The organism is Agromyces molybdatiresistens, assembly GCF_052748445.2.
Genome location: NZ_CM188258.1, coordinates 2438876 through 2552689, shown reverse-complemented (window position 1 = coordinate 2552689; position 113814 = coordinate 2438876). Strand labels below are relative to the sequence as shown.

General features: G+C 71.5%; 97 protein-coding genes, 2 tRNA genes and 1 other RNA gene (1 of these 100 running past the window's edge). 56 read left to right on the top strand and 44 right to left on the bottom strand.

Annotated features, from left to right (window positions below):
- Window positions 1–140: 140 nt before the first annotated feature.
- The gene (locus tag ACULK2_RS11710) at window positions 141–1637 is read left to right on the top strand and encodes an MFS transporter (RefSeq protein ID WP_445967412.1); all 1497 of its coding nucleotides are present in this window, start codon (window positions 141–143) and stop codon (window positions 1635–1637) included.
- Window positions 1638–1713: 76 nt separating this feature from the next.
- Here ACULK2_RS11710 and ACULK2_RS11705 read toward each other — a convergent pair whose 3' ends face one another.
- Window positions 1714–2931 carry a helix-turn-helix domain-containing protein gene (locus ACULK2_RS11705; protein ID WP_445967411.1) on the bottom strand — a complete coding sequence of 406 codons (1218 nt, stop codon included), beginning with the start codon at window positions 2929–2931 and terminating at the stop codon, window positions 1714–1716.
- A gap of 144 nt (window positions 2932–3075) precedes the next feature.
- Between ACULK2_RS11705 and ACULK2_RS11700 the strand changes: the two genes are divergently transcribed.
- The 5 genes from ACULK2_RS11700 to ACULK2_RS11680 are packed head-to-tail and all read left to right on the top strand — an operon-like array spanning window position 3076 to window position 10010.
- Window positions 3076–5331: a glycoside hydrolase family 2 protein gene (locus ACULK2_RS11700; protein ID WP_445967410.1), complete on the top strand. Its 2256-nt coding sequence runs from the start codon at window positions 3076–3078 to the stop codon at window positions 5329–5331.
- A gap of 5 nt (window positions 5332–5336) precedes the next feature.
- Window positions 5337–6728: a glucuronate isomerase gene (gene uxaC / locus ACULK2_RS11695; protein ID WP_445967594.1), complete on the top strand. Its 1392-nt coding sequence runs from the start codon at window positions 5337–5339 to the stop codon at window positions 6726–6728.
- The gene (locus tag ACULK2_RS11690) at window positions 6725–8161 is read left to right on the top strand and encodes a mannitol dehydrogenase family protein (protein WP_445967409.1); all 1437 of its coding nucleotides are present in this window, start codon (window positions 6725–6727) and stop codon (window positions 8159–8161) included. Before uxaC ends, ACULK2_RS11690 begins: the two co-directional genes overlap by 4 nt.
- 35 nt (window positions 8162–8196) lie before the next feature.
- Window positions 8197–9435 (top strand): D-mannonate dehydratase ManD, encoded by a 1239-nt coding sequence (gene manD, locus ACULK2_RS11685; RefSeq protein ID WP_445967408.1) that lies wholly within the window; start codon window positions 8197–8199, stop codon window positions 9433–9435.
- On the top strand, window positions 9432–10010 hold the full coding sequence (locus ACULK2_RS11680) for a gluconokinase (protein WP_445967407.1): 579 nt from the start codon (window positions 9432–9434) through the stop codon (window positions 10008–10010). Before manD ends, ACULK2_RS11680 begins: the two co-directional genes overlap by 4 nt.
- Window positions 10011–10284: 274 nt before the next feature.
- On the opposite strand, the gene ACULK2_RS11675 is transcribed toward ACULK2_RS11680, so the two are convergent.
- Entirely contained in the window at window positions 10285–13434 is a 3150-nt protein-coding gene (locus tag ACULK2_RS11675; protein ID WP_445967406.1) for a glycosyl hydrolase, read from the bottom strand.
- Between the two features lie 171 nt (window positions 13435–13605).
- Window positions 13606–14241: a TetR/AcrR family transcriptional regulator gene (locus ACULK2_RS11670; RefSeq protein WP_445967405.1), complete on the bottom strand. Its 636-nt coding sequence runs from the start codon at window positions 14239–14241 to the stop codon at window positions 13606–13608.
- A gap of 70 nt (window positions 14242–14311) precedes the next feature.
- On the opposite strand from ACULK2_RS11670, the gene ACULK2_RS11665 reads away from it, so the two are divergent.
- Window positions 14312–15619, top strand: a complete 1308-nt coding sequence (locus ACULK2_RS11665; protein WP_501044923.1) for an MFS transporter — start codon at window positions 14312–14314, stop codon at window positions 15617–15619.
- 31 nt (window positions 15620–15650) lie between these two features.
- Here ACULK2_RS11665 and ACULK2_RS11660 read toward each other — a convergent pair whose 3' ends face one another.
- The gene (locus tag ACULK2_RS11660) at window positions 15651–16670 is read right to left on the bottom strand and encodes a LacI family DNA-binding transcriptional regulator (RefSeq protein WP_445967403.1); all 1020 of its coding nucleotides are present in this window, start codon (window positions 16668–16670) and stop codon (window positions 15651–15653) included.
- Window positions 16671–16806: 136 nt separating this feature from the next.
- Between ACULK2_RS11660 and ACULK2_RS11655 the strand changes: the two genes are divergently transcribed.
- The 4 genes from ACULK2_RS11655 to rhaS are packed head-to-tail and all read left to right on the top strand — an operon-like array spanning window position 16807 to window position 21548.
- Complete coding sequence (locus ACULK2_RS11655; protein WP_445967593.1) at window positions 16807–18330, top strand: sugar ABC transporter ATP-binding protein; 1524 nt, start codon at window positions 16807–16809, stop codon at window positions 18328–18330.
- Window positions 18327–19376, top strand: coding sequence for an ABC transporter permease (locus ACULK2_RS11650; protein ID WP_445967402.1), 1050 nt, complete (start codon window positions 18327–18329; stop codon window positions 19374–19376). The genes ACULK2_RS11655 and ACULK2_RS11650 overlap by 4 nt, the downstream gene beginning before the upstream one ends.
- Window positions 19373–20452, top strand: coding sequence for an ABC transporter permease (locus tag ACULK2_RS11645; protein ID WP_445967401.1), 1080 nt, complete (start codon window positions 19373–19375; stop codon window positions 20450–20452). Before ACULK2_RS11650 ends, ACULK2_RS11645 begins: the two co-directional genes overlap by 4 nt.
- Before the next feature lie 58 nt (window positions 20453–20510).
- Window positions 20511–21548, top strand: coding sequence for a rhamnose ABC transporter substrate-binding protein (gene rhaS / locus ACULK2_RS11640; RefSeq protein ID WP_445967400.1), 1038 nt, complete (start codon window positions 20511–20513; stop codon window positions 21546–21548).
- A 458-nt stretch (window positions 21549–22006) separates the two neighbouring features.
- Here the strand turns inward: rhaS and ACULK2_RS11635 are convergent, their stop codons facing one another.
- Window positions 22007–23002 carry a LacI family DNA-binding transcriptional regulator gene (locus ACULK2_RS11635; protein WP_445967399.1) on the bottom strand — a complete coding sequence of 332 codons (996 nt, stop codon included), beginning with the start codon at window positions 23000–23002 and terminating at the stop codon, window positions 22007–22009.
- Between the two features lie 140 nt (window positions 23003–23142).
- Here ACULK2_RS11635 and ACULK2_RS11630 point away from each other — a divergent pair, with 140 nt between their 5' ends.
- Genes ACULK2_RS11630 through ACULK2_RS11620 form a run of 3 tightly spaced genes read left to right on the top strand, consistent with a single transcriptional unit; the run spans window position 23143 to window position 29650 of the window.
- Complete coding sequence (locus ACULK2_RS11630) at window positions 23143–24507, top strand: MFS transporter (protein ID WP_445967398.1); 1365 nt, start codon at window positions 23143–23145, stop codon at window positions 24505–24507.
- A 47-nt stretch (window positions 24508–24554) separates the two neighbouring features.
- The gene (locus ACULK2_RS11625) at window positions 24555–27059 is read left to right on the top strand and encodes a glycoside hydrolase family 3 N-terminal domain-containing protein (RefSeq protein WP_445967397.1); all 2505 of its coding nucleotides are present in this window, start codon (window positions 24555–24557) and stop codon (window positions 27057–27059) included.
- Complete coding sequence (locus tag ACULK2_RS11620) at window positions 27056–29650, top strand: family 78 glycoside hydrolase catalytic domain (protein ID WP_445967396.1); 2595 nt, start codon at window positions 27056–27058, stop codon at window positions 29648–29650. Before ACULK2_RS11625 ends, ACULK2_RS11620 begins: the two co-directional genes overlap by 4 nt.
- Before the next feature lie 176 nt (window positions 29651–29826).
- Here ACULK2_RS11620 and ACULK2_RS11615 read toward each other — a convergent pair whose 3' ends face one another.
- Complete coding sequence (locus tag ACULK2_RS11615; RefSeq protein WP_445967395.1) at window positions 29827–31386, bottom strand: SLC13 family permease; 1560 nt, start codon at window positions 31384–31386, stop codon at window positions 29827–29829.
- A 130-nt stretch (window positions 31387–31516) separates the two neighbouring features.
- Here ACULK2_RS11615 and ACULK2_RS11610 point away from each other — a divergent pair, with 130 nt between their 5' ends.
- Window positions 31517–33214: an MFS transporter gene (locus tag ACULK2_RS11610; RefSeq protein WP_445967394.1), complete on the top strand. Its 1698-nt coding sequence runs from the start codon at window positions 31517–31519 to the stop codon at window positions 33212–33214.
- The gene (locus ACULK2_RS11605; RefSeq protein WP_445967393.1) at window positions 33211–34746 is read left to right on the top strand and encodes a leucyl aminopeptidase; all 1536 of its coding nucleotides are present in this window, start codon (window positions 33211–33213) and stop codon (window positions 34744–34746) included. The genes ACULK2_RS11610 and ACULK2_RS11605 overlap by 4 nt, the downstream gene beginning before the upstream one ends.
- A 212-nt stretch (window positions 34747–34958) precedes the next feature.
- Here ACULK2_RS11605 and ACULK2_RS11600 read toward each other — a convergent pair whose 3' ends face one another.
- Both ACULK2_RS11600 and ACULK2_RS11595 read right to left on the bottom strand, forming a co-directional pair.
- Window positions 34959–35108 (bottom strand): hypothetical protein, encoded by a 150-nt coding sequence (locus tag ACULK2_RS11600; protein ID WP_445967392.1) that lies wholly within the window; start codon window positions 35106–35108, stop codon window positions 34959–34961.
- Between the two features lie 82 nt (window positions 35109–35190).
- Window positions 35191–37338 carry a hypothetical protein gene (locus tag ACULK2_RS11595; protein ID WP_445967391.1) on the bottom strand — a complete coding sequence of 716 codons (2148 nt, stop codon included), beginning with the start codon at window positions 37336–37338 and terminating at the stop codon, window positions 35191–35193.
- 188 nt (window positions 37339–37526) lie between these two features.
- Between ACULK2_RS11595 and ACULK2_RS11590 the strand changes: the two genes are divergently transcribed.
- Window positions 37527–38354, top strand: coding sequence for a carbon-nitrogen hydrolase family protein (locus ACULK2_RS11590; protein WP_445967390.1), 828 nt, complete (start codon window positions 37527–37529; stop codon window positions 38352–38354).
- A gap of 110 nt (window positions 38355–38464) precedes the next feature.
- On the opposite strand, the gene ACULK2_RS11585 is transcribed toward ACULK2_RS11590, so the two are convergent.
- Complete coding sequence (locus tag ACULK2_RS11585; protein ID WP_445967389.1) at window positions 38465–39664, bottom strand: aminotransferase class I/II-fold pyridoxal phosphate-dependent enzyme; 1200 nt, start codon at window positions 39662–39664, stop codon at window positions 38465–38467.
- 153 nt (window positions 39665–39817) lie between these two features.
- Between ACULK2_RS11585 and ACULK2_RS11580 the strand changes: the two genes are divergently transcribed.
- The 6 genes from ACULK2_RS11580 to ACULK2_RS11555 all read left to right on the top strand — a co-directional run bounded on the left by ACULK2_RS11580 (window position 39818) and on the right by ACULK2_RS11555 (window position 46478).
- Complete coding sequence (locus tag ACULK2_RS11580) at window positions 39818–41575, top strand: S1C family serine protease (protein ID WP_445967388.1); 1758 nt, start codon at window positions 39818–39820, stop codon at window positions 41573–41575.
- A 205-nt stretch (window positions 41576–41780) separates the two neighbouring features.
- Window positions 41781–42779, top strand: coding sequence for a glycosyltransferase family 2 protein (locus tag ACULK2_RS11575; protein ID WP_445967387.1), 999 nt, complete (start codon window positions 41781–41783; stop codon window positions 42777–42779).
- A gap of 2 nt (window positions 42780–42781) precedes the next feature.
- A complete protein-coding gene (locus ACULK2_RS11570; protein WP_445967386.1) occupies window positions 42782–43597 on the top strand; it encodes a CDP-alcohol phosphatidyltransferase family protein in 816 nt (271 codons plus the stop codon).
- Between the two features lie 46 nt (window positions 43598–43643).
- Complete coding sequence (locus ACULK2_RS11565) at window positions 43644–44489, top strand: glycosyltransferase family 2 protein (protein ID WP_445967592.1); 846 nt, start codon at window positions 43644–43646, stop codon at window positions 44487–44489.
- A 43-nt stretch (window positions 44490–44532) separates the two neighbouring features.
- On the top strand, window positions 44533–45837 hold the full coding sequence (locus tag ACULK2_RS11560; RefSeq protein WP_445967385.1) for a CDP-glycerol glycerophosphotransferase family protein: 1305 nt from the start codon (window positions 44533–44535) through the stop codon (window positions 45835–45837).
- A gap of 47 nt (window positions 45838–45884) precedes the next feature.
- Entirely contained in the window at window positions 45885–46478 is a 594-nt protein-coding gene (locus ACULK2_RS11555) for a hypothetical protein (protein ID WP_445967384.1), read from the top strand.
- Here the strand turns inward: ACULK2_RS11555 and ACULK2_RS11550 are convergent.
- The 5 genes from ACULK2_RS11550 to ACULK2_RS11530 form a co-directional block, all read right to left on the bottom strand.
- The gene (locus tag ACULK2_RS11550; protein ID WP_445967383.1) at window positions 46475–47485 is read right to left on the bottom strand and encodes a hypothetical protein; all 1011 of its coding nucleotides are present in this window, start codon (window positions 47483–47485) and stop codon (window positions 46475–46477) included. The genes ACULK2_RS11555 and ACULK2_RS11550 overlap by 4 nt on opposite strands.
- Window positions 47486–47558: 73 nt before the next feature.
- Window positions 47559–48299 carry an ABC transporter ATP-binding protein gene (locus ACULK2_RS11545; RefSeq protein ID WP_445967382.1) on the bottom strand — a complete coding sequence of 247 codons (741 nt, stop codon included), beginning with the start codon at window positions 48297–48299 and terminating at the stop codon, window positions 47559–47561.
- Window positions 48299–49096 carry an ABC transporter permease gene (locus ACULK2_RS11540; RefSeq protein ID WP_445967591.1) on the bottom strand — a complete coding sequence of 266 codons (798 nt, stop codon included), beginning with the start codon at window positions 49094–49096 and terminating at the stop codon, window positions 48299–48301. The genes ACULK2_RS11545 and ACULK2_RS11540 overlap by 1 nt, the downstream gene beginning before the upstream one ends.
- A gap of 137 nt (window positions 49097–49233) precedes the next feature.
- The gene (locus tag ACULK2_RS11535; RefSeq protein WP_445967381.1) at window positions 49234–49926 is read right to left on the bottom strand and encodes a phosphocholine cytidylyltransferase family protein; all 693 of its coding nucleotides are present in this window, start codon (window positions 49924–49926) and stop codon (window positions 49234–49236) included.
- A 104-nt stretch (window positions 49927–50030) separates the two neighbouring features.
- Window positions 50031–50669 (bottom strand): hypothetical protein, encoded by a 639-nt coding sequence (locus ACULK2_RS11530; RefSeq protein ID WP_501044922.1) that lies wholly within the window; start codon window positions 50667–50669, stop codon window positions 50031–50033.
- 28 nt (window positions 50670–50697) lie between these two features.
- Between ACULK2_RS11530 and ACULK2_RS11525 the strand changes: the two genes are divergently transcribed.
- The 3 genes from ACULK2_RS11525 to ACULK2_RS11515 are packed head-to-tail and all read left to right on the top strand — an operon-like array spanning window position 50698 to window position 54164.
- Window positions 50698–52305, top strand: a complete 1608-nt coding sequence (locus tag ACULK2_RS11525; protein WP_501044921.1) for an ATP-binding cassette domain-containing protein — start codon at window positions 50698–50700, stop codon at window positions 52303–52305.
- Window positions 52281–53855 (top strand): hypothetical protein, encoded by a 1575-nt coding sequence (locus ACULK2_RS11520; protein ID WP_445967378.1) that lies wholly within the window; start codon window positions 52281–52283, stop codon window positions 53853–53855. Before ACULK2_RS11525 ends, ACULK2_RS11520 begins: the two co-directional genes overlap by 25 nt.
- Window positions 53856–53876: 21 nt before the next feature.
- A complete protein-coding gene (locus ACULK2_RS11515) occupies window positions 53877–54164 on the top strand; it encodes a DUF3039 domain-containing protein (protein WP_445967377.1) in 288 nt (95 codons plus the stop codon).
- A 31-nt stretch (window positions 54165–54195) separates the two neighbouring features.
- Here the strand turns inward: ACULK2_RS11515 and ACULK2_RS11510 are convergent, their stop codons facing one another.
- Window positions 54196–55515 (bottom strand): nicotinate phosphoribosyltransferase, encoded by a 1320-nt coding sequence (locus tag ACULK2_RS11510; protein ID WP_445967376.1) that lies wholly within the window; start codon window positions 55513–55515, stop codon window positions 54196–54198.
- Between the two features lie 84 nt (window positions 55516–55599).
- Here ACULK2_RS11510 and murI point away from each other — a divergent pair, with 84 nt between their 5' ends.
- The 4 genes from murI to ACULK2_RS11490 all read left to right on the top strand — a co-directional run bounded on the left by murI (window position 55600) and on the right by ACULK2_RS11490 (window position 58970).
- Window positions 55600–56499 (top strand): glutamate racemase, encoded by a 900-nt coding sequence (gene murI / locus ACULK2_RS11505; protein WP_445967375.1) that lies wholly within the window; start codon window positions 55600–55602, stop codon window positions 56497–56499.
- A complete protein-coding gene (gene rph, locus ACULK2_RS11500) occupies window positions 56496–57287 on the top strand; it encodes a ribonuclease PH (protein ID WP_445967374.1) in 792 nt (263 codons plus the stop codon). Before murI ends, rph begins: the two co-directional genes overlap by 4 nt.
- A gap of 14 nt (window positions 57288–57301) precedes the next feature.
- Window positions 57302–57922 (top strand): RdgB/HAM1 family non-canonical purine NTP pyrophosphatase, encoded by a 621-nt coding sequence (gene rdgB / locus ACULK2_RS11495; RefSeq protein ID WP_445967373.1) that lies wholly within the window; start codon window positions 57302–57304, stop codon window positions 57920–57922.
- A gap of 100 nt (window positions 57923–58022) precedes the next feature.
- Entirely contained in the window at window positions 58023–58970 is a 948-nt protein-coding gene (locus ACULK2_RS11490) for a cation diffusion facilitator family transporter (protein WP_445967372.1), read from the top strand.
- Between the two features lie 42 nt (window positions 58971–59012).
- Here ACULK2_RS11490 and ACULK2_RS11485 read toward each other — a convergent pair whose 3' ends face one another.
- Together ACULK2_RS11485 and ACULK2_RS11480 are read right to left on the bottom strand one after the other, a co-directional pair.
- Window positions 59013–59828, bottom strand: coding sequence for a DedA family protein (locus tag ACULK2_RS11485; protein ID WP_445967371.1), 816 nt, complete (start codon window positions 59826–59828; stop codon window positions 59013–59015).
- 164 nt (window positions 59829–59992) lie between these two features.
- Window positions 59993–60199: a DUF1653 domain-containing protein gene (locus ACULK2_RS11480; protein WP_445967370.1), complete on the bottom strand. Its 207-nt coding sequence runs from the start codon at window positions 60197–60199 to the stop codon at window positions 59993–59995.
- A 160-nt stretch (window positions 60200–60359) separates the two neighbouring features.
- Between ACULK2_RS11480 and ACULK2_RS11475 the strand changes: the two genes are divergently transcribed.
- Window positions 60360–61559, top strand: coding sequence for an NAD(P)/FAD-dependent oxidoreductase (locus ACULK2_RS11475; protein ID WP_445967369.1), 1200 nt, complete (start codon window positions 60360–60362; stop codon window positions 61557–61559).
- 174 nt (window positions 61560–61733) lie between these two features.
- On the opposite strand, the gene ACULK2_RS11470 is transcribed toward ACULK2_RS11475, so the two are convergent.
- Both ACULK2_RS11470 and ACULK2_RS11465 read right to left on the bottom strand, forming a co-directional pair.
- On the bottom strand, window positions 61734–62132 hold the full coding sequence (locus ACULK2_RS11470) for a hypothetical protein (protein ID WP_445967368.1): 399 nt from the start codon (window positions 62130–62132) through the stop codon (window positions 61734–61736).
- 159 nt (window positions 62133–62291) lie between these two features.
- Window positions 62292–62627 carry a hypothetical protein gene (locus ACULK2_RS11465; protein WP_501044920.1) on the bottom strand — a complete coding sequence of 112 codons (336 nt, stop codon included), beginning with the start codon at window positions 62625–62627 and terminating at the stop codon, window positions 62292–62294.
- A 150-nt stretch (window positions 62628–62777) separates the two neighbouring features.
- Between ACULK2_RS11465 and ACULK2_RS11460 the strand changes: the two genes are divergently transcribed.
- Complete coding sequence (locus ACULK2_RS11460) at window positions 62778–63236, top strand: hypothetical protein (RefSeq protein ID WP_445967366.1); 459 nt, start codon at window positions 62778–62780, stop codon at window positions 63234–63236.
- Window positions 63237–63517: 281 nt separating this feature from the next.
- Here the strand turns inward: ACULK2_RS11460 and ACULK2_RS11455 are convergent, their stop codons facing one another.
- Both ACULK2_RS11455 and ACULK2_RS11450 read right to left on the bottom strand, forming a co-directional pair.
- A complete protein-coding gene (locus tag ACULK2_RS11455) occupies window positions 63518–63721 on the bottom strand; it encodes a hypothetical protein (protein WP_501044919.1) in 204 nt (67 codons plus the stop codon).
- A 663-nt stretch (window positions 63722–64384) separates the two neighbouring features.
- Window positions 64385–64466: transfer RNA gene (locus ACULK2_RS11450), tRNA-Leu, on the bottom strand.
- 73 nt (window positions 64467–64539) lie between these two features.
- On the opposite strand from ACULK2_RS11450, the gene ACULK2_RS11445 reads away from it, so the two are divergent.
- Both ACULK2_RS11445 and zwf read left to right on the top strand, forming a co-directional pair.
- Entirely contained in the window at window positions 64540–65334 is a 795-nt protein-coding gene (locus ACULK2_RS11445; protein WP_445967365.1) for a ZIP family metal transporter, read from the top strand.
- Between the two features lie 105 nt (window positions 65335–65439).
- Window positions 65440–66843: a glucose-6-phosphate dehydrogenase gene (gene zwf, locus ACULK2_RS11440; RefSeq protein WP_445967364.1), complete on the top strand. Its 1404-nt coding sequence runs from the start codon at window positions 65440–65442 to the stop codon at window positions 66841–66843.
- Between the two features lie 62 nt (window positions 66844–66905).
- Here zwf and ACULK2_RS11435 read toward each other — a convergent pair whose 3' ends face one another.
- Complete coding sequence (locus ACULK2_RS11435) at window positions 66906–67631, bottom strand: hypothetical protein (RefSeq protein ID WP_445967363.1); 726 nt, start codon at window positions 67629–67631, stop codon at window positions 66906–66908.
- Window positions 67632–67832: 201 nt separating this feature from the next.
- Here ACULK2_RS11435 and ACULK2_RS11430 point away from each other — a divergent pair, with 201 nt between their 5' ends.
- From ACULK2_RS11430 to ACULK2_RS11385, 10 genes are all read left to right on the top strand, one after another.
- The gene (locus ACULK2_RS11430; protein WP_445967362.1) at window positions 67833–70106 is read left to right on the top strand and encodes a PAS domain S-box protein; all 2274 of its coding nucleotides are present in this window, start codon (window positions 67833–67835) and stop codon (window positions 70104–70106) included.
- 3 nt (window positions 70107–70109) lie between these two features.
- Window positions 70110–71771 (top strand): FAD-dependent oxidoreductase, encoded by a 1662-nt coding sequence (locus ACULK2_RS11425; RefSeq protein WP_445967361.1) that lies wholly within the window; start codon window positions 70110–70112, stop codon window positions 71769–71771.
- Window positions 71772–71924: 153 nt separating this feature from the next.
- Window positions 71925–72890 carry a serine/threonine-protein kinase gene (locus tag ACULK2_RS11420; RefSeq protein ID WP_445967360.1) on the top strand — a complete coding sequence of 322 codons (966 nt, stop codon included), beginning with the start codon at window positions 71925–71927 and terminating at the stop codon, window positions 72888–72890.
- A gap of 307 nt (window positions 72891–73197) precedes the next feature.
- Window positions 73198–74433, top strand: coding sequence for a TadA family conjugal transfer-associated ATPase (locus tag ACULK2_RS11415; protein ID WP_445967359.1), 1236 nt, complete (start codon window positions 73198–73200; stop codon window positions 74431–74433).
- Window positions 74430–75302 (top strand): type II secretion system F family protein, encoded by an 873-nt coding sequence (locus ACULK2_RS11410; RefSeq protein ID WP_445967358.1) that lies wholly within the window; start codon window positions 74430–74432, stop codon window positions 75300–75302. Before ACULK2_RS11415 ends, ACULK2_RS11410 begins: the two co-directional genes overlap by 4 nt.
- The gene (locus tag ACULK2_RS11405; protein WP_445967357.1) at window positions 75290–76237 is read left to right on the top strand and encodes a type II secretion system F family protein; all 948 of its coding nucleotides are present in this window, start codon (window positions 75290–75292) and stop codon (window positions 76235–76237) included. The genes ACULK2_RS11410 and ACULK2_RS11405 overlap by 13 nt, the downstream gene beginning before the upstream one ends.
- A gap of 39 nt (window positions 76238–76276) precedes the next feature.
- On the top strand, window positions 76277–76444 hold the full coding sequence (locus tag ACULK2_RS11400; RefSeq protein ID WP_445967356.1) for a hypothetical protein: 168 nt from the start codon (window positions 76277–76279) through the stop codon (window positions 76442–76444).
- A 29-nt stretch (window positions 76445–76473) separates the two neighbouring features.
- Window positions 76474–76827, top strand: a complete 354-nt coding sequence (locus tag ACULK2_RS11395; protein ID WP_445967355.1) for a TadE/TadG family type IV pilus assembly protein — start codon at window positions 76474–76476, stop codon at window positions 76825–76827.
- Window positions 76802–77269, top strand: a complete 468-nt coding sequence (locus ACULK2_RS11390; RefSeq protein ID WP_445967354.1) for a hypothetical protein — start codon at window positions 76802–76804, stop codon at window positions 77267–77269. The genes ACULK2_RS11395 and ACULK2_RS11390 overlap by 26 nt, the downstream gene beginning before the upstream one ends.
- 32 nt (window positions 77270–77301) lie before the next feature.
- Entirely contained in the window at window positions 77302–77727 is a 426-nt protein-coding gene (locus ACULK2_RS11385; protein ID WP_445967353.1) for a pilus assembly protein TadG-related protein, read from the top strand.
- 39 nt (window positions 77728–77766) lie between these two features.
- Here the strand turns inward: ACULK2_RS11385 and ACULK2_RS11380 are convergent, their stop codons facing one another.
- The 3 genes from ACULK2_RS11380 to ACULK2_RS11370 form a co-directional block, all read right to left on the bottom strand.
- Window positions 77767–80550: a hypothetical protein gene (locus ACULK2_RS11380; protein WP_445967352.1), complete on the bottom strand. Its 2784-nt coding sequence runs from the start codon at window positions 80548–80550 to the stop codon at window positions 77767–77769.
- Between the two features lie 167 nt (window positions 80551–80717).
- Entirely contained in the window at window positions 80718–80861 is a 144-nt protein-coding gene (locus ACULK2_RS11375; RefSeq protein WP_445967351.1) for a hypothetical protein, read from the bottom strand.
- A gap of 243 nt (window positions 80862–81104) precedes the next feature.
- A complete protein-coding gene (locus ACULK2_RS11370; protein ID WP_445967350.1) occupies window positions 81105–82910 on the bottom strand; it encodes a serine/threonine-protein kinase in 1806 nt (601 codons plus the stop codon).
- A gap of 126 nt (window positions 82911–83036) precedes the next feature.
- Between ACULK2_RS11370 and ACULK2_RS11365 the strand changes: the two genes are divergently transcribed.
- The 3 genes from ACULK2_RS11365 to ACULK2_RS11355 all read left to right on the top strand — a co-directional run bounded on the left by ACULK2_RS11365 (window position 83037) and on the right by ACULK2_RS11355 (window position 85158).
- Window positions 83037–83402 carry a DUF5655 domain-containing protein gene (locus ACULK2_RS11365; protein WP_445967349.1) on the top strand — a complete coding sequence of 122 codons (366 nt, stop codon included), beginning with the start codon at window positions 83037–83039 and terminating at the stop codon, window positions 83400–83402.
- A 96-nt stretch (window positions 83403–83498) separates the two neighbouring features.
- A complete protein-coding gene (locus tag ACULK2_RS11360) occupies window positions 83499–84410 on the top strand; it encodes a vWA domain-containing protein (protein WP_445967348.1) in 912 nt (303 codons plus the stop codon).
- Window positions 84403–85158: a hypothetical protein gene (locus ACULK2_RS11355; protein WP_445967347.1), complete on the top strand. Its 756-nt coding sequence runs from the start codon at window positions 84403–84405 to the stop codon at window positions 85156–85158. Before ACULK2_RS11360 ends, ACULK2_RS11355 begins: the two co-directional genes overlap by 8 nt.
- Window positions 85159–85264: 106 nt before the next feature.
- Here ACULK2_RS11355 and ACULK2_RS11350 read toward each other — a convergent pair whose 3' ends face one another.
- The 5 genes from ACULK2_RS11350 to ACULK2_RS11330 form a co-directional block, all read right to left on the bottom strand.
- Complete coding sequence (locus ACULK2_RS11350; RefSeq protein ID WP_445967346.1) at window positions 85265–88363, bottom strand: M14 family metallopeptidase; 3099 nt, start codon at window positions 88361–88363, stop codon at window positions 85265–85267.
- Window positions 88364–88509: 146 nt separating this feature from the next.
- On the bottom strand, window positions 88510–89295 hold the full coding sequence (locus ACULK2_RS11345; RefSeq protein ID WP_445967345.1) for a TIGR01458 family HAD-type hydrolase: 786 nt from the start codon (window positions 89293–89295) through the stop codon (window positions 88510–88512).
- Window positions 89292–90578, bottom strand: coding sequence for an FAD-dependent monooxygenase (locus ACULK2_RS11340; protein WP_445967344.1), 1287 nt, complete (start codon window positions 90576–90578; stop codon window positions 89292–89294). The genes ACULK2_RS11345 and ACULK2_RS11340 overlap by 4 nt, the downstream gene beginning before the upstream one ends.
- Before the next feature lie 97 nt (window positions 90579–90675).
- Entirely contained in the window at window positions 90676–92001 is a 1326-nt protein-coding gene (locus ACULK2_RS11335; protein WP_445967343.1) for an MFS transporter, read from the bottom strand.
- 10 nt (window positions 92002–92011) lie between these two features.
- On the bottom strand, window positions 92012–92935 hold the full coding sequence (locus ACULK2_RS11330; protein WP_445967342.1) for a prenyltransferase/squalene oxidase repeat-containing protein: 924 nt from the start codon (window positions 92933–92935) through the stop codon (window positions 92012–92014).
- A 128-nt stretch (window positions 92936–93063) separates the two neighbouring features.
- Here ACULK2_RS11330 and prfB point away from each other — a divergent pair, with 128 nt between their 5' ends.
- From prfB to ACULK2_RS11300, 6 genes are all read left to right on the top strand, one after another.
- Entirely contained in the window at window positions 93064–94170 is a 1107-nt protein-coding gene (gene prfB, locus ACULK2_RS11325; protein ID WP_445967341.1) for a peptide chain release factor 2, read from the top strand.
- Between the two features lie 97 nt (window positions 94171–94267).
- Window positions 94268–94792 (top strand): flavodoxin domain-containing protein, encoded by a 525-nt coding sequence (locus ACULK2_RS11320; RefSeq protein ID WP_445967340.1) that lies wholly within the window; start codon window positions 94268–94270, stop codon window positions 94790–94792.
- Window positions 94793–94855: 63 nt separating this feature from the next.
- The gene (ftsE, locus tag ACULK2_RS11315) at window positions 94856–96382 is read left to right on the top strand and encodes a cell division ATP-binding protein FtsE (protein WP_445967339.1); all 1527 of its coding nucleotides are present in this window, start codon (window positions 94856–94858) and stop codon (window positions 96380–96382) included.
- A complete protein-coding gene (ftsX, locus tag ACULK2_RS11310) occupies window positions 96379–97290 on the top strand; it encodes a permease-like cell division protein FtsX (RefSeq protein WP_445967338.1) in 912 nt (303 codons plus the stop codon). The genes ftsE and ftsX overlap by 4 nt, the downstream gene beginning before the upstream one ends.
- Window positions 97291–97407: 117 nt before the next feature.
- Window positions 97408–97884 (top strand): SsrA-binding protein SmpB, encoded by a 477-nt coding sequence (gene smpB / locus ACULK2_RS11305; RefSeq protein ID WP_445967337.1) that lies wholly within the window; start codon window positions 97408–97410, stop codon window positions 97882–97884.
- 88 nt (window positions 97885–97972) lie between these two features.
- Window positions 97973–98710 carry a tyrosine-protein phosphatase gene (locus tag ACULK2_RS11300; RefSeq protein ID WP_445967336.1) on the top strand — a complete coding sequence of 246 codons (738 nt, stop codon included), beginning with the start codon at window positions 97973–97975 and terminating at the stop codon, window positions 98708–98710.
- A 65-nt stretch (window positions 98711–98775) separates the two neighbouring features.
- On the opposite strand, the gene ACULK2_RS11295 is transcribed toward ACULK2_RS11300, so the two are convergent.
- From ACULK2_RS11295 to ACULK2_RS11285, 3 genes are all read right to left on the bottom strand, one after another.
- Window positions 98776–99438, bottom strand: a complete 663-nt coding sequence (locus ACULK2_RS11295) for an SIMPL domain-containing protein (protein WP_445967335.1) — start codon at window positions 99436–99438, stop codon at window positions 98776–98778.
- Window positions 99439–99546: 108 nt separating this feature from the next.
- A complete protein-coding gene (locus ACULK2_RS11290) occupies window positions 99547–100836 on the bottom strand; it encodes a glycosyltransferase (protein ID WP_445967334.1) in 1290 nt (429 codons plus the stop codon).
- Window positions 100837–100908: 72 nt separating this feature from the next.
- Window positions 100909–103104 (bottom strand): glycoside hydrolase domain-containing protein, encoded by a 2196-nt coding sequence (locus ACULK2_RS11285; RefSeq protein ID WP_445967333.1) that lies wholly within the window; start codon window positions 103102–103104, stop codon window positions 100909–100911.
- Between the two features lie 226 nt (window positions 103105–103330).
- On the opposite strand from ACULK2_RS11285, the gene ssrA reads away from it, so the two are divergent.
- Window positions 103331–103699: a transfer-messenger RNA gene (gene ssrA, locus ACULK2_RS11280) on the top strand.
- Window positions 103700–103786: 87 nt separating this feature from the next.
- Here the strand turns inward: ssrA and ACULK2_RS11275 are convergent.
- The 4 genes from ACULK2_RS11275 to ACULK2_RS11260 all read right to left on the bottom strand — a co-directional run bounded on the left by ACULK2_RS11275 (window position 103787) and on the right by ACULK2_RS11260 (window position 106487).
- Window positions 103787–104155, bottom strand: a complete 369-nt coding sequence (locus ACULK2_RS11275) for a hypothetical protein (RefSeq protein WP_445967332.1) — start codon at window positions 104153–104155, stop codon at window positions 103787–103789.
- A 197-nt stretch (window positions 104156–104352) separates the two neighbouring features.
- A complete protein-coding gene (locus tag ACULK2_RS11270) occupies window positions 104353–104619 on the bottom strand; it encodes a hypothetical protein (RefSeq protein WP_445967331.1) in 267 nt (88 codons plus the stop codon).
- 147 nt (window positions 104620–104766) lie between these two features.
- Window positions 104767–105702, bottom strand: coding sequence for an LLM class F420-dependent oxidoreductase (locus ACULK2_RS11265; protein WP_445967330.1), 936 nt, complete (start codon window positions 105700–105702; stop codon window positions 104767–104769).
- The gene (locus ACULK2_RS11260) at window positions 105699–106487 is read right to left on the bottom strand and encodes an inositol monophosphatase family protein (RefSeq protein WP_445967329.1); all 789 of its coding nucleotides are present in this window, start codon (window positions 106485–106487) and stop codon (window positions 105699–105701) included. Before ACULK2_RS11260 ends, ACULK2_RS11265 begins: the two co-directional genes overlap by 4 nt.
- 173 nt (window positions 106488–106660) lie before the next feature.
- Here ACULK2_RS11260 and ACULK2_RS11255 point away from each other — a divergent pair.
- Both ACULK2_RS11255 and ACULK2_RS11250 read left to right on the top strand, forming a co-directional pair.
- Window positions 106661–106736, top strand: a tRNA-Lys gene (locus tag ACULK2_RS11255).
- A 175-nt stretch (window positions 106737–106911) separates the two neighbouring features.
- Complete coding sequence (locus ACULK2_RS11250) at window positions 106912–108282, top strand: hypothetical protein (RefSeq protein ID WP_445967328.1); 1371 nt, start codon at window positions 106912–106914, stop codon at window positions 108280–108282.
- A gap of 28 nt (window positions 108283–108310) precedes the next feature.
- Here ACULK2_RS11250 and ACULK2_RS11245 read toward each other — a convergent pair whose 3' ends face one another.
- The 7 genes from ACULK2_RS11245 to ACULK2_RS11215 form a co-directional block, all read right to left on the bottom strand.
- Entirely contained in the window at window positions 108311–109201 is an 891-nt protein-coding gene (locus tag ACULK2_RS11245) for a metal-dependent hydrolase (RefSeq protein ID WP_445967327.1), read from the bottom strand.
- Window positions 109202–109253: 52 nt separating this feature from the next.
- Window positions 109254–109847, bottom strand: coding sequence for an energy-coupling factor transporter transmembrane component T family protein (locus ACULK2_RS11240; RefSeq protein WP_445967326.1), 594 nt, complete (start codon window positions 109845–109847; stop codon window positions 109254–109256).
- A 7-nt stretch (window positions 109848–109854) separates the two neighbouring features.
- Entirely contained in the window at window positions 109855–110535 is a 681-nt protein-coding gene (locus ACULK2_RS11235; protein WP_445967325.1) for an energy-coupling factor ABC transporter ATP-binding protein, read from the bottom strand.
- Window positions 110532–111734: a thiolase family protein gene (locus tag ACULK2_RS11230; protein WP_445967324.1), complete on the bottom strand. Its 1203-nt coding sequence runs from the start codon at window positions 111732–111734 to the stop codon at window positions 110532–110534. Before ACULK2_RS11230 ends, ACULK2_RS11235 begins: the two co-directional genes overlap by 4 nt.
- Window positions 111731–112984, bottom strand: coding sequence for an AMP-binding enzyme (locus ACULK2_RS11225; RefSeq protein WP_445967323.1), 1254 nt, complete (start codon window positions 112982–112984; stop codon window positions 111731–111733). The genes ACULK2_RS11230 and ACULK2_RS11225 overlap by 4 nt, the downstream gene beginning before the upstream one ends.
- A complete protein-coding gene (locus tag ACULK2_RS11220) occupies window positions 112981–113646 on the bottom strand; it encodes a biotin transporter BioY (protein WP_445967322.1) in 666 nt (221 codons plus the stop codon). The genes ACULK2_RS11225 and ACULK2_RS11220 overlap by 4 nt, the downstream gene beginning before the upstream one ends.
- Before the next feature lie 150 nt (window positions 113647–113796).
- A protein-coding gene (locus ACULK2_RS11215) for a hypothetical protein (RefSeq protein WP_445967321.1) crosses the window boundary here: on the bottom strand, window positions 113797–113814 show its 3' end. It continues 441 nt past the right edge of the window; 18 of the gene's 459 nt are visible here — the last part of the coding sequence; the start codon falls outside the window, past its right edge; its stop codon occupies window positions 113797–113799.

Here is a 113814-nt window from a genome sequence, read left to right as displayed (position 1 = left end):
TGGTGCCGGATCTCTACTGCATCCGCCGATCTGCTTCTATCCCGAGGCTGCGCCTGGTTTCTAGTGTTGCCTTTGCTCGGACGATCCCGGACGGAACGACCCGCCGACGCTCGAGCACATACCCGAAGGAGTGTGACGCGATGGCGCGGAACCCGAAGCAGACGGCCAGCGAGGCTGACGGCGTGACCTACCGCCGCGCCCGGACTTGGGAGATCGCGCTCTCCCAGATGAACAACGGCTCGGCGATGATCTTCTACACGCTCGTCGGCCTCATGGCCTACTTGCAGAACGCCGGCTACGGCATCGCGGTTGCGGTGGCCGGCCTGATCCTGACCGTCACCCGAGTGTTCGACGGCCTCATCGACCCGGTGCTCGGCCTGATCATCGAGAAGGTGAACTTCCCGTTCGGCAAGCTCCGCTTCTTCATGCTCGGTGGCTGGCTGATCCGGTCGCTCGCGATCCTGATGCTGTTCGTCTGGGCGTCCGACACGGGGCTCGGTGCGGCCTTCTTCATCGCCATCTACCTCGTGTACATCATCGGCTCGTCGATGAACGACATCGCCGGCCAGATGTCCGGCCCCGTACTCACCAACGACCCCCGGCAGCGCCCGACGGTGCAGGTCTGGGCCACGATCTACGCGTACTTCGTGCCGGCCGTCTTCACGATCATCTCGACCGTCGTGTTCCTGCCCAGGCACGGCAACGAGTTCACGGTGGGGATGCTGCGCGAGACCGCGATCACGTACGTGGTCTGCTCGCTGGTGTTCCAGATTCTCGCGTGCGTCGGCGTGGCGCGGGTGGACAAGCCGGAGAACTTCGCACACCTTTCGGACGTGCGCACCAAGGCGGATGTCTCGACGCGCGACATGTGGAACCTGCTCACGAAGAACGGGCCGTTCCAGCGCTACCTCATCAGCGGAGCGTCCGACAAGCTCGCGCAGGTGGTGCGATCTCAGGCAGTCATCGCCACGATGATGTGGGGGATCCTGCTGGGCAACATGCAGCTCGGCACGACGCTCAGCCTGATCGCCATCCTTCCGGGAATCGTGTTCGCGATCTTCGGTGCTCGCTACACCGGCAAGCACGGGTCGAAGGCGGCAACGGTCACCTGGACCTGGATCTGCCTGATCCTCGCCGCGGTGCTCACCGTGTTCTGCCTCGCGGTGGACCTGCGTTCGGTGCTCGGGAGCCTGGCGCTGACGATCGCCTTCTTCGTGATCTACCTGCTCCTGAATGGCGCATCGATGGTCGTCACGGTCGCCTCCGGTGCCATGCGGGCCGACGTGATCGACTACGAGCTCGATCGCTCGGGAAAGTACCTGCCGGCCACGGTCACGGCCACCTACAACATCGTCGATCAGGTCATCTCCTCGCTCGGCTCAACGCTCGCGTTGGGGGCGGTGGCGCTCATCGGCTTCACCACGGTCATGCCCCAGCCGACCGACAGCCCGTCGACGCCGATCCTGTTGATGAGTCTGCTGCTCTTCTTCGGTCTGCCGATCATCGGCTGGATCTGCACGTTGATCGCCATGCGCGGCTACAAGCTCAACCGCACCGAGATGATCGAGGTGCAGAAGCGCGTGGCGGAGAAGAAGGAAGCGCTGCGGGAGGCGGAGCCGGAGGACGCGCTCGCCTGACGCGACCTCGCCCGCGGGCCGTGGACGACGATCCACGGCCCGCGGGCGCCGCTCTGTCGCGGTTCAGACTGGCGAGTTACTCGGCGTGCGCCTCGCGGTAGGCCGACGGGGTCATTCCGTACACGCTGCGGAACACCTTCACGAAGTAGTTCGCGTCGTCGTAGCCGACGAACAGGGCGATCTCGCGCACGCTCTGCGACGTGGTGGTGAGCAGCCGCGCGGCACGTTCGGCGCGATGCTGCGCCACGTACGCGGCGATGGTGAGCCCCGTGGCCGCCTTGAACCGGCGCGCGAGCGTGGAGTCGGAGACCCCGAACCGGTCCGCCAGTTCCACGGTCGAGACGGGGTGGCTGAGGTGGAGGTCGATCTCGTCGGTCACCTGCCGCACCAATTGCGGATAGTCCCGCTGTTGATGACGACGCACGTGCCGGCAGAAGTCGGTCACCATCTGCGCCGTGAAGGTGACGGTCCGTCGCGCATCCACGGTGTGACCGACGCGGTGCAGGCGCTGGGCGTACTCCTGCGAGATCGCGTCGATCGTCACTGCAGGGAGTCCGCCTCGTTGTGCGGCGACCCGCGCCATGATCCGCAGGATCGTGGTGCCCAGGAACGGGGTGTTCAGGTAGCTGATGGTCTGCGGCATCCCGGCCAGGCGCTGCAATGCTGCGAGGGCACGATCGGCGGAGCCGTCGGCGACGGCGTCCATGAAGTCCCGCTCCAGCCGGTATCGTTCCTCGATCACGGTGAACGACGCGGACTGGGGGGGCTCTCCGAACCCAGGCTCGATCCGCCCGCCCTCGGCCCGGACCTGATGCAGCGTCCCGAGCTGATCTTCGCGCCCCGCGGCTCGGAGGATCGCTGCGGCGGCTCGATGAACGTACTCCGCGTCGACGATCGCGTACCGGGTGCGATACAGCTTGTACGCCGGCAGGTGCGCGCCCGGGATGCCGAGCCGGCTCATCATCTCCTCCGCCACCCCGGGGTGCATCGGCTCGTGTGTGTAGGGACCGATGAGGAGCAGCCGGTCGTCCCACCGGACGAGGGCCACGGCCATCCCGAGCGGCTCGAGGATCTCGTGGACGACCTGCGGCACCATCTCCCTCGCGAACGCGCGAAGCGCTCCAGCGGTGAACGCCGGCTGGATTCGTGGATCGAGGCAGTGCGCGGCCTCGAACGCCTCGAATGCCGCCGCGTCTTCAGTGCTCACGGCCACGGGACAGCTCAGCACCTGCGCCAGGACGGCGCCGATCGCCTCGAGCGATTCCATGGTCGCGGTCTCCGACGTCTTCGTCATCATGAACTCGTCTCTTCCAGGCACCGTGCTGCCGAAACACTACTGATCATGCGGGATCAGTTCTATCACCGAGCCGCCGGGGGTTCGTACCGTGGTCTGGTCGCCCGGCTACGCCGGTGCCCGCTTCCGTCGAAGGAGACTCCAATGACACCGATCCCTGCAGCCGACTCCCGTCGCGTGGTGCCGATCCTCGATGGCTGGGCGTTCGCGCCCGTCGAACTCCCGCCGAGCTCGAACTGGGACGACGTCATCGCTGCGGGGGAGCAGGTGAGCCTGCCCCACACCTGGAACGCGGCCGACGGACAGACCGGCGGCGGCTACCGCCGCGGGCGGTCCACCTACGCCCGCACGGTCGCGGCGCAGTCTGCCGAGGGGGAGACCTGGGTGGAGTTCGACGGCGTGAACTCCACCGCCGAAGTGCACCTGGGCGGCCGTCTCCTGGCGCGACACGACGGCGGCTACTCGACGTTCCGCGTGGACCTGACCGGCGGGCTCGCCGACGGACCGCAGACGCTCGTGGTGATCGTCGACAACGCGGCGAACGAACGGGTGTATCCGCAGCAGGCGGATTTCACCTTCTACGGCGGTATCTATCGCGAGGTCCGGCTGGTTTCGGTTGAACGCGCGCACTTCACGCTCGCCGATCACGGCGGTCCCGGGGTGACGGTGACGCCCGCGCTCGACGGCGACCGGGCCGTCGTCGCGATGAGGGCCGGCATCGCCGGCGCGGAGGACGCCGAGGGTCGAGCCCCCATGGTTCGGTTCACCGTCGACGGTGAGGGCGACGTGCTCGTCCCGGTGATCGACGGCGAGGCGACCGCTGAACTCGTGATCCAGCGTGTCCGCCGCTGGCACGGTCTGCGCGACCCGCACCTCTACACCGCCCGGGCCGAACTCCTCTCGGGCGACACCGTGGTCGACGAGGTCGAGCTGCGCTTCGGATGCCGCGAGTTCGCGGTCGACCCGCAGCGCGGGTTCCTGCTGAACGGCGAGGAGTACCCGCTGCGCGGCGTGTCGCGCCATCAGGACTTCGCCGGGGTGGGCAACGCCATCACCGAGGAGATGAAGCAGACCGACCTCGCGCTGATCCTCGAGCTCGGCGCGACCACGGTGCGTCTCGCCCACTATCAGCACGACCAGCGCTTCTACGACCTCTGCGACGAGGCCGGCCTCGTGGTGTGGGCCGAGATCCCGCAGATCACGGTGTTCCTCCCCGGCGCGGTCGAGAACGCACGCACGCAGCTCATCGAGCTCATCGTGCAGAACCGCCACCACGCGAGCATCGTCTGCTGGGGTCTGTCGAACGAGATCACCCTCGCCGGGTCGGGCGACGAGATCGTGGCCGCGCACCGCGAGCTGAACGACCTCGCCCACGAACTGGACCCGACCCGTCGCACGGCGATGGCGAACCTGTTCCTGCTCGAGACGGACCACCCGTTGGTCACCCTGCCCGATGTGATGTCGTACAACCTCTACTTCGGCTGGTACGTGGGCGAGTCCGCCGACAACGACACCTGGCTCGACGATTTCCACTCGGCGAACCCGGGCACCGCGATCGGGCTGTCGGAGTACGGCGCCGACGCGAACCCGCAGTACCAGTCCGCGGCACCCGCCAAGGGCGACTACACCGAGAGCTACCAGGCGCAGTACCACGAGCATATGGTCGAGATGATCGACCAGCGGCCGTGGCTCTGGGCCACGCACGTCTGGAACCTCGCCGACTTCGGCTCCGCCGGACGGAACGAGGGCGGCGTCGCGGGCCGCAACCAGAAGGGGCTCGTCTCATTCGACCGCGCGCTGAAGAAGGACGCCTTCTACGTGTACAAGGCGGCGTGGGCGAGCGAGGCGTTCGTGCACGTGGCCGGGCGTCGCCGTGAAGAGCGGGCGGAGGAGTCGACCGAGGTGGTCGTCTACTCGAACGAGCCCGAGGTGACGCTGCTCGTCGACGGCGTGGAGGTCGACACCATCGCGGGCCGCCGCACGTTCCGGTTCGAGGTGCCGCTCACCGGCGAGCACGAGGTCACCGCCCGGGCCGGTGGCGAGACCGACACGATCATCCTGCGCAAGGTCGACGCGGTGCTCGAGGCGAGCGTCATGCCGACCACGACCATCGCGAACTGGTTCGACGACGCCGAATTGCCCGCCCCCGATGGCTTCTTCTCGATCCGCGATACGCTCGGCGACATCAAGCGGTCGGAGCTCGGCGCGCGCCTGATCGGGTCGGTCATGGAGGCGGTCGCGACCAGCCGCGGCGAGGTCGGCGCGGGTGTCGAGATCCCGCCGGCGATGCAGGCGATCGTCGACCGGATGACCGTGGAGAAGCTGATCAGCCAGGCCGGCGGTGTGCCCGTCGAGCAGGTCGCCGCGCTGAATGCGCAGTTGAACCTCATCGCGAAGTGACGCCGATGCACCACCGCGACGCCGCCCGACTGCTGCCGGCCGACCCGACGACCCGGTCGATCGCGCTCGACCTGTACGAACGAGTGGCCACCGCCCCGATCATCTCGCCGCACGGTCACGTTCCGCCCGAGCTGCTGCTGCAGGATGCCGCGTCCTCCGACCCGGTGGCGCTGCTCCTGACGGGCGACCACTACGTGACACGGCTGCTGCATGCGTCGGGCGTCGACCTCGGCGACCTCATCGTCGACCCCGCCGCCGGTCGCGACGGGCGCACCGTGTGGCGCACGCTCGCCGCGCACTGGCACGTGTTCGCAGGCACCGCCTCCGGGTACTGGATCGAGGAGGAGCTCGACGGCGTCTTCGGCATCACGGCCCCGCTCGGGCCCGACACCGCCGACCGCATCTTCGACGAGATCTCGGCCGCGCTCGCACGGCCCGAATTCCGGCCGCGCGCACTGTTCGCCCGGTTCGGCATCGAGGTCCTCGCCACGACCGACGACCCGCTCGACGACCTGTCGGCGCATGCGGCGCTTGCGGCATCCGATCTACCGGGTCGGGTGCTGCCGACCTTCCGACCCGACCGGTATCTGGACCCGGATGCCGCCGGCTTCGCCGACAACGTCGAGCGGCTGCTCGGCGCGACCGGCCGCGCGGGCGACTTCGCGGGCTACCTCGGCGCACTCGAGGACCGGCGGGCGCACTTCATCCGTCACGGTGCAGTCTCGGCCGACCACGGCGTCGAGGAGATGCTGACCCTCGATCTCGACCCGGGTGAGGGCGAACGCCTGTTCCAAGCGGTCGTCGCGGGAACGGCGAACGACGCCGGGCGCCGGGCGTTCCGGGCGCACATGCTCGTGCAGATGGCGCGAATGAGCGTCGACGACGGCCTCGTGATGACGATTCACCCGGGCGTGCACCGCAACCACTCGTCGGCGACGTTCGCCGGGTTCGGTCCGGACACCGGGCACGACATCCCGGTCGCGACCGAGTTCACCCGAGGCATCCGACCGCTGCTGGAGCGCTACGGACTCGAGCGTGACTTCCACCTCGTGCTGTTCGCGGTCGACGAGACGACGTACTCGCGCGAGCTCGCTCCGCTCGCCGGGTTCTACCCGAGCGTGTTCATCGGCGCGCCGTGGTGGTTCCTCGACGCGCCCGATGCGATCGCACGCCACCGTGCCGCGATCACCGAGACCGCGGGCTTCTCCCGCTCGAGCGGGTTCATCGACGACACGCGTGCGTTCCTGTCGATCCCGGCACGGCATGACACCGCTCGCCGTGTCGAGGCCGGATTCCTGGCCCGTCTGATCGTCGAGGGTCGGATTCGCGTCGACGCCGCGGAGCGCATCATCGACGACCTCGTCGACGCCATCCCGAGGAAGGTGTTCAAGCTGTGACGCAGTCAACCGCGACCGCCCTGCCTCGCCTGTCCCGCGAGGGCACGGGCGTGACGACCCCGCCTGCGCGCATCGTGCACCTCGGCCTCGGCTCCTTCCAGCGTGCACACCAGGCTTGGTACACCGCCCGCGCATCTGATGCCGACCAGTGGGGCATCGTCGCGTTCACCGGACGCAGCCGCGACCTCGTCGACCGGCTGACGCCGCAGGACGGGCTGTACACGCTCGTCGAGCGAGGCGCCGCCGGCGACCGATTCGAGATCGTGCCGAGCATCGTCCGAGTCGAGGCGGGCGACGCCGTGACCGCCTTCGTGGAGGCGGTCGCCGACCCGGACGTCGCGATCCTGACCCTCACGATCACCGAAGCGGGATATCGGCTCGCCGCAGACCGCACTCCGGACTTCGACGACCCGGCCGTGGCATCCGACCTCACTCTGTTGCGCACCGTGATCGGCGGTGGCGTGGCGTCGGGCAGCGGTGACCTGGCGGGCCGAGCGGATGATGCCCGCCCGGCGACCGCGCTCGGCCGCATCCTGCTCGCGCTCGATGCACGCCGCCGGGCCGAGGCCGGCCCGATCGCCCTGGTGTCGTGCGACAATCTGCCCGACAACGGCGGAATCCTCGAGCGCGCGTTGGCCGATCTCGCCGAGCGGGTGTCGCCGGAGCTCGCCGGATGGCTCGAGCACTCGGTCTCGGTCGTGTCGACCTCGGTCGACCGCATCACCCCGGCCATCGACTCGGAAGCCGAGTCCGCGGTCGTCGCGCACGAGACCGGATGGCTCGACGCGGCGCCCGTCGTGACCGAACCGTTCTCCGACTGGGTGCTCTCCGGCGACTTCCCCGCGGGCCGACCCGACTGGGAATCGGCCGGGGCCCGCTTCGTCGACGACCTCGAACCGTGGGAGAACCGCAAGCTGTGGATGCTCAACGGCGCGCACACCCTGCTCGCCGCATTCGGTCAGGTGCGCGGCCACGCAGTCGTGAGCACCGCCATCGAGGACCCCGTCTGCCGCGAGGTCGTCGAGGCGCTCTGGGACGACGACGCCCGACAGCTTCCCGCGTTCGATCTGGCCGAGTACCGAGCCGCGCTGCTCGAGCGATTCCGCAACCCGCGGATCGAGCACCGGCTCTCCCAGATCGCACTCGACTCCACAACCAAGATGCGGCTCCGGATCGTCCCCGTCGCGCTCGCCGAACTCGCCGCAGGTCGGAGCGCGGGTGGATGTGCGGCGGCGATCACCGCGTGGATGATCGGTGTCGGCGCCGGAGTCGTGCCCAAGCCGGAGGGCATCCGATCCCACGGCGCCGACCGGATCGGAGCCGAGACTACGACCGGGCTCCTGAACGCGCTCGAGCCGGCGCTGACCGCCGACGTCGGCTTCGTCGCCCGCGTCACGACCGCCCTCGCGCGCCTCGAGACATCCCTCGCCTGAACCACGACCGCACCGACCGAAGGAATCCAACGCCCATGATCATCGACAAGGCCGAGGTCATCGTCACCAGCCCCGATCGCAACTTCGTCACCCTGAAGCTGACGACCGACGACGGCCTCACCGGCCTCGGCGACGCGACCCTGAACGGGCGCGAGCTCGCGGTCGTCGCGTACCTGACCGAACACGTCGTGCCGCTGCTGATCGGCGCCGACGCGTCGCGGATCGAGGACACGTGGCAGTTCCTCTACCGGTCGGCGTACTGGCGTCGCGGCCCGGTCACCATGGCCTCGATCGCCTCGGTCGACATGGCGCTCTGGGACATCAAGGGCAAGGCCGCCGGGATGCCGGTGTACCAGCTGCTCGGCGGCGCGAGCCGCAACGGGCTGATGGCGTACGGGCACGCGTCGGGCAAGGAACTGCCGGAGCTGTTCGACTCGATCCGAGCGCACCAGGAGCAGGGCTACAAGGCGATTCGCGTGCAGACCGGCGTGCCGACCCTGAAGGCGATCTACGGCATCGCCGCGCAGGGGGCGGATGTCGGCGACGCCACCGTCCGCTACGACCACGAGCCCGCCCGCCGCGGTGCGAAGCCGGTCGAGGAGGACTGGGACACCCGGGCCTACCTGAACCACCTGCCCGGCGTGTTCGAGGCGGTCCGAAACGAGTTCGGTCCCGACATCCCCCTGCTGCACGACGGCCACCACCGGATGACGCCGATCCAGGCCGCCAGGCTCGGCAAGGACCTCGAACCGTACGACCTGTTCTGGCTCGAGGACTGCACCCCCGCGGAGAACCAGGAGGCGCTGCGCCTGGTGCGCCAGCACACCACGACTCCGCTCGCGATCGGCGAGATCTTCAACACGGTGTGGGACTTCAAGGACATCATCCGCGACCAGCTCATCGACTACGTCCGCGGCGCAGTCACCCACATGGGCGGCATCAGCCCGCTGAAGAAGACACTCGACTACGCGGCCATGTACCAGATCAAATCCGGCATGCACGGCCCGACCGACATCAGCCCGGTCGGCATGGCCGCCGCGATGCACCTCGGCCTGTCGATCCACAACTTCGGGATCCAGGAGTACATGAAGCACGGCGCCAGGACCGACCGGGTGTTCGAGCAGTCCTTCACCTGGACCGACGGCTACCTGCACCCGGGTGACCAGCCGGGCCTGGGCGTCGAGTTGAACGTCGACGAGGCAGGGAAGTACCCGTATGAGCAGGCCTACCTGCCCTACAACCGTCTCCTCGACGGCACGGTGCACGACTGGTGAGCGGCGTGGTCGAGGCGGGAGGGTCGCGCGAGGGATCCATCGTCGCCGACACGGTCGAGCCGGATGCCGCGGTCGTCGTGATGGGCGTGGCGGGGGCCGGGAAGTCGAGCCTCGCCGCGGCCGTCGCCGAGCGTCTCGGCGCGGCGTTCGTCGAGGCCGACGACCTGCACTCGACTCGGGCGAAGGAGCAGATGGCGGCCGGCATCCCCCTGACCGATGCCGACCGATGGCCGTGGCTCGGCCGCGTCGCGGCTCGGATCCGTGCGGAGCATGCGGCGGGACGTCGGGTGGTCGTCTCCTGCTCGGCACTGCGCCGTGCCTACCGTGACGTCCTCCGCCGCGACGGCGGAAGCGATCTCGCCTTCGTGCACGTGCACGGCAGCGAGGCCGAACTCGCCGATCGTATCGGCCGCCGGACCGGTCACTTCATGCCGCCCTCGATGCTCGCCTCCCAACTCGCCACCCTGGAACCCCTCGCCGACGACGAGTGCGGTATCGTCGTGCCGCTCGACGTCCCTCTCGCCGATGCGGTCGCAAGGACCGTGGAGTGGATGCGTCCAGACGCGAGACCGTGATCGTCGTCCCGACCGGCCATCACGTACCCACCGGAAACGATCGGGAAACATTCCCACCCGGTCCAATAGCCTGAAGGTCGGAAGCCACCGGGCTCCTTTGATATTCCTTCTGACCGGGACCTCGTCATGTGTGGAGTCATCCCAACCGTCTATGCCTTTCGCGGTGACGCACTGGCTCTTCCTCGGCGACATGGCTTGACCGCTGTGAACCGCTGAGGCGGGGAGCCCGTTCGGACTCCCCGCCTCGATTCGTGCGGAGACTACGCCGCTCGTGTCAGTTCTGGCCTCCCGCCTGGGGCACCGGGATCTCCTTCTCGGCGAACGTGTCGAGCGTCACCGGTCCGAGGAGTCCGTAGTTGTAGGCGGTGCGTGCGGCAGCCGCGCTGTCGAGGCTGCGCAGGCGGTTGATCAGCGTCGAGGCCACGCGCACCTCGATCGTGTTCTCGCCCTTCACGAGGTACTCGCTCACGTCGACTCGCGTGTCGAGCTGATCGACGGGCACCGATTCGCCGTTGACCGTCAGCGCGTACGTGTCGAACACGCGTCCGAGGTCGAGGGCGGCGCCATCCGTCTTGCCCCACTTCGGCAGGTCGAACGTGGTCGAGTAGGTCCCGATGCCGGAAGCATTCTCCAGGCCGGGGATCTCGCGCCACGGCGTCAACTCGTCGAGTTCGACGGAGACGACCGACTTGTCGGTCTCGGTGGCCGCGGGGCCGAACGTCGTCGCGTAGTCGTTCACCGGATTCCAGTCCTCGACCTCGAGCTGCCACGTCGCCGTGGAGAGGTCGACCGAAGGGGCCACCTTGCCGATCGGCGTGCTGACCGTGCGGCCGTCGCTGAGGGTCGTGGAGTACTTCCCCTGCTCATCGGCGCGCACGACCACCCGGCCGTCGGAGTTCACGACTGCGCCGCCGTTCGCCTCGGTCGAGGTGACATGCACCTGCGGCGCCGTTGCACCGAATCGAGCGGGATCGTCGGCGAGGGCGATGATCGTGTCCTCGTCGATGCCGAGCGCGAGCGGGACGATGACGTGGTCGCCCTCGACGCGGTACTGGGCGATCGGCGTGATCTCGCCACTCGATGCATCCATCAGGAACGGGTACCCGTCACCCTCGAGCGCCACCTCCATCGAGACGGGCTCGCCCTGGTCCACGCACGCGGTCGTGACACCGGGGGTGACGCAGGCCCAGCCGGGCTCGAAGTTGTACAGGTAGCCCGCCGGGCTGCCCGACGGAGCACCGACCATCCCTTGGTTGTACAGGAAGAAGTAGTCGGTGCCGGTCGCCTCGTCCACTCGGCGGACGCTGAGCAGCCCGCTCTCCTCGCTGGGGTCGACGGCCGGCTGGACGCCGATCTCGGCGAGCTTTCCGGGCACGGCGGCCTCGTCCTCGACCTCGTGCACGTTCGGGAGCGCGAGCAGTTCGGCGATCACGTCCTGCAGTGCCGCGTCGTCCTCCGGCGTGTTGCCGGTGGTCTTGTTCGGCGGGGTGCCGACCACGATCACGGGCAGGCCGTCCTGTGCGAAGCCGAGGATGCGCTCGGCGGCGTCGAGCGGCATCGAGGTCTTCTCCGGGAACGTCGCCGGCTCGAGCGTGCTGTCTATGATGAGCGCACCGTACGATGGTCCGTCCGTGGCGAGGCGTCCGTCGGTCACCTCGACGTTCGGCAGGTCCATCAGTCGCGGGCTGAGGTAGTCGCGCGTGTAGCCGGCGCGCTCCAGGCCCGGGTCGCGCCACATCCTGAACCCGTTCGGGACCGTCGAGGGCTGGTTGTAGAGGTAGTTCTGCAGGAACACCGCGACATCCACCTTGGCGTCGCCCTGGGTGAGCACCTGCTGGTTGCGCGCCATGTCGAGGTTCACCTCCGCGCCGTCGGCGAACCAGTTCGGCTGACGCTCGCCCCACGCGTTCGAGAAGCCGGCCACACCGAAGTTGTGGTATCCCGGCCAGCGGCTGGTCGAGCTCTCGGCGTACGGGAAGACGTGGTACACGTTCTTCGTGATGCCGCCCGCGAAGCTCTTGTTCATGCGGACCTGGACATCTCCGAGGCTCTCGGAGTTCGCCCCCTGGGACACGGCGCAGCACTCGGTGGAGTACCAGGTGTTGCCCGTGAGGTGGTTCGCCGAGGCGATCGTCAGGTAGCTGTCGACCTCGTCGACCGTGAAGAGCGATTCGTGCTCGGCTCGGTCGAGCTCGGCAGCGACTGCGGCCTGGTCGTAGATCGGCACGGTCGCGTTGCGCTCGCCCTGGGGCTGAACGCGGAGGACCCAACCGTACTCCCGGATCCAATCCTGCAGCGGGCGGATGTGGTTCTCGAGCCAGAGGTCGGTGCGGACCTCGACGAGGTCGTTGAAGACCCGCGGCGCCGTGCCGTCGTCGAAGCTGAACACGGCCGGGAAGAGACCTGCCAGGTTCGGGATCAGGTCGTAGCCGGCGCGCTCCTCGAACTCCGCGGCCATGTCGTTCGTCCACAGCTCGTCAGGCGAACCGCGGTCGCTCGAGTGCGAGTCGTAGAAGAGGTCGCCGCCGTTCTCCTTCATCAGGTCGACGATCTCGGGCGTCCAGGCGGCCTCCATGCTCGCGATGAGCTGCTCGTGTCCCTCGGCCGAGAACGGGTCGGGCTGGTTGAACACGCCCCTCGTCCAGAACGTGACGAGCTGCCAGTCGCCGTCGTCTGGTGCGGTCCACTCGAGAGTCCCGATGGTCGTTCCGCCCTCGACGCCGTCGGCGTTCGTGCCCGTGAGCTCGTTCGTCAGGTCGATCGCCGAGTCCGGGTCGAGTTCGACCTGGCCCGAGGGGCCGCAGGCATCCGTGCACCGGTATGCGACCACAGCGACGACGGTCGTCCGGTTGGGGGATGCCGCGGGCGCGGGCAGCGCGCCGGTGTAGGTCGCGCCTGCGGCGACCGCCGCGCGGCTGATGATCAGCGTCTTGCGCGCGTGGTCGTCGTCGATCGAGTAGCCCGTCGGGTTCTGGGTCGGGCCGTGGCTGAGGCTGACCTTGAGGCCCAGTTCGTTCGCCTTCTCGAGGATGGCGACGAGCTGCTCGTCGTTCGGGTAGGCGCCCTGGCCGAGCTCGACGCCCCCGATGTTCGCCTTCTTCGCATCCTCGAGCAGTTGCTGCAGGAGGGCGGGGTCGGCCGTCGCGGGCATGTTGACGCGGACCCACGGGAGGTCGTTCGAGGGAGGTGCGGCGAAGGTCTCCGCCGTGAGCGCGGTCACCGGGTTGAAGCTCCAGTCCTTCCCGGCGGCGTCCGCGGTGGTCGCGCCGGCGATGGACGGGGCGCTGATGAGCAGGCCTGCGGTGAGCGAGGCGGCGGCGAGCGATCCGAGCGCTCGGCCGGCCGGTGCGGAAAGTCGCCGGAGTGAGGATGCGGCCAGTGGCCGGGCGGATGTGATGCGTGCTGGGTCGCGTCGTCGAGACACAGTTCCTCCAAGTGGAACGCGAGTGCGGGATGGTGCGGGCCGCCCGAGCGGGCGCGCGCCGACGCCGAAGCATCCGCAGCGGCGTCGGTACGGTGAACGGACCTGAATCGATTCATCGATCGACGTCGAGTCTATGAGTCGAGCCCCAGGCTCGTCAATGAAAATTTACGATCAAAGAATTTCGACCGCGGGAGGCTGGGGCGAGTTCGGCGGTGTGAGGTCGACGTGTTCGCCCGACGGAAGGATCCCAGGCGCGATCCGCTCGAGGTGCGCTTGCATCACCCCGACCATGTCGAGATCGCCACGGCGCAGGACCCACTGCAGTTGCAGCCCGTCGGATACTGCGATGAGGTCGCGGGCGATCGCTCGATAGTCGACATCGGCCCGGAGCAGTCCGCGCTCGACCGACAGATGGAACCGCGTGACGAGGTCGGCGACGACTCGCTCGTACCGCGCCGAGTACAGTTCGTGGGCCGGGCTCGACGGGTCGGCGGCGAGGCCGGCGACCTGTACGAACACCTCGATGAGCTCGGGCTGGGCCGCGCGGATCTGCGTCTGTTGCAGCATGAGCCTCAGGGTGCCGGTGCCGTCTTCGTCGGTGGGTGATTCCTGCGCCGTGCGGCGGGCGCTCTCGAATCGTCGCTCGGCCAGAGCGATCAGCAGTTCGTCCTTCGAAGCGAAGTAGTGCTTGATGGCCGGAGCGGTCACGCCGGCGTCTCGTGCGATGTCGGCCAGCGACGTCCGGGAGAAGCCGGCCACGGCGAAGCGCGCCGCGGCGGCGTCGATGATCCGCTCGCGCCGCTGCAACCCCGGTCGGTAGGGCCCGCGCCTTCCCTCGCTCACTGCCCCAACGTACCCGAGCCCGGCCCCGCACCCCATGACGGACGCGTGCGATACTGGCGACGTCCAAACCCCGACGGAGTTCTCGATGACCCGACGGTCCCCCGTCTACGTGGCAGTGGCGGTCGGCATGGCGTCCTATGTCGATGCAGCCGCCATCACCGGCTTCGGTGTCTCGCTGGCGATCCTCCGCCCGCTGCTCGGATTGGATGCGGGGCAGGTCGGTCTCGCCGCCGGCGGACTGGCGTTCGGGATTGCCGCGGGCGCACTGATCGGCGGCCGGCTCGGCGACCGGGTGGGGCGACGACCGGTGTTCGTCGCGACGATGGTGATCATCGCGGCATCCGCTCTGGTGCTGATGGTGCCACCGCAACCCCCCGTCCTCGCCGTCGCGGCGCTGCTTCTCGGAACGGCGATCGGTGCCGACCTCCCGGTCTCCTTCGCCGCGGTGGCCGAAGCCGCACCTGATCGGGTACGGGGCCGCATGCTCCTCGTATCGAACCTGCTCTGGGTGGCGGGCATCGTGGTCAACTTCCTGATCGCCGGCGCGGTCGGCGAGCTCGGCGCTGCGGGGGTCCGGATCATCTTCGGCCACGTCGCGATCGCCGCCGTCGTCGTGCTGATCGGGCGACTGACGATCGGTGAGTCGAAACGCTGGACCGCGGCGCGGCATGAGCTGGACGAGGGGGTCCCCACGGTCAGGGCGACGCGCTCGCGTCTCGTCGAACTGGTCCGCCCGCCGTACGCGCGCCCATTCGCCGCGCTCATCGGCTTCTACGCGTTGACCAATGTCGTCGCGAATACCAACGGCCAGTTCGGGGTCTACGTCCTCTCGACGTACGGCGGCGCGAGCGTCTCGCAGGCCAGCCTGATCGTCCTCGCCGGCGTTCCGATCGTGTTGGCGGGCCTGCTCGTGTTCATGCGCGTCGTGGACGGCCCGCGGCGGTTCCGCGTCTTCGTGATCGGCGGATGCGTGGGCGTGCTTGCTCCGCTCACTCTGGCGGTCTTCGGGGTGAGCGCGTCGACGTACGCGATCTCCGCGGTCCTCGGTGGCGTCGGGATCGCCTTCGCCTTCGAGGGCATCATGAAGATCTGGACCCAGGAATCATTCCCGGCCCTGCTGCGATCGTCGGCGCAGGGGGCGGTCATCGCGGGGGCGCGGTTCACCGCCGCGGCGTTCGCCGCGATCACGCCGATTCTCCTCGAGGCCGACATCGCCGCGTTCTACTGGATCCTCACCGCGTGCCAAGCTCTGGGCATCGCGGTCGCGGTCGTCGTGTTCCGGGTGCATGCCCGCGGAGATGCCTTCGAGCGGGAGACGGAGATCGCGGACCGTTCGTCCTGAGCCCTCGTCGTGCCGCGTCCGGTCGCCATGGTCAGGCCTTCGGTCGCGTGCTCGCGCGCACGATCAGTTCGGGCTGGAAGACCGTCTGGCGGGGGATGAGCTCGGGGTCGGCGGTCTCCTCGAGAAGGATCCGCAGCGCGGTGCGGCCGATCGTACGACTGGGCTGACGCATGGACGACAACGGCACGGCGGCCGCCGCCGCGAAGGCGTTGTCGTCGAATCCGATGAGTGCGATCTCGTCGGGCACGAGCATTCGGCCGCCCTCGACGATGAGCGCCTGCAGCAACCCGAGGGCCAGGAGATCGTTCGCGGCGAAGATCGCGTCGGGCCAGTCCGCGCGAGGACGGGCGATGATGCGCGCCCCCGCCGCGGCGCCGTCGGCGACGGTGAGCGCATCGGTCGCGACGACCTCGAGGTCGACCGGCTCGACGGCGTTCTCTGCCGCGGCGCGAGCGCCCGCGAGCCGGTCGGTGACCTGCCGGATGTCGAACGGGCCGCCCACGAAGGCGATGCGGCGCCGACCCGTTGCGATGAGGTGCTCGACGGCCATCCGCCCGCCGTTGACGCTGTCGACCGAGACGGAGCTGAACCGCCCGTCGCCGCTGAACCGATCGACGAGCACGGCGGGGATGCCGCGCCCGCGGAGACGCTCGAGCCGGGGATCGATGTCGCCGTAGGGGGAGATGAGCACGCCGCGGACCTGCTGCTCCTCGAAGAGGTCGAGGTACATGCGCTCGCGCTTCGGATCCTCGTCGGTGTTGCCGTACAGGATGGCGATGCCCTGGCCGGACGCCTCGTCCTCCGCCCCGCGCACGACGTCGCCGAAGAACGGGTTCTGCCCGTCGAGCACGACGAAGCCGACGGTCGTGCTGACGCCCGCACGCAGCTTCCGGGCGGCGTCGTTGCGCACGTAGCCGAGCGCCTCGATCGCCTCCTGCACGCGCCGGACCGATTCGACGGACACCTCGCCCGGCCGGTTGAGGACGTTGGAGACCGTGCCCACCGACACGCCCGCGTGCTGAGCGACGTCGCGAATGCTGACCGCGGCCATCCTGTTCCTTCGCAATCGAATCGTGAGGTCATCCGTCCGAGCCGACTTGACCGCGGCGGATGTCCTCCATAGAGTATGCCTGAATCGAGCCTGAATCGATTCATAATGTTTTCACCTCAAGGAGGAGGACGTGACCGTGGCCCAGCCCCCCACGACATCCGCGCCCCCGGCGCTCGAGCTGTCGAAGGTCGTGAAGTCGTTCGGCGCCGTCGTCGCCCTCCGGTCCGGCACCGTCACCCTGGAGCAGGGATCGATCCATGCGCTGATCGGAGAGAACGGCGCCGGCAAGTCCACGCTCGTCAAGATCATCGCGGGCCTGTACCGGCGCGACGCGGGCACGTTCCGGCTCCGCGGCGAGGAGGTCGACTTCCACTCGACCGCCCAGTCGAAGGCGGCCGGCATCGCCGTGATCTACCAGGAGCCGACGCTCTTCCCCGACCTGTCCGTGACCGAGAACATCTTCATGGGCCGCCAGCCGACCAACCGGTTCGGCCGTATCGACCGCAAGGCGATGCGCGCCGAGGCGCAGGAGATCTTCGCGCGACTCGGCGTCTCGATCGATCCCGACCGCGTCACCGAGGGCCTCTCGATCGCCGACCAGCAGATCATCGAGATCGCGAAGGCCATCTCGCTCGACGCCCGGGTGCTGATCATGGACGAGCCGACCGCAGCCCTCTCGGGGGTGGAGGTCGAGCGCCTCTTCGCCGTCGCGCGGAGTCTCCGCGACGAGGGTCGCGCACTGATGTTCATCTCGCACCGCTTCGACGAGGTGTTCGCGCTGTGCGACACCGTCACGGTCATGCGCGACGGCAGCTACATCGCGACCGAGGCGATCGCAGAGACGAGCGTCGACGAACTGGTCCGCCAGATGGTGGGCCGGGATGTCGCCGAGCTCTTCCCGAAACTCCCTGCCGAGATCGGCGACGAGGTCCTGGTCGTCGAGGGCCTGACCCGCACGGGCGTGTTCCACGACGTGAGCTTCTCGGTGCGCTCGGGCGAGATCGTAGGCCTCGCGGGCCTGGTCGGTGCCGGCCGCAGCGAGGTCGTGCGGGCGATCTTCGGCGTCGACTCCTACGAGTCGGGCCGTGTCACGCTCGACGGTGCAGCGCTCCCGAAGGGCAACCCGCGCGTCGCCATGGCGCGCGGTCTCGCGCTCGTGCCGGAGGACCGCCGCAAGCAGGGGCTCGTGCTCGACGAGAGCGTCTCGCGCAACGTCACCCTCGCCATCCGGAACTCGCTCGCGACGGCGGGCCTCATCACCAACCGCACCGAGAACACGGCGGCCGCGGTGTGGGCGAGCCGGCTCGAGGTGAAGACCGCGGCGCTCGACGCCGAGACCGGCACGCTCTCGGGCGGCAACCAGCAGAAGGTCGTGCTCGGCAAGTGGCTCGCGACCGAGCCCAAGGTGCTCATCGTCGACGAGCCGACCCGCGGCATCGACGTCGGCACGAAGTCCGAGGTGCACCGCCTGCTCTCCGAGCTCGCGCAGCAGGGCATGGCGATCCTCATGATCAGCTCCGAGCTGCCCGAGGTGCTGGGCATGGCCGACCGCGTGCTCGTGATGCGCGAGGGCTGGCTGACCGGCGAGTTCCCCCGCTCCGAAGCGACCCCCGAAGCTGTGATGTTCGCGGCGACCGCCGACAAGGAGGAGGCGAAGTGAGCGCCACCGCAGCCCCGCCCGCCAAGCCGGCCCAGCCCGCGTCGTCGCCGGCCACGCGCGTCGTCGCGCACCTGTTCAAGGCGCGCGAGACCGGCATCGTCATCGCACTGCTGGCGGTGATCGTCGTCGCGACGATCGTCAACCCGAACTTCCTCTTCTCCAGCGACGGGTTCCGCGACCTGCTGCTGACGCCGTCGCTGCTGCTGCTCGTCGCCGTCGGCCAGGCGGTCGTGATCATCACGCGCAACGTCGACCTCTCGGTCGGCTCCGTGCTCGGCCTCACGGCGTACCTCACCGGGCGGCTGTTCATCGACATCCCGGGCATCCCGATCATCGCGGTCTTCATCGCGGGCATCGCCCTCGGCGCTGTGCTCGGCCTGATCAACGGCGCGCTCGTCGCGTTCGCGAAGGTGCCCGCGCTCGTGATCACGCTCGGCACGCTCTACGTCTACCGCGGCATCAACGTCGCCTGGACGGGCAGCGACCGGATCAACGCGTCCGACCTGCCCGCCGCGTTCCGCGGGCTCGGTACCGGGCAGATCCTGTATATCCCGATCCTCACGATCATCGCCGTCGTGGTGCTCGTGATCGCCGCGTGGGTGCTCCGCAACCTCCGCAGCGGCCGCGAGTTCTACGCGATCGGTTCCGACCCGGATGCCGCGCACCTGTACGGACTCCGCGTGACGCGCCGCATCCTCACCGCGTTCCTGCTGAGCGGCGCGCTCTCCGGACTCGCGGGGGTGCTCTACGCCGCCCGGTACGGCACGGTCAGCTCGCAGGCCGGCACCGGGTGGGAGCTGCAGGCGATCGGCGCGGCCGTCATCGGCGGCGTCGCGATCTCCGGCGGTGTCGGCAGCGTCTGGGGCGCCGCCATCGGCGCGTACCTGCTGCTCACCATCAACCGGGCACTGCCGATCCTCGGCATCCAGGACTTCTGGCAGCGCGCCGTCGTCGGCGCGCTCATCATCGGCGCGATCGTGCTCGACCGGGTGCTCGCGCTCCGACAATCCCGCAAGCTGCTCGAGATCAGGGAGGAAGGCCGATGACCGCCACCGCCCCCGCGTCGGCGCCGACGCCGGAGACCCGCACCGCCCGCACATACCAGACGTACTCGAACCCGCTCTGGCGACGTGTGCTGCTCACCCGCGAATCCGCGGTGATCGGCCTGCTGATCATCGTCATCGCGGTCGCGCTCGCGGTCGTGCCGAACTTCGACAGCCCGCTCACCGTCACCTACCTGCTGCGCGACATCGCGCCGATCCTGCTCATCGCGCTGCCCATGACGCTCATCATCATCACCGAGGAGATCGACCTGTCGGTCGCCTCGATCGTGGGCCTCTCGAGCGTGATGACCGGCATCCTGACGCAGGCCGGCCTGCCGTTCCCCGTCGCCGCCATCGCGGCGATCCTCGTCGGCACGGTCGCCGGCGTGATCAACGGGTTCCTCGTCACCGTCGTCGGCCTGCCCTCGCTCGCCGTCACCATCGGCACGCTCGCGCTGTTCCGCGGCATCGCCGTGGGCCTGCTCGGCACGACCGCCGTGACCGAGTTCCCCGAGTTCTGGTCCGACCTCGCCCGTGACAACATCCCCGGCACGCCGATCCCGGGCATCATGATCCCGTTCGTCGTGCTGGCGATCGGGTTCGCGATCCTGCTGCACTTCACGCCGTTCGGGCGCTCGCTCTACGCGATCGGCCTGAACAAAGAGGCCGCGGCGTTCTCGGGCGTCGACGTCGGCCGCACCAAGTTCCTGCTCTTCGTGATGAGCGGCGCGGTCTCCGGCTTCGCCGGCGTCTACTTCACGCTGCTCTACAACAACGCTCGCGGCGACAACGCGACGGGCATGGAGCTGCAGGTCATCGCGGCGGTCCTCCTCGGCGGCGTGTCGATCTTCGGCGGCCGCGGCGCCCTGCACGGCGTCATCGCCGGCGTGCTCCTCATCGGCACGCTCGGCAGCGCACTCCGGCTCGCCGGGGTCACCAGCGACATCATCAACGTCATCACGGGCGTGCTGCTCGTGCTGTCGGTGGTGTCCGCAAGCCTCCTCGCCTGGCTCCGCCGTCGGCGGATCTCGGCGATCGGGAAGAAGAAGGAACGCGAACTGGCGGCGACGTCGTCCTGATCGCGATCCACCTGGAATCGCACACAGTCGGTCACCGGCACCAAGGAAGGAAACAACGATGTTCACCAAGCAGCGCTCACGTCGTCTCGGCGTGGCGATCACGGCGGCGGCGGCCGCGACGGTCCTGGCCCTGACGGGCTGCGCCTCGGACGGAGGGGACGGCGGCGGCGGTGGGGATGACGCGAACCTGTCGGTCACGTTCCTGCCGAAGAACCTGGGCAACCCCTACTTCGACACCTCGTCCTCGGGCGGGCAGGAGGCGGTCGAGGAGTTCGGCGGCGAGTTCGCCGAGGTCGGCCCCTCGGAGGCGTCCCCGACCTCGCAGGTCAGCTTCATCCAGACCGCGGCGCAGCAGGGCGTGGGCGCCCTGGTCGTCTCGGCCAACGACCCGGAGGCGATCTGCGACGCGCTCGACGAGGCATCCAGCGCCGGCGTCAAGATCGTCACGTTCGACTCCGACACCAACCCGGAGTGCCGCGACCTGTTCATCAACCAGGCCACCGCGGAGGGCATCGCGAAGGTCCAGGTCGATCTGATCGCGGAGCAGATCGGGGATGCCGGCCAGATCGCGATCCTGTCGGCGTCGGCGAACGCGACGAACCAGAACGCGTGGATCGAGATGATGGAGGAGGAGTTGGCCGCCAGCCACCCCGACATCGAGCTCGTCGAGGTCGTCTACGGCGACGACGACGACCAGACCTCGTTCGACAAGACCGCGGCCCTGCTGCAGACCTACCCGGAGCTGAAGGGCATCATCTCGCCCACCACGGTCGGCATCGCCGCCGCGGCCCGCTACCTCTCGACCTCGGAGTACCAGGGCCAGGTCGCGCTGACCGGCCTCGGCACCCCGAACCAGATGCGCGAGTACGTCGAGGACGGCACGGTCACCGCGTTTGCGCTGTGGAACCCGGCCGACCTGGGCTACCTCGCCGCCTACGCAGCGCAGGCGCTCATCACCGGCGAGATCACCGGTGAAGAGGGCGACGCGTTCGAGGCAGGCAAGCTCGGCTCGTACGAGGTCGGCGCCGACGGCACCGTCCTCCTCGGCGACCCCTACGTATTCGACGCCGACAACATCGGAGACTTCGACTTCTAAGGAGTCGGTCTCCGCAACACCGAACGCGGGGCTCCGGGCGCGACACCGCCCGGAGCCCCGCGCTCGATGATTGCCGCCGGTAGGGACACCGGCGCGTCACCGGCGCGAATCGCGCTCCGCCTCGTAACGGTGAGCATGTGTGGCACGACCCCTCGGCCTCGCGATCGGCCATCACTTACCCATCACAAACGCTCGCGGAACGTCCCGATCTAGTCCCATACCCTGAGGCCCGGAAGCCCCCCGGTTTCCTTGATGTTCCAAGCGATTCCGCGGATTTCCCCGAAGATTCGGAGCCCCCGAGCAGCCCTCGGGAAGCTCCCAGAGGTTGTGGGTTCACATCCTGCCTCCGCAACCAAGCAAGGGCCGGTCAGAAGCAATTTCTGACCGGACCATTCTCTATCCATCCGCAAGTGGTCATCACACACTCCTGCCGCGATCTGGGTGCCCGGGCGGTGGAGTCAGCGCGGCCCTGTCGAGGCCCGTTCCACGAGCGCGACCCGAAGGTCGGGCCCGACCGTCGGCTCCGGGCGCCCTTCGACGGCGCTGAGCGCGAGCTGCGCGAGGAACCGCCCGAGACCGACGGTGTCGACCCGGATCGTCGAGAGGCGCGGTTCGAGCACGGACGCGAGCGGGGTGTCGTCGTGGCCGATCACCGAGAGGTCGCCCGGCACTGCGATTCCGGTGCGGTGCGCCGCGCCCACGAGGGCGGCGGCGACGTCGTCGTTGTAGGCGACGATCGCGGTGATGCCATCGCTCCGCCACTCTGTGAGCATGACCTGCGCCGAGGCATCCGTCAGTTCGATGTCGGCGGTGCCTGCCAGCTCGACGCCGAGGGTCGCCGCGGCCTCGGTGGTGAGTCGGCGACGGAGTGCGACCAGATCGGCGATCCGCGGGTCGGCGGAACCCGCGAAGGCGATGCGCCGGTGCCCGAGTGCCGCGAGGTGCTGGACCTGGAGCGTCGGGCCCTCCTCGCGCCACTCGGCCTCGATCGGCGCGTCGGGGTCGGGGATGATCCGGGTGACGCCCGAGGCGCGGATGGACTCGACCTGGCCGGGCGCCCACGGCGCCATCGCCATCACCACGTCGGGCTGCAGCGACTCCCACAGCGGGCGGGCCTGCCCGGTCGGGTGGGGTGTGTAGGTGATGAGCGCATAGCCGGCTTCGTCGAGGGCGAGCGAGGCCTCCTCGATGTTGCGGCGCAGGTTGAAGTCGAGGGGCCAGTCGGGCAGTACGAGGAGCACGATGCGGGTGCGGCCGCTCGCCAGTGCGCGTGCCGCGGTGTGCGGACGGTAGCCGAGGCGTTTCGCCTCGTCCAGCACGCGATTTCGCGTGGCCTCGGAGATCGTCTGGCCCGGGGTGTCGTTGAGTACGAATCCGACGGTCGCGCGCGAGATGCCGAGGGAGCGGGCGATGTCGGCCGCCGTCACCCGCCGTGTTCCGGTCGCCTGCGGCATCCGTGCCTCCCTCGCATGATCGCTTGCGCGCGCTAGCAACGCAGTGTAGCATTCGGGGCGTCCGCTAGCACGCGCTAGTAAATGGCCATCGGGGCGAGCGAAGCGGATGCCGTAGCCTCACCCACGACAACGGAGTCCGAATGAACACGCAGCAGCACCGCGACGACGAGCCCCTCGTCACGCCGAACGCCGCTCCCATCCCCACCGCGACCGTCGACCCAGAGGTGCTCGCCGAGCAGGTCGGGTCCGAGCAGCGCCACGACGCCGCCGGCGACCTCCCCAAGGTGAACGCCCGCTACATCTGGTTCATGGTCCTGGCGCAGTTCGGCGTCTTCATGGCCTTCATCACCCCGCTCGCCATCTCGCTGTCGATCCGCGTGAACGAACTCGCCCCGGGCCGGGAGGAGGTGCTCGGGTACATCACCGGTGCCGGTGCGCTCTTCGTCATGCTCACCGCGCCCTTCATGGGCGTGTGGAGCGACCGGACCCGCACCCGACTCGGCCGCCGCCGCCCGTTCATGATCGGCGGCATGGTCCTCGGGGTGGTCTCGCTGGTGGTCATGGCACTCGCCCCGAACGTGTTGGTGCTCGGCCTGGGCTGGGTGCTTGCGCAGTGGGGCTGGGGCACCGTCCTCGGCAACCTGCAGAACTCCACCGCAGACCGGCTGCCCGAGGAGCAGCGCGGCAAGGTCGCCGGCCTCACGGGCTTCGCGACGCAGGTCGCGCCCGTCTTCGGCGTCATCCTCACGTTCGGCGTGACCGGGAACGCGCTGCTCCTCTTCCTCATCCCCGGCGCCGTCGGCGTCGTGCTCGTGACCCTCTTCGTCGTGCTCGTCCACGAGGACGACAGCCGCACGCTGCCGAAGGACGCCCTGACGCTCGGCGGGCTCCTCCGCAAGTACGTCTACAACCCGAAGCAGTACCCCGACTTCTCCTGGAACTGGCTCGGCCGCTTCCTGTTCTACTTCGGCCTCACCCTCAACACGACGTTCACCGCGTTCTTCTTCGCCAGCCGGCTCGGCGTCGAGGTGACCGAGGTCGCCGGCGTCATCGCGACCCTCGGCGGCGTCGGCGTGCTCGCGGTGACCGCGGGCGCGCTCGGCGGCGGGTTCCTCTCCGATCGGTTCCGCCGTCGCAAGGTGTTCGTCGTCACAGGCGGGGCGCTCATGGCCGCCGGCATGCTCGTCATGGCCTTCTCGACGGGCCTGCCGCTGCTCATCACGGGCTCGCTCATCGTCTCCGCGGGCATCGGTATGTTCTCGGCCGTCGACCAGGCGCTGCTGCTCGACGTGCTGCCCGAGAAGGCGACCGATGCCGGCCGCTTCATGGGCATCACCGGCTTCGCGACCTCGATCCCGCAGTCGGCCGCGCCGCTGATCGCCTCGTCGATCCTCCTGGTCGGTGTGACCGGTGACGCGAAGAACTACACGCTGCTGTTCGTCGTCGCGGCGGTGCTCGTGCTGCTCGGCGGTCTCGTCATCCTCCGCATCCGCTCGGTGCGCTGAGCCGCGAGCCGTACCCGACCGTGTCCTCTCCGCGAGCGAAGGAACCCATGAGCACCACCGACATCACCCCCGGTCTCCCGGTCGCGATCGACGAGCTCGTCGCGGAGCTGACCCTCGACGAGAAGGCGCTGTTGCTGGAGGGCGTCGACTCGTGGCGGACCAACGCGATCCCGCGGCTCGGGATCCCGTCGCTGGTCCTCACCGACGGCCCGCACGGGGTCCGGATGGTGCGCGACGACGGGGGCGCGTTCGGCGTCGGCGACAGCCGGCCGTCGACCGCGTTCCCCACGTCGGCGACGGTGGCCCACTCGTGGGATCCCGAACATGCCCGCCGGATGGGCGCCGCGATCGCGCGCGAGTGCCGTGACTTCGGGGTCGACGTGCTGCTCGCGCCGGGCGTGAACATCATGCGCAACCCGCTCTGCGGGCGGAACTTCGAGTACTACTCCGAGGACCCGCTGGTCTCGGGGGTGTTCGGCAGCGCGTTCGTGCAGGGCGTGCAGGGGGAGGGCGTGGCGACGAGCGTCAAGCACTTCGCCGCGAACTCGAACGAGGACTATCGCTTCGTCGGCGACAGCCTCGTCGACGAGCGCGCCCTCCGCGAGATCTACCTGCGAGCGTTCGAGCGCATCATCCGCGAGGCGCGGCCGGCGACGGTGATGTGCGCCTACAACCGCCTGAACGGCACGTTCTGCTCCGACCACCGCGAGCTCCTCACCGACATCCTGCGCGAGGAGTGGGGTTTCGACGGCGTCGTGATGACCGACTGGGGCGCGATGCACGACCGGGTCGCGAGCCTCGAGGCCGGGTGCGAGCTCGACATGCCGGGCGAGGTCGCCCACAACCGGGAGGCGATCATCGCGGCGGCCCGCGAGGGACGACTCGACTCCGAGGTGCTCGACGAGGCGGTGCGGCGGATGCTTCGGCTCATCGAGCGCGCGACGTCCACCGCCGCGCAGCCCGCGCACCCGCACGACCCGGCCGCGCACGCGGCCCTCGCCCGCGACATCGCCACCGACAGCGCCGTGCTGCTCGCGAACGACGGCACGCTGCCGCTCGATGCGGACGCGGCATCCGGATCGCTCGTCGTCGTCGGCGAGCTGTTCGAGAACATGCGTTTCCAGGGCGCGGGCTCCTCGCTGATCCTTCCGCCGGAGGTCGTCTCGCCGCGCGATGCGTTCGACCGGCGCGGGGTCGCGTACACCTACGCGCGGGGCTACCGCACGCTGACCGCCGAACGGGATGCCGCACTCGAGCGCGAGGCGATCGAGGCGGCGAAGGCCGCCGGGACCGTGCTCTTCTTCGGCGGCCTCGACGACTTCGAGGAGAGCGAGGGCTTCGACCGCGCGCACATGCGCCTCGGTGCACCCCAGGTCGCGCTGCTGCGCGAGTTGCTCGACACCGGGGCGCAGGTGGTCCTCGTGCTCTTCGCGGGTGCGCCCGTCGAGCTGCCGTTCGCCGACGAGCTCGCGGCCGTGCTCGACCTCGCCCTGCCCGGCATGCACGGCGGCGAGGCGGCCGCGGCGCTGCTCTTCGGCGAGGCGAACCCCTCCGGCAAGCTCACCGAGACGTGGACGCACACCGCCGCCGATGCGAGCTCGGCCGCGGACTACGATCGCGGCCCGGTGGCGCAGTACGCCGAGTCGATCTACGTCGGCTACCGGTTCCACGACAAGGCGGGCACGGCGCTGCGCTACCCGTTCGGCCACGGTCTGTCGTACACCACGTTCGAGTACCGCGACCTCGACGTGCGCGTCTCGGGCGACCGGGTCGAGGTCTCGGCGACCATCGCCAACACCGGCGACCGCGACGGCGCCGAGGTCGTGCAGCTGTACGTCCGCAACAACGACGGCGCCGTCTTCAAGGCCGAGCAGGAGCTACGCGCATTCACCAAGGTCAACGTCGTGGCCGGTGCATCCGAGCGCGTGACGCTTTCATTCGACCTCGCCGACCTCGCGTACTGGGATGTGGCCGACCACGACTGGGTGCTCGAGGACGGCGAGTACGAGATCCGGCTCACTGCATCCGCCGCCGACATCCGACTCACCGCGCCCCTCGTCGTCGATCGCGGACGCACGTCGCGCTCGCCGTACCCCGCGGACGTGGACGCCGACTACGCGATGCCGCCGCCCGGCATCCCCGCGAGCTTCCCGGCGCTGCTCGACCGACCGGTGTCCGACCCGGGTCGGCCCGGACGACTCACGTTCGAGACGAGGCTCGCCGACGCGACCCGCTCGGTGATCGGCAGGCTGATGCTCGGCGCGGTGCTCGCGCGGGTCCGGAAGCAGTTCCGGGCCGCGCAGGCGATGCCCGAATCGGCCGAACGCGACGCGAAGCTCAAGGCGGCGCACTTCGTGCTGCGGATGATGCCGTCGATGTCCCTCCGGAGTCTGGCCATGTCCTCGAGCGGCGTCATGCCGTACTCGCTCGCCGCCGGGCTGGCCGACCTCGCCGCATGGCATCCGATCCGCGGTCTCCGCCGCATCCTCGGCCGTCCGGTCCCTCTCGCCCCCGCCCCCGTCACCGCCCCCATCGAGGAGCCCACCCGGTGAAGATCACCCGCCTGACCGTCGACGGCCTCGAGACCGGCTGCATCACCGACGCACCCCCGCGATTCGGGTTCGCGCTCGGATCGGAGGTTCCGGGGGAGGCGCTCGCGAGCGCGCGAGTGCGCGTCGGCGACTGGGAGACCGTGACCACCGACCAGGTCGGCATCGTCTACGACGGGCCGCTCGAGCCGTACGCCGAGTACGTCGTGCACGTCGAGGCCACCGGGACGAGCGGCGCGACCGCGACGGCCGAGACCGCGTTCCGTGCGGGACGGCGCGACCGACCGTGGGTCGCGCGCTGGATCACGGATGCCGGGTACCGCGCGCCGAAGAAGCAGTCACCCGTTCCCATGGTGTTCCGCGGCGCCTTCCAGACGGCGAAGCCCGTACGCCGAGCCCGGCTCGAAGCGACCGCGCTCGGCGTCTACGAGCTCGAGCTCGACGGGCGGCGGGTCGGCGACCAGTACTTCGCGCCCGGGTTCACCTCGTACCGGCACCACCTGCAGGTGCAGCACCACGACGTCACCGAACTGCTGCGCGGCGTCGGCGCATCGCACCTGCTCACCGCGACCGTCGCTGGCGGCTGGGCCGTCGGCTCGTTCACCCACAAGCGCGTGAACACGATCTCCGCCGACCGCCAGGCGTTCCTCGCAGAGCTCCACATCGAGTACGAGGACGGCACGAGCGACATCGTCGCGACCGGACCCGACTGGGAGGTCTCGACCGACGGCCCCATCCGGATGGCCGAGTGGTACGACGGCGAGACGGTCGACGCACGCGTCACGGCCTCCGACATGACGTGGAAGCCCGCCGACGTGACCGGCGCTCCCAAGGGCGACCCGGAGCTCTCGGCCCAGATCGGCGCACCCGTGCGCGCGCAGCAGGAACTGCACCCGGTCTCGCAGGTCGTGAGCCCTTCTGGTGAGCTCGTCTACGACTTCGGCCAGAACTTCGCGGGCGTCGTGCGCGCCCGCATCCGGGGCCGCGAGGGGCAGACCGTCGTGTTCCGCCACGCCGAGGTGCTCGTCGACGGCGAGCTGTTCGTGAAGAGCCTCCGCACCGCGAAGGCGACCGCGACGTACACGTGCGTCGACGGCGACCAGGAGTACTCGCCGAAGCTCACCTACATGGGCTTCCGCTACGTCGGCGTCACCGGCATCGACCCGGCCGACCTCGATCTGACCGCCTATGTGCTGCACTCCGACCTGCGCGAGACCGGATCGTTCACGACCTCGAACGAACAGCTCAACCGCCTGCAGTCCGCGATCCGATGGGGCGGGAAGTCGAACCTCGTCGACATCCCGACGGACTGCCCGCAGCGCGACGAGCGCGAGGGGTGGACCGGCGACTACGCCGTGTTCGCCACGACCGCGAGCTACAACTTCGACATGGGCCGCTTCCTCGACAAGTGGCTGCGCGACGTGCGCGCCGAGCAGGGCCGGGGCGGCGGCATCCCGATGGTCGTGCCGAAGGCCGGCAACCCGTTCCCCACCATGGCGACCTCCTGCTGGGGGGATGTCGCGGTCCTCGCGCCCTGGGCCGAGTACCTCGCGCGCGGCGACCTCGACGTGCTGCGGCGCAACTACCCGACGATGACCCGGTTCCTGAAGGCGGTCGACCGCTGGTCGTCGCTGCTCTCGGTCGACCGCGACCGGCGCAACGTCTGGCAGTTCCCGTTCCACTTCGGCGATTGGGCAGCGCCGACCGGGGCGGCGAGGGAGTGGATCGCCCGCGGGAAGTGGATCGGCACCGCCTACGCCGCGAACTCGCTCGCGATCGTCGCACGCATCGCCGACCTGCTCGGCGAGCCGGCGGACGCGGCACGCTTCCGCGCCAAGCGAGCCGAGGTGATCCGGGCCTACCGGAACGTGTTCACCGACGGCGCGGGCACCCTGACGGACGAGTTCCAGACGGGGTACGTGCTGCCGCTGCACTTCGGCATGGCCGAGGGTGACGAGGCCGAGGCGATGGCCGGCAACCTCGCCCGGCTCATCGCCGAGAACGACGGGCACCTCTCCACCGGATTCCCCGGCACCCCCTACATCCTGTTCGCGCTCAGCGACCACGGCCGCGTCGACGAGGCGTACGACCTGCTGCTGCAGACCGACGCCCCGTCCTGGCTCTACATGGTGGAGTCGGGCGGCACCACGATCTGGGAGCGCTGGGACGCCCTGCGCCCCGATGGCACCGTCAACATCGCCGACCTCACGCCCGGCGCCACCGACGAGGACTCCGGCGGCGGCATGGTCTCGTTCAACCACTACGCCGCAGGCGCGGTCGGCGACTGGATGTACCGCCGCATCGCCGGCATCGAACCCGTCACCGGCGGCTACCGCGAGTTCCGCGTCGCACCGGTCATCGGCGGCGGACTCACGAGCGCGTCCGGCGCCGTCGAGACCCCGTACGGCCGCGCATCGTCGTCCTGGACCCTCGACGGACCGACCTTGGCGCTCCGCGTCGAGGTGCCCGTGTCGACCAGCGCGACCGTGGTGCTGCCCGACGGCGCCACGCACGACGTCGCGAGCGGTGTCCACGAGTTCACGTGCGAGCTTCCGTCGCGCAGGGCGGCCGCGACCACCTCGGGCCGTGCCTGAGCGCCGGACCGCGCCCGCGGCCGAGGTCTGCACGCACGACGACGTGGTGACGGGCTGGCACGGCGAGATCCCGGTGCGGCGATTTCAGCCGATCGGCCGTGCCGAGGCGTCCCTCGCCGGTCCCCGGTCCCGTCGTCATCGACACGACCTCTCCTTCAGGCGGCCCGTTCCCATGGTCAGAACGGCCACACCAGCGGAACGTACAGCACCGCGATCACGAGGAACAGCAGCAGCAGGGGGAGTCCCAGCTTCCAGTAGTCGCCGAACCGGTACCCGCCCGGTTCGAGCACCATCGTGTTGGCCGGCGTCGCAACCGGCGTGAGGAACGACGCTGCGCCCGAGACCGACAGCGCCATCATGAACGGCAGCACCGATACCCCGAGGTCGCCGGCCACGACGACGGCGATCGGCGCGACGATGAGCACCGTCGCGGTGTTCGAGATGAGTTGGCCGAGCACCATCGTGAGCACGCACATGGCGAGCAGCGCCGTATACGGTGAGGCGTCGCCGACGAGGTCGAGCAGGGCCTTCGCGATGAGGTCGGCGGTGCCGGTCTCGACGAACGCGGTCGACAGCGGGATCATGCCGCCGACGAGGAGCACGGTGGTCCACGAGACGCTGCGGTAGGCATGCTTCGGTGTCATCACTCCCGAGAGCACCAGCGCGGATGCCGCGAGCAACCCGGCGATCGCCGGCGGCACGATGCCCGTGGCGAGCAGCACCACCATGACCCCGAGGACGACGATCGCACGCTTCGCTCCGGTTCCCAGCGGGACCGAACGTCGCACGTCGGCCGGGGCGTCGACGACGAGCACGTCGCGGCCCTCGGTGTTGCGCTCGAGGAGGTCCCACGGCCCCGAGACGAGCAGGGTGTCGCCCGCGCGGAGCGTGTACTCGCGGCCGCGGAGCGGGTCGCCGCCGCGCTGCACCGCGAGGACCACGAGGTCGCCACTCGGCGTGGTCATTCCCGGGAAGAGGTGGAGGCCGATGAGGTCGGAGCGCGGCGCGACCACGACCTCGGCGACCCCCCGGCGCACGCTCACCAGTTCGGTGCCCTCGGGGATGGCGTACTGCTCGCGCAGCACGCGCGTGCGCGTCGCGAGGTCCTGCGGCAGCGTCGTGGGAACGCGCTCCGGCAGCAGTCGCCGCCCGAACAGGGCCATGACCAGCACGGTGCCCGCGACGAGCGGCACGCCGACCAGCCCGAACTCGAAGAACGCGAACGGCCGGGCCCCGGCATCCGCGGCCGCCTCGCTGACGATGATGTTCACGGGCGTGCCGGTGAGGGCGAGCAGCGCACCGGCGTGAGCGGCGAAGGCGAGCGGCATGAGCATCTGGGACGGCGGGATGCCGGCGCGCGTCGCGACCACGACGACGACCGGGATGAGCGCGGCGACGGCGCCGTTCACGCTGATGAGCGCGGTCACGGCGGCCACGAGCAGGCAGATCACGACGAGGAGCGGGGTGCGCCCGGTGCCCGCACGTCCGACGACCTGCTGGCCGGCCCACGCCGTCACGCCCGTGGAGTCGAGCGCCTCGCTCACGACGAACAGGGTCGCGATGAAGATGACCGTCGGATCGCCGAAGCCGGCGAGCGCCTGGCCGAGTTCGAGCACGCCGGTCGCCCACAGCGCGACCGAGACCCCGATCGCGACGATGCCGAGCGGGATCCGGTTCGACAGGAACGCGACGACGGCGAGCGCGAGGATGACGAGCGTCGTCGCCACGGGGTCCATTGCCACAGGCTAACCCTGCGGCATCCCTTCGCAACGCCCTCGGTTCGGTGCCCTATCGCTGAGCGGCGCGGCGGGTTACTGTCGGATCGACGCCCGGCTCCCCGCGCCGGGCCGGTCCCCGGGGGTGCACATGAGTTCGAGCCCGCAGTCGGCCGGTACCACCCAGCGAGCGGATGCCACGACCTCGGCGTCGTGGCTTCCGCTCATCGTCGTCGTGCTCACGCAGATCCAGGCGTCGTTCGCGGTGAACGCGCTGACGGTGTCGATGGCGCCGATCACGGAGGACCTCGACACGGCCGCGTCGTCGGTCGGCACCGCGATCACGGCGGGCACGTTCTCGATGGCGGCGTTCATCCTGCTCGGCGCGAAGGTCGGCGCCCGCTTCGGCACGCGTCGTGTGTTCCAGCTCGCGGTCGCGATCCACGCGCTCGCGATGGCCGGTGTCGCGCTCGCGCCGACGCCGACGGTGCTGTTCATCGCTCAGGCCTCCTCGGGCGCGGTGATCGCGCTCATCGCCCCCGCCCTCACCGTGTTCATCGCGACGAACTACCACGGCGCGCAGCAGGCGCGGGCGATCGGCCTGCTCGCCGCGGCGATCCCAGCTGCGGGCGTGCTGGCGCTGCTCATCGCCGGCCAGTTCGCGACCACGATCGGCTGGCGGTGGTCGTTCTGGCTCATGGTCGCCCTCGGCGCGGTCAACCTGCTGCTGAGCTTCCGGCTGAAGCCCGTGCCGGCTCAGCCCGGACTCACCATCGACTGGACGGGCGCGCTGCTCGCGGCCGCGTCGATCATCCTGCTGAGCTTCGGGTTCTCGGGGCTCAACACGTGGGGCGTCTGGAACGCGACCGAGCAGGCGCCGTGGAGCGTGCTCGGCGTCTCGCCGGCACCGATCCTCATCGTGCTCGGCCTCGTGGTGGGCCAGGCCTTCTTCCTGTGGCTGCGCCGACGTGGCGCCGCGGGGGCGCCGCGCATCTTCGACCTGCGCGTACTCGCAACGGGCGCCGAGCGCGCGGTCACGGCGTGCATGGCCACGATGCTGTTCGTCGGCACGGCCGCGAACTTCCTCATCCCGCTCTACATGCAGGTCGTGCAGGGCCTGTCGGGCATCGAGACGTCGTTCTCGATCATCCCGTACACCCTGTCGATCTTCCTGTCGTCGACATTCATCGCGGTGCTGTACAGACGGTTCAGCCCCCGTGTGCTCGGCGCGGCCGGCTTCGTGGTGGTCGCGGCGGCGCTCGCATTGCTCGCCTTCACGGTCCGCGGCGAGTGGGGTCAGTGGTTCATCGTCGCCGGGCTCATCCTGCTCGGCCTCGGCCAGGGCTCGATCGTCGCGCTCGTGTTCAACACGCTGCTCTCGGCGGCGCCCAAGCAGCTCGCTGGCGACGTCGGCGCGTGGCGCGGGCTCGTGCACAACCTCTCGGGATCGGTCGGCATCGCCGTGGCGACCGCGTTCGCGGTCGGCGTGCTCGCGACCACGCTCGCCACCTCGGCCGTCGAGAACCCGGAGATCAGCGACGAGCTCATCAGCGAGATCAACTTCGACGACGCCGACTTCCTCACCAACGCCCAGCTCGAGGAGGTCCTCGGCAGCACGTCGGCCAGCGACGCCGAGGTCGCCGCGGCGATCGAGATCAATGAGGACGCCCGCCTGCGCGCCCTGCAGATCTCGCTCCTCGGGCTCGCACTGCTGTCGCTGCTCGCGATCGTGCCGGCGATGCGCATGCCGGACTACCGTGAGGGCGAGCTTCCCGCGAAGCTCGAGCCCGACGACGACGACCCCATCGACGAGGTCGTCGATCCCGACCGACTGGAGGCGCAACCGTGACCCGCAGCCCGCACAAGCTCATCCCGGAGGACTTCTCGCCGGTGCCCTCGCTCGACGCGTTCGATGTGGTCGAGGTGGTGGCCGTCGACGAGTTCGGCGGCGGCACCGGCGGTGCCGGGCTCGACGCGATCGGGGTCATCGTGCACGACGCGGGCCCGCTGCCCGAGGGCGTGGGGCTCGACCGCGAGGCCCTGCAGCGCGCCGGATTCGAGGCGAAGCCCGGCCAGACGCTGCTCATTCCGCAGGCCGGCCGCACGCTCATCGTCGTCGTGGGCGGCGGCCCGGCGCCCGAGGTGACGGATGCCGCGCTCCGCGACGCCGCCGCCGCGTTCGTCCGCGCTGTACCGAAGGCCGCGACCGTGGGGCTGAGGGTGCCGCAGCTCGGCTCAGTCGACGCCGCCGCCGCCGGTCGCGCCCTCGCCGAGGGCGCCGTGCTCGCGCGGTACCGATACGACGCGCTGAAGGGCGAGCCGCGCGAGGCACGGCTGACCCGGGTCGAGCTGCGCATCGACGGCGCCGACCGCGACGCGGCATCCGCCGGTGCCGCCACCGGGCTCGTCGCCGCACGCGCCACCGCGGTCGCGCGCGACCTCGCGAACACGCCGCCGAGCCATCTCACCGCGACCGATATGGCGAACGTGGCCGAGATGCTGGGCGGGCGGTTCGGCTTCCATGTCGAGGTCTACGACAAGGCCCAGCTGGTCGAGCTCGGATGCGGCGGCCTGCTCGGCGTGAATGCGGGCAGTGCCGAGGAGCCGCGCATGATCGTGCTGCGCTACGCCCCCGACGGCGAGCCGACCGGTCACCTCGGCCTCGTCGGCAAGGGCATCATGTACGACTCGGGCGGCATCAGCCTGAAGCCGAGCGACCCGATGCACCTGCTCATGAAGATGGACATGGGTGGCGCTGCGGCCGTGCTCGGCGCGTTCACGGCACTGCGCGAACTCGGCACGACCGCGAAGGTCACCGGCTGGCTGATGTGCACCGACAACATGCCGTCGGGTTCCGCGTACAAGCTCGGCGATGTGCTGACCGCGCGCGGCGGCAGGACCGTCGAGGTCAAGAACACCGACGCCGAAGGTCGCCTCGTGATGATGGACGCGCTCGTGCTCGCGACCGAGGAGGGCGTCGACGCGATCGTCGACATCGCCACGCTGACGGGCGCCGCGCTGCGCGCCCTGGGCGAGACGCACTCGGTCGTGCTCGGCACCAGCCAGCCGCTCGTCGACCGGGTGCGCGACGCGGCCGACAGGACTGACGAGCCGGCGTGGCAGTTCCCGCTCGCGCGGAAGTACCGCAAGCTGCTCGACTCCGATGTCGCCGACATCGCGAACCTCGGCGGCACGAACGCGGGCGCGACGACCGCAGCGCTGTTCCTCGCCGAGTTCGTGGGCGACACCCCGTGGGCGCACCTCGACATCGCCGGCACGATGAACGCCGAGAGCGACGACGCGTGGCGCTCGAAGGGCGCGACGGGCTACGGCGCGCGCATCCTCGCCGAAGTCGCACGCGGATTCACCCCGGTCGGCTGAACGGAGGGGCGCGGGGCGCCGCTCAGCGTGGAGTTCGGGAGGCCGTCCGCTTCCCGAGGTTCTCCGACCACTTCGTGGCACTCCGGATCCGGCAAGATCGAGCCCGAGCGGATGGCGGAACTCGATGAGGACGGACTGCTCGCGCTGCACAGGCGCGTGCGCCGGGCCGCCGTTCTCGCGGATCCACGTGTCGGCGCCCGCAGTCCCGTGGCTCAGCCCTTGGAGCGTTCGAGCGCCGCGACGAGGGCGTCGAGTTGCGGCTTCTCGGTCTCCTCGACGGTGAGCGACATGAAGGAGGCCATCGCGAGCAGGACCTCGTAGTGGCCGGGTCGCCCGCGCTTGGCGGGCTTTCCATAGCCCACCTTCTCAGATACGTCGACGAACGGGCAGGCCCCGATCCGAGGGGACCGGGGCCTGCCGAAGAGATCGGAACGGTGGGCGGGACTACCCCTTCCTGCCGTTGCCGGTGTTCGTCACCGTGAGCTCGTAGCCCGCGTCGAGCGTGTCGAGGTCGCCCGTGGGCAGGTTCGAGACCAGCGTCGCGAAGTCGCGGTTCTTGCCCTTCGCGCACGACGTGTCGAGGCCCGACATGGTGATGTCGTCGCCCTCGAGGCGGTAGACGTGGTTTCCCGCCTCGTCGACGATCTCGTAGTCCGACTCGACGCCGGGGGTGAGGTCGCAGCTCGCGATGACCTGCAGCGTCCAGTTGTTGTCCTGGAGCCCGGTCGTCTCGATCCACTCGCCGTCGGCCGACGAGAGCGTGACGGCCTCGCCGTCGACCGTGACGTCGTCCACGAACCATCCGGTGTCGAGGTACGCGGCGTCGGTCGAGTAGCGGAAGCGCACGTCGGTGGTACCGGCGGGCAGTTCGGCCGAGAGGTGGACGTACTCGGGCTCGTCGACGAAGTACTCGCCGCCCGAGGTGCCGGTGAGGCCGTTGCCCTCGGTGTTGTTGCCGTGCGGGTCGTCGTCGGTCGTGACGACGGCGCCCGAGTCATCCGTCAACGGCACGGTCACCCATTCGCCGCCGACGAGCGCCTCGACGAAGCCGTAGTCCCAGCCCTCCTCGATGAAGTTCCACGACCAGAAGTCGAGGGTCGAGGCCGAGCCGTCCGCCACGTCGACGTCGAGGATGTTGTCGGCCTGGCTCTCGTAGCCGCCGTACCAGTGCGTGTCGCCCGTGTGCGGGGCGATCTGCGTGGTGTCATCGCCGTCGAGCGAGACGTCGACCGTCGGTCCCGGGTTGCGGAACCGCTCGATCTGGATGCCGTACGGCAGGGCGGTGTCGGCCTGGCCGTTCTTCCGACGGTCCCACTTCGCCTCGGGCTGCGCGCCCTGGTTCGAGCCGCGGCCGTCCCAGAACTGGTCGTCGGCGATGTCGATGGTCCAGCTCGTCGACGCCGGGTCGCCGAAGTCGACGGCCTTGATGTCGAAGCGCTCGGAGTCCTCGTCGTCGAGGTACACCGCAACGGCCCAGTCCTCGTAGAGCTCCTCGGCGGTCCGCAGCGAGCCACCGGTGGCCGCGTTGAACTCGTCGATGGCGGCCTGGACGCCGGCCATGCCGTCGCCCTGGTTCTCGAAGATGAGCTTGATCAGCAGGTCGCCGCCCGCACCGTCGTACTCGAGGTCGGGCTCGAAGGTGCCGTCGCCGTTGCCGCCGGCCTGCTCCCAGAGGTACTGGAAGTAGGTGTAGGCGGCGCCGTAGTTCTCGAGGCCGCCCGCCCAGCGCGTGAGCGAGGTCTCGGCGTAGAACACCTGGTGGTACGTCAGGTGCGAACCGCCGACGTCGTAGCCGTTGAGGAACACCGCGAAGTCGGCGAGGCCCTCATCGACCCAGCTGAGCTCGCCGGGGTCGCTGTAGTTGTGCAGCAGGTGCTCGAGCTCGTGGGCGATGACGCCCTCGTAGAGGGTGGCCTGGTCGTTGGCGGGGTCGTCGTCGCGCCACTCCGCGTCATCCGGTCCGACGCGGTTCGCCCAGTCGTACGCGTCGATGACGATCGTGTTCATGCCCGCCGACTCGATGAAGTCGGGTGCGAAATAGCCCGCCGTGTAGCTCGTGACCTCGCAGTCGTAGTACTGCTCGTCCTGCACGTTGTAGACGACCATGACGAGCGAGTCGCTCGCGGGCTCGTCCGGGTCGGCCGCGTCCATGAGGCCGAAGTGCTCCTCGTCGACGGCGACGATCTGGTTCGCGAGCTGGTCGCCCATGTAGTCGATCTGGGCTTGGGTGATCGTGTAGTCGGCGACGTCGGCGTCGGCGCACGGCACGAACTCGTCGTCGGCGGCGGTGTGGTCGAACGCCGGGTCGAGGCTGTCGACGCCGGTGGGCGCGCTGCCGTCGAGCGGTGTGCCCTCGGGCACGTAGATGTAGACCGGGGTGCCGTCGGGGGTCATGCCGGCGTAGACGCGCGTGAAGTCCTGGTCGTAGGTGCCGCCGGCGGCGCTGTCGTTGATCGGCAACGTGATCGTCGGCTCGCCCGGAAGGTTCTCGTGGTCGTCGGCCGAGGCCGGCGCTGCGGTCGCCGCGAGGAGGCTCGCGGCGAGGGCTCCGACGGCGAACGCGCCGAGGGAGCGTCGTGGTGCTCTGCGCACTGGGTTTCCCATCTGTCGTGGCCCCGCCCGAGAGATGGTTCGTCCGTCCGGCGTAGGGACCGATCGTGCGCGCACGGCCGGTCGGGCCGCGCGTCTGGACCCGACCAGCCCACCACTCGAGTGCGATGGAGGATAGATCTTGCCTTCGGCCCCCGGATGGGCTTGACTACGCCCCCTAGGCTGGCTGCATGCAGACGGATGGCGCGCCCCTGGCCGTCGCGGTCGCGCAGTTCGCGCCCGGCGACGACGCCGCCGACAACCTCGCCGAGATCGAACGTCTCGCCGGCGTCGCGGCGTCGCGCGGAGCGCGGCTGGTCGTGTTCCCCGAGTACTCCAGCTTCTTCACTCCCGAGCCCGGTCGGGCGTGGGTGGATGCCGCCCAGCCCGTCCGCGGCCCGTTCACGACGGCGCTCCGAGCGCTCGCCGACCGGCTCGGCGTGCACGTCGTCGCGGGCATGATCGAGCGGCTTCCCGACGAGGCCGACCGCGTCGCGAACACCGTCGTGGCGGTCGCACCGGGGGAGGGGGTCGTCGCCCGGTACCGCAAGCTGCACCTGTACGACGCGTTCGGCCAGCGCGAGAGCGAGTGGGTGGCGCCCGGCGCGATCGCCGAGCCGGAGACGTTCGCCGTCGGCGGCATCCGCTTCGGGCTGCAGACCTGCTACGACGTGCGCTTCCCCGAGGTCTCGCGCCGCATCGTCGATGCGGGCGCCGACGCGATCTGCATGCCGGCCGAGTGGGTTCGCGGGCCGCTCAAGGAGGCGCACTGGCGCACGCTCACGACGGCGCGCGCCATCGAGAACACGGTCTACGTGCTCGCAGCCGACCATGCGCCGCCCGTCGGCGCGGGCAACAGCATGGTCGTCGATCCGATGGGCGTCGAGGTCGCGACGATCGGCGAGCAGACGGATGTCGCGGTCGCCTGGCTCTCGACGGACCGCATCGCCGAGGTGCGGAGACGCAATCCGGCGCTCGCGCTGCGCCGGTTCTCGGTCGTCGTGCGCGACGACGCCTGACCCGGCCGGCCCGCGCGGGTCGCCGGCGCCGCGCGCCCGCGTGACGGATCCGGCGCCGCGCCCGCGTGACGGATCCGGCGCCGCGCGCCCGCGTGACGGATCCGGCGCGCTCAGCGCATCGCGGCGAGCCGCTCGGCCGCCGTCTCGAGCACCTCGCGGCGCTTGCAGAACGCGAACCGCACGAGGCTCCGCACGTCGTCACGCCGTTCCGGGTGGACGAACGCCGTCACCGGCACGCCGACGACCCCCGCGCGGTGGGGGAGCTCGCGGCAGAACGCGTCGCCGTCGCGCGCGCCGAGCGGAGCGGCATCCGCCACCACGAAGTAGCCCGATGCCGGCACCGACGGCGTGAAGCCGGCGCTGGTCAGCCCGGCCACGAGCAGGTCGCGTCGCGCGGCGAGTTCGGCCGCGGCATCCGCGAAGAACCGGTCGGGCAGGTCGAGCCCTGCCGCGATCGCGGGCTGGAACGGGGCGCCGTTGACGAACGTGAGGTACTGCTTGACGGCGAGCACCGCCGTGATGAGGTCGGCCGGGCCGGTGGCCCAGCCGATCTTCCAGCCGGTCGTGTTGAAGGTCTTTCCGCCCGACGAGATCGAGATCGTGCGGTCCCACGCCCCCGGCCGTGTCGCCATGGGCGCGTGCTGCCCGTCGAAGACGAGGTGCTCGTAGACCTCGTCGGTGACGATGAGGGCGTCGTGCCGGTGCGCGAGTTCCACGACGAGGTCGAGCGTCGCCTCGTCGAGCAGCGTGCCGGTCGGATTGTGCGGCGAGTTGACGAGGATGACGCGCGTGCGATCGGTCACCGCGGCGCGAAGGTCGTCGTGGTCGGGCCGCCAGTCGGGGAAGCGCAGGGGCACGGTGCGGTGGATGCCTCCGGCTCGCGCGATCACGGCGCCGTACGCGTCGTACGACGGCTCGAACGTGACCACCTCGTCGCCGTCGTCGACGAACGCCAGCAGCGCGGCCGCGAGCGCCTCGGTCGCGCCGGCGGTCACGAGCACCTCGCGCGCCGGGTCCAGCGAGAGCCCGTACCAGCGGTGCTGGTGCCGCGCGACGGCCTCTCGGAGGACGGGCATGCCGGCCCCGGGCGGGTACTGGTTCACTCCCGTGGCGATCGCCTCGCGGGCGGCGTCGAGCACCTCGCGCGGGCCGTCCTCGTCGGGGAACCCCTGGCCGAGGTTGATCGACCCGGTCGAGACGGCGAGTGCGCTCATCTCGGCGAACACGGTCGGAGCGACGCCGCCGTCGTCGGCGAGCAGCCCCGCGCCGGCGGCGGTCCGCTGCCACGGTGCGAGCGGTCGTGAGGGCATGGCATCCACGCTCACACCGTATGCCACGCTCCGGCGGCTACGCTGTCTCCGGCGCCCGGACGGTTCACGGTGGCGACATAGCTTCGACATAGGAACCGCCGATTCGCCGCACAGCTTGGAGCGGGATGCTGGCATCCGCTGGAAGGAGCGATGATGACCGAGACCAACACCGGTGGGATCGACGAGGCCCCCGAGAACCGCCCCGCGCCGACGGCCGAGGGCGCGGATGCCGCGGCGGACACCGCCCAGGTCGAGACCCCGCGCACCGAGTCGTCCACCGAGCCCACGACCCAGGCGGCCGCGCGGCCCGAGGCCGCGCAGGCCCCGAGTGCGCAGCCCGCCGCTCCTGCCGCAGCGCAGGCGGCGCCGGCTGCGGCACAGCCCGCCGCCTCCGAGCCGGTTGCGCCCGTTGCGACTCCGGCCGCCGCCGCGCCCGCCGCGCCCGCGGCGCCCGCCGCCGAGTCCGCCCCGCGTCCCACGGGGACCGTCTACACCCCGGGCCAGGCGCCCCAGCCGTACGTCGCGGGCGAGTACCGACACGAGCCGGCCGCCGCTCCGGCCCCCGGCCAGACCCAGCCGACGACCCCGCTCACGGGTCCGGCCGCCGCGGCCGCGCACGGCACGCCGCAGGCGGGCGGTTCGGGCACCGTCCCGCCCGCGTTCGGGGGTGCCCCGGCCACCGCGCAGGAGCCCGCGCCCGCCAAGCAGCGTCGTGTCGGGCTCGGCGTCGCGGCGGCGATCGTCGCGGCCGCCCTCATCGGCGGCGCATCGGGCGCCGGCATCACCGCGCTCGTCTCGAACGACGGCGACGGCGTCATCGAGCAGACCTCGAACGGCACCCAGCGCCTCGTCGTCGAGGACGACGGCTCTGTGAACCAGGTCGCGGCGGTCGCCGCGGCCGCCGGGCCGAGCGTGGTCACGATCGAGGTGTCCGGCGGCCAGTCCGGCGGCACCGGCTCCGGCATCATCATCTCGGAGGACGGCTACGTCCTCACCAACACCCACGTCGTGACGCTCGACGGTGCGACCGGCGACCCGTCGATCCAGGTCAAGGCCGAGGACGGCACGCTCTACTCGGCCGAGCTCATCGGGACCGACCCGCTGAGCGACCTCGCCGTGATCAAGCTGGTGGATGCCTCGGGCCTCACCCCGATCGAGTTCGCCGACTCGAGCGAGCTCAACGTGGGGGACACGGCGATCGCGATCGGCGCCCCGCTCGGCCTCTCCGGCACGGTCACGAACGGCATCGTCAGTGCGCTGAACCGCAGCATCGACGTCGAGTCCTCCGCGGCCCCCGAGACGACGCCCGACGGCGGCGAGGGCGACCAGGGCGAGTCGGGCGAGAGCCCGTTCGACTTCTGGAACTTCGACGGCGAGGAGGGCGGCTCCTCGGGCGGGGGCGGCGGCCTGATCTCCATCCCGGTGATCCAGACGGATGCCGCGATCAACCCGGGCAACTCGGGCGGCGCGCTGCTCGACGGCGAGGGCAAGCTGATCGGCGTGAACGTCGCCATCCTCTCCGCCGGCGGCAGCTCGACCGAGGCCGGCAACATCGGCGTCGGCTTCGCGGTGCCCTCGAACCTCGCCGAGCGCATCGCGAGCGAGATCATCGAGAACGGCTCGGCCACGCACGGCCTGCTCGGCGCGACCGTGACCTCGGCGCAGGCGAGCGGTGAGAGCTCGACGGTCGGCGCGCTCATCTCCGAGGTGAGCCCCGGCGGTGCCGCCGAGGCGGCGGGCCTGCAGTCCGGCGACGTGGTGACGGCGCTGAACGGCATCCCGATCACCGACCAGACCGACCTGACCGCGCAGGTGCGCGCCCTCGCGGGCGGCGCCGAGGCCGAGGTGACCTACACGCGCGACGGCGAGTCGAACACCGTGACGGTGACGCTCGGCACCTTCGAGGGCTGAGCGCCGCGCGCGCATCGCACCTCACCGCGACGGGGGTCGGACCTGCGGGTCCGGCCCCCGTCGTCGCGCCCCGCGACCCGGGCGCCGCGGCGCCGATCCGGGGGACCCTGCTGCTAGGCTCGATCGACCCTGTGCCCGAGTGAGGACCATGCCCGACCAGCACCATCCGGCGGATCTGTCGCCGCCGATCGGCGTCTCGTATGTCATGCCCGTCTTGAACGATGCGTCGCACGTGCGCGCGGCGGTCGAGTCGATCCTCGCGCAGGAGTACGACGGCCCGGTCGAGGTGCTCATCGCACTCGGTCCGTCGATCGACGGCACGACCGAGCTCGTCGCCGACCTCGCCTCGCGCCACGCACGGGTGCTCGTGCTCGAGAACGAGGTCGGGTCGACCCCCGCCGGTCTCAACATCGGCATCCGCGCCGCGGCGCATCCCGTCGTGGTCCGCGTCGACTCGCACTCGATGCTGCCCGCCGACTACACGCGCATCGCGGTCGAGACGCTCGTGCGCACGGGCGCCGACAACGTCGGCGGCATCATGGACGCACGCGGCGAGACCCCGTTCGAGCAGGCGGTCGCACTCGCCTACACGACCCCCGTCGGGCTCGGCGGCTCGGCCTTCCACGTCGGCGGCCAGGAGGGCCCCGCCGAGACGGTGTACCTCGGGGTGTTCCGGAAGAGCGCACTCGAGCGCGTCGGCCTCTTCGACGAGACGATCAAGCGCGGCCAGGACTGGGAGCTGAACCGGCGCCTGCGGCAGACCGGAGGGGGCGTCTGGTTCACGCCCGAGCTCGCGGTCACGTACCGGCCGCGATCCAGCCTCGACCGCCTCGCGCGGCAGATGTTCTCGACCGGCCTCTGGCGCGGCGAGCTCGCGCGACGGTTCCCCGCGTCGAACGGCATCCGGTACTTCGTGCCGCCCGCGATGGTCGTCGGCGTGGTGATCGGCCTCGTCCTCGGCGTCATCGGCATCGTGCAGGCCGCGACGGGCCAGGCGCCCTGGCTCCTCGTCGGCTTCGCCGCTCCGCTCCTGTACCTGCTCTTCGTGGTCGTCGCGACGATCGCCTACGCGCGCGGTCGCGGCGCGGCGACCGCGGCGTGGTTCCTGCTCGTGCTGCCCTGCATCCACGTCGCGTGGGGAGCCGGCTTCGTGCTCGGCTTCCTCTCGCTCACGAGCAACATCGCGAAGCACACGGGAAGGTGAGCATGTCGTCGGAGCCCATGCCGGACCGGGGGATCCCGTCGAGCCTCGCCGAGCAGCGGGCGGTGACGCAGCCGCCCGAGGTCCGCGGCCGCCGGAACGCCGAGCACTGGACCGCGTCGCTCTACCTGCGGAACCTCTCGCCGTACCTCACCTGGCTGCTGCTGCACACGCGCATCTCCGCCAACGGCGTGACGGGGCTCATGATCCTCGTCGGCTGGTCGACCGCTGCGGCGCTGCTCATCCCCGGCATCTGGGGCGCCCTGCTCGCGGTGGTGCTCGGCCAGCTCCAGATGCTCGTCGACTGCTGCGACGGCGAGGTCGCCCGCTGGCGCCGCACGTCGAGCCCCGCCGGGGTCTTCCTCGACAAGGTCGGCCACTACTCGACCGAGGCGCTGATCCCGATCGCGCTCGGCGTCCGCGCCGCAGCGTACCCGCTGGAGTTCCCGGCCGACTTCCTGTGGACGACCGTCGGGGCCCTGCTCGCGCTCGTGATCGTGCTGAACAAGGCGCTGAACGACATGGTGCACGTCGCGCGCGCGAATGCCGGCCTGCCCAAGCTCGCCGACACGCACGGCGAGACCGCCCCCCGAGGCGGCCTCGTCGCCACGCTCCGCAAGGCGGCGCGGTTCGTGCCGTTCCACCGTCTGTACCACTCCGTCGAGCTCACCCTCATCGCGTTCGCCGCGGCCGTCGTGGGGCTCTTCGTCGGCCAGCCGCTCGTCGACCGCTTCGTGGTCGCGGCGCTGCTGCCGCTCGCGGTGCTCGCGCTCGTCGGTCACTTCGTCGCCATCATGGCCTCCCGCCGTGTCCGTTCCTGACCCCGGTGCGACCGCGCGACCCCGGGTCGGGGTCGTGGTGCTCACCATGGGGCGGCGGCCGATCGAACTCGCCCGGGGCATCCGCAGCGTGCTCGACCAGCAGGGCGTGGACGTCGACGTCGTGTGCGTCGGCAACGGGTGGGACCCGGCGGCCGCCGAGCCGCCGCTGCCGCCCGAGGTCCGCACGCTGCACCTGCCCGAGAACCTCGGGATCCCCGCGGGCCGCAACCGCGGCGTGCCCGAGGTCGGCGGCGACGTGCTGTTCTTCCTCGACGACGACGCGTTCCTGCCGAGCGCGACGTTCCTGGTCGACGGGTGCCGCCTGCTCTCGTCGCGGCCCGATCTCGGACTCGTGCAGCCGCGCGTCGTCGACCCGACGGGGCTCGAATCGCCGCGGCGCTGGATCCCGCGGATCCGCAAGGGCGACCCGGCGCACTCGAGCGACGTGTTCTCGTGCTGGGAGGGGGCCGTGCTCATGCCGCGACGCGCGTTCGCGGCATCCGGCGGCTGGGCCGACCCGTTCTTCTACGCCCACGAGGGCATCGAACTGGCCTGGCGGGTCTGGGATGCCGGCTACCGCGCCTGGTACGCCGGCGACCTCGAGGCCGCGCACCCCGTGATCGATCCGGCCCGGCACGAGTACTACCACCGACTCAACGCCCGAAACCGCGTGTGGCTCGCACGACGGAACCTGCCCGCGATCCTCGTGCCCGTGTACGTCGGCTCGTGGACGGCGATCCAGGTCCTCCGGTGGTTCCGCCGCCCTGCGGCGCTGCGGGCCTGGTTCGCCGGCTGGCGAGCCGGATGGCGCGAGGATGCGGGCGAGCGACGCCCCATGCGGTGGCGCACGGTGCGGCGGATGACCCTCGCGGGGCGGCCACCGGTCGTCTGACTCGCCGGACATGGCGCGGCGGCCCGGCGGCTACCCTTGGACGGTGGGTTTGAGGAGAGACGCGCGCCGCGCCGTGAAGCTCGTGCAGAACGTCGTCCGGTCGCGGCGGGCGCAGGCACGGATCGCCGAGAAGCTCGCGGAGCAGGGGCCGCTCGAGCCGCACCGGTTCCGCGTCGGCGTCTACTTCGCCGACGGCCGGGTCAACCTCTACCAGTTGCGGCAGTGGTACCAGCCGCTCGCCCGGCTCGCCGAGCGGCATCCGGTGCTGGTCCTCAGTCGCGCCTCCGGGGCCGCGCTCGACCTGCTCGACGAGTCGCCCCTGCCCGTGGCGTACGTGCGCCGGGTGGCCGACCTCGAGCACGTCATCCACGAGCAGGACCTGCACGTGGTCTTCTACGTCAACCAGAACGCCAAGAACTTCCAGATGATGCGCTACGGGCGCCGCTGGCACGTGTTCATCAACCACGGCGAGTCCGACAAGATGTACATGACCACCAACCAGTTCAAGGCGTACGACTACGCCCTGATCGCGGGGGATGCCGCGCGGGCGCGCCTCGAGAAGGTGCTCTGGGACTACGACTTCGACAAGCGCGCCATCCCGATCGGCCGCCCGCAGGCCGACCACTACCTCGACGGCCGCGCGCTGCCGTACCCCGACGACGACCGCGACGTCGTGCTCTACGCGCCGACGTGGGAGGGCGACCGCGGCGCGGCTGCCTACGGTTCGATCGCGTCGCACGGCGTCGACCTGGTCCGTGCGCTCATCGCGACCGGACGGCACCGCGTGATCTACCGGCCGCACCCGCGCTCCGGCGTGGTCGACCACGACTACGGCACGGCCAACCAGGAGATCAAGCGCATGCTGGGCCAGGCGAACGCCGCCGACCCCGCCGCGCACCACATCGTCGACGAGGGCAAGGAACTCGGATGGCAGCTGGCCGCCGCCGACGTCGCGATCGTCGACATCTCGGCGATGGTCTACGACCGCCTGGCCGCGGGCAAGCCGCTCCTGGTGACCCGCCCGGTGAACCCCGATGCGCAGGTCGACACGGGAGGCTACCTCTCGGCGTGCGAGTGGCTCGACCGCGTCGACGGCGCGTCCATGGTCACCCGCGTCGACGAGGTCGCGCACGACGCGCAGGCGCTCGAGCGCCTGGGCTACTGGGTCGAGCGGTACTTCGGCGACACGACGCCCGGCGTCACCACGCGTCGATTCCACGACGCGGTCGACCACCTCATGGCCGAGTGGGAGCGCTTCGCCGCGCTGCACGCGACCGATCCGGAGGTCGACGATCACGACGCCGAGGGCGAGGCGGCCGAGCAGTCCGACGAGCTCGAGGTCGACTGAGGCCCGATCCCCTCGATCCCGCGGCGTCGGAACCGTAGGCTCGGCTCATGGCGCAGTTGATCACCGAGGCCGATCTCGACGACCTGGAGCTCCGCGCCGTGGAGGGCGGCGGGCACGTCGCGCGCGCCGACCTGCTCGAGCGGTGGGCGACGGATGCCGCGGCCTTCGAGCTCGATGCCGGAATCCGGCGCGCGTACCTGCTGCACGTCGCCGCGGAGCACCTCGAGATGGCAGGCGAGCTCGATCGGGCGCTCGCCATGGTGCGGCGTGCCGCCGAGGCATCCGATGCCGAACCGCATGAGACGACCGGAACGCTCGTCTCGATCCTGCTCGCGATCGGCGAGCGCCACTCGGCCCTCGAGGCGGCCGATGCGCTGCGCGGCTCCGGGAACGACGAATGGTGGCGGCACCTGGACGTGGCCGAGGCATTCGAGCTCGCCGACGAGCTCGCGCTCGCCGAGCGGTGGTTCGTGATCACGCTGCGCGTCATCGAGCGCGATCCCGAGCACGATGTCGCGGATCGCCTGATCCCGCTGAGCGGCCGCTTCCGGGTGCGGCGCGATGCCGGCAAGGCCGAGGACGTCCTCGACGCCGAGACCGCGCAGCTCCGGGAGCTGCTCGGATACGAGCCGATCGACTAGCGCCCGGCGGCGTCGGAAGGCGGCGGCGTTCCCGGGGTGTCGGACCGATCGGCGCCGGGCCGGCTCGACTCGGGGCCGTCGGCCGGCGGGCCGACGGCGGGGGCCCCCGTCTCGCGCTTCGCGGCCCCCCGCGTGAGGCGGCCGAACGGCCGCGACGCGACGCGCCCGGCGCCGGCCGCCGCGCGGGCCAGCCGCCGCCCGGCCGAGGTGATCGCCGTCTCGTCGCCGCGCGGCTCGAGCTCCACGGGCAGCGCGAAGGGCGCAGGACCGAACGCGAGACGCGACTGCTGCAGCACCCGGCGGCCGAGGACGTGGTTGCCGATGCCGCCGATCGCAGCGCCGATCCCGAACGGGATGGCGCGCCCGATGATGCCGGCACTCCCGCGCACCGCGAACTGCTTGACGAACACGTGGCGCAGTCGATCGACGACCGAGCCCATCACGGCCCGGGGCAGCGTGCTCGTGATGATCTCGCCGAAGTACGCGTTCCGCGGGATGCCGGTGCCCGTCGCCTGCGCGGCGAACTGGCGCACGAGGTCGGCGCCCTCGCGCCCCATCATGAGCGTCATCACGAGCGCACGGGCGCGATCGGGGTTCTCGACGTGCAGGCCGTGCACCTCGGCGACCGACTGGGCGAAGAGCGCGGTGGCCTCGAGGAATCCCGCGGTCTCGACGCCGGACAGCGCGAGCGTGATGCCGGTGGAGATGCCGGGAACGACCGCCGTGGCGCCGACGGCCGCGCCGCCCGTGGTGACCGCGGTCAGGTAGCGCCGCTCGAGCACGCGCACGAGCTCCTCCGGCGTCGCCGTGGGGTGATTGCGACGGATGGCGCGCAGGTGCGCCAGCACGATCGGCCGCTGGATGGACAGCAGCCGATCGAGGCCGCGCTCGAGCCCGACGGCGCGGTCGGCCGGATCGGTGCCCGGCGGAGCGCCGGGGTCGTTCGGCGCACCCTCCTCGGGCGCACCGGGACCCATCGTCGTGATGCGGTGCACGCGTTCGGACATGGCGTCGATCCTAGGCGGCCGGGATGGGAAGATCGCCGGGACCCGCCTCGGCGGGCGGGGGCTTGACGCCGCGTCAGCGCGTGCCGTAGTCGGCGTTGTACCGGTCGACGACCTCGTCGATGCCTGCGTCGAGCACCAGGCGACCCTTGTCGAGGTAGAGGCCGCGCGTGCAGAAGCGCCTGAGGTCGCGCTCGTTGTGCGAGACGAAGAACAGCGTGCGCCCGCCCTCGAGCAGTTCCTCGATGCGGCGGTAGCACTTCTCGCGGAACGCCTTGTCGCCGACGGCGAGGACCTCGTCGACGAGCAGGATGGGCTCGTCGAGCTGCGAGACGACCGCGAACGCCACGCGCACCTTCATGCCGCTCGACAGGTGCTTGTAGGGCGTGTCGAGGAAGTCGCCGATCTCGGCGAACCCGATGATCTCGTCGAACTTCGCGTCGATCTGCTCACGGGTCATACCGTGCAGGCCGGCCGTGAGGTAGACGTTGTCGCGCACCGTGAGGTCGTCGACGAACCCGCCCGTGATCTCGATGAGCGGTGCGACGCCGCCGTCGACCGAGACCGATCCCTCGTCGGGGATCAGCACGCCCGCGACGAGCTTCAGGAGCGTGGACTTGCCCTGTCCGTTGCGGCCGACCACCCCGATGGCCTCGCCGGGTCGCACGGCGATGCTCAGGTCGCGGAGCGCCCAGAACTCATCGGGACGGATCTTCCGCCGCGTCCGGGAGAAGAGGTCCTTGAACGTACGACGACCGCGCCGATTCCGCCGGAAGCGGATACCGAGCCCGTCGGTGCGGATGGCGCTCTCGCCCATCAGATCTCCTTCAGCACCTGGCGCTCGGAGCTGCGGAACACCCAGAGCCCCACCGCGAGGAACGCCGCGGACATCGCTGCGGCGACCGCGACGGCGAACCAGTCGAGCTCGCCGGGGAAGAAGCCGGCCCGGTAGAGGCTGAAGATCCCGGTGAGCGGGTTGAACGCCGCCCAGAAATGCAGGGGCTCGGGCAGGTTCGAGATGCCGTAGATGATCGGGGAGGCGTAGAAGAGGAAGCGGAGGACGAGCTTCGTCGCCCGTTCGAGGTCGCGGAAGAACACCACGAGCGGTGCGACGATGAGCCCGATGCCGGCGGTGAGCGCCGCCTGAAGGACGACGGCGAGCGGGAAGTAGAGGAGCTCCCAGCCGACACCGGCGCCGTAGATGATCGCGAACAGCGCCAGCACGGGCAGGGCGAGCACGAACTCGATGCCCTTCGAGAGCACGATGCGATTGACCCAGATCGTGCGCGGCAGCTTGGTGGAGCGCACGAGCTTCGCGTCCTTCAGGAAGGCGCGCGTCGAGTCGGAGACCGCGCCGTTGAACCACATCCACGGCAGCAGCCCCGCCAGGAGGAACACGATGTACGGTTCCGTGCCCACGAGCCGATCGAACACCTGCGTGAACACGAACCAGTAGATCGCCGCCATCACCAGCGGGTCGAGGATCGACCAGAAGTAGCCGAGCGCCGAGGTGGTGTAGCGCACCTTCAGGTCGCGCGTCGTGAGCAGCCAGAGCGAATGACGGTACTCCGACCACCGCGTCCGCGAGAACGGATGCGAGTCGGCGTAGCTCATCACGATCTCATCGTAGATGGCCCGAGGCCGGCCTCCGAACCGCCCCGATCGGCGCGGTGGCGCCGGAATCGCCGGCCGGAATGCGAGAAGCGGATGCCACGAGGCATCCGCTTCTCACGCTGTGGGTGGTGCGCAGGTCACACGAAGTGGTTCGCGCGCTCCAGGTCTTCCGCGAAGTCGATCTCGACCGCGTACAGGTCGGAGACGTCCATCGGCTCGACGAGCAGGCCGTTCTTCTCGATCGCGAGCTCGAGGCCGCGCTCGAAGTAGTCCTGGTCGCCGACGCGCTGGAGGTGCGCGAGGAAGGTGGCCTTGTCGCGGCTGGAGATGTAGTTGATGCCGACCGCCTCGCCGAGGCCGCCCTTGACGGTCTTGGAGAGCTCCTTGATGTAGCCCTCGGCGGTGGTGGTGTACTTCACCTCTTCGTCGGACACCTTCGCGGTGTTGACGGTGACGAACGACTGGTCGCGGGCGATGAACGCCAGCGCCCGGTCGAGGATCGCCGGGTCGAACACGACGTCGCCGTTCATCCAGAGCACGCCGCCGGCCTGCGACGCCTGGAGGGCGCGCATGAGCGACTTCGAGGTGTTCGTCTGGTCGTACTCCTCGTTGTAGACGAAGGACGCCTGCGGGAACGCCTCGATGATGTGCTCGAGCTTGTAGCCCACGACGATCGTCACGGCGGCGTCGCGGCCGAACGCGTGCTCGATGTTGTCGAACTGCTGGCGCATGATCGTGCGGCCGTCGCTGAGCTCGGTGAGCGGCTTGGGGAGCGAACGCCCGAGCCGGCTCCCCATGCCGGCTGCGAGGATCACGATCTGCGTGGTCATGGACATCTCCTTCATCGTTCCGGGTGCCCCGGTGCGCTCGCTTCGATTCGAGTTCACCGGCGGTTCACCCGCAAGTTCATTACTGGACACGCCGTTATGCCGACTCACAGGATACCGGACGCCCGATCGCGCCGCTGGGGGTTGCGCCGAAGCCGTGTTCGGATCGTGATGCTTCTCGCGGGTTCCGCCCAGCTCCGAACTCCCGGCCGCCACGACGTGAATTCGCTGTGAGAGCTCCACGGCTGCGGGCGAGGGGGTTGGTAGGTTGTCGTGGTGACTTCCGTTTCGCGATCAGGCCCTGACGACGAGACTCCCGAAGGCACGGGCACGGGGGTGTCCGCTCGTCGGGGGGAATCCGTCGCGTCCGAATCGGGGCGTGACGCGTCGGGTGACTCCTCGGCCGCGACCACCGGCGGGTCGACGGCCGCGAAGTCCGCGGCTGCGCGGTCCAGGGCCGCGAAGGCCTCGGCGTCGAAGACGGCAGCCGCGAAGTCGTCCTCGAAGTCGACGGCCGCCAAGTCCGCCGCGACGCGATCGACCGCCGCGAAGCGCGCCTCGGCCTCCCGGGCGAGCACGGCTGCCGAGGAGACCACGGAGACCACCGCCGCCGAGCCGGCCAGGCCCGCCGCGAAGCGGAGCTCGCCGGCGCGGAAGCCCGCCGCCTCGTCGGGCACCGCGAAGCGACCCGCGTCGGCCGCCGCTGCCAAGCGCGCGTCCGCCCGCACCGCGTCGACGAAGGGCACGCCGAAGCCGCCGTCGCCGGCGCCCGCGGTGCCCGAGCCGTCGGAGGCACCCGCCGCGACGGAGGAGAGGGCGACCCCCGCCGCGGCCGTGCCTGCGCCGCCCGCGTCGAAGCGCGCCGCTGCAGCGCGGAGCGAGTCGGCGAGCACGTCGGCGGAACGCGGGAAGTCGGCGAAGACCGCGCGGGCCGCGTCCGCCGCCGCCGCGCGCACGCGTGCCGCCGAGGCCCGCAAGGCCGCCGCGTCCGCCAGGCAGCGGGTGGCGGCGTCGGTCACCACCGACACGACCGAGGCCGAACCGCGGTCGCGCCGCGCCACGGGGCCGATCGATCCGATCGTCGACGAGCCGGTGACGGAGGTCGCCGAGACCGCGTCGGCCGAGCCGGCGGACGTGGCCGCCGCGGAGGTCACGCGGACGTGGCATCCGGGTGGACCCGATGACGCGCCGACCGCGGAGGATGGCGCGGCGGAGCCCGTCGCCGAGGAGCTCGACGGCGATGCGGGGACCACCGAGGCGGCCGAGGAATCCGTCGCGGCGCTCGACTCGGAGACCGTGGAGGACGCCGCACCGGCCGTGGGGATCGCCGAGCCGACCGTGGACGCCGAGCCGACCGTGGACGCCGAGCCGACCGTGGAAGCCGTGCCCGTGCCGGTTGTCGAGCCCGAGCCGGTGGTCGAGCCCGAGCCGGCCGCGGTCGTCGTCGAGCCCGAAGCCCCCGCCGAGCCCGTCGCAGTCACCGAACCCGTGGCCGAGGACCACCAGGGCGAGCGCGGAGTGGCGGTCATCCCGCTCGGCGCGGTCGCGACCACCACCGCGACGCCGACGCCCCGGAAGAAGCGCACGATCCGCGTGGCGCGCGACGCGCCCTCACCCGATGCCCCGACGGTGCTCTCGATCGAGGGGCTCGTCAAGCGCTTCGGAGACACCACCGCCGTCGACTCGATCAGCCTCGGCATCCGCGCCGGCTCGTTCTACGGCATCGTCGGCCCGAACGGGGCAGGCAAGACCACGACGCTCTCGATGATCACGGGGCTCCTGCGGCCCGACAGCGGCTCGGTCCACGTCAACGGCATCGACGTGTGGAAGCAGACCCGTTCGGCCAAGCGCATCATCGGCGTGCTCCCCGATCGGCTGCGACTGTTCGACCGGCTCACCGGCTCGGAGATGCTCTACTACGCCGGGTCGCTCCGCGGGCTCGACCATCGCACGGTGCTCGAGCGCAGCGCCGACCTCGCGGACGCGTTCGGCCTCGAGGACGCTCTCGACCGTCTCGTCGCCGACTACTCGGCCGGCATGACCAAGAAGATCGCCCTGGCCTGCGCGATGATCCACTCGCCGCGCGTGCTCGTGCTCGACGAGCCGTTCGAGTCGGTCGACCCCGTCTCGGCGGCGAACCTCACCGACATCCTCGAGCGCTACGTCGCCGGAGGAGGCACCGTCCTGCTCTCGAGCCACAGCATGGACCTCATCGAGCGCGTCTGCGACTCGGCGGCGATCATCGTGGGCGGCCGGGTCCTGGCATCCGGCACGCTCGACGAGGTGCGCCGCGGCGACACGCTCGAGGACCGGTTCGTCGAGCTCGCCGGCGGACGCAAGGCAGCGGAGGGCATGGAATGGTTGCACAGCTTCTCCGACTGAAGCTGCGGCTGCTCGGGAACATCTTCAAGCGGAGTGCATGGCAGGTCGTCGGCCTGTCGATCGCCATCGTCTACGGGCTCGGCATCTCGGCACTGCTGTTCCTGACGCTCGTCGGCCTCCGTTCGATCGAGGACGTGGCGCTGGTGCGCGACGTGCTCGTGGTCGGCGGTGCCGCGACGGTCGTCGGGTTCCTCGTCGTGCCGCTCGTCTTCGGGGTCGACGACACGATGGACCCGAGGAGGTTCGCGCTGTTCGGGATCCCGGACCGCACGATCGCGCTCGGGCTCGCGCTCTCGGCGATGATCGGCGTGCCCTCCGTCGCCCTCGCGATCGTCCTGACGGGGACCGTCGTGACGTGGTCGCGCGGATTCGGGATCACCGTCCTCGCGATCATCGGCGCGCTGCTCGCGTTCGCCACGTGCCTGCTCGCGGCGCGGCTCACGGCGGGCATCGCCGGCCTGCTCCTCGAGACGCGCCGTGCGCGCGACGTCGGCACCGTGCTCGGCGTGCTCTTCGTCGTGATGCTCGCCCCGATCGCGGTCGCCCTGACCACGGTCGACTGGGCCTCCTCGGGCCGGACCGCGATCGGCGCGATCGCCGCCCCGCTCTCGTGGACGCCGCTCGGGGCCGCGTTCGCGGTGCCGGGCGACGCCGCGGCCGGCGCGTGGGGCGTCGCCGTCGTCAAGCTGCTGATCGCGGGCGCGAGCGTCTGGCTCGGCTGGCTCGGCTGGCGGGCCCTCGTCTCGAAGATGCTCGTGACGCCCGGCCGCGAGGCGAGCCCGCGCAGCTACCACGGGCTCGGCTGGTTCGGTCGCACGACCTCGGGTCCGACCGGCGCGATCGCGGCCCGCAGCACGACGTACTGGTTCCGCGACTCGCGGTACTGGGTGTCGCTCCTGATGGTGCCCGTCACCCCCATCCTGGTGATGCTGCCGCTCGGCATCGCGGGCGTGCCGTCGATGTACCTCGGGCTCATCCCGGTGCCGCTCGTGTGCCTCCTCCTCGGCTGGAGCCTGCACAACGACACCGCGTACGACAACACCGCGATCTGGCTGCACGTCGCCTCGGGCGTGCGCGGGGCCGCCGACCGCTTCGGCCGTCTCGTGCCCGTGCTCGTCGCCGGCATCCTCGTCATCGGCCTCGGCAGCGCCGTGACCGTCTTCGTGCTCGACGACTGGCGCCTCCTGCCGTCGCTGCTCGGCGTGAGCACCGCGCTGCTGCTCGCCGGGCTCGGCATCGGGTCGATCACCTCGGCGGCGATGCCGTACCCGGTCGTCAAGCCGGGCGACAGCCCGTTCCAGCAGCCGCAGTCGACGGGGGCCCTCACCGCGCTCGTGCAGTCGATCACCATGTTCGGCTCGCTCCTCGTCGCGGCGCCCGCGATCGGCTTCGCCGCACTCGGCATCTTCGACGATCCGTCGTGGCACGCGGCGTCGCTCGCGGCCGGCGCGGGGCTCGGCGTGCTCGTGCTCGTGATCGGCGTGCTCGCCGGTGGCCGCGTGTTCGAGCGCAGGGGTCCCGAGATCGTCGCGGCGGCCGTCCGCGCCTGATCCCGGCGTAGACTTCTCCGCATGATCCGACCCTCGCTGGCGAGCATCGCCGACCCCGACGCGCCCGGTGGCGGCACGTCGGTCCTCGACCGCGAACTCGAGAAGCTGCTCGAGGAAGAGCACATCGAACCCGGCGATCATGAGCGGTTCTCGCACTACGTCAAGAAGGAGCAGATCCTCGAGTCGGCGATGACCGGCAAGCCCGTGCGTGCGCTGTGCGGCAAGAAGTGGACCCCGGGCCGCGACCCGGAGAAGTTCCCGGTGTGCCCCGCGTGCAAGGAGATCTACGAGCGGATGAAGAAGGGCTGACGCCCGCCCGGAGGCTCCCGGCCGACGCCGTTCACCGGTACGTCGTCGGGATCACCGGTTCGCCGCGCCCGAGGCGGAACGCCTCGATCGGCAGTTCCTGCATGACCTCGGCGCGGTGCGCCCGCGCGGCTTCGACGCCCGCGTGGCCCGTGAACGCGGCATCCGCCCGCCCCTCGTGCATGAGCCGCACCATGAGCGGCCGCAGCTCGTCGCCGGGCGTGAACTCCTCCTCGCCGTCGGGCCCGTCGCCGACGAAGACGAGTTCCTCGCGCGCGGTGCGCGTCGAGTCGATCCGGCGCGCGGCGTTCTTGCGGCCGCCGACGCTCGACTTCTTCGTGGAAGACTTCGCGACGCTCACCCACTCGCCGTCGTCGCCGCGGCGGGCGACGAGCTTGTAGACCATGCCCGCGGCGGGGGAGCCCGAGCCGGTGACGACCGACGTGCCGACGCCGTAGGCGTCGACGGGTGCGCTCGCGAGCGCGGCGATCGCGTGCTCGTCGAGGTCGCTGGTCACCGTGATGCGCGTGGAGACCGCGCCGAGCTCGTCGAGCTGCTTGCGCACGGCCGCGGCCACGGTCGGCAGGTCGCCCGAGTCGATGCGGACCGCGCCGAGCGCGGTGCCGGCCACGCGGACCGCGGTCTCGACGCCCGTCGGGATGTCGTAGGTGTCGATGAGGAGCGTCGTGCCCGGCCCCATGGCCGCGACCTGGGCGCGGAACGCGTCCTCCTCGCTGTCGTGCAGCAGCGTGAACGCGTGCGCGGCGGTGCCCATCGTCGGGATGCCCCACGTGCGACCGGCCTCGAGGTTGCTCGTGGCATCGAACCCGGCGATGTACGCGGCGCGCGCCGCCGCGACGGCCGAGCGCTCGTTGGTGCGGCGCGAGCCCATCTCGGCGATCGGGCGACCGAGCGCGACCGACACCATGCGCGCGGCGGCGCTCGCGACCGACGAGTCGTAGTTCAGCACCGAGAGCACGAGCGTCTCGAGCATGACCGCCTCGGCGAACGGCGCCTGGATCGTCACGAGCGGCGAGCCCGGGAAGTACGCCTCGCCCTCGCGGTAGCCCCAGAGGTCGCCGTGGAACCGGTAGTCGGCGAGCCAGTCGAGGGTCTCGTCGCGCACGACGCGCTGTTCGCGCAGGAACTCCAGCTCGGCGTCGTCGAACCGGAATCGCTCGACGAGCTCGAGCAGCCGGCCGGTGCCGGCGACGATCCCGTAGCGGCGCCCGTCGGGCAGTCGCCTGGCGAACGCCTCGAAGAGGCTCTCGCGGTGGGCGGTCCCGTCGAGCAGGGCGGCATCCACCATGGTGAGCTCGTAGCGGTCGGTGAACAGCGCAGCAGACCCGGTCACCCGGCCAGCCTAGTGCCGGGGTTCCGGATGCCACGGCGTCGGCGCCCGACGGTATGGCGCCCGGCTGATCTAGGCTGGTGGCTCGTGAGTGATGCACCGATCGGGATCTTCGACTCGGGGGTCGGCGGCCTCACCGTCGCCCGCGCGGTGCGCGACCAGCTCCCGAACGAGTCGATCCTCTACGTCGGCGACCTCGAGCACTCGCCCTATGGGCCGAAGCCGATCGCCGACGTGCGGCGCTACGCGCTCGCGGTGCTCGACGACCTCGTCGCGCAGGGCGTCAAGATGCTGGTGATCGCGTGCAACACCGCGTCGTCGGCCATGCTGCGCGACGCGCGCGAGCGCTACGACGTGCCTGTCGTCGAGGTGATCCAGCCGGCCGTGCGACGCGCGGTCGCCACGACCCGCACGGGCCGCGTGGGCGTCATCGGCACGGCGGGCACCGTGCAGTCGCGCGCCTACGACGACGCGTTCGCGGCGGCGCCGCACCTCGAACTGTCGTCGGCGGCCTGCCCGCGCTTCGTCGAGTTCGTCGAGTCCGGCGTCACGACCGGGCCGGAGGTGCTCGCCGTCGCCGAGGAGTACCTCGCGCCGCTCCGGGCCGCCGGTGTCGACACGCTCGTGCTCGGCTGCACGCACTACCCGTTCCTGAAGGGCGCGATCTCGTACGTCATGGGCGAGGGCGTCGGCCTCGTCTCGAGCGACGTCGAGACCGCCAACGACGTCTACCGCGTGCTCGTCTCGCAGGGTCTCGAGCGCCGCTCGCCCGAACCGCCCGTGCACCGCTTCGAGGCGACCGGCGGGTCGAGCGCCGCGTTCCTCGACCTCGCGCACCGGCTCATCGGCCCGGAGATCTCGCAGGTCGAGCTCGTGCAGACCGGCGTGCTCACGCTGCCCGCGGTCGCGGCGTCGGCCGCGGCATCCGTCCCCTCCTCCCGCTCCGCCGCGCCCGCGGCATCCGTCACCGACAGGAGACCCCAGTGACCGAGACCCCCGACCTCGTGCGTGCCGACGGCCGCACCCCCGACGCGCTCCGCGACGTCGTCATCGAGCGCGGCTGGAGCGCGCACGCCGAGGGCAGCGCCCTCATCTCGTTCGGCGACACGAAGGTGCTCTGCACCGCGAGCTTCACCAACGGCGTGCCGCGCTGGATGACCGGCAAGGGCACGGGCTGGGTCACCGCCGAGTACGCGATGCTGCCGCGCTCCACGAACACGCGCAACGACCGCGAGTCGGTCAAGGGCCGCATCGGCGGGCGCACGCACGAGATCAGCCGGCTCATCGGCCGGAGCCTCCGCGCCGTGGTCGACATGAAGTCGCTCGGCGAGAACACGATCCAGATCGACTGCGACGTGCTGCAGGCCGACGGCGGCACGCGCACCGCCGCGATCACGGGCGCGTACGTCGCGCTCGCCGACGCGATCGAGTGGGCGCGCGGCCGGAAGTTCATCGCGCAGAAGGCGACGCCGCTCATCGACACCGTCTCGGCCGTGTCGGTCGGCATCATCGACGGCACGCCGATGCTCGACCTCGCCTACGTCGAGGACGTGCGCGCGGAGACCGACATGAACGTCGTGGCGACCGGCCGCGGGCTCTTCGTCGAGGTGCAGGGCACGGCCGAGGGCGCGCCGTTCGACCGCCGTGAGCTCGACCAGCTGCTCGACCTCGCGCTCGCCGGCACGACGGAGCTCGCCGGCATCCAGCGGCACGCGCTCGAGGCGCAGCTCGGCGGGGCCGCCGCGGCCGCCGGCGGCGCGGGCACCGCGGGCTGACCGGGAGCCGACGGATGCCGCAGCCGCTCGAGGTCGTCCTCGCCACGCACAACGCGCACAAGGTCGCGGAGTTCCAGCAGATCCTCGGCGCCGAGTTCCCGGGGATCACGGTGCTGCCCTACAACGGACCGGAGCCCGTCGAGGACGGCACGTCGTTCGACGAGAACGCCTTCATCAAGGCGCGGGCCGCGGCATCCCACACCGGGCGCATCGCGCTCGCCGACGACTCCGGCATCGCGGTCGACGTCATGGGCGGCTCGCCCGGCATCTTCTCGGCGCGCTGGGCCGGGCCCGGCCGCGGCGCCGAGGCGAACCTCGAGCTGCTGCTCGCGCAGCTCGGCGACATCCGCGACCCGCACCGAACCGCGCACTTCCACTGCACGATCGCGCTGGTGGTGCCGGATGCCGCGGGCGGCGAGCCGCACGAGTTCGCCGCCGTCGGCACCTGGCCCGGGCGCATGGCGACCGAGCGCGCGGGCGTCAACGGCTTCGGGTACGACCCGATCTTCCGGCCCGACGGGTTCGACGTGTCGGCCGCCGAGCTCGCGCCCGAGGTCAAGAACGCGCACAGCCATCGCGCGCGGGCGTTCCGCGCGCTGCTGCCCGAGCTGGAGCGCGTCGCACGGTTCGGCTGAGGCCGCGCGACGCCGCGCGCGTCCACCCGCGTCCGCCCGCGAGAACGGGTTTCATTCCCATCACCGGCGGGCGGCGCCATCCGTGCCTACGCTGGAGGGGATGGCACACTCGCACGACCACGCACCCGACCCGACGGCCGCGAGCCGACGACGCCTCGGCGTCGCGATCGCGATCATCGGGGCGTTCGTCGTCGTCCAGGTCGTCGGCGGCCTCCTGACGGGCTCGCTCGCGCTGCTCGCCGACGCGGGGCACATGACGAGCGACCTGCTCGGGCTCGTCGGCGCGCTCGGGGCGGCGATCGTCGCGGCGCGGCCCGCGAACGACCGGCAGACCTACGGGTTCCGGCGCTTCGAAGTCTTCGGCGCGCTGTTCAACGGCGTGCTCCTCGTGGTCGTCGCGGTTGCCGTGACGGTCAGCGCGGTCGGGCGCCTCGCAGCGGACCTGGGCGGGGGAGCGGCCGCCTCCGGCGACGCGCACGAGGTCGCCGGGGGACCGATGCTCGTCATCGCGATCCTCGGGCTCCTCGCGAACATCGCGGCCCTGCTCGTGCTGCGCGGCGGCGCGCGCGAGTCCCTCAACATGCGCGGCGCCTACCTGGAGGTGCTCGGCGACACGATCGGTTCGGCTCTCGTCATCGCCGCGGCCGTCGTGATCCTCGTCACCGGATGGGACGCCGCGGACCCGATCGCGTCGCTGCTCATCGCGGCGCTCATCGTGCCGCGCGCGATCATGCTGCTGCGCGACGTCATGCATGTCCTGAGTCAGTCGGTGCCGGCAGAGACGGATGTCGCGGAGATCCGCGACCACATCCTCGGCACCCGCGGCGTGGTCGCGGTGCACGACGTGCACGTCTGGGCGATCACCACCGGCGCGCACGTCTTCAGCGCGCACGTCGAGGTGGAGCCGGCGGTGTTCGCGGAGGGTCGCGTGAACGACCTGCTCGACGAGCTCGGCGGATGCCTCAGCGAGCACTTCGACGTCGGGCACTCGACGTTCCAGCTCGAGCCGTCGGGCCGCGGGCGCCACGAGACCGCGTCGCACGCCTGACACGCTGCGGCGTCGCGCCGCGGCATCCGCTGTCGGAACGCCTCAGCGACCGTCGCCCGGCGGACGCTCGTCGTGGCTGTCGTGGTGGTGGCCGTGGTCGCCGTCGAGGTGCGGCGGGCGCTCGAAGACGTCGGGGTCGAGCACGAGCTCCTCGGCCTCCTCCTCGTCGGTGACGACGTCTTCGCCGGCCGCCTCGGCCTTCTTCGCCTTGCGGCGCTCGCTGAAGTAGTGCCACGCCGTGATGAGCGCGGTGCCGCCGACGGCGACGAGGAGGATCAGGTCGATGTACTCGCGGACGAGGTAGGCGATCGGCGGGATGAAGCTCACGGCGTAGCCGAACATCGTCAGGCCGAAGCCCCAGAGCACGGCGCCGATGAAGTTGTAGAGCGTGTACTTGCCGCGGTTCATGTGACCGACGCCGGCGGCGACCGGGGCGAAGGTGCGCACGATCGGCACGAAGCGGGCGAGGATGATCGTGAGTCCGCCGAACCGCTCGAAGAACGCATTCGTGCGCTCGACGTTCTTGACGCTGAAGAGGCCGCTCTCCTTGCGTTCGAACACCTTCGGCCCGCCGCGATGGCCGATCTCGTAGCCGACCTCGCCGCCGATGAACGCCGACAGGCCGATGAGGAGCGCGACGATCCAGACGGAGACCCCGAAGACGCCGGCGGGCGGCACCAGCTCGGGGTTCGACAGCAGGCCCGAGATGACGAGCAGGGTGTCGCCCGGCAGCAGGAAGCCGACGAGCAGGCCGGTCTCGGCGAATACGATGAAGCAGACCACGAGGAGTGCCCACGGCCCGGCGCCCTGGATGATCGTCTCCGGGTCGAGCCAGGGGATGAGCGCGGTGTGGATCACGGCGTGGTGCTCCTGTCGTCGGACCTGGCGGTGGCCGGTCCCGGTCGGCTGGGGTGTCCGTGCAGTCTACCGAGCGGATGCCTCGCGGCCATCGGGGCAGCCCCCGAATCCGCCGTGAGGATGACGTGGGCGCAGGCACCCGCGCCGCGGCATCCGCTCGACCGTCACTCCACGCTTCGGAAGCGGGGGACGAGTGCGCCGTCGACCTCGACCTGCTCGGCGAACATGTCGAGCGGGCGTACCCAGACGCCGTGGTCGCCGTACAGCTGGCGGTAGACGACGACCCACTCCTCGGTCTCGCTGTGGCGCGCGAGGGCGATCACCTCGTACCGGGCGCCCTTGTAGTGCTCGTACACGCCCGGCTCGATCATGGCTCACATCGTACGGGGGCCGCGGCAGGGGGATGGCGGCCGACTACGCCGCATTCGCGACGGCGTCAACGGGTCGCCGCATGCCGCGGCGTCGCCTAGCGTCGACGGACGGCTGCGGAGCGCAGTCGGCGTGCGGTCCGAGTCGGCGGAGGTGAGGCGGATGACGCACCACCACCGCGTCGTGGTCATCGGCGGCGGCAATGCGGGACTCTCCGCCGCCGGGCGCCTGCTCCGGCGCGGCGTCGAGGACGTGGTCGTCATCGAACCGCGCGAGGAGCACCGCTTCCAACCGCTGTTCTCGCACGTCGCCGGGGGAAGGGCGCGCCTGCACGAGGCGGTGCGGCCGCAGGCCGAGGCGATGCCGAAGGGCGTGGGCTGGATCCGAGATGCGGTCGTGGACGTCGAGCCGGAGTCCAGCACGGTGGTGCTCGCGTCAGGCGACCGCGTGGGATACGACCACCTCGTCGTGTGTCCGGGAATTCGTCTCGACTGGGATCGCATCCCCGGCCTGGCGGCCGCCATCCGCACGCCGTCCGTCGCATCCCACTACGAGGTCGAGCTCGTGCCGAAGGCGTCCCGGCTGCTCCGCGACCTGCGACGCGGCACCGTGGTCTTCACCCAGCCGTCCGGGCCGGCGAAGTGCGCGGGCGCGGCGCAGAAGCCGATGTACCTCGCCTGCGACCACTGGCGCGCGAAGGGGGTGCTCGGCGACATCCGCGTCGTCATGGTCGTGCCCGACGCGACCGTCTTCGGGATCCCCGAGATCGACCGTGAGCTCGAACGGAAGATCGAGGAGTACGGCATCGAGCTGCGCTGCGGGAGCGAGGTGCGCGCGGTCGACGGCGAAGCTCGAACGGTCGAGATCGGCTCGATCACCGGAGGGACGTCGGAGGTGCTGCCGTTCGACGTGCTCAACGTTGTGCCGCCGCAGTCGCCGCCCGACTGGTTGCAGGCGACGAGCCTGCCGGCGGCCGACGATGCCGGCGGATACGTCGAGGTGGACCCCGAGACGCTGCGGCACGCGCGCTACCCGAACGTGTGGTCCCTCGGGGACGCCGCGGCGACCCGCAACTCCAAGTCCGGCGGAGCTCTGCGGAAGCAGTCCAAGGTCCTGGCCGAGAACCTCGTCGCGGTGCTCGACGGCCGGGAGCCGGCCCGCCGATACGACGGCTACTCGGTCTGCCCGTTCACGGTGTCGCGATCGACCGTCGTCTTCGCCGAGTTCGACGACCGCGGCGAGCTGCGGCCCACGATCCCCGTCTGGAAGACGCTCTCGAAGGAGCGTCGGCTCTCCTGGCTCTTCGACCGGCACATCCTGCCCTGGGTGTACTGGCACATGATCCTCAAGGGGCGTGCCTGAGCGGGACGGCGCGGTGGGGGCCGATCAGTGCGGAAGGAGGGACGTGAATCAGTGCGGAAGGAGGGACGTGAACCCGAAACGCTGCCGCGCCGAAGAGGATCCCTTTCTGCGAGCGGTCGGATTCGGTGGGTTTCAGGGCGATCTGCTCGCGCGGGACTGTCTCAGAAGAGGCACCTACGCCTCCGGCATTGCTGTCGCGGTCGGTGGCTGGCGGCGCTTCTTTCCCGTGAAGGGGCGTGTGGTGAACAGGGTGGTCAGGGCGCCGATGCTGGTGACGATCAGGAACGGTATTGCGACGATGGGGCCGTTGTCCTCGATCCGGAGCAGGATGAGGCCGACCACCCCGGTTGACGCGACGAGGAGCGCCTGCCACCAGCGCGAGCCCATCCACCAACCCAGTGCGGCGAGCACGATGAACCCGATCATGCTGCCCCACACCCACGGCCTCGCGGCAATGAGGCCCTCCATGGATGGAATGTCGAGCTCGAAGTACAACATCTCGGTGATCGCGTTGAGCGCGATCACGATATTGGTTACGACGGCCAGGAACCAGGCCGCAAGCAGGGTCGGCATGACCCACCCCGGTGCGCCGGTCGAACCCCTACGCTCCACCCCCGCGGAACCCGTGGACACTACCAACCACCCCCTCGTCGCCCGGCAGTCGACCTGGGCCAAGTCTGCCGCGCTAGCGCGTCCAGCCACCACCCACGATCCTTCAGTGCGAGACCGCAATCAGAGCAGGACGAATCCGGAGGCCAGGAAGGTTGCCCCGATCGCGATCAGGCTCATTACGGCGACGGCGGTGAGGGCGATGCTCATTATGCGACGTCGCCCTTGCGAGGGAACGAGATAGATCGCCGCGATCGCTATCGCACCCGTCGCAACAAGCACGATGCTCCACCCAAGGGCGACCGATTCTCGAGCGTCGGGCGCGCAGCTCGGCGGAGCAGGATCGATCGCCGGACAGATCTCCGGGACTTGCGCCACGAGCGCGACGATTGCCACGGCGCCGACGGTGACTGCTGCCGTCGGCACCCACGCACGGGTCAGTGATGCTGTCCTCGTCATGCGCTCACCGTGGCAGCAGCGCGGCACCGGGCGCCGAACTGATGCGTGATCGTGAGGAACGGGTGTAGGTGCGGGCTCTCCGAGCGGGACTACGGCACCGTATCCATAACGATCGGGGTAACGCGCGTTCCGTGGACGTAGCCTCCGATCGTGCGCGGACACCGGCTCGTTCCCGTTCTCGCGGTCATTGCGGTCGCAATGACGGCATGCGCTCCACTGGGCGCGGATGATGACGTCGACTGTCCGGCCGTGGCGTACTCGAACACGGCACGCCTCACGCTTTCGGAGCCACGCTCTGGTCTCCTTCTCGAGCTCAGCGGCGAGGCCGGTTCCGAACCCGACGCCACCGAGACGCCCGTCGAGTTCCGCCGCACCGGAGACCAGTCGCTGCAGGTCGTCGAGGAAACGGGCGTGGACGACCTGACTGGAAATAGCGCGACTGGATGGACCGCCCAGCTCGTCGGTGCCTACCCCACTGTGCTGTATCGAATCACGGACGACTCGCGCACAGTGGTCGCCGAAGGATCGGTCGAGGTCGATTGGGTTCAAGTAGGCGGCACTCCTGAATGCGGCGGCCCGAGGGAGGCGGACATCACGCTTCCGGGCTGACGGTCAGCATCCCGTCGAGTGCCCGGTAGCCGGTCCGCGGCGCGATGCACGGACGATCCTCCTGCGCGACTGCGGATGTCGGAGATCTCGCCGACGCATCTGCGATGACCTCCGATACACAACGTTCCGCATGATCGTGAGAAGCACGGGCTGGTTCCAGACCGGCTCGGTCGGGAGCGGCTCCGCCTACGAACAGGCGGGGCTTTCCTGCGGCACGAATCCGTAAGGCTGACAGGGACGGCAGGGCGGGGCCAGACAACCAGGTCCCGCCCTGGCGGCCGCTACTGGTCCGCGAAAACCGCGTGCCCAGTTCCCCTGTCGTACCGATACCCGATCTCATATCGGGCGTAGATCAGACCGTTGGGAAATGCCGACTTGGCCGACTCAGCGAATGCGGCCGCCTCATCCTCAGTCGAGAAGACGCCGAGCACCGTGTTGTGAGGCGACTCATCGTGCTGCACGATCCAAACCGACTCCGTCGACATGATCTCAGCCTACTTCGACAGGCCCCGACGGCTCTGAGACCCAGCCTTGATCGTTTGGGCTTCGATTCCGACCCGTTGCAGCGCTAGGGCCCTGCATCCCGTGATCACTGAACTTCCCCTCCCGGTCGCCCTTCAGATCTCCGGAGCGCGAGACGCTGTGGCGTCTCGACCGAGCCCTGCAATGAGCTGACTTACGCGCTCCGCACAACCAACCCCCGCAACCCGTGGTGAGATCTTGTGCGATAGCCGGTCCATCAGTAGCCCAGCACCACAGCTGTGGACGGTTGCTGCGGGTGGGCAGTGACCATCACCCGCATCAACTGTCAACACGGTGGTGCGGCGCGTGCGCCGGTCGGTCAGCGCGACACCCTGCGTCCCGCGGCGGGATCAGGATCCAGCGAGCCCGCCCGGCGTCCGGCGTCCGGTCGATCGGCGGCGCTCCACGAGATGGGCGCCGGTTCACCACGAACCCGCACATCTCAACCCTGGTGATGATTCGCAATAGACCCGCCCGCGAAGGCGCCCGATGAGGGTCCTTGAAATGCACCTGTCTGCGCGCAACGAACGGCACGTGCAGATCGCCGGAACAGGTAGCTCACCGCCCGATCGACGGCATCGCCCGTCTCCCCCGGAAGGTAACGGACGGAAGCACGTCGGCTCGAGTGCGGAAGGAGGGACTTGAACCCTCACGCCCGAAGGCACAGGAACCTAAATCCTGCGTGTCTGCCGATTTCACCACTCCCGCGAGTGCCCGTTCAGTCTAGGCGGGCGGAGTCAAGGGGTGCCGCGCGGCCGCCGTCGGCGGGCAGGGTTGCGACATGGGCTCGGCATGGCTGTTCGGCCTCGTGGCATCCAGCGCCCTCGTCATCGGCGCGGCGATCGGCGTGCGGTTCCGGCTGCCGAAGCGGCTGCTCGCGATCCTGCTCTCGTTCGCGGCGGGCGCGCTGATCACCGCGCTGTCGTTCGAGCTGTTCGAGGACGCGTACGAGCGCGGCGGTCTCGTCCGAGCCGCGCTCGGGCTGCTCGTCGGCGCGCTCGTCTTCGCGGTGCTCAGCGCGCTGCTCGACCGATGGGCGCAGCCGCGGAAGCGGCCGGTGCCGGCCGGCGAGGTCGAGGGCAGCGTGAAGCTCGACACCGACACCGCCGCCGCCGATCGCCCGGCCACCACCGCCTCCACCCGCGGTGCCGCCGGCCTGGCCCTCCTCGCCGCGGTCACGCTCGACGGCGTCCCCGAGAACCTCGCGCTCGGCGTCTCGCTCGGCGGCGCCGGGTCGGGCGGGCTCGCGCTGCTGGCGGCGATCTTCGTCTCGAACCTGCCCGAGGCGCTCGTGGGGGCCTCGTCGATGCGCGCTCGCGGCCAGTCCGCCGCGAGCATCCTCCTGCTGTGGGGCGCGTGCGCCGCCGTCCTCGTCCTCGCCGTGGTCGTCGGCGCGGGCCCGTTCGCGAACAGCGACCCGGAGACGATCTCGCTTCCGCTCGCCTTCGCGGCCGGCGCGGTGATCGCATCGCTCGCCGACACCCTGATGCCCGAGGCGTACGAGCACGGCGGGCCCGCGGTCGCGCTGAGCACCGCGGCGGGGTTCGTGCTGTCGTTCACACTCTCGCTCGCCTAGCGGCAGGCGGCGGGCGGCAGGCGGCGGGCGGCAGGCGGCGAGTGGCAGGCGGGCGGGCCGCGGTGGGACTGTCGGCCCGCTGGCGCTTCGGGCAGACTGCCGCCCATGGGGGCAACGGATGACACGACCGCGCGCCGCGACGTGCTGGTGATCTTCGGCATCACGGGCGACCTCGCCCGCGTGATGACCTTCCGGTCGCTGTACCGGCTCGAACGGCGCGGGCTGCTGGACTGCCCGATCGTCGGGGTCGCGTTCGAGGACTGGACGAAGGATCGGCTCGCCGACCGTGCCCGCGAGAGCATCGCGGCGACCGGCGAGGAGGTCGACGAGTCGGTGTTCGGGCGCCTCATGGACCGGATGTCGTACGTGCACGGCGACTTCGGCACGGCAGACACGTACGACGGCGTGATGCAGGCGATGGGTGGGGCGCGGCATCCGCTGTTCTACCTCGAGGTGCCGCCGAACCTGTTCGCCACCGTCGTGTCGGGCGTCGCGGGCGCCGGACTCGCGACGAACGCCCGGTTCGTGATCGAGAAGCCGTTCGGGCACGATCTCGCGTCGGCGAAGGCGCTGACCGATGAGCTGCACTCGGTCGTCGACGAGTCGCAACTGCTGCGCGTCGACCACTACCTCGGCAAGGTCGGTCTCGAGGAGATCCCGTTCCTGCGCTTCGCGAACACGATGCTCGCGCCGGTGTGGAACCGCGACCACGTCGACCACGTGCAGGTCTCGATGACCGAGGCGTTCGGCGTCGACGATCGCGGGCACTTCTACGACCCGGTCGGGGCGCTCCGCGACGTCGTGGTGAACCACCTGCTGCAGGTCGTCGTCGCCGTCGCGATGGAGGCGCCGGAACCCGGCGACCGCGCGTCGATCGGTCGACGACGGACCGAACTGCTCCGCCAGGTCGCGCCGGCGGATCCGGCGCGCTACGTCCGCGGGCAGTACCTCGGCTACCGCGACGTCGACGGCGTGGCCGCCGACTCGACCACCGAGACGTTCGCCGCGCTCGAGCTCCGCATCGAGAACCCGCGCTGGTCGGGCGTGCCGTTCTTCATCCGCACCGGCAAGAAGCTCCGCGCGACCGAGACCGAGGTCCGCATCGTCTTCCGCGAGGCCCCGTCGCTCGGGTTCGGCCTGCGGGGCGACCACCCGCCGTCGAACGAGCTGGTCGTGCGGCTCGGTCCGACCTTCGGGGTACGGGTCGTGCTCGCGGCGCAGCGGGTGGATGACGCGGACCCCGAGCTCGCGGAGCTCGACGTCGGCTTCGCGGCGAAGCCCGGCGAAGCGCCGACACCGTACGAGGTCCTGTTCGAGGCCGCGCTCGCCGGCGGCGGATTGCGGTTCGCCAGCCAGGGCACGATCGATGCGGAGTGGGCGGTCATCCAGCCGCTGCTCGATGCGCCGCCCGAGGTGCGCGAGTACGAGCCCGGTACGTGGGGTCCGGCGGCCGCCGAGGCGCTCGTGGCCGAGCGGGGCGGATGGCGCGAGCCCTGGCTCGACGCCTGACGCCCGACGCCGGGCGGGTCGACCGGCCGGCCGTGGCCTCGCGATTCCCGGACCGCGCCGGATCAGCGCTGCTGCGACGCGAAGCCATCCCCGAATCGCTGGACGAGTTGCGTCTTGCGGCGGATCGCCTGCTCGTCCGTGGGCAGGTCCCAGATCGTGACCTGCGCGTCGGGCCCGACCGTCTCGATGCCCGTCGAGGTGACGATCTCGATCTCGTCGTGCTCGATGCCGAACAGGTCGGCGCCCGTTCGCGCGCCCCAACGGACGATCGTCCCGATCGACTCGCCGTCGGGGCGTGCGAGCACGTGCCCGATGTGCTGCGGGCCGAGGCTCCGCGCCGACAGCCGGCGCAGGGGGCGCGGCTCGTCGCCGCTCACGTTCGGCCAGCACACGCGGCAGGAGCGGACGCCCGCGAGCTCGCGCGCCGCCTGCCTGGTGACGAGGGCGGGCAGCGGCATCCGGTACTCGGGGTCCACGGCCAGCCGCCGTCGGTGCGGTTCGGTCCACCGGGAGCGGCGGTCGAGGTGCGCCTCGATCGACGCGCACTCGAGCCGGTGCACCGTGCCCTCGCGCGACGACCCGGGCCTCGTGACCGCGAACTCGGCTCCGGCGGCGAAGCCGCGGCGAAGTTCCGCGAGCTCCTCCGCGACGATCCGCGCGACGAGTTCGTCGATCGCGTCGGGGCGGTAGCCCCCGGCGGGGCCGGCAGCGGCGACGGATGTCTCGTCGGCACCGGCGTCGTCGGCGGATGTCGGCGCGGGGGCGCCTGCTCGTTCGGGTGAGGTCATGCGCGTCCGCTCCGTTTCCGTCGCCCCCCGCGACCTGTCGTGAGGCCGAATGTAGTGACGCCGCGTGGCTCGGGCGGGCGCGTCGCGCTGGCGTGTCGGCGCGGTGGCACCCGAACGCGGGGGGTTCGGGACCTCCGCACGTGGATACCCTTGCGACAGACGCCCCGGCGCACGCGACCGGACCCGTGGGAGGGGGTGGTGATGACGCAGCGAGGCACGATCCTGCTCGTCTCCGACGACGACGGCATCGTGCACGAGTTGCCCGCCCTCCTCGACGCCGCCGACTACGCGCTGCGCACCACTCCGGGGGGTGGCGACGCGGTCGCTCACGCGGCGCGCGGCCGGCCCGACCTCGTGCTCCTCGACGCACGGATGCCGGCGGTCGACGCATTCGCGCTCGCCGCGGAACTGCACGCCGACGAGGCGATGCGGCTCGTGCCCGTGGCGTTCGTCGCGCACGCCGACGACGTCGCGACGCGGGTGCGGGCGCTCGCGGAGGGCGACGACCTCCTCTCCACTCCGTTCGACGCCGAGGACGTGCTGCACCGCGTCGAACGGCTCGTCGCCGTATCGAGGATCAGGGCGTCCCTGCGCGACTCCGAGGCGCGGTTCCGCACGATGATGGCGTCGTGGCCCGACGCGGTCATCACGGCCGACGCGCGCGGGGTCATCCGAGCCTGGAACCCGGCAGCGACCACGCTCCTCGGATACACCGAAGGACAGGCGGTCGGGCAGCCGATCGGGATGGTGGTTCCGCTCGAATTGCGCGATGCGCTTCGCGAGAGCGTCGAGCGCGTCAGAGACGCCGACGAGTCGCACGTCATCGGGCAGACCGTCGAGCTGGCGGCCCGGCGCCGCGACGGATCCGAGTTCCTCGCCGGCCTGTCGCTCGCCACCTGGGTGCTCGACGGGCACCGGTACTACACGGGGATCGTCCACGAGACCGGCGCCGCGACGCCCGACCCGGACACGTTCGCCTCGGTCGCCGAGACGGCCATCGACGCCATCGTCTCGGCCGACGATTCGGGCCGGATCGTCTCCTGGAACTCCGCCGCGACGCGGGTCCTCGGGTACTCCGAGGAGGAGGCGCTCGGTCGGCTGCTCGACCTCATCGTCCCGCCGGAGCACCTCGATGCGCACCATGCCGGCATGCGGCGGTTCGCCGAGACCGGCGAGGCGCGCGTGATCGGCCGGACGGTCGAGCTGACCGCGCAGACGAAGGGCGGCGGTCGGATCCCGATCGAGCTGTCGCTGTCGACGTGGACCGCGAACGGCGACCGGTACTACACGGGCATCATCCGCGACATCGCCGAGCGCAAGGCCGCGGAGGAGGCGCTGCGTCAGAACGAGCGCGACCTGCGGGCGCGTTCCGCCCAGCTCCGCGAGAAGAACGCCGCGCTGGAGCGCACCCTCGACCAGCTGAGCCGGATGCAGGACCAGCTGATCCTGCAGGAGAAGATGGCCTCGTTGGGCCGCCTCAGCGCGGGCATGGCGCACGAGCTCAACAACCCGGCATCCGCTGCCCAACGCGGTTCGAGCCAGGCGATGGCCGCCTTCGCGAAGCTGCAGGTCACGCAGCTCCAGCTCGGGCGGCTCGGCCTCTACGGGTCGAAGCTCGAGCGGCTGCGCGAACTCGACCGCCTCGCAGCCGACCACGCCACTGCGCCCGTGGAGCTCGGCGCGCTCGAGCGCATCGACCGGGAGACCGAGGTCGAGTCCTGGCTCGAGGAGCACGGCGTGGCCGACGGCGGCGAACTGGCCCCGTCGCTCGTCAGCCTCGGGTTCACGGTGCAGGACCTGGTGCGGCTCGGCGAGGTGTTCCCCGAGGAGGAGCGCCGGGTCATCGTCGAATGGCTGGGGCAGAAGTTCCTCGTCTACGCGCTGCTCGCCGAGGTCGCGGTCGGCACGACGCGCATGGTCGAGCTCGTGAAGGCGCTGAAGACGTACACCTACATGGACCAGGCGCCCGTGCAGGACGTCGACGTGCGGCTCGGCCTCGACAACACGCTCGTCATGCTGCACAACAAGCTGAAGCGCGGCGTGCAGGTCGTCAAGGAGTACGACCACGGGCTCCCGACGATCCAGGCGCACGCGAGCGAGCTCAACCAGGTGTGGACGAACCTCATCGACAACGCGATCGATGCGATGCACGGCGAGGGCACGCTCACCGTGCGCGCCAGGCACGCGGGGGACCACGTGGTCGTCGACATCGAGAACGACGGCCCGGACATCCCGCCCGAGACGCTCTCGAAGCTGTTCGACCCGTTCTTCACGACGAAGCCGCCCGGCGAGGGCACCGGCCTTGGGCTGCCCATCTCGCGGAACATCGTGGTGAAGAAGCACCACGGCGAGCTCACGGCCTCGTCGGGCGGGGGACGCACGCGGTTCACGGCGCGGCTCCCCGTCGGGGTCGCGCCGAGCGACGACGAGGACGACGACGCCGACGACGGGACCGAGAACGAGCGAGGAACGTGAGCGATGGCCAAGCCGATCATCATGACCGTCGACGACGAGCCGCAGGTGCTCGGCGCGATCGCGCGCGACCTGCAGGCGCGGTACCGCGACGACTACCGCATCGTCCGTTCGGGCTCCGGGCAGGACGCGCTCGACGCCGTGCGCGCCTTCAAGCGCCGCGGCGACGCGATCGCGCTGTTCCTCGTCGACCAGCGGATGCCGGGCATGACGGGCACCGAGTTCCTCACCGAGGCGCTCGTGCTCTATCCGGACGCCAAGCGCGTGCTGCTCACCGCCTACGCCGACACGAGCGCCGCGATCACGAGCATCAACACGCTCGACCTCGACTACTACCTGCTGAAGCCGTGGGACCCGCCGGAGGACCGTCTCTACCCGGTGATCGACGACCTGCTCGACGACTGGCACGCGAGCACCCCGCCGATCTACGAGGGCGTGCGCGTCGCCGGCACGCTGTGGTCGCCGACGACGCACGCCGTGAAGGACTTCCTCGCCCGCAGCCAGATCCCGTACCAGTGGCTCGACATCGAGAAGAACGAGGGCGCCCGCGCGCTCGTCGAGGCGTCGTCGAGCGGGCTCACGAAGCTGCCCGTCGTCTTCCTGCCCGACGGCACGACGCTGTTCTGCCCCGACCTGCACGAGCTCGCCGAGCGCATCGGCCTGCGTGCGCCGGCCCAGCAGCCGTTCTACGACCTCGTCGTCGTGGGCGCGGGCCCGGCTGGCCTCGCGGCCGCCGTGTACGGCGCCTCCGAGGGGCTCCGCACCGCGGTCGTCGAGCGCGACGTTCCGGGCGGGCAGGCCGGCACGAGCTCGCGCATCGAGAACTACCTCGGATTCCCGCACGGCATCAGCGGCGCCGACCTCGCGCGGCGGGCGGTGACGCAGGCGCGTCGGCTCGGCGCCGAGATCCTCTCGCCGCAGTCGGTCACCGGCATCCGCGTCGAGGACACGTACAAGATCGTGACGCTCGACGACGGCACCGAGCTCCGGTCTCGCGCGCTCGTGCTGGCCACGGGCGTCGACACCCGCACGCTCGGCGTGCCCGGCGAGGAGCGCCTGGCCGGGGCATCCGTCTACTACGGCGCCGCCGCGTCGGAGGCCGCCGAGTACAGCGGACGACGCGTGGTGGTCGTCGGCGGCGCGAACTCGGCCGGGCAGGGCGCGATGTTCCTGTCTCGGTACGCCGCCGAGGTCACGATGCTCGTGCGCGGCGAGGGGCTGGAGTCGTCGATGTCGCGCTACCTGATCGACCAGATCGAGGCGACGCCGAACATCTCGGTGCTTCCGCATCGCCGCGTGGTCGCCCTGACCGGTGAGGACCGCCTGCGGTCGGTCACGGTGGCCGACGCGAGCACGGGCGGCGAGGAGGAGATGCCCGCCGACGCGATGTTCGTCTTCATCGGCGCGGTGCCCGGCACCGAGCTCGTCCGCGGGCTCGTCGAGCTCGACGACCACGGGTTCGTGCTCACGGGGCAGGACCTGATGGTCGACGGCCGCCGCCCGCACGGGTGGACGCCGCGCCGCGACCCGTTCCCGCAGGAGGCGAGCGTGCCCGGCATCTTCGCCGCGGGCGACGTGCGCCACGACGTCATGCGCCGCGTCGCGTCGGCGGTCGGCCAGGGCGCGGTCGCGGTGAGCCTGGTGCACAAGTACCTCGAGACGGTGTGACGGATGCCGCGTGGCGGCGCCCCCGGGCCGCGCGCGGGTGTGCGCGTCGAGTTCGCAGGATCAGCCGCGCGACGAGGTCGCCGGCGAGGGGGATGTGGCGTCTGATCCTGCGAACTCCGCCGCTCCCGACCGCCGCCGCGCCATGATGGACGCATGGCGACCGACCCGATGGCGGTGGCGGCCGACGCGCTCTACGCGCTCGTGCCGGAGGAGTTCACGGCGGCGCGCAACGAGCGCGCGGCCGACGCGCGCGCCGCGGGGGAGAAGGCGCTCGCGAAGGAGATCGGCGCGCTCCGCCGTCCGTCCCCCGCGGCGTGGATCGTGAACCGGCTCGCTCGCGACGAGCCCGACCGCGTGGGCGACCTGACCGGCCTCGGCGGCGAGCTCGCCGAGGCGCAGGCCGCTGGTGACGGCAGAGCACTCGGCGCGCTCGTCGCCGAACGGCGCGAGGTGGTCGGCGACCTGATGCGGCTCGCGTCGTCGCTCGCCGATGCCGCCGACCGGACGCCGTCGCGCGCCGTGCTCGACGAGGTCGAGCAGACGCTCGTCGCGGCGAGCGTCTCGGCCGAGGCCGGCGCGGCCGTGGCGAGCGGGCGGCTGGTGCGTGCGCTCCGAGCGGTCGGCGTCGAGGTGGACCTTGCGGGCGCGGTCGGCGGCGGCGAGCCGGGCCCGCCGCGCCGACTGGGTCGGCGGCCGTCGGAGCGGGCTGAGCGCGGCACGCGAGCCGAGCGTCCCGAGCGCTCCGGGAAGCGAGCGGATGGCGCCTCGCGCGGCGCCGCCCGCACGACCGCGGCCGAGCGCGCCGAGGAGGCCGCCCGCCACGAGCGCGAGCGCCTCGAGACGGCCCTGGCGGAGGCCCGCGAACGGGCCGACGACGACGTGCACGCGCTCGCCGCGGCATCCGCTCGCCTCGACGACGCCAGGCGCCGCTTCGACGACCTCGAGACCGAGCGCGACGAGCTCGAGCGGCGCCTCTCGGAGGTGCGCGATGTGCTCCGCCCGGCGGAGCGCGAGGTCCGCATCGCGACCCGCGCCCACGAATCGGCGGTCGCCGAGGCCGCGCACTCGGCCCGCGCCCGTGACGAGGCGGAGGCGGCGGTCGCCGAGCTCGACTCGTGATCGCAATCGGGCGCACGGCGGGACTTCGACCGGAGTAGCGTTCACCTGTTCCCCCGACTGCGGAGACGGGAGGGATCATGGCCGAGAAGAACTGGCGGTGCCGGATCGGCAATCACCGATGGGTGCTCCAGCACGAGCCCGAGACCGGGAGCGCGTACTACGAGTGCGCGAGATGTCACAAGGAGCGTTCCCCGGACGGGCCGTCCTCGCCGAACATCGTCCCCGGTTGAGATCGACGCCGCATCCCGTGGTCGTCGGTGTGGATAACTGACCGGGCGATGCTCCCCGCTTCTCCAAGATGGGAGCCATGTCCGACCCTGTGCGCACCATCGCCGAGCGGGTGCGCGGTCGGGTGCTCCGCGAGGGCGTCGACCTCGCGCGCGACGACGGCGTGGCCGCCCGCCTCGCCGCCGAGGAGGTCCGCCGGTACTCGGAGCGGGCGCTCGCGGGTGCGCACGCGCCGCTCGGCGACGAGCAGGTCGCGGCGCGCGAGGTCGTGGCATCCATCACCGGGTACGGGCCGCTGCAGCCGTTCTTCGACGACCCGACCGTCGAGGAGATCTGGATCAACTCGCCGACCCGCGTGTTCGTGGCGCGCGGCGGCGTGGCCGAGCTGACCACGGTCGTGCTCTCCGATCGAGAGGTGCGCGACCTCGTCGAGCGGATGCTGCAGCACTCGGGCCGCAGGGTCGACCTGTCGTCGCCGTTCGTCGACGCGTCGCTGCCCGACGGCTCGCGTCTGCATGTCGCGATCCCTGACGTCACGCGCGCCCACTGGGCGGTGAACATCCGGAAGTTCCAGCAGCGGATCCGCTCGCTCGGCCGTCTCGTCGAGCTCGGCGCGATCAACCGGCCCGCAGCCGAGTTCCTCCGCATGGGCGTTCTCGCCGGAGCCAACATCCTGGTCTCGGGCGCGACGCACACGGGCAAGACGACCATGCTCAACGCGCTGCTCGCCGCCGGCCGCACGGGCGAACGCGTCGTCACCGTCGAGGAGACGTTCGAACTCGACCTCGACGTGCGCGACCTCGTCTCGATGCAGTGCCGCCAGCCGAACCTCGAGGGCACCGGCGAGATCACCCTGCGGCGTCTGGTGAAGGAGGCGCTGCGAATGCGGCCCGACCGGCTCGTCGTCGGCGAGGTCCGCGAGGCCGAGAGCCTCGACCTCCTCATCGCGCTGAACTCGGGGCTTCCCGGCATGTGCACGATCCACGCGAATTCCGCGCAGGATGCGCTCGCGAAGCTCTGCACGCTGCCGCTCCTCGCCGGCCGGAACATCGATTCGGGATTCGTCGTGCCGACGGTGGCATCCTGCATCGACCTCGTCGTGCATCTCGCCATCGATCGCGACGGGCGCCGGCGGGTCGCGGAGATCGCGGCGACCACCGGCGAGACGTTCGGTGCGCGAGTCGAGGCCGAGGCGATCTTCCGGTATGACCGGTCGGGCGATGAGCTGGTGCGCACCAGCGCGCACCCGACCCGACTCGAGAAGTTCGAGGCCGCCGGGCTCGATCCGGCGATCGTGCTCGGAGCTGCGGCGTGAGCCTGATCCTCGGCGCGATGCTCGGCGCCGGAATGCTGCTGATGCTGTCGCCGCTGCTCTGGCCCGCGCGGGCCGGGGCGATCGCCGGCGCCGGCGCTCGCCGCGGCGTCGGAGTCGCGATCGCCGATGAATTCGCGCTCGCCGGCATCCCGGGCGTGCCGGTGGCGGTCGTCGGCATGGTGAGCCTGGTGATCGCCGCGCTCGCGGCGGCGATCGCGCAGGCCGTGTTCGGCGTCCCGCTGCTCGCGGTCGTCGCGGCGATCCTCGGCGCGAGCGCGGTGCCGCTCGTCATCAGGTCGCGGGCGAATCGCCGGCGGGCGACCAACCGTGCGATCTGGCCCGACGTCGTCGACCACCTCGTCTCGAGTGTTCGGGCGGGCGTGAACCTGCCGGACGCGATCGCTGCGCTCGGCGACCTCGGCCCGGCGCCGACCCGCGACGCGTTCGCTCGTTTCGACGACGAGTTCCGACGCACGGGAGACTTCGGCTCGGCCGTCGACTCCCTGAAGGCCCGGCTCGCAGACCCGGTCGCCGACCGGATCCTCGAGACGCTCCGGATGGCGCGCGAGGTCGGCGGCACCGACCTGACCAACGTGCTTCGCGGGCTCGCGAGCTATCTTCGCGAGGATGCGGCGCTGCGCGCCGAGGTCGTCGCACGCCAGGGGTGGATCCGGAACGCCGCCCTCCTCGGCGTCGCCGCGCCGTGGCTGCTGCTGTGCGTGCTCGCCAGCCGCCCCGAGACGCTCGACTCGTACGACTCGCCCGCGGGCACCGTCCTCATCCTGGCCGGCGTCGCCGTCACGATCGTGGCGTACCGGCTCATGCTCGGCCTCGGTCGCCTCCCCGAGGAGCGGCGATGGTTCAGCTGAGCGCCATCCCGGTCATCGCGGTCGGGCTCGGCGCCGTCTTCGGCCTCGGGCTCTGGCTCGTCGCGGCATCCGTGCCTCGCATCGGTCGCGCCCGCCTCGTCGATCGGGTCGCGCCGTACGTGACCGACATCTCCGCGGAGGCGCGCGCGATGCGCGCTCGGCCCGGCTCCGACCCGGGATCGGTCATCGGCATGCTCGTCATCCCCACGGCTCGGCGGGCCCGCGGCATCCTCTCTTCGATCCTGGGTGGCAACGACACCATCGCCCGACGCCTGCGGCAGGCGGGGTCGGATGCCACGGTCGAACGCTTCCGCGGACGCCAGCTCGTGTGGGCCGCGGCGGGCTTCGCGGTCGCCGCGCTGTTCGCGTCGTTCGCGCCGGCGATGGAGACGGCGCCGGCGGTGCTCCGCTGGGTGGTGCCGCCGTTCGGTGCCGTCGCGGCGGCGGTCGCCGCGGACTGGATGCTGCAGCGCGCCGCACACCGACGGCTCGCGCGGATCACGAGCGAACTGCCCACCGTGCTCGAGTTCCTGACGCTGAGCCTCACCGCCGGCGAGGGGTTGCTCGACGCGCTCCGCCGCGTCGCGCGAACGGGCTCCGGCGAGCTCGCCCGCGAATTCACGGGCGTGGTCGCCGCGGTCGGCACCGGCGTGCCGCTCGGCGTCGCCCTGGCCGACGTTCGCGACGGCCTCGAGCACCCGGCGCTCACCCGGGCACTCGACCAAGTGCTCGGTGCCCTCGATCGTGGCACGCCCCTGGCCGAGGTCCTCCGCGCCCAGGCGGGCGACGCCCGCGCGGAGGCGAAGCGCACGATCATCGAGCTCGCCGGCCGCAAGGAGATCGCGATGCTCGTGCCGTTGATCTTCCTGATCCTGCCGGTGACGGTCGCGTTCGCACTGTTTCCCGGCTACCTCGTGCTCCAGGCGGGCTTCTGATGCGCTCTCGCCGCCCGACCTCCGATGAAAGGACTCCGCATGCACCGCTGGATCGCCCGACGCCTCGCCGACGAACAGGGCGACGTGCCCGGCTGGGTGCTGATCACGCTCATGACGGCCGGACTCGTGATCGTGATCTGGGGGCTCGCAGGCCCGGCACTGTCGGGTGTCTTCGACCAGGCGATCGACCGCGTCGTCGGGTTCTGACGCGGCTCGGCGATGAGCGGGGTTCCGCCGTGGCGGAGTTCTCGTTGGTCGGCGTCCTCCTCACCGCGCTCCTGCTCGCGGTCGTGCAGCTCGCACTCGCCCTGCACGTTCGGAACACGGTGCTCGACGCCGCCGCCGAGGGTGCCCGCTACGCCGCACTCGCCGGGTCGTCGCCCGCCGCGGGCGTCGAGCGCACGCGTCGGCTGATCGACGCGGCGATCGCGGGCGAGTACGCAGCGGACGTCTCGGCTTCGGCGACGACGGTCGGCGGCGCGTCGGCGATCGCGGTGACCGTGCGGACGACGCTGCCGGTGGTCGGACTCCTCGGCCCGGAGCGCGCGCTGGAGGTGACGGGGCATGCCCTCCTCGAGACGATCGACTGACGCGGGAACGCGACGTCTGGCCGACGAGGACGGCTCGGCGTCGCTGGAGTTCCTGACGGTGGGCATGATCCTCCTGGTGCCCCTCGTCTACCTGGTGCTCGCGATGTCCTCGATCCAGGCCGCCGCGCTCGGCGTCGAGGGTGCGGCGCGGCAGGCCGCGCGCGTGGCGGTGCTGCGAGCGGATGCCGGCGAACCCGCGGCATCCGTCGGCCGCACCGTGCGCGTGGTGCTCGCAGACTACGGCGTCGATGCGGGTGCGGCGTCGGTCGACGTCGTCTGCACGGGTCCGTGCGAGACGGCGGGCACCCGGGTGACCGTGTCGGTGCAGGCGTCGGTGGCCCTGCCGCTGGTGCCGCAGGCGCTCGCGTCGAGCGGGATCGGCACGGTGCGGCTGGAGTCCCGCGCGACGCAGACCGTGTCGCGGTTCGCGGGTCGGTCGTGAACCGGCGATGCCGGGAGGGCCGGAGCAGCGCCGTGCGCACGGACGAGTCCGGTTCGACGCTGCTCCTCACGATCTTCTACGGCGTGCTCGCGCTCGCACTCGTGCTCGTCGTGACCTCGGCGACCTCGCTCTACCTCGAGCGCAAGCGGCTCTTCACGCTCGCCGACGGCGCCGCGCTCGCCGCCGCCGAATCGTGGCGACTCGAGGACGTGCGCCTCGATGGCGACGCGCTCGCGTTCGGCCTCGACGAGGCATCCGTCGCCGACGCCGCAGCGGGCTACCTCGCGGATTCGGCGCACTCGCTCCACGAACTCGAGCTCGTCCACGCCGGCTCAGGCGACGGGCGGAGCGCGAGCGTGACCCTCCGTGCGGTCTGGCACGCCCCGATCTCCACCGATCTCGTGCCGGTGACCGTTCCGATCGAGGTCACGGCCGACGCCCGCTCGGTGTTCCACTGAGCGGGACGGCCGGGCGAGGAGGCCGGTGGCCAATAAGCGCTACGACGGAGTCCCGGTCGGCGGCGCGCCGAGCGCGTCGACCAGCTCGTCGCGGGCGATCAGGAACTGCTCGGTGCCCAGGTAGTCGCCGTGCGTCGCGATGCGCCAGAGGTAGCTCGCCGGCGCCGACTCGGTGACGCCGCGGTCGATCGGATTGCCGTCCGAGGGGTACCCGTAGACGGGGAAGCCGAGGTAGTCCGTGCGGCGCCAGAGACTCCGCCACCGCGGCACCTCCCGGTCGTGCGCGCCGAGCATGCCCGTGAGGGATCGCTCGGCGTCGGTCGACGGGGCGCGAAGCCCTTCCCGGAACTCGGCCAGGACCTGCCTCCGCCACGGGTCCGAGCTCCACAGCGACGGTCCGAGCGTGCCGGGCACTCCGAGATCCTTCGGGCCGAACACCGACGGGAAGAACCGGCTGAAGTACGCCCGCAGCTGCGTGCCGTACGAAAGCAGGGCGATCCGGTCGACGAGCTCCTCGTCGGCCATCGCGCCCGACGGCACGCGATCGCCGCGCATCGCCATGAGGGTCGCTGCCGAGATCGTCGAGCCCATCGAGTGGGCGGTCAGGATGACTCCGCGACGACGCCGCGCCGACGGTTCGACGAGCCATGCCCGGGTGCGCGCCGCGAGCTCGGGGACGACGCGCTCGCCGAAGCACGGCGGGGCGAACGGGTGGCCGGCGCGCGGGAAGAACGCGACCACGTCCCAGAACACCCCGAGCGGCCGTTCGCTGCTCGATGCGGCGTGCGTGACGACGGCAGCGACCGCGGCCACCGCGACCGCCACGAGCACGGCGGTCGACGCGGTGCGGATGTTCGCGGGCACGTCCTCGCCGAAGCGTGCGGCGACCGCGCGAAGCCCCTCGAAGACCACCGCGGACGAGAGGGTCATGAATCCGATCGCGGCGAGCACCGCGAGCCAGCCGAACAACGGCTCGCCGCGATGCAGGAGGTGCGAGCTTCGGCGGACGGTCAGCCGGCGACGGTTCCTCGCATCCGGCACCGTCAGTCTCGGTGCGTACGTGGCCGGGTCCGGGGTCTCGAGCCCGCCGCGTTCGTCCGCCGGCTTCTGCTCATCGTCGTCGTCGGATGGCTTCGACCACGCCGACGGCGGGAGACTGAAGCGAACGAACTTCAGCATGTTGACCACGAGCGCCGTGAGGATGAGCACCACCATCAGCAGGGCGATCGCCGTGAGCACGACGGCGAAGCGTTCGTACGCGTCCGGGATGTCCAACGATCGCTCCGGCTGCGCCTCGAGCGGCGTGCGCCAGATGTAGTCGGTCTCGGCGTCGTCGGTGGAGGTGCCGAGCCAGGATGCGACGCCGAGCACGAGCAGGCTCGAGAGTGCCATCGATGCGAACAGCGCCAGCAGCATGGCGACCGCAGCGCCCTGGCCGCGCCACGCCTCGAACCGGTGGTCCCTCGGGGTGGTCCACGCGATCAGGAGGTGGAGGAGCACGCAGACGACCGCACCGCCGACCCACAGCCAGCGCTCGTCGCCGAGGCGGACGTGGCTGCCGAGCAGCAGCCCGGCGCCGCCGACGAGCAGGACCGCGCTGATCGCCCGGCGCGTCCAGGATCGCGACTTCCATCCGGCGCCCGCGAGCGCGAGGAACAGGGCGAGCACGACCAGGGCGATGGGCGTCCCGATCAGACCGAGGAACGCCTTGCCGTCGCCCCCCGCGGCGGTCACCGGCTGGAACGTCAGCCAGGTCCAGAGCAGGTACGCGGCGATGGCGACCACGAGACAGGCCATCGACGACATGCGCTTCGCGGTGGTGCGCAGGTCGCTCGTCGTGTGCGACGCCAACGCGACGAGGATGACGATGGCGACGAGCAGCACCACGGCGCCGACGGCGAACCACGCCGCGAGCGGATTCCCGAAGCCCGCGGCGAGGCACTCGCCCGTGATCGACGACGACCCGCCGGTCCAGCACGCGTCGACCTCGAGGTAGGCGGAGTCGAGGGCGAGGAGGAACAGCACGAGGGCGATGGCGCCGGACACGTGCAGCCACTCGGAGGTCTGGCCGATGCGGGACTCGGTCCAGAAGCCGCGGGTCGCGAGCAGCGGGCGGTTCGCCTCCTGCTGTCGCGCGTCGAGGCGGGTGCCGAACTGCTTGACCCGCTCCTCGTACGCGACCCTGCCTCGGCGCGCGATCAGGTACAGGACCACGACCGTGGCGATCGGGGCCAGCCCGAACAGTGCCGCCCGTCGGTCGCGCTCGAGGTCGACCAGGCCGTCGAACACGGACGGCAACGCTGCGCAGACCTCGCCGTCGCGGAAGCACTGGATGCCGATGAGGTCGATCGCGACCGAGCAGAATGCGGCGACCGCGATCAGGGTGAGCAGGAGTCCGAAGACACGGACCGTCGCGGCTCCGAAGTCGCCGTTCCACCTCGGAGCCCCGGCGCTCGCGGGGGCTCCGCTGCCGGGTTGGGGGTCGATGCGACGCGTCCAGTAGCCGAGGTTGGCAAGTGCGTACGGCAGCAGGAGGAACCATCCCACGTGGACGACGGCTCGACCCAGCGCCGCGAGCGCGCCGCCACCGGTGCGGGCCTGCGCACCCCACGAGAACGCCTCGATCGACCGGATGCCGCGCTGGGGCCTCTCGCCGCGTCTGCGCCAGAACGATCCGAGGTCGTCGCCCGCGACGCGCTCGATCTCGTCGGGTGCGGTCTCGAGCATCTCCGCGGGCGGCGTGTTGCGGACCCCGTGGACCCTGATCTCGAGGATCTCCGGCGACGACGCAACCGAGAACGCGTTGAAGAGCGTGCCGAACATGACCCCTCCCCCCAGAGGCGGTCGCCGCAGCGTCGACCTGAGCGAATGCTAGCGGTGACGGATCCTCGAGATCGACCCTCGAACGGGGCACTCCCGGGCCACGTCCCCGCGGTGCGGGGATCCACCCGAGCGCTGCGGGCCTCGCCGTCGAGCCGCTGCCGGTCAGGTCAGGCGCGGGTCATCGCCGCGCCGACGATGACGAGGACGAGCGCGACGGGAAGCGCGACGAGGCCCACGATGAGCGCCCGCCGGAGGCGGTACATCGAGTCGTGGTCCCACATCGCGTTCGGCTGCATCCCGGTGCGGGTCACGCGGCGATAGCGCGAGCCGCAGTCGACGCATTCCCAGATCGTTCCTGCCCGATGTGTCGTGGCCGGGGGAAGGGCGCATCGGTGCGGACTCGTGGGCTGCAGAGCATCGTCGGTCGGCATGCGCGACACGATAGAGGCCGACGGGTCCGCGTGGGGGAGCATCCGCGAGCCTGTGGATGACGCGGAGTGATCAGGCAGCGAACGCTCGTCGGTCGCATGTTCCGTGCGGGCTGACGGCCGGTGTCAGCCGCCCGTGCTGCTCAGCACCTCGGTCGCCGCGATCTTCAGCACGCCGCCCTCGTCCACGAAGCGATACGCCGTGATCTCCCGGGCGACCCGACCGTCGGCGAAGGTGTACGTCAGCGTCGCCTGGGCCCGGTCGGGCGCCGTGGGATCGACGTCGGCGATCGACACGCTCACCACGTTCCCCCAGAACGCGTCGTACGCGGCGCGACCGCCCACGTGGTTCACCTGGTAGTCGGCCGTCATCCGCGGCCACGCGCTGTCTCGATCGCCGGGAAGCAGCCCGTAGTAGCCGACGAGCGTGTCGACGATGCGCTGCTCAGCGCTCGGCGGCGCTGCGGGCGGCTCCGGCTCGGGCGACGGTTCCGGCTCAGTGGTCGGCGTGGATTCGGCGGTCGGGGTCGGGGTCGGGGTCGGGGACTCGGCGGTCGGCGACGGCGTCGCGGACGTCTCGGACGGCGCCGACGTCGGCTGGACGCTCGCGCCGGTGATCGGATCGGCATCCGGTCGCAGCGCTCCGTAGAGCAACCCACCGCCGACCACGAGGAGTGCGACGACCACGATCGCGCTCACCACGCCGCCGACGCGGCGGCGACGGGTCGGGGGATCGGCCTCGGCCTCCGCCTCGCGTTCGGCCCCGGCCTGCGGGTCGGGCTCCGCCGTCCACGGGAAGAGCGGCGCCGGCATCCGGCGGTCCGGAGAGCCGGATGGCGCCGACTGCGCGTCCGCCTTCGTCTCCGTGTCCGCCTCCGCGCCGCCGAGACGCTCCGTCTCGGCCGTCTCGCCGATCGGCCGCGTCTCGGCGGCGAGCGGGGGAGTCGCGTCGGGGGCGCCTGTTGCGGCGGCCGCAGCCGCCGCGCCCGCGCCTGCGCCCGCGAGCGCGGCGGTCGGCACCCCGTCGTCAGCGTCCGGCACCGCGGCATCCGCTTCATCGGAGGTGACGGCCCGGGGCGGAACGGGCACCGGAACGTCCGCGTCGCCGGACAAGCCGCGCTCGAGCTCCGCCAGTCGAGCCGCGACGGTCGGCATGTCGGGCCGGAGCTTCGGGTCGGTCGAGAGCATGTCGCGGAGCAGCGGTTCGAGCTCTCCGGCACGTCGCGGCGCCGGAACGGTGCCGCGCGCCACCTTGTGCAGCAGGGCGATCGCGTTCGGATCAGCGCCGAACGGCGGCGCGCCCTCGAGCATCGCGTACATCGTCGAACCGAGCGAGAACACGTCGGAGGCGAAGCTCGACGGGTCGCCTCGCGCCACCTCCGGGGCGAGGTAGGCCGGAGTGCCGTGCACCATGCCCGTCGCGGTGATCGACGCGTCGCCGAGCGCGTGCGAGATCCCGAAGTCGCTGATCATCGCCGAACCGTCGTCGCGGATGAGGATGTTGCCGGGCTTGACGTCGCGATGGACGATGCGCCTGGCGTGCGCCGCGGCCAGCGCGGACGCGACCTCGGCGCCGATCCGGGCCGTCTGCGGCGGCGTGAGGGCGCCGTGCTCGCGGAGGATCGCCGACAGCGGCGTCGACTCGATCAGCTGCATGACGAGGCAGGGCTGCCCCTCGTGCGCGACGACGTCGAACACCGGCACGGCGTGCGGATGGTGCAATCCCGCGCTGATGCGGGCTTCGCGCATCGCGCGCTTCGTCGCGACGTCGCGCTCCTCGTCGGTCAGCTCCGGTTGCGTGCGGAGCATCTTCAGCGCGACCGCTCGATGCAACCGTTCGTCCCATGCCTGCCAGACGACGCCCATGCCGCCGGAGCCGATCAGCTTCACCAGGCGGTAGCGGTCGGCGACGAGGGTCGTCGGCGTACTCATCGTGGGGTGTCCTTCGCGCTCACCCCAGACGGTACCTCCGGCGCTCGCCGCGGTTCGCGGGCTTGCGGCGGTGCACGGCGTATGGAAGGACGTTCCCGCGCTGTGGCGTCCGCATAGTGTGGGGTCGTGCGCGACGACGAGGCGGTCACGAGGTTCTTCGCGGGCGACGAGAGGGGCAGGGAACTGTTCGACGTGGTCTCTGCGGCGATCGCCGAGCTCGGCGAGTCCGAGATGCGGATCGGCAGGAGCCAGATCGCGTTCCGCCGCCGACGAGGATTCGCCTACGTGTGGCGACCCGATCGCTACCTCAGCACGACGGTTCCCGCCGTGCTGTCGATCGCGCTCCGCGATCGCGTCGATTCCGACCGGTTCACGGAGATCGTGCATCCATCGCCGTCGGTGTGGATGCACCACCTCGAACTGCGCGACCCGGAGCAGGTCGACGGCGAGGCCCGCGGCTGGCTGGCCGCAGCGTACGCCGAGGCCGAGTGATCCGGCCCCGGTCCTCCGCTCGGTCGGGGCCCGGGGCGAAGTTCAGGGCGGTCCCCGATGCCGACGGGATCGCCGGCTCGCCACCATAGATGAGGAATGCTCGATGAGGTGGTGATCGAGATGTCCATCGTCCGGAAGGTGATCGGTGCGCTCGCGCTCGGCGCGGCCGCGGTCGTGATGTTCGGAGATGTCGCGGCAGCGAACGACCCGGGCGACACGGTGGTGTTCCTCATCGACGTCTCGGGGTCCATGGAGGGCGAGCCGTTGGACCAGGCGAAGTCCGCGCTCGTCCGTGAACTCGCCAGCCTCCCCGAATCCCGGCCGGTGGGTCTCCGCGCGTTCGCGGGCGAGTGCGAGGATCCGCCCGTCCTCGCCATCGCTCCCGGTGAGGCGACGCCGTCGTCGCTCACGTCCATGGTCGAACGACTCGGCATCGGCGGTGGTACCCCGACAGGGCCGGCGCTCCTCGCAGCGGCAGCCGACCTCCCCGCTGGATCGGGCACGATCGTGCTGCTCACGGACGGCCTCGCGGAATGCACGCCGCCTCCCTGCGACGTGGCAGCCGACCTCGTGGCCCGAGGCCTCGACATCCGCATCAATACCGTGGGGTACGGCTTCGGCAACACCCCACCGGATGAGCTCGCCTGCATCGCCGAGACCACCGGCGGACGGTACTTCGACGCCACTGACGAGGAGTCGCTCGCGTCGGCGCTGGGCGAGGCCACCGACGCAGGCGCGTCCGGATCCGGCGGCGTGCCCGCGGCCTTCCTCGCCGCCGCCGCCGTCGGCATCGCGCTCGTCATCTGGGCCCTCGCTCGGCCGTCTGCGCCGTGGAACCAGCGCCGACTGGTCCACCATCGAGTCGGCGTCGCGGCGACGCAGGGACGGGGCGTGGCCTGGTCCCCGAGCCGAGACGCCGAGGACGGGTCATCGAGCCGATCGGTCCGCCTCGAGGTCCGGCCCGGTCACTGGACGCGCATCGAGGAGGAGGAGGACGACCATGCCTAGCCCACGAGTCACCATCCGGAGCCTCGCCCTCGAACCGGGCGACGGCGGCGTCGGCGACGAGATCGCCCGGATCGCGGCAGAACGCGACGTCGGAGGCGCCGTCGCGAAGGTCGTCACCCGCATGGCCGCGGCAGGCGGGGACTACGTGGCCGGAGAGGTGGGCCGGGTCGCCGACGGCCTCCTCGACCTCGACGTGACGGACGTCGTCGCCCACGCCTGGGACCGCCACCGCGCGGTCACCGAGGCGAAGGAGTGGTCCGCGAAGAACCCCGACGGCGAGATGGTGGTCCCGCTCGTCACCCACACGGTCAAGTGGAGCTACGAACCCGCCGTCGAGGTGTCCGTCGACGCGATCGCCGTCACGAGCATCGCGCTCGCGGTGGGCCTCGACACGACGGTGAAGGGGGCGATCATCGCGTTCCGCCGTGGCGAGGTCGCGGATGTCCGCACCGGGACCGTCGAGGTGCGCGCGAAGGTCGAATGCGAGGGCGTGAAGCTCGCCGAACGCAGCGGGACGTTCGGGCTCCCCGCGCTCCTCGGATTCAGCGGGGCCCCGCCGGTGCAGGCGCCGGCGCCGGTCCAGCGCCCGGAACCGGCCTACCGCCCAGGCGACATCGTCAACGGCCATCGGCTCAATGCGGATGCCACGGCCTGGCTGCCGGTCGATCGGTATCGCCCCGGCGATGTCGTCAACGGCCATCGCCTCGACCCCACGGGCACGACCTGGGTACCGATCGCGCGACGCTGAGGGCGAGCGGGATGCCCTGCTCGTCGAGCCGATGAGCGCAGGCACGCGGAACGGCCGGCGACCCGGAGGTCGCCGGCCGATCCGGTCGGAGGTTCCGAACGGTGCGTCAGTCCAGCAGGTGGTCCAGCGCGCGCTCCATCCAGTCGGCGCGGGTCGCGGCATCCGTGATGCCCTCGAACCCGAAGCCCGCGTAGAGCGAGCCCGGCGTGGCCACGACCGCGGCCTCCGGGAACCCGCCCGCCGTGGTGCGGATGAAGTTGTTCGGGTTGGGTGCGCTGCCCTCGGGCGGGCCGGTGATCTCCCAGCCGCCGAGGTCGGCCTCGAACGAGGTCGAGCCTTCGCCCGTCGACACCTCGATGTCGTCGAAGAAGACGCCGAGGCCCTGCGTGGCCCAGTCGCTGGCGTACGACAGCGCGACCTCGACCTGGCCGCCGGCCCACGGGCTGAGGTCGACCTCCCACTGCTGCCATCCGCCGGAGTTGCCGGATGCCGCGTTCCAGACGCCGCTCGACCCGGTCGGCTCGCAGGAGCCGGGCGTCTGGTAATGGTCGACCTGCGGGTGCAGCTCGTTCCAGCCGGAGAGGCAGCTGTCACCGGTGCCCTGCGACGTGTGCCCGTTGGCGTCGGGCAGCGTCGTCCAGTCATCCTCGCCCGGGGTGTGCGCCTCGACGAACGTGAAGTCCCAGTGGGCTTCGGTGTCGTACGACGTCCAGAACGACAGCGTGGCGCCGCCGGCCGGAACGTCGATGGTGCGCATGAGCTGCTTGTACGAGACGTCACCGAGCTGGGAGTACACGTAGTAGTCGCCCGTGTGCGGTTCGAACGGTCCGCCGGCACGGTCCCAGCGGGCCGAGACCCAGCTCTCGAACTGCGGGTAGTCCGCCACCGGCAGCACGCCGCTCGTCGTGATGAACGAGTTGGTGTGCACCTGGTTCTGCGCGCTGTCGGCGCCGTTGAAGCCCCAGCTGAGGCCCTCGAGCGGCACATCCACGCCGAGCGCGTCGAGCACGTCGCCCTGGTCGTCCAGGCCGGCCGAGTCGACCGCCACGTAGGCGCCGAGCCAGTACTGCAGGACGTCGTTCGTCGCGTCGCCCGAACCGAACAGCGCCTTGCAGCGGGCCAGCACGGCCGGATCGGCGCGGCACTCGGCGTTCGCCGACGTCGGGTCGAAGAACTGCGTGCCGAGGTTCGGCGTGTACTGGCTGCCGGCCCAGTCGCCCGTGTAGAGCACCTGCCCGCCCTCGTTCATGAAGTCGCGGACGTTCAGGAGCTCGTCCATCGCGAGACGCGAGGCGTTGCCGCCGCCCCAACCCGCCTCACGCGTGACGATGTCGTCACCCGTGTACCAGACGACCGCGTCGTAGTGCGAGAGCACGCCGAGCGCGTCCGCCGCGGTCCGGCCCATGGCGTCGACGTCGTAGACGTCGTAGGTCGCGCCGTTCGCGTCGAGCGCGTCCGTGTAGTACGCGAGGTGGTTCGGACCGCCCGCCTGGCCCGGCGATGCGCCGGTGTAATCCTCGGCCGCGAGCACGAGCACGTCGGCGCCGGACTCCGAGACGGCCTCGTACGTGAACGAGTCGCTCGTCTCACCGCCGCCCTCGAACCAGACCTCGACCTCGTCACCGGGATCGGTGCCCGTGACGACACCGCTCATCACGCGGTAGTAGACGTCGGTGTTCCCGCCGTAGCGGTCGCCCCCGTCCCACTCCTCGGTCGTCGCGCTCTGCGCGGCGCCGCCGTCGATCGAGTACTTCAGCGTGACGTCGCCGAGGCTGCGCTTCGCGAGGACGCGCACCTCCTGCGGGTCGCCGTAGGAGTACTCGAAGGTGAAGTTCGCCTGCGGAAGTCCGACCTTGTAGTCGTCGTCGCTCTGCAGGTAGAACGGCTCGGTCTCGAGGCCGAGGTGCGACACCGGGTTCGCCGGGTCGGCCGCCGACTTCGCGACATCGGTCGAGAACGGCAGGATCCGCTCGAACTCCGCCTGCACGAGCGCCTCGTCATCGGGGAAGACGAAGCCGCCCCCGCTGCCGCCGTCGCTCAGCTCGGGCGTCCACGCGAGCGTGCCGTGCGCGGAGTGCGCGAAGTCGGTCGTCTCGCCGTTCGTCACGTAGAGGACGTCGGAGGACAGACCCGGCTCGAAGCCGTCGATCGACGGGTTGTCGAGGTTGCCCGACAACGCGTAGTAGATCGGGTCGTCGGCGCTGGGCGTGCCGATCTGCCAGCCCTCCGGGTACAGCAGCCACTCGCCGAAGGAGTGCCAGTTCACCTGGAACTCCGGCTTCGCGCGGTCGAAGAGCGACATCATCGCCTGCGTCTCGGGCTCGGATGCCGGTGACGGGCCGCGGTAGGTCTCGCTCGCGGTCTGCGACGACGATCCCTCCTCGTCGTAGCCGAAGTGCTCCTCGTAGTTGCGGTTCGGGTCGACGCCGTCGCCGCGGTTGACCTCGCCGTTGCCGTCGTTGTCGCGCAGGTTCTTCCGCCACAGCCGCTCGGCGTCGAACGTGTACTGGTATCCGTCGGGGTTCGCCACGACGAGGAACCAGAGTTCGGTGGTCTTGAGGAGGTCCTTGACCTCCTTGTCGTCGGACTTCCACTCGTCGATGTACCAGTTCAGCAGCCGCCGGTTCGTCTCGGTCGAGATCCACTCGCGTGCATGCTGCGTCGAACTGTAGAGCACCGCGGGTCGTGAGCCGTCCTTCTGGCCCTTCGCACCCTGGGTGAGCTTCAGCGCGATGATCTCGCGGCCCTGGTAGGTCTCGCCGAGCTTCACGAGCTTGACGAGCTGCGGGTTGTCCTTCGCGAGCTGGTACATCTCGTCGCGGATGCCGCCCGGCTCGTCGTACGAGCGCCAGACGTTGTAGCCGGAGGCGGCCTGCTCCTCCGCCATCTGCTTGGCGGACTTGCCGTTCTTGCCCTTCTTCACCTTCACGTCGATGTCGCGCTCGGAGAGCGCGTCGGCCTCGGCCTCGCTGAGGATGAGATCCATCTGCAGACCGCGCGCTGAGGCATGGCTTCCGGCGATGTCGAGCCCGGACGCGGCGATATCGGCCGCCTGCTCGGCGCTGACCTCGGCGGTGTACATGTCGAGCGAGCCGACGTCGTCCTCGGCGGCGTTCGCGCCCATGGGACTCAGCATGGCCGCGGCGAGGGCCGCGGCGGCGGTTCCGAGGGCGATCCGGTTTCGGGTGGAACGGTTTCCAGTCATGACGACCCCTCCGGTCCGGCTCCGGCCAGAGGGGATTGGTGACGACGACGTTGTGCGTCCCAAGCTCGCCACGCTTCTGGCGCTGTGCGGACCCTAGCCGACACTGTTCTCCCGTCGACGAGGCGTTGTCAAGAACCGATCCGAAATCATCGACCCCGCCACCATCCGGGCAGGTCGGCGACGGAGTCGAGCACGGCATCGGGCGTGACGTCCCCGTCGAGATCGGACGGATCGAACTTGCCGGTGCGCACGAGGACGCCCGCGAGTCCCGCGCGTTGCGCGCCCTCGACGTCCGATCGGAGGTCGTCGCCGACCATGACGACCTCGTCGGGCGAATCGGCGAGCGCGTCGACGGCGGCACGGTAGAAGGCCGCCGCCGGCTTGCCGAGCACCACGGCCTCGCGGCCCGAGGCGTACTCGAGCCCGCGCACGAACGCGCCGACATCGATGCGCAGGCCGTCCTCCGCACGCCAGTAGCGCGTGAGCCCGAGTGCGATCAGCGGGATGCCGTCGTCCTCCATGAGCAGGCGGAACGCCCGGTTCAGCGTGGCGAAGTCCCATCCGTCGCCGAGGTCGCCCACGACGACGGCGTCGACCGGCGCGCCCGGTTCGGCCGCGATGACGCCGAGCTCCGAGAACTCGGCGGCCGTCGCCTCCGGCACGAAGAGCGCCGGATGGCGGCATCCCTCCGCCTCGAGCCAGGCCGATGCCGCGACGACCGGCGTGAGGACGTCGCCGACCTCGGCGGCGATGCCCATCCCGCCGAGCTTCGCGACGATGTCCCGCCGCGGGCGCGAGGTCGTGTTCGTCACGAACCGGTGCGGGATGCCCGCCTCGACGAGCCACGCGACGGTCTCGGCGCCGCCCGGCACCGGTGCGTCGCCGACGTAGAACACGCCGTCGAGGTCGAGCAGCACGCCGCGGAGGCTCACACGCCCCCTCCGCCCTTCAGCCCGGTGCCGCCCGCGATCGAGCGCATCACGAGCCGGTCGATCACGGGCAATGCCGAGGCCCGCAGGGCCCAGCGTCGCATCAGCAGCCGGAACCGGTCGGGCGGGAGGAAGGTGTCCGCCGCGCGGCGGCCCGCGGCCTGCTTCTCCTCGACCACCGGCCGCCAGCGGCGCTCGTACTCGGCCAGAGCACGCTCGGTCGACGCCGCGTCGCGGCACGGCCCGACGAGATCGGCGAGCAGCTCGGCGCCCGCGATCGCCATCGACGCGCCCTGCCCCGCGAGGAGCGACACGGCCTGGCACGCGTCGCCCGCGAGCACCGTCGCGCCGCGATGCCACTCGGGCAGCACGACCTGGGCGACCACGTCGTCGTAGGGGTCGGGCGGGCACAGCTCGAGCAGTCGATCGATCGGATGCCACAGCCCGCCGAACACCCGGCGAAGCCGGGTCGGCGCATCCTCGCCCGCAATCTCGGCCGCGACGGTCGCGGGTGCGGACGCCCTCGGGGACTGCGCCGCCTCGCGGTAGACGAGGAACGCCGCGACCCGCCCGTCGCGAAGGCTGTAGATCCCCGCCTGGCGGTCGACGGTGTCGGTGAGCACGAACCGCCCGTCGAACTCGGCGTGCAGGTCGGGCGCCCCGTCGACGACGTACGCCGCCGCACGCATCCCGAGCGGTCGCACGAACCTGGACTCGGGGCCGAACAGCGCCGCGCGCACGCCCGAGTGCACGCCGTCGGCGCCGATCACGAGGTCGGCGCCCGCGAGCCACGGGTCGAGGTCCTCCGCGCCGGACTCCGTCGACTCCGTCGACTCCGTCGAGGCCCGCGTCGGCGCCGAGACCGTGGAGACGGTCGAGACCGCGCTCGGCGCGGGATACCGCACGCCGTAGTGGACGCGGACCGCCCCCTCCGGGGCATCGCCGAGCGCGTCGAGCAGCGCGAGCTCGAGGTCGGGGCGCATGAGGCTGAGCAGTCGCCCGCCGACGGCCTTCGCGAACTGCGCGTAGTCGATGCCCGCCGTCCGACGGCCCGACTCGGCGTCGACGTACTCCACCGCGTCGACCGAGTAGGCGACCTCGCGGAGCCGGGGGAGCAGCCCCATCCGGTCGGACGCGTCGAAGCCCGGGCCGAAGAAGTCCATCATGTAGCCGTCCGGCCGAGGCCCCTCCGCGCGCTCGAGCACGTCGACCTGCCAGCCGGCGAGCGCCAGCTGCCGGGCGCACACGAGTCCGGCCATCCCCGCGCCGATCACCGTCGCCCGCATCGCGCTCCGTCCCGGCGGGGGCCGCCCATCCGCCGTCGTGCTCGACGCTACTCCCGCCTCGGGCGGCGTTCCGGGTCGTCCGGCCCGCCGCCGGAGGTCACGTGTCGGCCGTCGGCGTCCAGGCGGCGTCGGGCTCGGGCGGTTCGGGCGACGGATGCCTCGGCGCGCGCGGCACGTACCGGGGGATCCAGCGCCACAGCATGCCCGCGCCCACGAGGCCGAGCACGCCCATCGCCGCTGCGGCAGCCATGAGCGACAGGGCCGACGTGATCGCCGAGATCGCGAGCGGTGCCGCAGCGCCCCCCGCATCGGCGATCGTCCGGAAGGCGCCGAGGAACGGGGCCGGGTTCGACGCGGGCGCGAGGTCGGCGCCCAGGGTCAGGATCACTCCCGACGAGAGCCCGTTCGCGACGCCGAGCAGCATCGCGACGCCCGTGAACCACGCGACGGCGCCAGGCAGCTCGTGCGTGACGGACAGCACGAGGTGCCCGATCGCGAGCCCGACGAGGCCGGGGATGGCGCTCCACAGCCGACCATGCCGGTCCATCACGTGGCCGCTCACGTAGAACAGCGCGAAGTCGATCGTCGCCGCGATGCCGATGACGAGCGCCGCGGCATCGGGCGGAACGCCGAGCGACACCGCCCAGAGCGGCAGGATCACGATCCGGCTCGCCCGGAGCGCGGCGAGCAGGCCCACGCCCGTGCCGATCCGTGCCAGGACCCCGCGGTACGTGACGACGGCGTGACGGATGCCGCCGGCGGCATCCGCTCGGCCCTGCGCCTCGGTCGCCGCGTCGGCGCCGCCGGCGACGGATGCCGCCCGCGCCCGCACCGCGGCCCCGAACACGCGCTCGGGCTCGGGGAGGACGAGCAGCACCGCGACGACCGCGGCGCAGGACGCGACGAGGACCCAGAACACGGCCGTCGCCGACCCCGTCCACGCGATGATCGCGGCCGCCGCGAACGGGCCGATGGCCCAGCCGCCGCGGAACAGGCCCGCCAGCGTGGACAGGGCGCGGGCGCGCACGCGCGCCGGCACGTAGCTCGTGAGGAAGGCGTGCCTGGCGAGCCCGAACACCGCCGTCGCGAGCCCGAGCAGGAACACGCCGACCGCCAGCGCCCATGTGGTCGGCACGAGCAGCGCGAGCAGGGTGCCCGCCGCGGCGAGGGCCGACGCGCCGATCATCGCCGGGCGTTCGCCGACGCGGGCGACGAGCCATCCGGCCGGCAGGTCGCCGACGAGCTGGCCGACCATGAGCATCGCCGCGATGAGGCCCGCGAGCGCCAACGAGGCACCACGGTCGACGGCGACGACCGGGATGACGGGGATCAGCGCGCCCTCGCCGAGCGAGAAGAGGAGGGTCGGAAGGTACGCCGGGAGGACGATCGACCGCCACGAGAAGGAGGGGGCGGTGTCGGTCATCGACTCGATGCTACGCTCGGCCGCCCTCCGCCCAGTGCAGCACCCTGAGGGCGCGGAGCGTGTTCCATCGGCTCGGCCTGCCGTCGCCGTCCTCCATCTCGAAGTGCCGCAGGCCCGGGTGCGTGTTCTGCAGCGGCCACCGCCCGTCGGCGCGGCGACGGAGGCGCACGAGCTCGATCGCCTCGCCGCAGCGGTCGTCGAACGGTGCGCCGGTCGACCGGAGGTACTCGAGCGCGCGCAGCACGTCGTAGTGCCACTGCGGCGGGAAGGAGAAGCGGGTCCACGGGACGCGGATCACCTCGCCCGTCCGGAGCGACCGGAACAACCGGCGCTCGAGCAGGACCTCCTCGCCGCGCGCGCGGGCCGCGGCGATCGCCGGGTCGGGGCCGATCGACCGCTCGACCTCGAGCAGCGCCTCGAGCGCCATGATCGTCGTGTTGAACGACGACGAGTGCGAGTGCGCCGGCGCCCGGCAGTTCCACCCGCCGTCCCCGAGTTGCTCCCCGAGCAGCCACTCGAGGAGGCGGTCGACGGCCTCACCGCGCTCGCCGAAGTAGGCGCCGAGCACGAGCACCATGCTGTTGACGCAGGTCTCGCGCTCACCGCCGAAGAAGGGCTTCCCGCCACGGCCCTCCCAGGTCACGCGCTCGCGGACCCGCGCGATCGCCGCGATCGACTCGGGGGACTCGGGGTCCAGCCCGAGCAGGCGGAGGAGGAGCAGCGTGTACGTCGTCGAGACCCACTTCGGAGAATAGGTCCCTCCGCCCCACTGCCCGTCCTCGGCCTGGAGCGCGAGGAGCCGCGCGCCCCAGCCCTCACGGGCGACCCGGGCGCGCTCGGCTGCGACGGCCTCGGCCGGGGCATCCGTCAGGTCGCGCATCGCCTGCCACCGGATCGACGGGTCGGCATCGAGCAGCCACTCCGCGACATCCATCTCGCGCACCTCGCTCCCGGCCCGCTCGCGAACGCGTCGAGTCTGCCGCACGCCGACCGTGGCGGGAAGGGTCGCCCTCGATCCGCGCGCAGGCCCCTCCCGGGCGGGGCCACTAGGCTGGTCGAGCCATGTTGGATCTTGATCTCACGCAGGAGATCGCCTCCCTGCGAACCACCTTCCGCGACATCCGCGCCGTCGTCGACGTCGACGCCCTCCAGGCCGACATCGTGCGGCTCTCCGAGGAGGCCGGCGCGCCATCCCTCTGGGACGACCCCGCCAACGCGCAGAAGGTCACGAGCGCGCTCAGCCACCGGCAGTCCGAACTCAAGCGCGTGACCGAGGTCGAGCGTCGCATCGACGACCTCGAGGTGCTCGTCGAACTCGCGAACGAGATGGAGGACGAGGACTCCGCCGTCGAGGCCCGCAAGGAGCTCGCCGCCCTCGAGCAGACCGTCAGCCAGCTCGAGGTGCAGACCCTCCTCGACGGCGAGTACGACGCGCGCGGTGCGGTCGTCACCATCCGCTCGGGCGCCGGCGGCGACGACGCCACCGACTTCGCCGAGATGCTCATGCGCATGTACCTGCGCTGGGCGGAGCGCCACAAGTACCCGGTCAAGGTCATGGACACCTCCTATGCGGAGGGCGCCGGCATCAAGTCGGCCACGTTCGAGATCGACGTGCCCTACGCCTACGGCACGCTGTCGGTCGAGGCCGGCACGCACCGCCTCGCCCGGATCAGCCCGTTCGGCTCGGCCGACAAGCGCCAGACGAGCTTCGCCGCCGTCGAGGTCATCCCGGTGATGGAGGAGGCGCAGGAGGTCGACATCCCCGAGAACGACATCCGCGTCGACGTGTTCCGCTCGTCGGGCCCGGGCGGGCAGTCGGTCAACACGACCGACTCGGCCGTGCGCCTCACGCACATCCCGACCGGCATCGTCGTCTCGATGCAGAACGAGAAGTCGCAGATCCAGAACCGCGCTGCCGCCATGCGGGTCCTGCAGACCCGGCTCCTGCTGCTCAAGCGCGAGGAGGAGGCGGCCAAGAAGAAGGAACTCGCCGGGACCATCACCGCGAGCTGGGGCGACCAGATGCGCTCCTACTTCCTCTACGGCCAGCAGCTCGTGAAGGACCTCCGCACGGGCTACGAGGTCGGCAACCCGGCCACCGTGTTCGACGGCGACCTCGACGGCCTCATCGCGGCCGGCATCCGCTGGCGCAAGCAGAAGCACGACTGACCCGCCGGGACCTTCGGCACCGGCCGCGCCGAGCCGCACGGCCTACCCTCCCCGGTGTGGGACCGCGGGGTCCCGAGGGGGTGTGAGGATCATGCGCGTGCTGGTCGCGTACTCGAGCAAGTACGGCGCGACGCGGGGGATCGCCGACCGGATCGCCGATCGCCTGCGCGACGCCGGCCACGAGGTCGACATCGAGCGCTGCGACGACGTGGAGTACCCGGAGGGGTTCGACGCGTTCGTCATCGGCAGCGCCGCCTACCTCGGCAAGTGGCGCAAGGAGGCGAGGAAGTTCGTTCGGCGCAACCACGAGCTGCTCGCCTCGCGCCCCGTCTGGCTCTTCTCCAGCGGGCCGCTCGGCACCGAGCGGGTCGACAAGGAGGGCAAGGACATGCTCGTCGAGGCGCGGCCGAAGGAGTTCGAGGAGTTCGCGGAGCTCATCCGTCCGCGCGGCGACATGGTGTTCTACGGCGCGCTGCACAAGGAGGAGCTGCGGGGCCCGGACCGGATGGTGAGCTGGATGCCCGACAACGACCTCCTGCCGGAGGGCGACTTCCGCGACTGGGGGGCCGTCGACGAGTGGGCGCGACAGGTCGCGTCCGAACTCGCCGCGATGCCGTCCTGAGCGCGCCGCGTTTTCCGGTGTCGCTGCCCCGATTCCCACGGGCAGCGCCTACGCTCGAACGCGATGATCCGCTTCGACTCCGTCACCAAGTCCTACCCCGGGCAGACCCGACCCGCCCTCGACGGCATCACGGTCGAGATCCTTCGCGGCGAGTTCGTCTTCCTCGTGGGCGCGTCGGGGTCGGGCAAGTCCAGCTTCCTCCGGCTGATCCTCAAGGAGGACCGGCCGACCTCCGGGCGCATCCACGTGCTCGGCCAGGACCTCCGCTCGATCTCCACGCGCAAGGTCCCCTACTTCCGCCGGAATCTCGGCGTCGTGTTCCAGGACTTCCGGCTGCTGCCCAACAAGAACGTGTTCGAGAACGTCGCGTTCGCGCTCCGGGTCATCGGCAAGTCGCGCGGGTTCGTGCAGTCGGCGGTGCCCGAGACGCTGAAGCTCGTCGGCCTCGACGGCAAGGGCAAGCGGATGCCGCATGAGCTCTCCGGAGGCGAGCAGCAGCGCGTCGCGATCGCACGCGCGATCGTGAACAAGCCGCAGATCCTCCTCGCGGACGAGCCGACCGGCAACCTCGACCCGGTGACGAGCGCGGGCATCATGACGCTCCTCGAGCGCATCAATGCGAGCGGCACGACCGTCGTCATGGCCACGCACGAGGCCGGCATCGTCGACCAGATGCAGCGTCGCGTGATCGAGCTGAGCGCGGGTGAGGTCGTGCGCGACGAGCGCAGCGCGGGCTACGCGGTCGGCGGCGACCTCGCACCCGCCACGTCCGTGGTCGGCGCCATCCCCGCCGAGGGCGCCGTGCCGTCCGACCGCGCGGCGGCGGCGCTCGCCGCGGTCGGCGCCGAGTCCGGCCGGGACGCGGTCGGCGTCGAGGCCGCCCACGCGGCCGTTCCGGCGGCCGCCGCCGGGGCCGCGGCCGGTGCAGCCGCGGCCGGTGCGGCACGTCCCGCTGACGGCTCCGACGACGCCGGCGGTGCCGACGCACTCGTCGCATCGATCCGCGCCGAGGAGGCCGCGCACGCCGACGAGCACCCGGCATCGGTCGGCGTCGGGTCGTCCGAGGCGACGGATGCCGCGGCATCCGTCGCCGAGACGGCACCCCCGAAGCCGAAGCGAGCGCCGGCGCGCACGAAGCGCCCCTCGAAAGCCGCCCAGGGGAAGGCCGCCGCGGCGAAGGCGGCCGAGGAGGAAGCCGCCGCCGAGGCATCCACCGGCACGCCGATGGACACCGGGACCGTCGGCGTCGCCGCTCCCAAGGTCACGCGCAAGGTGATGGAGGACGCCCCGCCGCTCTACGTCGAACCCGAGGAGCGCGACGCCGTCACCGACGAGGCCGCCGAGATCACCGCGGCAGCGACGATGCCGGTCGAGCCGCTCACGTCCGGGCGCGCGGTCGGCGACGGATCCGCTGCGACCGGCGATGGCGAGGGCGGTGGCGAGGAGGGCCGCGAGGGCCCACCCGGACGGCCCGCCGCGCCGACGAGCGCGAAGTCCGCGCACCTCACGCTCGCGGAGCGCCTCGGCCTCCGGAGCCCCGCCGGCCCGCGCGCGGGCGACGACGACCAGGAAGTGGGGCCGGTCAAGTGAGGTTCGGTCTCGTGCTCTCGGAGGCGGCGAACGGCCTCCGCCGCAACGCCACCATGGTCATCTCGGTCGTGCTGGTGACGTTCGTCTCGCTCACGTTCGTCGGCACGGCGGCGCTGCTCCAACTCCAGATCGCGCAGATGCGCGGCTACTGGTACGACCGCGCGCAGGTCGCCGTCTACCTCTGCACCGCCGTCTCGACGACGGAGGGCTGCATCGACGGCGAGGCGACGCCCGAGCAGAAGGAGGCCGTCGAGGCGCAGCTGCGCGGCGACACCCTCGCGCCGTTCATCGACGAGTACTACTTCGAGGACCGCGAGCAGGCCTACGCGAACTTCCAGGAGCAGTTCGCCGGCACGCCCGCGGCCGACTACGTCACGCCCGACGTGCTCAACGAGACCTACTGGGTGAACCTCACCGACCCGGGGCAGTCCGCCGTGCTCGTCGAGAGCCTCGCCGGCATGTCCGGCGTCGAGCAGGTCGTCGACCAACGCCGGTACCTGGACCAGATCTTCGACGTGCTGAACGCCGCGAGCTACACGGCGATCGCCGTCGCCGCGATCATGCTCGTCGCTGCCGCCCTGCTCATCGCCACGACGATCCGGCTGTCGGCGTTCTCGCGGCGCAAGGAGCTCGGCATCATGCGGCTCGTCGGCGCGTCGAACCGGTTCATCCAGACGCCGTTCGTGCTCGAGGGGATCTTCGCCGGGCTGCTCGGCTCGCTCCTCGCGGGCGGTGCGGTGGTCGCGATCGTGTACTTCTTCGTGCAGGGCTACCTCTCCGAGTCGCTGTCGTTCACATTCGTCGGACTCGACGACGCGCTGCTCGTCGTGCCGCTGCTCGTCGCCGTCGGGGTGCTCCTCGCCGCTGCGTCGGCGGCGATCGCCATCCGGCGCTACCTGCGGGTCTGAGCCGGGAGTGCGGCGCCGGTTCCGGGCTCCGGGCGACGGATGCCTCGACCGCCGCTAGACTGAATGGCTTGCCGGCGATCGCCGGCGGCATCCGTCATCGAAGCGAGGAGTCGTACCGTGCCCAGGGAACGCGGTGAGAAGGTCGTGGCGACCAACCGCAAGGCGCGCCACGACTACCTGATCGAGGACACCTACGAGGCCGGCATCGTGCTCTCGGGGACCGAGGTGAAGTCGCTCCGGCAGGGCCGGGCGTCGCTCGTCGACGGCTACGCGTTCATCGACGGCGGCGAGATCTGGCTCGACGCGGTGCACATCCCCGAGTACACCGAGGGCACCTGGAACAACCACTCGCCGCGCCGCAAGCGCAAGCTCCTGATGCACAAGCAGGAGATCGTGAAGATCAGCCACAAGACCAAGGAGGGCGGTTACACGCTCATCCCGCTGTCGCTGTACTTCAAGGACGGCCGGGCCAAGGTCGAGCTCGCGGTCGCGAAGGGCAAGCGCGAGTACGACAAGCGCCAGGCGCTCCGCGAGCGGCAGGACAAGCGCGAGGCCGACCGCGCCATGGCCAGCCACCGGCACCTGGGGGAGTAGGGCGCAGCCCGCGATCTCGCGGAGCGCTGCTCCGACGCGACGCCGTCGTCGCAGACCCGGTCCCAGCGAGGCGAGGTAGGCTCCGCCCGTGGAGATCTCGACGCGCATCCCGGTCCCGGGAACGTACAACTTCCGCGATGTCGGCGGGCTGCCCGCCCGCAGCGGCACCGTCCGCCACGGACGCCTGTACCGCTCCGACGGGCTGCACCGACTCGGCGACGACGGCCGCGACGCGCTCCGCCGCCTCGAGGTCGGCGTGATCGTCGACCTCCGCGACGAGAACGAGGCGCGCGCCATGCCCGATGATCTCGTCGGGCTCGACGTCGAGGTGCTGCGGCTGCCGGTCTTCGAGGGCTCGGGCGCGTCGCAGGGCGGGCGGGGCATCTCGCTGGAGTCGCTCTACCACCGCATCGTCACGACGCACTCGGCCGTCGTCGTCGAAGCGGTGCGCGAGATCGCGACCGCCGGCGACCGCGCGGTCGTCGTGCACTGCACCGCGGGCAAGGACCGCACGGGCATCGTCGTGGCGCTCGCGCTGCTCGCAGCCGGCGTCGACCGCGAGGCCGTGATCGTCGACTACGCGCTCACCGAGGGGCACCTCGCCGGCGAGTGGCTCGAGGAGATGGTGGCGCTCATCGGCACGTACGGCGTGCCCGACACCCCGGAACTGCGCGTGCTCATGGGCGGAAGCCCGCGCGAGGCGCTCGAGTCGGCGCTCGACGAGGTCGAGCGTCGCCACGGGACGGTGCGGGAGTACCTCCTCGCGTCGGGACTCGATCGCGGTGAGCTCGAGGCGCTGGAGGCGTGGCTGATCGCGCGCGACTGATCGCGCGCGACTGACCCGGACGCGACCGGACGTCGGTGCACTCGACCGACCGTGCGTCCGCCGGCTCAGCCGGCGGTGAACCGGGCGTCGACGGATGCCTCGACCACGAGCTTCGCGGGCGCGAACTCGGGTGCGGGCGCGCCGCCCGAGGCATCCATCGCCATGGCGCGCATCGCGACGGCCTTGTGCGCCCGGGGGATCGGCTGCGCCTGGAGCATGCCGTGGTCGGCGAGCTCGACGGGAGCCGGCGTGCCGAGCCCGAGCGCCTCGGCGTAGACCGCCGCCTTCCGCACCGCGTCGGCGACGGCCGCGCGCTGCGCCGCCTCCTGGACGCGCGAGCGCGTGGCATCCGTCAGCCGCCAGTCGACGCCCTGCACCGTGACGTCGGACGCCGACGAGATCGGGCCGACCCAACCGCCGAGGGCGTCGAGGTCGCGGAAGACGACCTCGAGGTCGGCGGATGCCTCGTGGACGAGGGGCAGCTGCCGGCCCTCGGCGTTCCACGGGCGGTGCGACCAGACCCGCAACTGGCCCGCCGACCACGACTCGAGCGCGCCTGCGGCGTCGAGCTCGCGGATCTCGCCGAGCAGGCGCTCGTGCGCCCCGCCTACGGTGGCGAGCACGCGGTCGCGGTCGGCGCCGTTCGACGCGACGGCGAGGGACACGGCCCCGAGCTCGGGTTCGACGCGCTCCTCGGCGCGCCCGGTGACGGCGATCGTGGTCGGCATGCGGTCCTCCCGGAGGCTGCGGCCGCGCGGCGCGGCTGAGGTCGGCCGCGCAGGGCGGCCGACCTCAGCATACGTGCGGGCGCCGACACCGCCGGAGGTGCGAGCCCGTCAGGCGATCGCGCCCGCCGGCAGCACCCCCGCCCCGTCGAACAGGCGCTCGAACACCGCACCGCGGTCGAACTGCAGCGCGTAGGCGCGTGCGCGTTCGGCGCGCAGCGCTCGTTCCTCGGGCGGCAGCGCGAGCGCTCGGTCGATCGCGACGGCGATGGCGTCGGGGTCGTCGACGGGGACGATGATCGCGTGCTCGCCCACGGCCTCGCCGATGCCGCCCGTGTCGGTCGTGATCACCGTGCCGCCGCCCGCGAGCATCTGCTCGGCGAGCGCGATGCCGAAGGTCTCGACGAACTCGGGCCGCGGCTTGCTCGGCAGCACGTAGGTCGCGCACCCGGCCATGAGGTACGGCTTCTCCGCGTCGTCGACATCGTCGAGGAACGCGATCCGGTCGGCCACGGGCGACGCGGCCGCGCGGGCGCGGAACTTCTCGGCGGCCGGGCCGCGCCCGACGATCACGAGCTTCAGGTGCTCGTTCGCCGAGGTCCGCTCGAACCCCGCGATGAGGTCGTCGACGCCCTTCGCCTCGGTCAGCCGTGACAGGAACAGCACGTACCCGTCGGGCTCGAGCCCGCGCGCGGCGAGCACGCCGCGCACGATCGCCGGGTCGAGGTCGAGGTACTGCGACGTGTCGATCGCCGGATACGAGATGCTGATGCGGTCGCGGCACTGCTCCGCGAAGCGGGTGCCGTGGAACGCGTCGATCTCGGACGCCGCGGAGATGATGAGGTCGCGCGTGTACACCGACACCGCGACGCAGTGGTCCTGCGCGAGGTAGCTCGAGAGGATGTGCGCCGCGGCACCGAACCGGCCCTCGTCGACGCACGACCGCACGACGTTCGTGACATCCGACCCGACGGCCTCGGCGATCGTCGTGACGTTCACCGGGAGGCCGGTGCTCCACGCCGCACGCACGGCGTCGGTCACGGCGACGGTGTGCGGGCTGAGGTAGAGCGACAGGCACACGGTGGGCACGCCGTCGGTGAAGAGCTCGACGAGCCGGCCGGTGATGCCCGCGAGGTGGCGACCGTCGGGCACCTTGTAGTCGCCGACGGGTTCGGGGCGTTCCACGATGATGCCGGGACTGTACGGCAGCATCCGATCCAGCGGCTTCAGCGGCAGCCCCGCGGCCTCGAGCCGGTCGATGGGCCAGGTCACGATGCGCACCTCGTCGAAACCGCGCTGGAGGGCGGCCTCGGCGAGGTTCCGGCCCTCGACGGAATGCCCGCAGATCACCGGATCGGCGCGGTTGACGATGACGAGGCGGTTGCGTGGCGGAGCGTTCATGGCTCCTCCTCTCCTGGTGGGGCGCGGGATCCGCGCCCGATCGGGCAGGTCCGGTGGTCGGATGGCTCGGGCTCAACGTTCCGGGGAAGACGGCGGGCGCGACACCCGCCCCCAGCCGCTCGGCTCGGGACCGAGTCGCAGCAGCAGGTCGCCCCCGCGATGGAGCTCGTCGCCCTTGAGCCAGGTGCGCTCGAGCGGGTCGCCGTTGAGCTCGGCCGATTGCACGTACTGCACGGGGCCGTCGCGGTGCGGCTCGACGAACCCGGTGGTCCCGATGCGGAAGGCGTCGCCGCCGACGCGCAGCTCGGACTCGGCGAACGCCGGGGCGTTGACGAGGAAGAGGTTCTGCCCGGCGACGGGGAACAGGCCGAGGCTCGCCCACACGTACCAGGAGCTGATGCCGCCCGAGTCGTCGTTGCCGGGGAGGCCGCCGCGACCCGTGCCGAACTGCTGGTGCACCGCCGCATGCACGATCTCGGCCGTCCGGTCCGGGCGACCGGCGTAGTGGTACGCCCAGGGCGCCTCCATGTCGGGCTCGTTGTTCAGCCCCTCGAAGCGGCCGAGCGCGTAACCCGTCGCGAGCTCCTCGAGCCCGGGCGCGACGCCCGGCTGCCGCACCGGCTCTGCGCCGTACCCGAAGAACGCGTCGAGCGCGCCGACGAAGCCGTCGTCGCCGCCGGAGAGTTCGATGCGCCGGCGCATGTCGTGCAGCAGCCGGAACGAGTAGTTGTAGCGGCTGCCCTCGTAGAACGTGGAGTCGTGCAGGAGCCCGGTCCGCTCGTCGAACGCGTTGACCCAGCGCACGGCGAGGGCGGTGAACTCCTCCACCAGGGCGCGGTCGCCGACGCGGGCCGCGACCTTCGCGGTGCACCAGTAGCCGTAGGCGAGGTCGAGCGTGTGGCTGATCGGGTGGGCGACGCCGCGGAGCAGGAAGTCCTCGCCGTAGGTCCGGCGGAGGTCGGCGTGCATGTGCACGAGCGCCCACTCCCAGTCGATCCCCGGCAGCCCGAGCTGGCAGAGGTCGGCGAGGAACGTCTGGGCCAGCGCACTGCCCTGCCGCGAGAACCGGTCGCTGCCCCGTGCCATCCGGTACCCGATCGGGAAGTTGCCCTCCTCCTCGCAGATCGTGAGGAGCGCGTTCGCGAGCTCGACCGCGCGATCGGGGAAGAGCGTCGTGATCAGCGGCAGTTGCGTGCGGTAGATGTCCCACATCGTGCAGAGGTCGAAGACGAACGGGCCCTCGGTCGGCCAGAACGGGCTCTCCTCCGGGGCGAGGCACGGCTTGATGAGGGAGTGGTAGAGCGCGGTCGAGAACACTGTCTGCCGCTCGGTCGACGGGGTGTCGACGGTGATCGCCTTGAGGTGCCTGCGCCACGCCTTCTTGGTGCGGTCGCGGCGGTGCGGGAATCGCGTCGCTCCGGTGCCCTCGTCGGCCCGGAGGTTCGCGCGCGCCTGCTCGACGCCGCGCAGCGAGAACCCGATGCGCACCTCGATGCTCTGGCCGGGCTCGCTGGGGCCAGCCCACATGAGCCCGAACGGGCGCAGGGTCGTCGGGCGGATGTGATCGAACGCGAGGCGCGTGCCGCCCGGCATCAGCCGACGGTCGTACCAGAGCATCTGACGCCAGGTGTGCGCGTCGCACTCGATGTAGACCGCGAGCGGGGCGCCCTCGACGACGATCTCGCCCTGCGCGACGCCCGGCGCGACCTGCTCGAGCTTCGCGCGCAGTGGGATCGTCTCGCCGTGGGGGATCGACAGGCCGCCGAGCGAGAAGTCGATGACGATCCGCGCGTTCTGGTTCTTCGGGAACGTGTAGCGGTGCACGGCCGACTTCGGTCCGACCGTGAGTTCGGCGCGGATGCCGGAATCCAGTGTCGCGGCGTAGTATCCGGGTTCCGCGGCCTCCTCGAGGAGCTCCCACGTGCGGCCGAGCACGTCGAGCGGCTCGAGCATGGGCGTCACGCGGAAGTAGTTGTAGTACTTGCGGATGGCGCCCGTGCCCGACTGCTGGAAGTGCGTGAAGCCGGATGCCACGCCGCCCTCGTGGATCATCGGCGGCACGCCCTCGGTCGCCAGGTCGTACCGTCCGTACCCGGTCGGGTACGCGCCGGAGTACGCGCACGCGGAGACCATCCCGAGCGGATAGGTCGCTCCCGGATGCGTGTTGCCGACCTGCGGCTTCGGCCACCACCACGTCGCGGCCAGCCCCGTCTGCGGGGGAAGGTCGACGGCCTCGGTGCCGATGAACGGATCGACCCGCGCGATCATGCGGCTCCCGCGCTGGTCTCGGAACGTCCCATGCGGGGACGCTACGGGCTGACGGCGCCCCGCGGGTTACAGTCACATGAACGATTCCGCCGCGACATCCGGAATGCCGGGATGGGTGGTCCTGTTGTATCCTGTAGGGCCGCGCACCCTTCCGGATCGCGGACTTGGCAACTCCACAGCGTGCGATGACGACCCGCGACCCGACGACCGTCGGGGCGCGTCTCATGGGGATGATCGGTTTCGACATCGCCTGCGAGACCGCGTGAAGCGGGCCGAGGATGCAGGGTTATCTCGTGAACGCTCCCTGCGAAACAATAACTGCCAATAAGTCGCAGAACGACTACGCCCTCGCTGCCTAAGCGAGTCCGATAGTCCGTCAGTCCGGGTTCGTTCCCGCCCCGGTCGCTGGCGTCATTCAGGGAACTCGCTGTACGACGTCGCCTGAGCGTCGTACGGGACTTTCTTCAGGCTGGGCCTGTCGACCTGGCTGCCTGTGGCAAGGGTCGGGGCCGAGTAGAACGCTTCACAGGATGCGCCCGGAGAAACCGTGGAATCCCAGCGATGGACGGGGGTTCAATTCCCCCCATCTCCACCACCGGTCGTCATCGCACGCTGTGCCGGAAGCCACGAAGGCCGCCCTCTCGAGGGCGGCCTTCGTCATGCCTGCGTCGTCACAGGCGGATCACGGGGGGCAGCCCTCCATGAGCTGGATCCCGTGCTCGGCCTGGCGCTTCTCGCTCACTTGGCCCAGCGAGTCGCAGATGGCGTTGACGAGCAGCGCGTAGCCCTCGCCGTTCTGGTAGTTGCCGTTCTCGCCCGGCAGGCCGAAGTCCTGGACCGTGCCCGGCGGGACGAACACCCACACCTCGGGTGCCCCGGGGAAGACGCTCGGCAGCCAGCCCCAGTTGCCGTTGATGACGGGCGCCTCGCACTCGCTGCCGCAGGCCGCTGGCGGCTTGCTCACATTGATGCAGTCGAGTGCCTGCGCCGAGGTGGGAATGAGGACGAATGCGGCGGCGAGACCCGCCGCGGCCAGGGTTCTCTTGAGCATGACTCCTCCGTGTGCGTCATCGGTACGGAACGTGCCGGATCGCCACCGACGTTACTCGGACCTGAGGAAGTGTCAAGAATCGCGGCCGTGCGCTGATCCGCCACGTCCATCGAGAACGGCGCTGACCGCGGGAGTCGTGAAGGGACGCCGCGTGCTCGTGCCGTGCTGCGCCGACGGTCGCTGCTCGAGTGGAGCGCTCAGCGGTCGCGTGCGGCGTTGACGTGCCCGAGCGCAGTGATGCGACGGAACCACGAGCCGCGCGCCGGCTCGGCGGACTCGATCGACGCGGCGGCGGACGCGGCGCTCACCGCGCCGTCCGCCTCCGCTCCGTCGTCCGTGACGAGCGGGGCCGCTGCGGCGTCGCGCTCGGCCTTCCAGATCAGGTACGCGGCGTACGGGTCGTCTTCCGGACCCAGCGGTTGCTGGTCGACGACTTCGTGTCGTCGGCGTGCGATCAGCCGCATCTCGTTCCCCCTCGAGGCCCCCCGGCCCTCAGGACAAGGGTAATCGACGCCGGCGACACTCCGGCACGGTGACGCGGATCGTGCCCGAAACGCGATATCGGCGGCGGAGCCGCGCAGGTCGCACGTCGCGGAGCACCCGGCCGCGCGTCAGCCGAGGTGGGGGAGCACCTCCGCGGCGATGAGCTCGACGTGATCGAGGTCGCGCTGGTCGACGAGCTGGAGGTGGACGCGATCCGCGCCGAGGTCGGCGAGCCGGCGGATCTTCTCGACCGCGACCTCCGGCGTCCCGGCGACGTTCATCGCAGCGAACGTGTCGGGGTCGGCGTGGATCGCGTCGAGTCGGCGGAGGTAGGCCGCGTCATCCGTCGCCACCACCGTCGGCAGCGCCACGCTCAGCTTCATCGTGCCCGGATCGCGGCCGATCGCCTCGCAGGCGGCGCGCACCCGCGCGAAGGAGGCCGCGATCTCGTCCTCGTCGGAGAAGCCCCGGTTGAACTCGGTCGCGTAGCGCGCCGCGAGGGCGGGCAGTCGGGTGCGGCCGCCGCCGCCCATGATGAGCGGCACGGGCGACTGCACGGGCTTCGGAAGGGCTGGGGCGTCGACGAGGTCGTAGTGCTCGCCCGGGAACGAGAAGGTGTCGCCGGCCGGTGTTCGCCAGAGTCCGGTGACGACCTGCAGCTGCTCCTCGAGGAGGTCGAACCGGCGCTCGGGGAACGGGATGCCGTACGCGGCGTGTTCGGCGCCGAACCATCCGGCGCCCAGGCCGAGCTCGACGCGTCCGCCCGACATGTCGTCGACCTGGGCGACCTGGATCGCGAGCAGCCCGGGGTGGCGGAACGTCACCGGGGAGACGAGCGTGCCGAGCCGGATGCACTCGGTCTCCCGGGCGATGCCGGCGAGCGTCGTCCACGCGTCGGTCGGACCGGGCATCGGATCGCCCGCGCCCATGTGCAGGATGTGGTCGCTGCGGAACCAGCCGTCGAAGCCGAGCCGCTCGGCCTGCTGCGCCTGCGCGAGCTGCTCGTCGTAGCTCGCGCCCTGCTGCGGCTCGGTGAAGATGCAGACCTCGAGGGTGCGGCTCACTTCAGCGCCTCGAGCACCGCGTCGTGCAGCAGGCCGTTGGTGGCCAGGGCGCTGCCGTTGCCGGCGCCCGCCTCGCCCGTCACCGACGTGAACCGCCCGCCGGCGCCTTCGACGATCGGGATGAGCGCCGCGAGGTCCCACGGCTTCACGTCGAACTCGCCGACGATGTCGACGAGACCCTCGGCGAGCAGGCAGTACGACCACAGGTCGCCGTAGGCGCGGTCGCGCCAGACGCGCTCGCCGAGCGCGAGCAGGCGGCCGAGGTACCCCGCGTCGCGCCACTGCGCGATGCTCTGGAAGCTGAGCGACGCGTCGCCGAGGTCGGCCACGTTCGACACGCGGATGTCGCGGGGCGCCGCCCCCGCGGCATCCGTCGTCTGCGCGCCGACGCCCGGAGCACCCCACCAACGTCGCCCGATCGCCGGCATCGACGCGACGCCCACGACCGGCGCGCCGTCGACCGTGAGCGCGATGAGCGCGCCCCACACCGGGACGCCGCGGAGGAAGTTCGACGTTCCGTCGATGGGGTCGATGATCCACTGCCGCGAGCCCGAGCCCTCGGTGCCGTACTCCTCGCCGAGGATGCCGTCGCCCGGTCGCCGCTCGGCGAGCAGGTCGCGCACCGCGCGCTCGACCGCGAGGTCGGCCTCGGTCACGAACGAGCGGTCGGGTTTCGTGTCGATCCTGAGGTCGACGGCGCGGAAGCGGGACATCGCGGCCGCATCGGCGAGGTCGGCAAGTTCGAGGGCGAGGGCGAGATCGTCGGCGTACGAGGCATCCGTCACCGGTTCAGCCTACCGACGCCCTGCCCCCCGACTTCGACGAGTGGATGCCGCGAGGCGGCGCATCGGAAGGGGGCGCGCCGCGCGACGCGCCCGAGCCGCGACGATTTCGCGTTCCGGGCTCCGACCTGATAACTTTGTTCCTCGGTTCGGGGTTGCGAAAATCCCGCCGAAACGCACCTCTAGCTCAATCGGCAGAGCAACTGACTCTTAATCAGTGGGTTCAGGGTTCAAGTCCCTGGGGGTGCACCAGCAGGCCCCGGCGAGAGATCGCCGGGGCCTTCGTCGTCCACGCCCCGGTGACGGGTGTCGGCCGGGTGGTGCGGGCCGCGCGAGCCGGCCGGCCGAGGGGCGTCACGGCCGGCAGCCGCTCGGGCGACCGTCGTGTCGGAGCCGGGGCCACCCGCGGCGGGCCTACCTTGGTACGGTGCGACGGCGACCGGCGGAGGCCCCGCGATCGGACGGCACGGCGAACTCCGACGCCGCTGCCGAACGGTCGCCGTCGGCGACGCCGAGGCGTCCTCCCATCCCGGAATGGGCGCCGGCGCTCGGGTTGCTCGTCATCGGGGCGGTCGTGTCGTGGTTCCGTCTCGATGCGGTGACCCGCGGCACGATCTGGGCCGAGGACGGAGCGATCTTCCTCGCCGGGGCGCTCGAGGGGAACCCGTTCGGCATCGTCCTCGAGCCCTACCAGGGCTACCTCCACGCCCTGCCGCGTCTCGTCTCGGCGACGCTCGTGATCGCACTGCCGGTCGATGCCTGGGCGATCGGGCTGACCGCGGCATCCTGCCTCGTCGTCGGCGCGGTCGCCGCGCTCGTGTTCGTGTGCGCTCGCGAGGTCGTCGTCTGGCTGCCCGCGCGCGTCGCGATGGGGGCGCTGACCTTCCTCGTGCCGCTCGCGCCGTACGAGGTGCTCGGCAACACCGCCAACCTGCACTGGTACCTGCTCTGGCTCGCGCCGTGGCTCCTGCTCGCGACGCCGCGCCGGACCTCGAGTGCCGTGCTGCTCGGCGTCGCCGGTGCGCTCGCCGCGCTCACCGAGATCCAGATGCTGCTCTTCGTGCCCCTGCTCGCGTGGCGTGCTCGCGACCCGCGCCGATGGATCGTCGGCGCGGGCGTCCTGCTCGGCGGGGCGCTCCAGATCGCCGCGTCGATCATCGCGCCCCGGAGCGCCGGATCGGGCGAGCCGCCGCCCCTGCTGTCGACGGCCGAGGGCTACCTCCTGCACGGACCGATGGCCGCGGTCGCGCCGACCACGCAGGTCATCGCCCAGTGGGTGCTGCTGTTCGGCTGGTGGGGCGCGCTGGCGGTGCTCGCGCTCTTCGCCGCGGCCGCGGTGTGGGTTCTCGTCCGTGGCAACGCGGTCGAGCGCGTCGCGGTGTCCGCACTCGTGGTGGGCTCCGTGGTGACGTGGTCGGCCGCCTACGGGCTGAACGCCGAGCCGTACCAGTTCTATTCGGTCGTGCGGCTGCAGGATGCGGTCGCGCTGATCATCACCCGGTACGGCGTGGTCCCGGCGCTCCTCCTGCTCGGCGTCGTCGTGCTCGCGACCTCGGTGGCGCGGCGGAACGGCGTCTTCCGCGCCGGTTCGATCGCGATCCTCTGCGCGACCATCGCGCTCCTGACCGTCGCCACGGTCGTCCCGCACTCGTCGGAACGGTCCGGTGGACCGGCGTGGGAGGACGGGATCGACGCGTCGCGCGACCGATGCGCGATCGCAGGACCGGATGCCGCGCAGAAGGTCCCGCTCGCTCCGGCCGGCTGGGCGATGCGCGTGCCGTGCTCGCTGCTCGAGTGACGGCACGTGGGCCGGACGCCGCTGCCGATCACCAGAACGAGAACGGGTCGACGCCGATGAGGCGCAGCACCTCGTAGGTGGAGCCGACGAAGCAGTAGGTGCCGAGGGCGGCGCCGAGCATCGTCTCGCGGAGCGAGCCCGTGTCGCCGAGCAGGGGGAGCGACACGTAGCCGTTCGGCAGCCAGACGCGGTTGAGCACCGGGACGGGACGAAGCCGCCGGGGCGGGCGGATGCGCCACGGCCAGATGAGTCCGGGCAGCCCTCCGGTGGTGAGGAAGTCGCCCGCGACGTGCGCGACGAATCCGACCAGCACGGCGAGCGGGAACCACGCGACCTGCTCGGGCGCGAAGACGACGATGAACGCGCCGAGCAGGGCGCCGATCGCCCACGCGGCGGGCCACGAGCGGATGAGGCCGCGCGCCTTCAACCCGAACGCGGTGAGCGCCGCCGCGCCGGCGCCGGCGCCGATCGCGAGCGTGCCGAGCGGGTCGACCGGGAGCGCGACGAGCGTGAGCGCCCACGCCGCGGCGAAGGTGACGAGCACGCCGACGGGCGAGTGCGCCCCCTGCCGGTGGCCGCCGGATGCCGCGCCGACGACGCCCGTCGCCAGCCTGCCGAGCACCGGGACGGAGTGCGCGATCGTGGCGCTGTGGTGGTCGGCGTCGGGGAGCAGCGCGGCGCCCGCGCAGACCGCCGTTCCGGCGAGCACGCCGACGGGGTCGAGCGGGTAGGTGCCGGCGGTGACGACCGGCATGGTTCCGGTGATCGCGAGCCAGGCGGCGGCGCCGCTCGTGGCATGGGTGATGCCCATCATCGGGGTGGTGCTCCAGGGGTCGGCCGAACGGTCGGCGCAGGCGGCGGGGTCGGCAGGGCGACGCGGTCGGGAGGGCGACCGGCCGTCGATCAGTCTGCCGGGCACCGACGACACGCGACGTCCGCGACGCGCGCGCCGCGGCATCCCCGGAACAGGCTCAGTCGTCGACGCCGCGCGCCATGAGCGCCTCGCCGAGGTGGTCGGCGGTGCGGAGCGTCCGCACGATCACCGGCACCGCCAGCGCCGTCGGCGACCCCTCGGCCCCTCGCGCCTTGCGCGCGTCGAGGACCTCGCGCACGAGGTCGGCGAGCAGGGGCACGCAGCGGATGGCGAGGGCCAGCGCGAGGCCGACGCGGTCCGGGTCGATCCACCGCGCGAAGGGACGCAACAGCACCTGCATGGCGTCGAGCGTCGCCGAGACGGGCGTCGTGAGCGTGTAGACGGCCGCGAGCGCGACGGCGAGCAGCAGCCGGCCGCCCATGGTCGCCGCGGCCTCCCACCCGGCGAAGATCCATTGCAGGGGGATGGCGAGCGCGAGCACCCAGAGGATGGGCGCGACCTGCCGCCAGGCGACGCGCGCGGGGATCCGGGCGAGCGCGAACAGCGCGATGGTGAGCGCCCCGATGACGCCGAGCACGGGGAGCGAATCGACGAGCGCGGTCGCCGTGACGGCGACCGCCAGCAGTCCGAGCTTGGCGAGCGCCGGCATCCGGTGCACGACGGACGAGCCGGGATGGAAGACGCCGATCATGGCCGCATCACCCGATCAGCGCCCGGTAGGCGTCGAGCGCGTGCGCGGGCGCGCCGTCGGCGACGATGCGGCCGGCCTCCATGACGACGACCCGGTCGAACGACTCGAGCAGCTCGAGGTGGTGGCTGACGACGATGAGCTGCTCGTCGAGGGTCGCGAAGTGCTCGGCGATGCGGCGCGCGTTGCGCGCGTCGAGCAGCGTGGTCGGCTCGTCGGCGATCACGATCGCGGGTTCCCCGACGAGCACCGCGGCGAGCGCGAGCAGCTGCTTCTGCCCGCCCGACAGGCGATGCGCCGGCCGATCGGCGAGTTCGGCGAGTCCGAAGCGCTCGAGCACGGCGTCGACGCGTGCCGCTGCGGTCGCGGCATCGAGCCGGTGCCGGCGGATGGTGAAGGCGACGTCCTCGCGGACGGTGGGCATCACGATCTGCGTGTCGGCGTTGGTGAACACGAAGCCGACCCGGCGGCGCACTTCGCGGCCGTGCCGGGCGACGTCGAGCTCGTCGACCGCGACCGTGCCCGAGGTCGGCGTGACGAGCCCGTTGACCATGCGGGCGAGCGTGGATTTGCCCGACCCGTTCGCGCCGACGATGCCGATGCGACGCTCGGTCAGTTCGAGGCTCACGTCGTCGACGACGAGTTCGTCGCCGAAGCGGTGGCTGACGCGGTCGAAGCGGATGGCGCTCATGCGACGCGCTCCACGATCATGGCGACGCCCTGCCCGCCACCGATGGAACACGCCGCCAGGCCGGCGCGGGCGTCGTCGGCGGCCGCCATGCGCGCGGCGAGGCGCACGAGCAGGATGGCGCCCGACGCGCCCCACGGGTGCCCGAGCGCGATCGCGCCGCCGTCGCCCGAGACGGTCTCCTCGTCGAGCCCGAGCTCGTCCATCACGGCGAGCACCTGGGCGGCGAACGCCTCGGTGATCTCGACGAAGCCGAAGTCGGCGGCGGTCATGCCGGCTCGGTCGAGCACGCGACGGCCGGCCCAGGCGGCGCCGAGGCCCGGCAGCGCGGGGTCGCCGGCGGCGACCGCGGCCGCGCGCACCCGCAGCGCGGGCAGGCCGAGATCGCGGGCGAGGTCGGCCGTGGTGACGGCCATCGCGGCCGCGCCGTCGGAGAAGCCGCACGAGTTGCCGGCGGTGACGCTGCCGGCGCCGATGACGGTGCCGATGTCGGATGCCCCATCCCGCTCGTTCCGGGATCCGAGCACGTGCCCGGGCTCCGGGTCGAACGCCGGAGCGAACCGCGCGAGCATCGCCGCATCCATCGACGCCCGCGGCCGGTCGTCGCGCGCGACGCCGTCGACCGCGACGACCTCGGCGTCGAACCGTCCGTCGTCGCGGGCCGCGGCGGCGCGGGCGTGCGAGCGCGCGGCCCAGGCGTCCTGCCGCTCGCGGGTGATGCCGCGCAGCCGCGCGAGCTGCTCGGCCGCCGGACCCATGTCGGGGTCGGGCGATCCGATCGGGGCGAAGGGCGCGCGTTCGTATCTCTCGCCCGTGTCCGGCCACGACCGATGCGGCGCGGTCGACGCCGACTCGGCCCCGCCGGCGAGCACGAGCCCCGCGTCGCCCGAACGCACGCGCGATGCCGCCTGCATCACCGCATCGAGCCCCGAGCCGCACTGCCGGTCGACGGTGACGCCCGGCACGCCGGCGCCGAGCCCGGCGCGGAGCGACGCCACGCGCGCGAGGTCCCCGCCCGGACCCATGCAGTTGCCGAGGATCACGTCGTCGACCGCGACGCTCGCCGGCGCGAGCTCGGCCGCGACCGCGGCGAGCACGGGCGCGGCCAGCGCATCGACCGTGTGCCGGCCGAATCCGCGCCCGGCGGTGCCGATCGCGGTGCGTCGCGCGGCGAGGATGACCGGGGCGTGATCGCCGGTCATGCGCGACTCCCGCCGGCGAGGGGCGGATGTCCCGGACCGAGCCGACCGGCGACCAGGTCGTGGCGCAGCCGCCCGCGTGCGGGCTTGCCCGATGCGGTGCGGGGGAGTTCGGCCGCGAACCACCGCCGCGGCAGCTCGACGGGGCCGAGCGCGGCGCGCGCGGCATCCGCCACGGCCTCGAGCCGGGTGCCGGGCTCGAGCTCGACGACCGCGGCGATGCGCTCGCCGAGCAGGTGGTGCGGTTCGCCGACGACCGCCGCGTCTCGGACGCCGGGCAGGCCGGTCAGGTGCGCCTCGACGTCCTCGGCGAGCACGGTCGCGCCGGCGGTGATGATCGCCGAGTCACCGCGTCCCAGGATCCGGATGCCGCCGCCCGGCGCCCGCTCGGCGAGGTCGCCGACCGTCGCGTACCCGTCGGCGTCGCGCCGCATCCGCCCGCCGACGATGTCGAGCGCGAGGTACGGCGAGCGCGCCCACAGCTCGAGGCCCGCGTCCACCCGGCGGAGGTCGACCTCGACGCCCGGGAACGGTTCGAGCCCCGCATCGGCAGCGCGGTCCCCGCCGAGCTCGTGGCGGCGGGCGAGCACGAACGACAGCTCGGCGGCGCCGTAGTACTCGAGCAGGCGGATGCCGCGCGCCGCCGCCTGCTCGCGGAGCCGCGCCGGCAGCGCGGCGCCGGCGACGATCGCGGTGCGGGGCGGGGGCGTGTCGGCGGAGAGCAGCCGGGTCAGCCGGGTCGGCGTCGCGTGCACCGCCGTGGCGGCGCGCACGTCGTCGGTGACGGCAGCGCCGATCCAGAGCGCGTGCAGCGCCGCGTAGAGGTGCATCGAGACCGCGAGCGGGCCGCTGATCGCGACGCGGTCGTCGGGGCCGATGCCGGCGAGTCCGGCCAGCGGGAGCGCCGACGCCCGCCACGATTCGAGGGTGCGGGCGATCACGCGCGGCGACCCGTCGGCCGACGTCGAGCCCGAGGTCGTCAGGGCGAGCTCGGTGCCCGCGGGCAGGAGCCGGGCGCGACGGTCCGCCTCGGCCTGCGTGCCGCCGACGAGCACCGGACGACCACGATCGAGGCACGCGAGCACCGTCGTGATCGCGGCGACGGGATCCGCGCCGGCGCGGCATCCGACCGGACCCGGACCCGGCGGCAGCTCGGCGCCGGCGACCGCGCGCGCGAGCTCGTCGAAGCGGACGTCCTGTCCGCCGAACGAGAGCGCGATGCGGTCGCCGGGTGCGCCGAGCAGGTCGATCATGCCGTGCGGGCCGCCTCGTCCGCGGTCGTCAGCTCCGGGTCGGTCGCCCGCTGCCACGGCCGGCTGCGCGGCTCGATGAGGCCCGGCCAGGAGCGGTGCACGCCCTTGGCCACGAGCACGGTCACGACGACCTTCAGGATGTCGCCCGGCAGGAACGCCGCCGCGGCGATGATCGTGGCGCCCAGCGGCAGGCCGGTGATCGCGGCGGAGACCGGAACGCCGACCAGGTAGACGACGACGATCCCGCCGAGCGCGGTCGCGCCGAGCGCGGGCACCACCCGGTAACGGGGGAGGAGGCGGGCCGTGAACCAGCCGATCACGAGGGCGCCGAGCACCCAGCCGACCAGGTACCCGACCGACGGACCGACGAACACCCCGAGGCCGCCGCGGCCGCCGGCGAGCAGCGGAAGACCCGCCGCGACGAGGGCGAGGAACAGCAGCACCGACAGCGCGCCCTTCCGTGCGCCGAGGATCGCGCCGGCGAGCATCACGCCCAGGGTCTGGAAGGTGATGGGGATCGCGCCGTTGCCGAGGTACAGCGCCCCCGGCAGGCCCAGCGCGGCGATGAGTGCGGCGAACACGGCGATCTGCGCGAGGTCGCGGGCGGAGGTCCGGGCGCGGCGCCGCTCGGGCGCGGCGTCGGGGCTGGGGGCGGCGGTCATGCTGGTCCCGTTCGTTCGGCGTGGTCGGGCGGGGATGCCCGTGGGGTTCACGCTACGAACGGCGGGGGAGGCGCCGCGCGAGGTGGCCGTACAAGAATCCCCGGCCGATTTTGGAACGCCGTCGATGCGTCGGGGGGCGGCGGAGCCGCATCACGCGGCGCGCGCGGG

What these genes read in the sequence shown, in the direction of transcription:
- ACULK2_RS11710 (WP_445967412.1), top strand. Translation starts at nt 141, where the DNA reads ATGGCGCGGAACCCGAAGCAGACGGCCAGCGAGGCTGACGGCGTGACC.
- ACULK2_RS11705 (WP_445967411.1), bottom strand. Translation starts at nt 2,931, where the DNA reads ATGACGAAGACGTCGGAGACCGCGACCATGGAATCGCTCGAGGCGATC.
- ACULK2_RS11700 (WP_445967410.1), top strand. Translation starts at nt 3,076, where the DNA reads ATGACACCGATCCCTGCAGCCGACTCCCGTCGCGTGGTGCCGATCCTC.
- uxaC (WP_445967594.1), top strand. Translation starts at nt 5,337, where the DNA reads ATGCACCACCGCGACGCCGCCCGACTGCTGCCGGCCGACCCGACGACC.
- manD (WP_445967408.1), top strand. Translation starts at nt 8,197, where the DNA reads ATGATCATCGACAAGGCCGAGGTCATCGTCACCAGCCCCGATCGCAAC.
- ACULK2_RS11665 (WP_501044923.1), top strand. Translation starts at nt 14,312, where the DNA reads ATGACGGACGCGTGCGATACTGGCGACGTCCAAACCCCGACGGAGTTC.
- ACULK2_RS11660 (WP_445967403.1), bottom strand. Translation starts at nt 16,670, where the DNA reads ATGGCCGCGGTCAGCATTCGCGACGTCGCTCAGCACGCGGGCGTGTCG.
- ACULK2_RS11645 (WP_445967401.1), top strand. Translation starts at nt 19,373, where the DNA reads ATGACCGCCACCGCCCCCGCGTCGGCGCCGACGCCGGAGACCCGCACC.
- rhaS (WP_445967400.1), top strand. Translation starts at nt 20,511, where the DNA reads ATGTTCACCAAGCAGCGCTCACGTCGTCTCGGCGTGGCGATCACGGCG.
- ACULK2_RS11635 (WP_445967399.1), bottom strand. Translation starts at nt 23,002, where the DNA reads ATGCCGCAGGCGACCGGAACACGGCGGGTGACGGCGGCCGACATCGCC.
- ACULK2_RS11630 (WP_445967398.1), top strand. Translation starts at nt 23,143, where the DNA reads ATGAACACGCAGCAGCACCGCGACGACGAGCCCCTCGTCACGCCGAAC.
- ACULK2_RS11625 (WP_445967397.1), top strand. Translation starts at nt 24,555, where the DNA reads ATGAGCACCACCGACATCACCCCCGGTCTCCCGGTCGCGATCGACGAG.
- ACULK2_RS11615 (WP_445967395.1), bottom strand. Translation starts at nt 31,386, where the DNA reads ATGGACCCCGTGGCGACGACGCTCGTCATCCTCGCGCTCGCCGTCGTC.
- ACULK2_RS11610 (WP_445967394.1), top strand. Translation starts at nt 31,517, where the DNA reads ATGAGTTCGAGCCCGCAGTCGGCCGGTACCACCCAGCGAGCGGATGCC.
- ACULK2_RS11590 (WP_445967390.1), top strand. Translation starts at nt 37,527, where the DNA reads ATGCAGACGGATGGCGCGCCCCTGGCCGTCGCGGTCGCGCAGTTCGCG.
- ACULK2_RS11585 (WP_445967389.1), bottom strand. Translation starts at nt 39,664, where the DNA reads ATGCCCTCACGACCGCTCGCACCGTGGCAGCGGACCGCCGCCGGCGCG.
- ACULK2_RS11580 (WP_445967388.1), top strand. Translation starts at nt 39,818, where the DNA reads ATGACCGAGACCAACACCGGTGGGATCGACGAGGCCCCCGAGAACCGC.
- ACULK2_RS11575 (WP_445967387.1), top strand. Translation starts at nt 41,781, where the DNA reads ATGCCCGTCTTGAACGATGCGTCGCACGTGCGCGCGGCGGTCGAGTCG.
- ACULK2_RS11570 (WP_445967386.1), top strand. Translation starts at nt 42,782, where the DNA reads ATGTCGTCGGAGCCCATGCCGGACCGGGGGATCCCGTCGAGCCTCGCC.
- ACULK2_RS11565 (WP_445967592.1), top strand. Translation starts at nt 43,644, where the DNA reads ATGGGGCGGCGGCCGATCGAACTCGCCCGGGGCATCCGCAGCGTGCTC.
- ACULK2_RS11555 (WP_445967384.1), top strand. Translation starts at nt 45,885, where the DNA reads ATGGCGCAGTTGATCACCGAGGCCGATCTCGACGACCTGGAGCTCCGC.
- ACULK2_RS11550 (WP_445967383.1), bottom strand. Translation starts at nt 47,485, where the DNA reads ATGTCCGAACGCGTGCACCGCATCACGACGATGGGTCCCGGTGCGCCC.
- ACULK2_RS11545 (WP_445967382.1), bottom strand. Translation starts at nt 48,299, where the DNA reads ATGGGCGAGAGCGCCATCCGCACCGACGGGCTCGGTATCCGCTTCCGG.
- ACULK2_RS11540 (WP_445967591.1), bottom strand. Translation starts at nt 49,096, where the DNA reads ATGAGCTACGCCGACTCGCATCCGTTCTCGCGGACGCGGTGGTCGGAG.
- ACULK2_RS11535 (WP_445967381.1), bottom strand. Translation starts at nt 49,926, where the DNA reads ATGACCACGCAGATCGTGATCCTCGCAGCCGGCATGGGGAGCCGGCTC.
- ACULK2_RS11520 (WP_445967378.1), top strand. Translation starts at nt 52,281, where the DNA reads ATGGTTGCACAGCTTCTCCGACTGAAGCTGCGGCTGCTCGGGAACATC.
- ACULK2_RS11515 (WP_445967377.1), top strand. Translation starts at nt 53,877, where the DNA reads ATGATCCGACCCTCGCTGGCGAGCATCGCCGACCCCGACGCGCCCGGT.
- rdgB (WP_445967373.1), top strand. Translation starts at nt 57,302, where the DNA reads ATGCCGCAGCCGCTCGAGGTCGTCCTCGCCACGCACAACGCGCACAAG.
- ACULK2_RS11490 (WP_445967372.1), top strand. Translation starts at nt 58,023, where the DNA reads ATGGCACACTCGCACGACCACGCACCCGACCCGACGGCCGCGAGCCGA.
- ACULK2_RS11480 (WP_445967370.1), bottom strand. Translation starts at nt 60,199, where the DNA reads ATGATCGAGCCGGGCGTGTACGAGCACTACAAGGGCGCCCGGTACGAG.
- ACULK2_RS11475 (WP_445967369.1), top strand. Translation starts at nt 60,360, where the DNA reads ATGACGCACCACCACCGCGTCGTGGTCATCGGCGGCGGCAATGCGGGA.
- ACULK2_RS11470 (WP_445967368.1), bottom strand. Translation starts at nt 62,132, where the DNA reads ATGCCGACCCTGCTTGCGGCCTGGTTCCTGGCCGTCGTAACCAATATC.
- ACULK2_RS11465 (WP_501044920.1), bottom strand. Translation starts at nt 62,627, where the DNA reads ATGACGAGGACAGCATCACTGACCCGTGCGTGGGTGCCGACGGCAGCA.
- ACULK2_RS11455 (WP_501044919.1), bottom strand. Translation starts at nt 63,721, where the DNA reads ATGTCGACGGAGTCGGTTTGGATCGTGCAGCACGATGAGTCGCCTCAC.
- ACULK2_RS11445 (WP_445967365.1), top strand. Translation starts at nt 64,540, where the DNA reads ATGGGCTCGGCATGGCTGTTCGGCCTCGTGGCATCCAGCGCCCTCGTC.
- zwf (WP_445967364.1), top strand. Translation starts at nt 65,440, where the DNA reads ATGGGGGCAACGGATGACACGACCGCGCGCCGCGACGTGCTGGTGATC.
- ACULK2_RS11435 (WP_445967363.1), bottom strand. Translation starts at nt 67,631, where the DNA reads ATGACCTCACCCGAACGAGCAGGCGCCCCCGCGCCGACATCCGCCGAC.
- ACULK2_RS11430 (WP_445967362.1), top strand. Translation starts at nt 67,833, where the DNA reads ATGACGCAGCGAGGCACGATCCTGCTCGTCTCCGACGACGACGGCATC.
- ACULK2_RS11425 (WP_445967361.1), top strand. Translation starts at nt 70,110, where the DNA reads ATGGCCAAGCCGATCATCATGACCGTCGACGACGAGCCGCAGGTGCTC.
- ACULK2_RS11420 (WP_445967360.1), top strand. Translation starts at nt 71,925, where the DNA reads ATGGCGACCGACCCGATGGCGGTGGCGGCCGACGCGCTCTACGCGCTC.
- ACULK2_RS11415 (WP_445967359.1), top strand. Translation starts at nt 73,198, where the DNA reads ATGTCCGACCCTGTGCGCACCATCGCCGAGCGGGTGCGCGGTCGGGTG.
- ACULK2_RS11405 (WP_445967357.1), top strand. Translation starts at nt 75,290, where the DNA reads ATGGTTCAGCTGAGCGCCATCCCGGTCATCGCGGTCGGGCTCGGCGCC.
- ACULK2_RS11400 (WP_445967356.1), top strand. Translation starts at nt 76,277, where the DNA reads ATGCACCGCTGGATCGCCCGACGCCTCGCCGACGAACAGGGCGACGTG.
- ACULK2_RS11390 (WP_445967354.1), top strand. Translation starts at nt 76,802, where the DNA reads ATGCCCTCCTCGAGACGATCGACTGACGCGGGAACGCGACGTCTGGCC.
- ACULK2_RS11380 (WP_445967352.1), bottom strand. Translation starts at nt 80,550, where the DNA reads ATGTTCGGCACGCTCTTCAACGCGTTCTCGGTTGCGTCGTCGCCGGAG.
- ACULK2_RS11370 (WP_445967350.1), bottom strand. Translation starts at nt 82,910, where the DNA reads ATGAGTACGCCGACGACCCTCGTCGCCGACCGCTACCGCCTGGTGAAG.
- ACULK2_RS11360 (WP_445967348.1), top strand. Translation starts at nt 83,499, where the DNA reads ATGCTCGATGAGGTGGTGATCGAGATGTCCATCGTCCGGAAGGTGATC.
- ACULK2_RS11355 (WP_445967347.1), top strand. Translation starts at nt 84,403, where the DNA reads ATGCCTAGCCCACGAGTCACCATCCGGAGCCTCGCCCTCGAACCGGGC.
- ACULK2_RS11350 (WP_445967346.1), bottom strand. Translation starts at nt 88,363, where the DNA reads ATGACTGGAAACCGTTCCACCCGAAACCGGATCGCCCTCGGAACCGCC.
- ACULK2_RS11340 (WP_445967344.1), bottom strand. Translation starts at nt 90,578, where the DNA reads ATGCGGGCGACGGTGATCGGCGCGGGGATGGCCGGACTCGTGTGCGCC.
- ACULK2_RS11335 (WP_445967343.1), bottom strand. Translation starts at nt 92,001, where the DNA reads ATGACCGACACCGCCCCCTCCTTCTCGTGGCGGTCGATCGTCCTCCCG.
- ACULK2_RS11330 (WP_445967342.1), bottom strand. Translation starts at nt 92,935, where the DNA reads ATGGATGTCGCGGAGTGGCTGCTCGATGCCGACCCGTCGATCCGGTGG.
- prfB (WP_445967341.1), top strand. Translation starts at nt 93,064, where the DNA reads ATGTTGGATCTTGATCTCACGCAGGAGATCGCCTCCCTGCGAACCACC.
- ftsE (WP_445967339.1), top strand. Translation starts at nt 94,856, where the DNA reads ATGATCCGCTTCGACTCCGTCACCAAGTCCTACCCCGGGCAGACCCGA.
- ACULK2_RS11295 (WP_445967335.1), bottom strand. Translation starts at nt 99,438, where the DNA reads ATGCCGACCACGATCGCCGTCACCGGGCGCGCCGAGGAGCGCGTCGAA.
- ACULK2_RS11290 (WP_445967334.1), bottom strand. Translation starts at nt 100,836, where the DNA reads ATGAACGCTCCGCCACGCAACCGCCTCGTCATCGTCAACCGCGCCGAT.
- ACULK2_RS11285 (WP_445967333.1), bottom strand. Translation starts at nt 103,104, where the DNA reads ATGATCGCGCGGGTCGATCCGTTCATCGGCACCGAGGCCGTCGACCTT.
- ACULK2_RS11275 (WP_445967332.1), bottom strand. Translation starts at nt 104,155, where the DNA reads ATGCTCAAGAGAACCCTGGCCGCGGCGGGTCTCGCCGCCGCATTCGTC.
- ACULK2_RS11270 (WP_445967331.1), bottom strand. Translation starts at nt 104,619, where the DNA reads ATGCGGCTGATCGCACGCCGACGACACGAAGTCGTCGACCAGCAACCG.
- ACULK2_RS11240 (WP_445967326.1), bottom strand. Translation starts at nt 109,847, where the DNA reads ATGATCGGCGTCTTCCATCCCGGCTCGTCCGTCGTGCACCGGATGCCG.
- ACULK2_RS11235 (WP_445967325.1), bottom strand. Translation starts at nt 110,535, where the DNA reads ATGAGCGCCATCCGCTTCGACCGCGTCAGCCACCGCTTCGGCGACGAA.
- ACULK2_RS11230 (WP_445967324.1), bottom strand. Translation starts at nt 111,734, where the DNA reads ATGACCGGCGATCACGCCCCGGTCATCCTCGCCGCGCGACGCACCGCG.
- ACULK2_RS11225 (WP_445967323.1), bottom strand. Translation starts at nt 112,984, where the DNA reads ATGATCGACCTGCTCGGCGCACCCGGCGACCGCATCGCGCTCTCGTTC.
- ACULK2_RS11220 (WP_445967322.1), bottom strand. Translation starts at nt 113,646, where the DNA reads ATGACCGCCGCCCCCAGCCCCGACGCCGCGCCCGAGCGGCGCCGCGCC.